The organism is Saccharopolyspora montiporae, assembly GCF_015209505.1.
GTDB lineage: Bacteria > Actinomycetota > Actinomycetes > Mycobacteriales > Pseudonocardiaceae > Saccharopolyspora > Saccharopolyspora montiporae.
The window spans coordinates 169441-252316 of the sequence record NZ_JADEYC010000005.1 but is presented as its reverse complement, the minus strand read 5'-3'; the positions used below and the strand labels follow the sequence as shown (position 1 = coordinate 252316).

General features: G+C 72.0%; 78 protein-coding genes (1 of these 78 cut by a window edge). 26 read left to right on the top strand and 52 right to left on the bottom strand.

Translation table 11 applies throughout. The features are described 5' to 3' along the window. From IQ251_RS03570 to IQ251_RS03540, 7 genes are all read left to right on the top strand, one after another. Positions 1-991, top strand: a 991-nt coding sequence (locus IQ251_RS03570; protein ID WP_193926954.1) for a quaternary amine ABC transporter ATP-binding protein, incomplete at its 5' end; no start/stop codon positions are given. Then, entirely contained in the window at positions 984-1883 is a 900-nt protein-coding gene (locus tag IQ251_RS03565; RefSeq protein ID WP_193926953.1) for an ABC transporter permease, read from the top strand. The genes IQ251_RS03570 and IQ251_RS03565, both read left to right, overlap by 8 nt. Before the next feature lie 87 nt (positions 1884-1970). Beyond that, a complete protein-coding gene (locus IQ251_RS03560; RefSeq protein ID WP_370591178.1) occupies positions 1971-2837 on the top strand; it encodes a glycine betaine ABC transporter substrate-binding protein in 867 nt (288 codons plus the stop codon). 177 nt (positions 2838-3014) lie between these two features. Then, complete coding sequence (locus IQ251_RS03555; protein WP_193926951.1) at positions 3015-4256, top strand: serine hydrolase domain-containing protein; 1242 nt, start codon at positions 3015-3017, stop codon at positions 4254-4256. Between the two features lie 97 nt (positions 4257-4353). Further along, positions 4354-5400, top strand: coding sequence for an ABC transporter substrate-binding protein (locus tag IQ251_RS03550; protein WP_193926950.1), 1047 nt, complete (start codon positions 4354-4356; stop codon positions 5398-5400). After that, positions 5397-6221, top strand: a complete 825-nt coding sequence (locus IQ251_RS03545; RefSeq protein ID WP_193926949.1) for an ABC transporter ATP-binding protein — start codon at positions 5397-5399, stop codon at positions 6219-6221. Before IQ251_RS03550 ends, IQ251_RS03545 begins: the two co-directional genes overlap by 4 nt. Then, positions 6218-6997 carry an ABC transporter permease gene (locus tag IQ251_RS03540; protein WP_193926948.1) on the top strand — a complete coding sequence of 260 codons (780 nt, stop codon included), beginning with the start codon at positions 6218-6220 and terminating at the stop codon, positions 6995-6997. The genes IQ251_RS03545 and IQ251_RS03540 overlap by 4 nt, the downstream gene beginning before the upstream one ends. 7 nt (positions 6998-7004) lie before the next feature. Here IQ251_RS03540 and IQ251_RS03535 read toward each other — a convergent pair whose 3' ends face one another. From IQ251_RS03535 to IQ251_RS03520, 4 genes are all read right to left on the bottom strand, one after another. Beyond that, the gene (locus IQ251_RS03535) at positions 7005-7835 is read right to left on the bottom strand and encodes an SDR family oxidoreductase (protein ID WP_193926947.1); all 831 of its coding nucleotides are present in this window, start codon (positions 7833-7835) and stop codon (positions 7005-7007) included. A gap of 20 nt (positions 7836-7855) precedes the next feature. Then, positions 7856-8854, bottom strand: a complete 999-nt coding sequence (locus IQ251_RS03530) for an MBL fold metallo-hydrolase (protein ID WP_370591177.1) — start codon at positions 8852-8854, stop codon at positions 7856-7858. 65 nt (positions 8855-8919) lie between these two features. Next, the gene (locus IQ251_RS03525) at positions 8920-9714 is read right to left on the bottom strand and encodes an SCO1664 family protein (protein ID WP_193926946.1); all 795 of its coding nucleotides are present in this window, start codon (positions 9712-9714) and stop codon (positions 8920-8922) included. Positions 9715-9720: 6 nt separating this feature from the next. Then, positions 9721-10287 (bottom strand): DUF3090 domain-containing protein, encoded by a 567-nt coding sequence (locus tag IQ251_RS03520; RefSeq protein ID WP_193926945.1) that lies wholly within the window; start codon positions 10285-10287, stop codon positions 9721-9723. A gap of 210 nt (positions 10288-10497) precedes the next feature. On the opposite strand from IQ251_RS03520, the gene IQ251_RS03515 reads away from it, so the two are divergent. After that, complete coding sequence (locus IQ251_RS03515; RefSeq protein ID WP_193926944.1) at positions 10498-11430, top strand: S66 peptidase family protein; 933 nt, start codon at positions 10498-10500, stop codon at positions 11428-11430. A 9-nt stretch (positions 11431-11439) separates the two neighbouring features. Next, complete coding sequence (locus IQ251_RS03510) at positions 11440-12069, top strand: nucleoside/nucleotide kinase family protein (RefSeq protein WP_193926943.1); 630 nt, start codon at positions 11440-11442, stop codon at positions 12067-12069. 7 nt (positions 12070-12076) lie between these two features. Here the strand turns inward: IQ251_RS03510 and nikE are convergent, their stop codons facing one another. The 11 genes from nikE to IQ251_RS03455 all read right to left on the bottom strand — a co-directional run bounded on the left by nikE (position 12077) and on the right by IQ251_RS03455 (position 24801). Next, positions 12077-13669, bottom strand: a complete 1593-nt coding sequence (nikE, locus tag IQ251_RS03505; protein WP_193926942.1) for a nickel ABC transporter ATP-binding protein NikE — start codon at positions 13667-13669, stop codon at positions 12077-12079. Beyond that, on the bottom strand, positions 13666-14541 hold the full coding sequence (locus IQ251_RS03500; RefSeq protein ID WP_193926941.1) for an ABC transporter permease: 876 nt from the start codon (positions 14539-14541) through the stop codon (positions 13666-13668). The genes nikE and IQ251_RS03500 overlap by 4 nt, the downstream gene beginning before the upstream one ends. Continuing rightward, positions 14538-15572: an ABC transporter permease gene (locus IQ251_RS03495; RefSeq protein ID WP_193926940.1), complete on the bottom strand. Its 1035-nt coding sequence runs from the start codon at positions 15570-15572 to the stop codon at positions 14538-14540. The genes IQ251_RS03500 and IQ251_RS03495 overlap by 4 nt, the downstream gene beginning before the upstream one ends. A 2-nt stretch (positions 15573-15574) precedes the next feature. After that, the gene (locus tag IQ251_RS03490; protein WP_193926939.1) at positions 15575-17374 is read right to left on the bottom strand and encodes an ABC transporter substrate-binding protein; all 1800 of its coding nucleotides are present in this window, start codon (positions 17372-17374) and stop codon (positions 15575-15577) included. Positions 17375-17492: 118 nt separating this feature from the next. Then, positions 17493-18209, bottom strand: a complete 717-nt coding sequence (locus IQ251_RS03485) for an Imm1 family immunity protein (protein WP_193926938.1) — start codon at positions 18207-18209, stop codon at positions 17493-17495. 129 nt (positions 18210-18338) lie between these two features. After that, complete coding sequence (locus IQ251_RS03480; RefSeq protein ID WP_193926937.1) at positions 18339-18965, bottom strand: TetR/AcrR family transcriptional regulator; 627 nt, start codon at positions 18963-18965, stop codon at positions 18339-18341. 165 nt (positions 18966-19130) lie between these two features. Continuing rightward, on the bottom strand, positions 19131-19943 hold the full coding sequence (locus tag IQ251_RS03475) for an enoyl-CoA hydratase/isomerase family protein (protein ID WP_370591176.1): 813 nt from the start codon (positions 19941-19943) through the stop codon (positions 19131-19133). A gap of 118 nt (positions 19944-20061) precedes the next feature. Then, positions 20062-20271, bottom strand: a complete 210-nt coding sequence (locus tag IQ251_RS03470; protein WP_010310662.1) for a helix-turn-helix domain-containing protein — start codon at positions 20269-20271, stop codon at positions 20062-20064. A 484-nt stretch (positions 20272-20755) separates the two neighbouring features. Continuing rightward, entirely contained in the window at positions 20756-22384 is a 1629-nt protein-coding gene (locus tag IQ251_RS03465) for an ABC-F family ATP-binding cassette domain-containing protein (protein ID WP_193926935.1), read from the bottom strand. Between the two features lie 183 nt (positions 22385-22567). After that, positions 22568-23251, bottom strand: coding sequence for an acVLRF1 family peptidyl-tRNA hydrolase (locus IQ251_RS03460; protein WP_193926934.1), 684 nt, complete (start codon positions 23249-23251; stop codon positions 22568-22570). After that, positions 23248-24801 (bottom strand): deoxyguanosinetriphosphate triphosphohydrolase family protein, encoded by a 1554-nt coding sequence (locus IQ251_RS03455; RefSeq protein WP_193926933.1) that lies wholly within the window; start codon positions 24799-24801, stop codon positions 23248-23250. Before IQ251_RS03455 ends, IQ251_RS03460 begins: the two co-directional genes overlap by 4 nt. A gap of 82 nt (positions 24802-24883) precedes the next feature. Here IQ251_RS03455 and IQ251_RS03450 point away from each other — a divergent pair, with 82 nt between their 5' ends. Continuing rightward, complete coding sequence (locus IQ251_RS03450; RefSeq protein WP_193926932.1) at positions 24884-26092, top strand: lycopene cyclase family protein; 1209 nt, start codon at positions 24884-24886, stop codon at positions 26090-26092. A 178-nt stretch (positions 26093-26270) separates the two neighbouring features. Then, positions 26271-27980, top strand: a complete 1710-nt coding sequence (locus tag IQ251_RS03445; protein ID WP_193926931.1) for a GGDEF domain-containing protein — start codon at positions 26271-26273, stop codon at positions 27978-27980. 27 nt (positions 27981-28007) lie between these two features. Here IQ251_RS03445 and IQ251_RS03440 read toward each other — a convergent pair whose 3' ends face one another. The 4 genes from IQ251_RS03440 to IQ251_RS03425 are packed head-to-tail and all read right to left on the bottom strand — an operon-like array spanning position 28008 to position 34199. Further along, positions 28008-29777 carry an IucA/IucC family protein gene (locus IQ251_RS03440; protein WP_193926930.1) on the bottom strand — a complete coding sequence of 590 codons (1770 nt, stop codon included), beginning with the start codon at positions 29775-29777 and terminating at the stop codon, positions 28008-28010. After that, positions 29774-31087: a lysine N(6)-hydroxylase/L-ornithine N(5)-oxygenase family protein gene (locus tag IQ251_RS03435; protein ID WP_193926929.1), complete on the bottom strand. Its 1314-nt coding sequence runs from the start codon at positions 31085-31087 to the stop codon at positions 29774-29776. Before IQ251_RS03435 ends, IQ251_RS03440 begins: the two co-directional genes overlap by 4 nt. Continuing rightward, complete coding sequence (locus tag IQ251_RS03430) at positions 31084-32772, bottom strand: IucA/IucC family protein (RefSeq protein ID WP_193926928.1); 1689 nt, start codon at positions 32770-32772, stop codon at positions 31084-31086. Before IQ251_RS03430 ends, IQ251_RS03435 begins: the two co-directional genes overlap by 4 nt. Continuing rightward, positions 32769-34199, bottom strand: a complete 1431-nt coding sequence (locus IQ251_RS03425) for a pyridoxal phosphate-dependent decarboxylase family protein (protein ID WP_193926927.1) — start codon at positions 34197-34199, stop codon at positions 32769-32771. Before IQ251_RS03425 ends, IQ251_RS03430 begins: the two co-directional genes overlap by 4 nt. 424 nt (positions 34200-34623) lie before the next feature. Here IQ251_RS03425 and IQ251_RS03420 point away from each other — a divergent pair, with 424 nt between their 5' ends. Further along, positions 34624-35565: an ABC transporter substrate-binding protein gene (locus IQ251_RS03420; RefSeq protein WP_193926926.1), complete on the top strand. Its 942-nt coding sequence runs from the start codon at positions 34624-34626 to the stop codon at positions 35563-35565. A 299-nt stretch (positions 35566-35864) separates the two neighbouring features. On the opposite strand, the gene IQ251_RS03415 is transcribed toward IQ251_RS03420, so the two are convergent. The 7 genes from IQ251_RS03415 to IQ251_RS03385 are packed head-to-tail and all read right to left on the bottom strand — an operon-like array spanning position 35865 to position 42373. Then, a complete protein-coding gene (locus tag IQ251_RS03415; protein ID WP_193926925.1) occupies positions 35865-36284 on the bottom strand; it encodes a metal-sulfur cluster assembly factor in 420 nt (139 codons plus the stop codon). Continuing rightward, complete coding sequence (gene sufU / locus IQ251_RS03410; RefSeq protein ID WP_193926924.1) at positions 36281-36742, bottom strand: Fe-S cluster assembly sulfur transfer protein SufU; 462 nt, start codon at positions 36740-36742, stop codon at positions 36281-36283. Before sufU ends, IQ251_RS03415 begins: the two co-directional genes overlap by 4 nt. A gap of 25 nt (positions 36743-36767) precedes the next feature. Next, positions 36768-38087 carry a cysteine desulfurase gene (locus IQ251_RS03405; protein ID WP_193926923.1) on the bottom strand — a complete coding sequence of 440 codons (1320 nt, stop codon included), beginning with the start codon at positions 38085-38087 and terminating at the stop codon, positions 36768-36770. After that, positions 38084-38857, bottom strand: a complete 774-nt coding sequence (gene sufC / locus IQ251_RS03400) for a Fe-S cluster assembly ATPase SufC (protein WP_193926922.1) — start codon at positions 38855-38857, stop codon at positions 38084-38086. Before sufC ends, IQ251_RS03405 begins: the two co-directional genes overlap by 4 nt. Positions 38858-38913: 56 nt before the next feature. Further along, positions 38914-40092 (bottom strand): Fe-S cluster assembly protein SufD, encoded by a 1179-nt coding sequence (gene sufD / locus IQ251_RS03395; RefSeq protein ID WP_193926921.1) that lies wholly within the window; start codon positions 40090-40092, stop codon positions 38914-38916. Further along, positions 40092-41555: a Fe-S cluster assembly protein SufB gene (gene sufB, locus IQ251_RS03390; protein WP_193926920.1), complete on the bottom strand. Its 1464-nt coding sequence runs from the start codon at positions 41553-41555 to the stop codon at positions 40092-40094. Before sufB ends, sufD begins: the two co-directional genes overlap by 1 nt. Before the next feature lie 14 nt (positions 41556-41569). After that, positions 41570-42373, bottom strand: a complete 804-nt coding sequence (locus IQ251_RS03385; protein WP_193926919.1) for a helix-turn-helix transcriptional regulator — start codon at positions 42371-42373, stop codon at positions 41570-41572. Positions 42374-42457: 84 nt separating this feature from the next. On the opposite strand from IQ251_RS03385, the gene mptB reads away from it, so the two are divergent. The 5 genes from mptB to IQ251_RS03360 all read left to right on the top strand — a co-directional run bounded on the left by mptB (position 42458) and on the right by IQ251_RS03360 (position 47756). Next, a complete protein-coding gene (mptB, locus tag IQ251_RS03380) occupies positions 42458-44059 on the top strand; it encodes a polyprenol phosphomannose-dependent alpha 1,6 mannosyltransferase MptB (protein ID WP_370591175.1) in 1602 nt (533 codons plus the stop codon). Between the two features lie 11 nt (positions 44060-44070). Then, positions 44071-45006 (top strand): ABC transporter ATP-binding protein, encoded by a 936-nt coding sequence (locus IQ251_RS03375; RefSeq protein WP_193926917.1) that lies wholly within the window; start codon positions 44071-44073, stop codon positions 45004-45006. Between the two features lie 86 nt (positions 45007-45092). Then, entirely contained in the window at positions 45093-45809 is a 717-nt protein-coding gene (locus tag IQ251_RS03370) for an ABC transporter permease (RefSeq protein WP_193926978.1), read from the top strand. Positions 45810-45859: 50 nt separating this feature from the next. Then, positions 45860-46729 (top strand): SCO6745 family protein, encoded by an 870-nt coding sequence (locus tag IQ251_RS03365; RefSeq protein ID WP_193926916.1) that lies wholly within the window; start codon positions 45860-45862, stop codon positions 46727-46729. 61 nt (positions 46730-46790) lie between these two features. Further along, on the top strand, positions 46791-47756 hold the full coding sequence (locus IQ251_RS03360) for a COX15/CtaA family protein (RefSeq protein ID WP_370591174.1): 966 nt from the start codon (positions 46791-46793) through the stop codon (positions 47754-47756). 12 nt (positions 47757-47768) lie between these two features. On the opposite strand, the gene IQ251_RS03355 is transcribed toward IQ251_RS03360, so the two are convergent. The 3 genes from IQ251_RS03355 to IQ251_RS03345 form a co-directional block, all read right to left on the bottom strand. Further along, a complete protein-coding gene (locus IQ251_RS03355) occupies positions 47769-48263 on the bottom strand; it encodes a GbsR/MarR family transcriptional regulator (protein WP_193926915.1) in 495 nt (164 codons plus the stop codon). A 79-nt stretch (positions 48264-48342) separates the two neighbouring features. Next, a complete protein-coding gene (locus IQ251_RS03350) occupies positions 48343-49209 on the bottom strand; it encodes a DcsG N-terminal domain-containing protein (RefSeq protein WP_193926914.1) in 867 nt (288 codons plus the stop codon). Continuing rightward, a complete protein-coding gene (locus IQ251_RS03345) occupies positions 49206-49523 on the bottom strand; it encodes a hypothetical protein (RefSeq protein WP_193926913.1) in 318 nt (105 codons plus the stop codon). Before IQ251_RS03345 ends, IQ251_RS03350 begins: the two co-directional genes overlap by 4 nt. Before the next feature lie 143 nt (positions 49524-49666). On the opposite strand from IQ251_RS03345, the gene IQ251_RS03340 reads away from it, so the two are divergent. Further along, entirely contained in the window at positions 49667-50635 is a 969-nt protein-coding gene (locus IQ251_RS03340; protein ID WP_193926912.1) for a quinone oxidoreductase family protein, read from the top strand. A 22-nt stretch (positions 50636-50657) separates the two neighbouring features. On the opposite strand, the gene IQ251_RS03335 is transcribed toward IQ251_RS03340, so the two are convergent. Both IQ251_RS03335 and IQ251_RS03330 read right to left on the bottom strand, forming a co-directional pair. After that, a complete protein-coding gene (locus tag IQ251_RS03335; protein WP_193926911.1) occupies positions 50658-51602 on the bottom strand; it encodes a DUF2157 domain-containing protein in 945 nt (314 codons plus the stop codon). Between the two features lie 63 nt (positions 51603-51665). Continuing rightward, complete coding sequence (locus tag IQ251_RS03330; protein ID WP_193926976.1) at positions 51666-52601, bottom strand: heme o synthase; 936 nt, start codon at positions 52599-52601, stop codon at positions 51666-51668. Between the two features lie 519 nt (positions 52602-53120). Between IQ251_RS03330 and tkt the strand changes: the two genes are divergently transcribed. The 7 genes from tkt to IQ251_RS03295 all read left to right on the top strand — a co-directional run bounded on the left by tkt (position 53121) and on the right by IQ251_RS03295 (position 62775). Beyond that, the gene (tkt, locus tag IQ251_RS03325; protein WP_193926910.1) at positions 53121-55190 is read left to right on the top strand and encodes a transketolase; all 2070 of its coding nucleotides are present in this window, start codon (positions 53121-53123) and stop codon (positions 55188-55190) included. Positions 55191-55204: 14 nt separating this feature from the next. Continuing rightward, on the top strand, positions 55205-56311 hold the full coding sequence (gene tal, locus IQ251_RS03320) for a transaldolase (RefSeq protein ID WP_193926909.1): 1107 nt from the start codon (positions 55205-55207) through the stop codon (positions 56309-56311). Positions 56312-56562: 251 nt separating this feature from the next. Continuing rightward, entirely contained in the window at positions 56563-58185 is a 1623-nt protein-coding gene (locus IQ251_RS03315; protein WP_193926908.1) for a phosphoglucose isomerase-related protein, read from the top strand. Then, positions 58182-59720, top strand: coding sequence for a glucose-6-phosphate dehydrogenase (zwf, locus tag IQ251_RS03310; protein WP_193926907.1), 1539 nt, complete (start codon positions 58182-58184; stop codon positions 59718-59720). Before IQ251_RS03315 ends, zwf begins: the two co-directional genes overlap by 4 nt. After that, a complete protein-coding gene (gene opcA / locus IQ251_RS03305; RefSeq protein ID WP_193926906.1) occupies positions 59717-60658 on the top strand; it encodes a glucose-6-phosphate dehydrogenase assembly protein OpcA in 942 nt (313 codons plus the stop codon). Before zwf ends, opcA begins: the two co-directional genes overlap by 4 nt. Continuing rightward, positions 60655-61431: a 6-phosphogluconolactonase gene (gene pgl, locus IQ251_RS03300; protein ID WP_193926905.1), complete on the top strand. Its 777-nt coding sequence runs from the start codon at positions 60655-60657 to the stop codon at positions 61429-61431. Before opcA ends, pgl begins: the two co-directional genes overlap by 4 nt. A 135-nt stretch (positions 61432-61566) precedes the next feature. Next, positions 61567-62775 (top strand): glycoside hydrolase family 10-like protein, encoded by a 1209-nt coding sequence (locus IQ251_RS03295; RefSeq protein WP_193926904.1) that lies wholly within the window; start codon positions 61567-61569, stop codon positions 62773-62775. Between the two features lie 34 nt (positions 62776-62809). On the opposite strand, the gene rraA is transcribed toward IQ251_RS03295, so the two are convergent. From rraA to uvrC, 10 genes are all read right to left on the bottom strand, one after another. Next, positions 62810-63283, bottom strand: a complete 474-nt coding sequence (gene rraA, locus IQ251_RS03290; protein WP_193926903.1) for a ribonuclease E activity regulator RraA — start codon at positions 63281-63283, stop codon at positions 62810-62812. Between the two features lie 138 nt (positions 63284-63421). Beyond that, positions 63422-63766 (bottom strand): RNA polymerase-binding protein RbpA, encoded by a 345-nt coding sequence (locus IQ251_RS03285; protein ID WP_193926902.1) that lies wholly within the window; start codon positions 63764-63766, stop codon positions 63422-63424. 54 nt (positions 63767-63820) lie between these two features. Then, on the bottom strand, positions 63821-64054 hold the full coding sequence (secG, locus tag IQ251_RS03280; protein ID WP_193926901.1) for a preprotein translocase subunit SecG: 234 nt from the start codon (positions 64052-64054) through the stop codon (positions 63821-63823). 199 nt (positions 64055-64253) lie between these two features. Continuing rightward, a complete protein-coding gene (gene tpiA / locus IQ251_RS03275) occupies positions 64254-65039 on the bottom strand; it encodes a triose-phosphate isomerase (RefSeq protein ID WP_193926900.1) in 786 nt (261 codons plus the stop codon). 2 nt (positions 65040-65041) lie between these two features. Next, positions 65042-66244 (bottom strand): phosphoglycerate kinase, encoded by a 1203-nt coding sequence (locus IQ251_RS03270; RefSeq protein WP_193926899.1) that lies wholly within the window; start codon positions 66242-66244, stop codon positions 65042-65044. A gap of 130 nt (positions 66245-66374) precedes the next feature. Continuing rightward, positions 66375-67385 (bottom strand): type I glyceraldehyde-3-phosphate dehydrogenase, encoded by a 1011-nt coding sequence (gap, locus tag IQ251_RS03265; RefSeq protein ID WP_193926898.1) that lies wholly within the window; start codon positions 67383-67385, stop codon positions 66375-66377. Positions 67386-67607: 222 nt separating this feature from the next. Next, a complete protein-coding gene (whiA, locus tag IQ251_RS03260) occupies positions 67608-68594 on the bottom strand; it encodes a DNA-binding protein WhiA (RefSeq protein ID WP_193926897.1) in 987 nt (328 codons plus the stop codon). After that, a complete protein-coding gene (locus tag IQ251_RS03255; RefSeq protein WP_193926975.1) occupies positions 68585-69541 on the bottom strand; it encodes a gluconeogenesis factor YvcK family protein in 957 nt (318 codons plus the stop codon). The genes whiA and IQ251_RS03255 overlap by 10 nt, the downstream gene beginning before the upstream one ends. Positions 69542-69567: 26 nt before the next feature. After that, on the bottom strand, positions 69568-70446 hold the full coding sequence (gene rapZ, locus IQ251_RS03250) for an RNase adapter RapZ (RefSeq protein ID WP_193926896.1): 879 nt from the start codon (positions 70444-70446) through the stop codon (positions 69568-69570). Continuing rightward, positions 70443-72494 (bottom strand): excinuclease ABC subunit UvrC, encoded by a 2052-nt coding sequence (gene uvrC, locus IQ251_RS03245; RefSeq protein WP_193926895.1) that lies wholly within the window; start codon positions 72492-72494, stop codon positions 70443-70445. Before uvrC ends, rapZ begins: the two co-directional genes overlap by 4 nt. Positions 72495-72624: 130 nt before the next feature. On the opposite strand from uvrC, the gene IQ251_RS03240 reads away from it, so the two are divergent. After that, a complete protein-coding gene (locus IQ251_RS03240) occupies positions 72625-73563 on the top strand; it encodes an MBL fold metallo-hydrolase (RefSeq protein ID WP_370591173.1) in 939 nt (312 codons plus the stop codon). Positions 73564-73572: 9 nt separating this feature from the next. On the opposite strand, the gene IQ251_RS03235 is transcribed toward IQ251_RS03240, so the two are convergent. The 11 genes from IQ251_RS03235 to IQ251_RS03185 form a co-directional block, all read right to left on the bottom strand. Then, positions 73573-74592 carry a beta/alpha barrel domain-containing protein gene (locus IQ251_RS03235; protein ID WP_370591172.1) on the bottom strand — a complete coding sequence of 340 codons (1020 nt, stop codon included), beginning with the start codon at positions 74590-74592 and terminating at the stop codon, positions 73573-73575. Between the two features lie 73 nt (positions 74593-74665). Next, entirely contained in the window at positions 74666-75442 is a 777-nt protein-coding gene (locus IQ251_RS03230) for a nucleotidyltransferase domain-containing protein (protein ID WP_370591181.1), read from the bottom strand. Beyond that, the gene (locus IQ251_RS03225) at positions 75442-75846 is read right to left on the bottom strand and encodes a PH domain-containing protein (protein ID WP_370591171.1); all 405 of its coding nucleotides are present in this window, start codon (positions 75844-75846) and stop codon (positions 75442-75444) included. Before IQ251_RS03225 ends, IQ251_RS03230 begins: the two co-directional genes overlap by 1 nt. Before the next feature lie 64 nt (positions 75847-75910). Next, positions 75911-76393, bottom strand: coding sequence for a 6,7-dimethyl-8-ribityllumazine synthase (ribH, locus tag IQ251_RS03220; RefSeq protein ID WP_193926892.1), 483 nt, complete (start codon positions 76391-76393; stop codon positions 75911-75913). Beyond that, positions 76390-77691: a bifunctional 3,4-dihydroxy-2-butanone-4-phosphate synthase/GTP cyclohydrolase II gene (locus tag IQ251_RS03215; RefSeq protein WP_193926891.1), complete on the bottom strand. Its 1302-nt coding sequence runs from the start codon at positions 77689-77691 to the stop codon at positions 76390-76392. The genes ribH and IQ251_RS03215 overlap by 4 nt, the downstream gene beginning before the upstream one ends. Positions 77692-77731: 40 nt before the next feature. Then, positions 77732-78373, bottom strand: coding sequence for a riboflavin synthase (locus IQ251_RS03210; protein WP_193926972.1), 642 nt, complete (start codon positions 78371-78373; stop codon positions 77732-77734). A 53-nt stretch (positions 78374-78426) separates the two neighbouring features. Beyond that, positions 78427-79461, bottom strand: coding sequence for a bifunctional diaminohydroxyphosphoribosylaminopyrimidine deaminase/5-amino-6-(5-phosphoribosylamino)uracil reductase RibD (gene ribD, locus IQ251_RS03205; protein WP_193926890.1), 1035 nt, complete (start codon positions 79459-79461; stop codon positions 78427-78429). Between the two features lie 16 nt (positions 79462-79477). After that, entirely contained in the window at positions 79478-80158 is a 681-nt protein-coding gene (gene rpe / locus IQ251_RS03200; RefSeq protein WP_193926971.1) for a ribulose-phosphate 3-epimerase, read from the bottom strand. Between the two features lie 100 nt (positions 80159-80258). Then, complete coding sequence (locus tag IQ251_RS03195; protein WP_370591170.1) at positions 80259-81653, bottom strand: amino acid permease; 1395 nt, start codon at positions 81651-81653, stop codon at positions 80259-80261. An 88-nt stretch (positions 81654-81741) separates the two neighbouring features. Next, the gene (locus IQ251_RS03190) at positions 81742-82155 is read right to left on the bottom strand and encodes an OsmC family protein (protein WP_193926889.1); all 414 of its coding nucleotides are present in this window, start codon (positions 82153-82155) and stop codon (positions 81742-81744) included. Positions 82156-82226: 71 nt separating this feature from the next. Then, a protein-coding gene (locus tag IQ251_RS03185) for a winged helix-turn-helix domain-containing protein (protein ID WP_193926888.1) crosses the window boundary here: on the bottom strand, positions 82227-82876 show its 3' portion. 385 nt of this gene lie beyond the right edge of the window; 650 of the gene's 1035 nt are visible here — the last part of the coding sequence; its start codon lies beyond the right edge, outside the window; it ends in the stop codon at positions 82227-82229.

The following is an 82876-nucleotide window of genomic DNA, read 5'->3' as shown; positions in this document are numbered from 1 at the left end:
GGCCGGGCGGGTGTTCGCCGACGAGGACGAGATCACCTCGATGTCACCCGCGGGGTTGCGCGCGATGCGCCAGCAGACGATGAGCATGGTCTTCCAGCACTTCGCGCTGTTCCCGCACCGCACCGTGCTGGAGAACACCGGCTACGGGCTGGAGATCCGCGGGATGGCGCAGCACGACATCACCGAGCGCGCCACCGAGGCCCTGGAGATGGTCGGGCTGCGCGGCTGGGAGGAGCGCTACCCGCAGCAGCTGTCCGGTGGGATGCGCCAGCGCGTCGGCCTGGCGCGTGCCCTGGCCTCGCAGACCGAGATCCTGCTCATGGACGAGGCGTTCAGCGCGCTGGACCCGCTGATCAAGCGGGAGATGCAGGACCAGCTGGTCACCCTGCAGGAGCAGCTCGGCAAGACGATCGTGTTCATCACGCACGACCTCAACGAGGCCATGCGGCTGGGCGACCGGATCGCGATGATGCGCGCGGGGCGGATCGTGCAGATCGGCACCGCCGAGGAGATCCTGCGCGACCCGGCCGATGACTACGTGGCGGAGTTCGTGCAGGACGTCGACCGCACGCGCGTGCTCACCGCCGGGACGATCAGCTCCCCGGCGGGTACCGCGCTCCCGCTGACCGCGAGCCCGGCCGAGGCGCTGGCGGCGATGCGCGAGCGCGGCGCCGACGTGCTGTTCGTCGCCGACGCGGAACAGCGGCTGGTCGGCGAGCTCGGCTCCGCCGCCGCCCAGCGGGCCCAGCAGCAGGGCAGCCGGGACATCGGCAGCGCGTTCGACCGCATCGAGCACCCGGTGGCCACCGGTGCCGCGATCCGCGACCTGTTCGGCAGGTTCCGGGACCGCGTGGCGCCGCTGCCCGTGGTCGACGCGCAGCGGCGGCTGGCCGGGGTCGTCACGCCGAACGAGGTCTTCGCGACGCTCAGCGGCGGGCACGCCGCGCGCAACGGGGACGAATCACCGAGCAGGGAGGCGCACGATGGCTGATCCGCTCCTCGCCGCCCAGTTCCAGCTGCCGCGGATCCCGATCGGCGACTGGATCCAGGATCTGGTGACCTGGCTGGAGAACAACATCGGGCCGGTGTTCGACTTCATCGACCTGGTGGTGCGGTCGCTGGTGACCGGGCTGACCACCGGGCTGACCTGGCTGCCCGAACTGGTCATGGTGCTGCTGCTCGCGGTACTCGGCCTGGTCCTGCGCAGCTGGAAGTTCGCCCTGTTCGCGCTGATCGGCTTCGGCCTCGTGGTGAGCATGCAGGAGTTCGAGGCCACGATGCAGACCCTGTCGCTGGTGCTGGTGGCCAGCGTGATCGCCGTGGTCCTCAGCATCCCGCTGGGCATCCTGTGCGCGCGCAGCAACCGGGCGAGCGTGATCGTGCGACCGGTGCTCGACCTGATGCAGACGATGCCGCCGTTCGTCTACCTCATCCCGGTGATCTTCTTCTTCAACATCGGGGCGGTGCCCGGTGTCGTAGCCACGATCATCTTCGCGCTGCCGCCCGGCGTGCGGCTCACCGAACTCGGCATCCGCCAGGTCGACACCGAGGTCGTCGAGGCGGGGGAAGCGTTCGGCGCACCGCCGATGAAGATCCTCACCGGCATCCAGCTCCCGCTGGCGATGCGCTCGATCATGGCCGGCGTCAACCAGGTGATCATGCTGTCCCTGTCGATGGTCGTGATCGCCGGGATGGTCGGTGCGGAAGGGCTGGGCACCAACATCTACCAGGCCGTCACCCGCGTGCAGCTCTCCGCGGGATTCGAGGCCGGGCTCTCGGTGGTGATCCTGGCCGTCTACCTGGACCGGATCACCGGCGTGCTCTCCGACCGGTCTCCGGTGGCACGTGCCGAACGCAAAGCAGCGGCCGCTGGCAGCGGCTGACGCCCCGGCGCGCCGAATCCACACAACAGCCCGAAGAAAGGCAGAGCAGCAATGCTGGCGAGAAAACCATCGCGGAAGGTCCATTCGGTGATCGCCCTGCTCGCAGCGCTGGCACTGGTGGCGGCGGGCTGCGGGGGCCGCGAAGCCGGGACCGGCGAGGAAGAGAAGACGATCAACATCGGCTACATCGCCTGGGACGAGGACATCGCGGTCACGAACCTGTTCAAGGTCCTGCTCGAGGAGCGCGGCTACACGGTGAACACCACCGAGCTGGAGGCCGGACCCACCTTCGCCGGGCTCGCGCAGGGCAACCTCGACCTGTTCCTGGACGGCTGGCTGCCGCAGACGCACGCCGACTACTGGCAGCAGTACGGGGAGCGGCTCGAAGACCTCGGGGTCTGGTACGACCAGGCCACGTTGAACATCGCCGTGCCCGAGTACCTCACCGACATCAACTCGATCGAGGACCTCAAGGGCCGCGGGGCGGAGTTCGACGGCACGATCACCGGCATCGACCCGGGGGCGGGCCTGACCCGAACCACCGAGCAGAGCGCGATCCCGGAGTACGGCCTGCAGGACGAATACACGCTGCAGACCTCCTCCACCACGGCGATGCTGGCCTCGCTGGAGAAGTCGATCAACGAGCAGCAGCCCATCGTGGTGACCCTCTGGCACCCGCACTGGGCCTACGCCCGCTACCCGCTCAAGGACCTGCAGGACCCGCGCGGTGCGATGGGCGGTGCCGAGCAGCTGCACTCGATCGGCAGGCAGGGCTTCGGCCAGGATTTCCCGGAGATCACCGAGATGCTGCAGAAGTTCCGGCTCAACGACGAGCAGCTGGCCTCGTTGGAGAACGAGATCAACAGCGCGGGCAAGGGCCAGGAGCCCGAGGCGGCGCGCCGCTGGGCCGAGGCCAACCCGGACGTGATCAACTCCTTCGCCCCACCGCGGTGAGGCACCCGCGACCGGCCGCCCGTGCCGTGCGGGCGGCCGGTCGCCGGGTCGCTGCGAGGAGGTTCACCATCCGCGACGATTCGGCGCGGTGCGCGAGTGCGGTAGAAAGAACTCGCGGGCCCGTCGGGCGCACCCCGGGCCCGCGCACCGGTGACGCGCGCGGAGCGGAGGACGGCGTTGGTTTCGTTGGACATCGAGGCGGCCCCGGACGAGGTCGGGTTGGATGCGGCCCGCTTGCAGCGCATCGACCGGCATTTCGAGCAGTACGTGACCTCGGGCAAGCTGCCCGGCTGGTTGGCGCTGGTCGCCCGCGGCGGGCGGATCGCTCACCTGTCGACCTGCGGTCTGCGCGACATCGACGAGCAGCTCCCGGTGCTGCGCGACACGGTGTTCCGCATCTACTCGATGACGAAGCCGGTCACCTCGGTGGCCGCGATGATGCTGCACGAGCAAGGGAAGTTCGAGCTCACCGACCCGGTGTCGGACTTCATCCCGTCCTTCGCCGACCTGCAGGTCTACACCGGTGGCACGGCCCGCGAACCGCGCACCCGCCCGGCGACCGAGCCGATGCGGATCTGGCACCTGCTCACGCACACCTCCGGGTTGACCTACGCCTTCCACCGGCTCACCCCGGTCGACGAGCTCTACCGCCGGGCGGGCTTCGAGTACGGCATGGCCGACGGGCTGGACCTGCAGGCGTGCTGCGATGCGTGGGCCGGGATGCCGCTGCTGTTCGACCCCGGCACGCGGTGGAACTACTCGGTGGCCACCGATGTGCTCGGCCGGGTCGTGGAAGTCGCCTCCGGGATGCCGTTGGCGGAATACCTGCGCACCGCGATCTTCGAACCGCTGGGCATGACCGACACCGGCTTCGCGCTGGACCGCGGGGACGCCGACCGGCTGGCGACGCTCTACGCCGCCGATGCCGCGGGCAACGCGCGCAGGCACCCGCAGCAGGACGCGCTGCACGAGTCCGCCTTCGAACCGCCCAAGGCGCCGTCCGGCGGGGGCGGGCTGTTCTCCACCGCGCACGATTACCACCGGTTCACCCGGATGCTGTTGCGCGGCGGGGAACTCGACGGGCAGCGGCTGCTGGGCAGCCGCACGGTGCGTTACATGACCCGTAACCACCTGCCGGGTGGGGTCGACCTGGAAACCCTGGCGATGGGGTCGTTCTCCGAAGCGGCCAACGCGGGCAAGGGTTTCGGGCTGGGCTTCTCCGTCCTGGACGATCCCGCCGCGGCCAAGGTGATCGGCAGCGCGGGCGAATTCGCCTGGGGTGGGCTGGCTTCCACCGCGTTCTGGGTCGATCCGATCGAGGACCTCTCGGTGCTGTTCCTGACCCAGCTCATGCCGTCCAGCACGCACCCGATCCGATCGCAGCTGCACCAGCTCGTCTACCAGTCCATCGTGGACTGACGCCGTCTCGGGCGGACCGCGCGGCGGCGGACATCTTGACAGGACTAACTTAGCATCAAGATACTCACCGGCATATCCCTTCCGGTGAGGAGATGCGTTGGCACCCCGGATCGCACGCCCCGCTGCGGCACTCTCAGCGCTGCTCCTGCTGGTCGGACTGCTCGCCGGCTGCGGTACGCGGGCCCCGGGCGACGACGTCGTCGACGTGCGCACCGATGTCGCCTTCACCGGGGCCATGCTGCCGCTGCTCGTGGGCGTGGACCGCGGCATCTACCGCGCGCACGGCCTCGACGTGCGGCTCAACTCCGGCAACGGCTCGGCCACCACGATCCAGACCGTGGCCAACGGCTCGGACGACCTCGGTTACGCCGATGCCACCAGCCTGGTGCAGTCCGCGGCCGAAGGCGTCCCGGTCCGGATGGTGGCCGGGATGGTGCAGCGCTCCCCGCTGGCGGTGTTCAGCAAACCGGGCTCCGGTATCGACGAGCCCGCGGACCTGGCCGGCACCGAGGGCGGCTACGTCCCGGGCAGCGCACCGGAGATGCTGTTCCCCGCCTTCGCCGCGGCCACCGGGGTCGACACCGGCGGGATCGGCCTGCCCCGGGTGGACGTGCCGGCGCGCGAAGCCCTGTTCCTCAACGACCGGGTGCAGTTCACCTTCGGCCTGACGAACGTCTCGCTGCCCAAGCTGCGCGAGAAGTGCGACTGCGCGATCCGCACCATCGCCTACCGTGAGCACGGGCTCGACGCGCTGAGCTCCGGAATCGTGGTGGGCGACCGGTTCGCGGCGCAACACCCGGGCACGGTGCGCGCCTTCCTGGCCGCCACCGCCGAAGCGACCCGAGCCGTCCTCGACGACCCGGACGCGGCAGTGCGCTCCTACTACCGGCTCGACGAGTCGGCGGCGCTGTCCCCGGACCTGCTGCGCGCGCAATGGGACGCCTCGGCCCGGCTGCTGCGCTCCGCGCGCACCCGGGCAGAGCCGTTCGGTTGCACCGACCGCGCGGACTGGGCCGACACCATCCGCCTCGTGGAACGCGGCACCGGCACCGATCCCGGCCTGGTCCAGCCGGGAACCGTTGCCACGAACGAATTCCTGCCCGGGGACTGCGACCCGGGCCGATCCCCCGGAGCGAGCCGATGACCGCGTTCGTCGACGTCGACCGCGTCACCAAGTCCTTCCCCGCCGCGGGCGGTCCGGTGCAGGCCGTCGCGGAGATGACCTTCCAGCTGCACCGCGGTGAGTTCCTCGCCATCGTGGGCCCCAGCGGATGCGGCAAGTCCACGCTGCTCACCGCGGCGGCCGGTCTCACCGCACCCACCTCCGGGCAGATCCGGATCGCGGGCGAACCGGTCGACGGCCCGCACACCGCGCTCGGCATGGTCTTCCAGAACCCCGAGCTGCTGCCATGGCGCACGGCGCTGGACAACGTGCTGCTGCAGGCCGAGATCCGCAAGCTGCCCAAGGTGCCGTACCGGGACGCGGCCGCGCGGCTGCTGCAGCAGGTCGGTCTCGGCGGGTTCGAGCAGCACTACCCCGACGAGCTCTCCGGCGGCATGGCGCAGCGGGTCGCGCTGTGCCGGGCGCTGCTGCACGATCCGGAACTGCTGCTGCTGGACGAACCGTTCGGCGCGTTGGACGCGCTGACCCGGGACCGCATCCAGCTCGACCTGCAGCGGCTGTGGCTGGCCCGACGCAAGACCGTCGCCTTCGTCACGCACAGCATCGACGAAGCCGTCTTCCTCGCCGACCGGGTGCTCGTGTTCTCCCCGCGCCCGGCCGGCATCGCCGCCGACATCGACATCGGCTTCGACCGCCCGCGCCGTCCGGAGATCCGCGCGACACCGGAGTTCGCCGCGCTGGTCGGCCGGATCCGGGACGTGTTCGCCCGGCTCGGGGTGTTCGGCGCGGACCCGGACGACGAACCCGCGGCCGACGCCGCGCGAGGAGGTGACCAGGCATGACCCACATCCGCTCCGCGCTGCTGCCGGTCGGTCTGCTGGTGGTGTGCTGCGCGGTCTGGCAGGTGGTCGTCACCGCCGGGCAGGTTCCGGAGTACGTGCTGCCCGCACCGCTGACCGTGCTGGGCACCATGGTGGCCGACGCGCCACTGCTGGCCACGGAATCGGTGCCGACGCTGCTGGCCGTGCTCGCCGGGTTCGGTCTCGCCGTCCTGGTCGCGCTGCCGGTAGCGGTGCTGATGACCTACAGCGACGCGCTGCACCGCGCCCTCTACCCGCTGCTGATCGTGGCCCAGGTGGTGCCGAAGGTCGCCGTGGCGCCGCTGTTCATCATCTGGTTCGGATTCGGCCAGCTGCCGAAAGTGCTCATGGTGGCGCTGATCTCGTTCTTCCCGCTCATCGTCGACGCGCTGGTGGGCTTGGCCGCCACCCGTCCGCAGAGCCTGGTGCTGGTCCGCTCGATGGGCGCCGGGCGCTGGCAGGCGTTCTGGAAGGTGCGCTGGCCCTGGGCGCTGCCGAGCATCTTCGCCGGAGCCAAGGTCGCCGTCACGCTGGCCGTGGTGGGGGCGGTGGTCGCCGAGTTCGTGGGCTCGGACGACGGCCTGGGCGTCGTGCTGCTGGATGCGCGCGGAAATTTGGACAGCGCAATGGCTTTCGCGGCGATCGGCTGGCTTACGATCGCGGGGCTGCTGCTGTTCGGCGCGGTGGCGCTGGCCGAGCGGGTGCTGGTGCCCGGCGGGCGCCGCGCGGCGTCCGCGGAGGCCGCCGGCTCCCTGTGAGCACGGCTCAGCCCCGCGGGCGCCAGCGGGAGAAACCGCCCTCGGTGTTGATCACCTGCCCGGTGATCCACGCCGCCTCGTCGGTGGCCAGCCACGCGATCAACCGCGCCGGATCGTCCGGTTCGCCGTAGCGGCCCAGCGGGAACATCGGGCGGACGCTGCGCCAGGTCTCCTCGTCCAGGTAGCCGGTGTCCACCGGTCCCGGATTGACCGTGTTCAGCGTGGTGCCCGCATCCGCGAGCTGATCGGCCAGCGTGACCGTGATCTCGGCCAGCGCGCCCTTGGCCGCCGCGTAGGCCACCTCGCCGGGCATCGGCCCTTGCTGCTGCCCGGAGGTCAGCAGCACCACCCGGCCGCCCGGCGCACCGGCGCGGTACCGGGCGAACGCCTGCACCAGCAGGATCGAGGCCCGCGTGTTCACCGCGTAGTGACCGTCCAGCATCCGCGCGTCCAACTCGCCGAGGGCTCCGTCGGACCCGCTGCGCGCCTGGTTGCACACCAGCACGTCGAGCCGACCGAACTCGGCCACCGCCGCGGCCACCACCCGGTCCGGCTCGTCCGGATCCGCGAGGTCGCCGCCGGAATCGGCCAGCCGCGCCCCGTCGGCCAGCCACCGGGCGACACCGCAGCGCACCGCGTCCAGATCGTCCGCGCCCCAGGGTTGTTCGCGGTCGTGCGCGGCGTGGTGGTGCAAGTACACCGAGGCGCCGAACGCCGCCAGGCGCCGCGCGGTCGCGTACCCGATCCCCTGCCGGCGGCTGACCCCGGTGATCAGCGCCGTGCGCCCGCGCAGCGGGAGCGGATCGCGGGACAGGTCGGCGGGCGGATCACCGGGCATGCCCGGATGCTAGCTGGCGTTCAGGCCGGGTCCGCGCCGCGCACCGCGCGCTCGCCGGACCCGTCGGCACCACCGAGCGCGGGCAGCACCCGGCTCTCGCCGACCGCCAGGTCCCACAGCTCCCCCGGGTCGCGCCCGCTGTCCTGCCACGCCTTGCGCAGCCACAGCAGCGGTTCGGTCACCGGCTCCCGGGTGAGCACGAACGTGCCCCAGTGCATGCTCGCCGCCCGCGCCGCGCCGAGATCGCGCACCGCCTGCACGGCCTCGGCGGGATCCATGTGCACGGGACGCATGAACCAGCTGGGCGCGTACGCCCCGATCGGCACCATGGCCACGTCGATCCCGGGGAAGCGGCGGCCGATCTCGGCCAGGTGCGGTCCGTAGCCGGTGTCACCCGCGTGGTAGAGCCGGTGCTGCGGCCCGGTGATCATCCAGCTGCCCCACAAGCTGCGGCAGGTGTCCAGCGGCCCGCGCCTGCTCCAATGCTGGGCGGGGGTGAAATCGACGGTGAGCCCCGCGATCTCGGCGCTGTCCCCCCAGTCGAACTCGACGACCTCGGTGAACCCGCGCCTACGGAACCAGCGACCCACCCCGGCCGGGACCAGCACCGGTGTGGCCCGCGGCAGCCGCAGCACGGTCGGCGCATCCAGGTGGTCGTAGTGGTTGTGCGTGATCAGCACCGCGTCGATCGGCGGCAGCTCGCCGAACGCCACGCCCGGCGGGGTGATCCTGCGCGGCACTCCCGGGATGCGCTCGGACCAGACCGGATCCACGAGCACCGCGGCACCGCCGGTACGCAGCAGGAAGCTCGCGTGCCCCACCCAGGTCAGCGCGGTGTCCTGCGGGCCGATCGGCTCCAGCCCGCTGCGCAGCACCGGGATCCGGTCCGCATCGGCCACCCGCGCCCGGAATCCGCCGGTCCACATCAGCCGCAGCACGTCCCGGAACCCCGGGAGGCGGGACTGCAGCCGGTCCAGGTAGTCGGTCTGGATCTCGGGTGTCGGGCGCAGTGGTCGCACCCGTCCAGCCTGCCTCGGCGCACGGCCCGCGCGCACGTCCGGTGCGCGAGCTCACGGCCGAGGGCCTAGAACGCCGGCCAGGGGATCGCGGGCCACTCGCCGGACGGGGCGGGGAACACGCCCTCGCTGAGCAGCCGCTCGACCCGCGCAGCGACGGCGCGCACCTCCTTGGGCGTGATGTGCTCGGCGAGCTGCTGGGCCAGCGGTCCCTCCAACTCGGCACGCAACCGCCCGAGCACGTCGGTCACCTCGGCGGGCAGGTCCTGGCCGATCCAGCCCCACAGCACGGTGCGCAGCTTGTCCTCGGCGTTGAGCGCGACGCCGTGGTCGACGCCGAGGACCTGCCCGTCCGGGGTGCGCAGCACGTGCCCGCCCTTGCGGTCGGCGTTGTTGAGCACGATGTCCAGCACGGCCAGTCGCTGCAGCTGCGGGTCGTCGGCGTGCACCAGCAGCACGGGCTCGCCGCGGTGGTCCTGGGCCTGCAGCACGGGCAGCCAGCCCGTGGGCACCTCGTCCGGCGCCACCAGGTCCACCGGTTCGGAGTCCTCCTCGGTGTCGACCCAGAACTGGGCCATCCCGGGGCCGAACGGTCCCTCGCGCAGCAGCGTCGGCGGGATCAGCCCCCAGCCCGCGGCCTCGTCCAGCAGGAACGCCGCCACCTCGCGGCCGGCCAGCGTCCCGTCCGGGAAATCCCACAGCGGCCGCTCGCCGCGCACCGGCTTGTACACGCACTCGGCCCGCAGCGGACCGGATTCGACAGCGCACAGCAACGTGGCGTTGGACGCTTCCACCAACCTGCCCTGGACCTGCAGCTCACCGTCGCGCAGCAGCTCCCGCACGGCCGGGTCAGCCGGGTGCACGCAGCCTCAGTCCTCGTCGGAACGGCGGTAGCCGTTCTGCCGCGGGCAGATGTGCCCACCCGGGTCCAGCGGCTCGTTGCACAGCGGGCACGGCTTGCGGCCCGCGTTGACCACCCGCTCCGCCCGCTCCACGAACGCGCGGGCGTGCGCAGGGGTGAGGAACACGCGCAGCGCGTCCGGGCCTTCCTCGGTGTCGTCGAGCACCACCGACTCGTCGATCTCCTCCTCGGTGACCGCGAGCAGCTCCACCACGACGGACTCGGTCTCGGCGTCCCAGCCCAGGCCCATCGTGCCGACCCGGAACTCCTCCTCGACCGGGACGTCGAGCGGTTCGGCGTCGACGTCGTCCTCCGGCGGTTCGCCGGGCAAGTCGGCGTCGAACCGGCGCTGCACCTCCTCCAGCAGGGCGCCGATGCGTTCGGACAGCACGGTGACCTGCTGCTTCTCCAACTGCACGCTCACCGTGCGGAAGTCCTCGGTGGCCTGCAGGTAGAAGGTGCGATCACCGGGTTCCCCGACCGTTCCTGCGACGAATCGGTCGGGTTCGCGGAAGACGTGGATGACACGAGCCATGGCACCCTCGACACTAGGCCACCGGCGGGCAGGCGCGTGCGACTGGCCCCCGTTTCGCACGTCACCACGGCCCACGTACGCGGAGCGCAACGCGCTGCACTCCGGTTATGCCCGCACACGGGGTTGTTCGCCGCTCGCGAACGCCGCGGCGGGTGCGGAACGGATACCGTCCGGTCGCGGACACCACGACCGACCGAGGGAGCGCACCCGGTGAGCGCACGCGAACGACGCAGGCCCGCGCGCCTGCATCCCGGCGACACCGTGGCGCTCGTGGCGCCGGCCGGCCCGGTCCCCGGCGACGTGCTCGACGCCGGTCTTGAGCACCTGCGCTCCTGGGGGCTGCACGTGCGCCTCGGCGAACACCTGCTCGACCGGCACCCGCGGCTGGACTACCTGGCCGGAACCGACACCGACCGCGCCGCCGACCTGCGGCGCGCCTACTGCGATCCGGACATCGCGGCCGTGCTGTGCGCCCGCGGCGGCTACGGCTGCACCCGCGTCCTGGAGCACCTGGACTGGACCGCGATGTCCGCGGCGGAGCCGAAGGCACTGGTCGGCTCCAGCGACGTCACCGCGCTGCACGAGGCGTTCGCCGCGCACCTGGGCGTGGTCACCGCGTTCGCCCCGATGGTCGGCACCGCCGCGTTCGCCGAGGACGCCCCCGCCCGCGAACACCTGCGACGCAGCCTGTTCGACCCCGAAACGACGACGACGCTGACCCGCTCCGACGCCGAGGAACTGGTCCCCGGCCGCGCCCGCGGCGTCACCTACGGCGGCAACCTCGCGCTGCTGGCGGCCGGCCTCGGCGCACCCGACGCGGGTCCCCGGCCGGAACGCGGCATCGCGGTGCTCGAAGACGTCGGCGAGGAGCCCTACCGGATCGACCGCGCGCTGCAGCAGCTGCTGCGCGCGGGCTGGTTCGCCGGGGCGTCCGCGGTCGTGCTGGGTTCCTGGACCGACTGCGGGCCGCCCGAACAGGTGCGCGCGACGCTGCTGGACCGGCTCGGCGGGCTCGGCGTCCCGGTCCTCGGCGGACTCGGTTTCGGGCACTGCGCCGGTCAGCGCACCGTCCCGCTCGGCGTGGCAGCCGAGGTGGACACCGCCGCCCGCGCGCTGTCGCTCACCCGCCCCGCGCTGCGGTAGGAAGACGGCATGCAGGTCCGTCCGCTGACCCCGCAACGCCTGGTGGCCGAGATCGTCGATCACCTGGACGCGTGGACCGGCACCTGGTGCCGGATGGCGATCGACGGCGCTCCGGCCGCCGGGACCGCCGAGTTCGCCGACGACCTCGTCGACCCGCTACGCGAGCGCGGGCGGGAAGCGGTGCGCGTGTCCACCCGCGACTACCTGCGCCCGGCGTCGCTGCGACTGGAGCACGGCCACCGCGATCCGGACTCGTTCTACACCGGTTGGTTCGATCTGGACGGGCTGCGCCGCGAAGTGCTGGATCCGCTGGCCGACGGCGGCAGTGGCCTGGTGCTGCCCGCGCTGTGGGACCCGGCGGCCGACCGCTCACCGCGCCGGGAACGGATCCGGCTGCCGGAACGCGGGGTCGTGCTCGTGGACGGGCCGCTGCTGCTGGGCGCCGGACTGCCGTTCGACCGCACCGTGCACCTGGAGCTGCCCGAGGCCGCGCTGCAGCGGCTCACCCCGGACGAGCAGCAGTGGACGCTGCCCGCCTACCGCCGATACGCCGCCGAGGTGGACCCGCGACTGCTGGCCGGCACCGTGGTGCGCACCGACCGGCCCGGCAGGCCGGCGGTGATCGACGCCCTGAGCTGACCGCGGCTCACGCCGGTTCGGCGCTGTCCGCTCCGGGCACGGCGGGCACCGCGGCCAGCAGCGACCGGGTGTAGTCGTGCCGCGGCGCGCCCAGCACCTGCTCGACGGGTCCGCTCTCCACGACCGCACCCCGGTGCAGCACCACCACCCGGTCGGCGATGCTCCAGGCCAGCCCGAGGTCGTGCGTGATGACCAGGGTGGACAGTCCCTGCTGGACCCGCAGGCGCAGCAGCAGGTCCAGGATCTCCCCGCGCACCGTGGCGTCCAGCGAGGCCACCGGCTCGTCGGCGATGAGCAGGCCCGGGCGCAGCACCAGCGCACCGGCGATCAGCACCCGCTGGCGCTCGCCACCGGAGAGCTCGTGCGGCAGCCGGTGGAGGTAGTCCTCGGCCGGGCGCAGCTCGGCGGCCTCCAGCGCCTCGGCGACCCGGTCCCGCTCGTCGGCGGTCTCCCGGTGCACCCGCAGCCCCTCGGCCACGGCGCGGTAGGCGGTGTGCCGCGGGTTGAGCGCGCCGGCCGGGTCCTGCAGCACCATTTGCACCTGCTTGCGGTAGCGGCGCAGGCCCGCGGTCGACGTCGGCAGCGCCCGGCCGTCGTGCTGCACCGACCCCGCGTCCGGGCGGTGCAGACCGAGCAGCGCGCGGGCCAGCGTCGTCTTGCCGGAACCGGACTGGCCCACCAGCGCGACGATTTCGTCCGCGCGGACCTGCAGGTCGACCCGGTCCAGCGCGCGCACCGCTTTCCCGGAACGACCCCGGTAGGTCACCGAGACCTGCTGCGCCTCCAGCAGCACCCGTCCGCCGTCCGACCCGCCGGTGCGCCGCGCCCCCGGGTCGCCCACGGTCAGCGCCGCTGCGGCCAGCGCGCGGCTGTGCTCGTGCTGCGGGAACCCGGTCACCTGTCTCACCGGGCCGTCTTCGACGATCCGCCCGCGGTGCATCACGGCCAACCGCGCGCAGGCGCCGGCCAGCACCGGCAGGTCGTGGCTGATCATCAGCAGCGAGATGCCGCGCTCGGCGACGAGCCTGCCCAGCAATTCCAACACCTGCTGCTGCACCAGCACGTCCAGCGCGGTGGTGGGCTCGTCGGCCACCACCAGCCGCGGTTCGCAGGCCAGAGCCATGGCGATCATCACCCGCTGCTTCTGCCCACCGGAGAGCTCGTGCGGATGGGCATCGGCCCGCTCCGGCGGCAGCTCCACCAGGCGCAGCAGCTCGGCGACCCGCGAGCGCCGATCACCGCCGGTGCCGTGCAGCCGCAGCGGTTCGGCGATCTGCTCGCCGATCGTGCGCACCGGGTTCAGCGCGTGCATGGCGCCCTGGAAAACCACCGACGCGCCCGCCCAGCGCACCGCGCGCAACCTGCCGAACGACATCCCGTGCACGTCCTCGCCGTCGAACAGCACGCTGCCGTCGACGAGCGCCGACCGGGGCAGCAACCGCAGCACCGACATCGCCAACGAGGACTTGCCGCACCCGGATTCCCCGGCCAGGCCGAGGGTTTCGCCGGCGCCGAGGCTCAGGTCCACTCCGCGCACGGCCGGTTCGGCCGCGCCCGCGTAGGACACCGCGAGTCCGTGCAGCTGGAGGATCGGGGTCATCGCCGCTCCCGCAGTCCGGGGTTGAACACCGCTTCCAGTGCCCGGCCGACGAGCGTGAAACCGAGCACCACCAGCACGATCCCGAGCCCCGGCGGCAGCAGGTACCACCACGCGCCGCCGGTGACCGCACCGGTGTCCATCGCCGACTTCAGCATCGCGCCCCAGGACACCCGCGCCGGATCGCCGAGGCCGAGGAAGGACAGGGTCGATTCGGCGATCACCGCGCTGGCCACGGACAACGTGGTGTTGGCGAACACCAGCGGCGCCACCGCCGGCAGCACGTGCCCGCCGAGGACCCGCAGATGGCCTGCGCCCAGCACCCGCGCCCGCTCGACGTGCGGGCGGGCTTCGATCGCCATCGTCTGCGCGCGCACCATCCGCGCGGTCGCCGGCCACGCCGTCACGCCGATCGCCAGCACGATCGTCCACAGCCCCCGGGCCAACACCGTGGACAGCGCGATGGCCAGCACCAGCGCCGGTAGCACGAGGAAGAAGTCGGTCACCCGCAACAGGATTCGGGACGTCCAGCCGCCGAAGTGCGCGGACAGCATCCCGAACGCGGCCCCGATCAGCACCGACAGCACCGCGGCGGCCAGCCCGACGACCAGCGAGATCCGCGCGCCCCACCAGGTCAGCAGCAGCACCGACCGCCCGGACTCGTCGGTGCCGAACCAGTGCTGCGCGTCCGGCGGCTGCAACGCGCGGCCGGTGGCGCGGGTGACGTCCAGACCGGCCGGATCGGTCAGCAGCGGGGCGCACACGGCCAACACCACCACGACCGCTAGCAGCACCAGCCCGGTCAGCCCGCCGCGGTCGGCGCGGAACACCCGCCACGCGCTCCGCCGCCCGATGCGGTTCCCGACCGCGGTCACGAGTCGCGCACCCGCGGGTCGAGCACCCGGTAGAGCAGTTCCGCGAGCACGTTCATCAGCACCACGCTCCCCGCCAGCACGATGAAGATTCCTTGCAGCAGCGGCAGATCCGGCACGCTCAGCGCCTCGAAGGTGAGCAGCCCGATCCCCGGCCAGGAGTAGACGGTCTCCACGGTGATCGCGCCCGCGGCCACCAGGCCCAGCCGCAGGAAGATCAGCGTCACCACCGGCAGCAGCGCGTTGGGCAGCGCGTGCCTGCGGCGCACCAGGTCCTCGCGCAGTCCCTTGGCGCGGGCCGTGGTCAGGTAGTCCTCGCCCATCTCCTCCAGCAGTGACGAGCGGGTCACCATCGCGTACTCGGCGTAGAGCACGGCGACCAGCGTCACCACCGGCAGGAACAGGTGATTGGCGACGTCGAGCACCTGCGGCAGCAGCCCGGACGGGGTGTCCGGCGAGCTCATCCCGCCCACCGGGAACAGGCCCGGCAGCGGGCCGACGCCCACGCCCAGCACCATGAGCAGGATCAGCCCGAGCCAGAACGTCGGCACCGACCACAGCGCCAGCGCCACCGAGGTGCTCCTGCGGTCGAACCGGCTGCCGTGCCGCCACGCGGCACCCGATCCGGTGCGCACGCCCAGCACCGCGGCCAGCACGGTGGCCGTGCCGACCAGCAGCAGGGTCGGCCCGGCGCGTTCGAGGATCAGCTCGGCCACCGGCCGGCTGTAGGTGTAGGACGTGCCGAGGTCGCCGCGCAGCAGATCGCCGAGGTAGTCCAGGAACTGCCGCCACAGCGGAAGATCGAGCCCGAAGCGCTCGCGCAACGCCGCCACCTGCTGCTCGGTCACCGGCGCCCCGCGCGTCATGGTGCGCACCGGATCGCCCGGGATCACCCGGAACAGGAAGAAGCCCAGCACCGCCACCAGGAACAGGCTCAGCAGGCCGTCACCGACCTTGCCCGCGGCGTAGCGCAGAGCGCCGCCGCGGCGGCCGGTGCGCAGCGGTTCGGGCTCGGAATCCAGCAGTTCGGTCACGGTCACTCCCGCTGGTCGGCGGTCGCGCGGCGGCGTGCGGCCCGCACGGTGCCGACGGTGCCGACCAGCACCGCCGCACCGCCGATGACCCACAGCACGGCGGCACCCTGGCCGGGGGTACCGCGCTCGGCCTGCTCGGTGGGATCGGCGCCGTAGTAACCCCAGTAGCCCTGCTGCGCGACGATCACCCCGTCCTGCGCGGGCTGGCGGGTGAACCCGGCGAACCGATCGCTGCGGTAGGCCTCCAGGGAGTCCTGGTAATACAGGATCAGCCCGGCGGCCTGCTCGTGGAACCGCCGTTGGGCCCGCTCGACGAGCTCGGCGCGCCGCGCGGGGTCGAACTCGCCGAGCTGGCGATCGTAGAGCTCGTCGTAGCGTTCGTCGCACAGGAAGGTGTCGCTGCTGCCCGCACCGGCGCCGCCCGGCCGCGCCGCGCAGGTCTGCAACCGCAGCACGTAGTCCGGGTCCGGATTGGCCGACCACCCGCTGATGACCATGTCGAAGTCACCGGTGCTGGTGCGGTCGTTGACCTGGTTGTCCGAAACCGGCTCCAGCGTCACCCGAATGCCCAGGTCAGCGAACCAGCGCTGCACGAACTCGCCCACCTGCGCGTCGGCGGGTTCGCTGCCGTGCAGCACGAAGTCGAAGTCCAGCGGCCGGCCCTGCGGGGTGCGGCGCACCCCGTCCGGTCCGCGCCGGTACCCGGCCGCGTCGAGCTCCCGGGCGGCCGCGGCCGGGTCGAAGGTGCGCGGCTGCTCCGGGCGCCAGTGGTAGGTGCCGAAGATCGGCGGCAGGTAGCCCGCGCCCTGTTCGCCGTAGCCGCGCAGCACCCGGTCCACGAGCACCCGCCGGTCGATGGCCCGGTCGAGGGCCTGGCGCACCCTGACGTCGCGCAGCGCCGGGTGGCCGGTGCCGATCGGTTCGCCGTCGCTGCCGGCCGCGCCCGGGTTGAGGATCAACTCGTAGAACCGGCGGCCCTGCCCGCGCACCTGCTGCACGTCGGGTTCCTCGGCCAACGCGTCGAACTGGGCCGGGGTGAGCTTCTGCACCACGTCCACTTCGGCCTTGCGCAGCGCCTGCACCGCCGCATCGCTGTTTTTGAACTGCACGAACTGCACCCGGTCGACCTGCGGCGGACCCCGCCAGAAGTCCGGATCGGCGCGCAGCGTCACGTTCTGCTCGGCGCGGTGGTCGACCAGCTCGAACGGACCGCTGCCCACGATCGGCATGTCCTCGTTGTCGAAGGACGCGATATCGCCGATCCGCGACCAGACGTGCTCGGGCACGATCGGCGCGTCGATGGCCAGCATCGTGGCCTGCGGCCGTGCGGTGCGCACCACCAGGGTGCGGTCGTCGGCGGCGCGGACCGCCTCGAAGTTCTCCACGACGTTGCCGTTGGCGGTGGCCGCGGCCGGATCGCGCATCATCCGGTTGAACGTGTAGGCGGCGTCCCCGGCCGTCACCGGTGCCCCATCGCTCCAGCGCACCCCGTCGCGGATGCGGAACGTCCAGGTGAGCCGGTCCGCGGAGACCTCCCAGGACTCGGCCAGCTCGGGTTCGGGCGCGAAGTCCTGCGCCGAGTAGGTGGTCAGCGTCGGGTAGATCAGCCGGAACAGATCGGTGGCGGCGAGGCTGTACCCGAGGAACGGGTTCAGCGAGTCGATCTGCTGCTGCAGCCCGACCCGCAGCGTGGCGCCGCCACCGGTGCCGCCCCGCTCCGGCTCGGCACCGGGCGGTGGCGCACCGGCGGTGAGCAGCCCGCCGAACGCGATGACGACGAGCACGACGAGCCCTCTGCGCATCCGCCCGCTCCTCCCGCCGGTCCGGGTGAGGAGAACGAACCACTCCGCGCACGCGCAGTCAACGATCGGCTCCGGCTTGTCATGGACTCGCCGCACGAGGGCCCGCCGCGGGCGAGGGTCAGGGCTCGCCCCACCGGGCCTGCTGCCAGCCCAGGCACTCCGGTCGCTGCCCGGTCCGGGTGAACTCGTCCAACCCGGCGCGCAGCTCGCGGAAGCCGAGCACGCTGCTGCGCGGGAACTTCAGCGCGCTGCCCGCGTCGAAGGCGAGCGACGGTGGATCCGCGAGGGGTTCGGCGCTGAGCGTGTGCCAGGAGTGCAGCTCGCCGTCCTCGGTCTCCTGCGTGAAGTTCAGCGCCCCGGCCTCGCTGTCGGCGTCGGTGACGATGCGCAGCTGCTCGTACGGCCCGGGCGCTTCGGGATCCTCGTGCGGGCGGTCCCAGACGTAGAGGTGCGCCGCGCCGGGTTTCCGCGGGCGCAGCACCAGATCGACCAGGGCGGCCTTGTCCTCGGCGGAGTGCGCGTAGTGCCGGGTCCCGTCGACGACGGCGGTGGCGACCGTGACGCCGAGCTCGGTGTTGCGCGCACCGGCCGATTCGGCCCGCAGCCCGTCCAGCGCGGTCCGCGCCTCGCGGAGCGCGCGCATCGCCGCGCCCTGGTGGTAAACGAGATCGCCCCAGTAGGGATGCCCCAGGACCCGGTTCAGGTCTCCGTAGACGGCCTCGGTGCTCTCGATGAGCTTGTCCAGCGCCTCCAGCGGCACATCGCCGATCCGGCCGAAGACGACGGCGGGCGGTTCCTCGGGAGGAACGGACTCGTCCTGCGATGGGTTCGTCATGCTCGGGCTGCATCCACTCCGATCCTGGGCGCCACCGCGGCGACGCTGCCGGTGAGCTCGTCGCGGCGCTCGACGCCGCGGACCGCAGGCTACCGCGCGTCGCGCAGCGATCCCGCACAGCCACCTCGGTCAGCTCGCGCAGTCGCGGAGCACCCCCACCACCGGCTCGCCATCGGTGGAGCCGACCGCGAGTAACGCCTGGGCAACCCCGTCGGCATCGCTGAGCCCGAGCTCGTCGGCCACGTCTTCGGGCAGGGTCAGCACCGACAGCGCCACCCCGAGCATCCCGGCATCGAGCAGCCCGGCGCCCCGCCGGGTCATCCGGTGCCCGACCGCGGCGTTGAGCTCGACGGCGGCATCCGCGTTGGCCCGGGTGATCTCGGCGAGCGCCGTGCGCACCTCGGGGTTGCGCACCGCCTCCAGGTGCAGCTCGAACAGCGCCAGGTACTGCGACCGCGCGTTGCCCGCGCTGCGCCGCAGCATCGACGCGTAGAGCTTGGTGATGTCCGCGCTGGTCAACCCGGCCGGCGCCTGGCTGACCAGCTGCCGCAGCGCGGTGGTGTGCTGCTCGGCGAGATGGCGGGCCACGGCGATCAGCAGCGCGCTGCGGGTCGGGTAGTAGTTCTTCGCGGTGCCCTCGGGCACCACCGCTTCCCGGTCCACGGCGCGGTGCGTGAGGCCGCGCCCGCCTTCCTGGGCCAGCACCTCGATGGCGGCCTCGGCGAGCAGCTCCCGGCGGTTGCCCCGCTGCGGCATACATCCCCCGGCGGTTCGATCACGTTTGCTGATCCACAGCGTAGCGGCCGAACCGGTCACCGACCTGCAGGGGCGCGCCGGGTGATCACCGCGTCGCCGGGGCACCCCCGGGAAGCCGGGCGCTCGCCGAGCACCCGGCGATCACCGGGGCGTGCCCGGGGGAACTCATTCGGAACGCAGCAGCGCGGCCATGTCCACGATCCGGCGCAGCTGGGCGGAACGCTCCGCGGCGAGCTGCTGCTCCGGGTCGACCGCCTCGTCGGCGGCCTGGGACAGCAGGGCCAGCGTCTCCCGCGAGGCGCCTTCCGGCGGCTGGACCAGCGCCTCGACGAGCCCGTCGACCGCGTCCTCCAGTCCGTCCGCCGGGACGACCTGGTTGACCAGCCCCAGCGCAGCGGCTTCCGCAGCGGGTACGTCCCGGCCGGTCAGGCAGATCTCGACGGCCTTGGCGTACCCGACGGTGCGCACGAGCGGCAGCGTCCCGCCGAGATCGGGTACGAGCCCGAGGCTGGTTTCGGCCATGCGCAGCCGCGCGTCCTCGGCGGCCACCCGCAGATCGCAGGCCAGGGCCAGCTGGAAGCCGGCGCCGATCGCGTGCCCCTGCACCGCCGCGACGGTGATCCGATCCGGATCGCGCAACCAGCTGAACCCCTGCTGGAAACCGGCGATCTCGGCATCGGCCTGTTCGGTGGGTGTGTCCGCCAGCGCGGCGAGACCGGGGGCGCCGTCCACATCGGCGGCCCCGAACAAGCGGCGATCCAGGCCGGCCGAGAACGACCGCCCTTCACCGCGAACCACGACCACCCGGACTTCGGCGGGCAGGGACTGCCCGATCTCGCGCAGCGCGTACCAGGTATGCGGTGTCTGCGCGTTGAGCTTGTCCGGACGGTTGAGCGTGATCGTGGCGCGCCGCCCCTGGATCGTGAGCCCCACACCGCCACGATCCAGCAGGTCGGCGTCCACAGTCGACTCCGCCAAGCGGGCCTCCATTGCATATCTGCACGGACCGGTCGGCTTCAACCGTAGCGCCCGCAGATCACGAGGGAGTCGTGATGTGCCGATTTTGCTGACAGAAGACGAGCAGCTGTCGCTGCCGTCACTTCTTCTTCGAACGCGTGGCGCCCCCGCGGCCGCGCAGCTGCACACCGGATTCACTCAGCACCCGGTGCACGAAGCCGTACGAACGACCGGTTGCTTCCGCGAGAGCGCGGATGCTCGCCCCCTTCTCGTACTTCTTCCTTAGGTCACTGGCAAGCTTGTCCCGCGCACTTCCGGTGATGCGCGCGCCTTTCTTCAGCTCAGCCACGGTGTCCCCGCCTTCCCTCCGAGCAGGTCGGGCCTCGCGACCCCTGTCAGCGCAATGATCGAACAGGAATGCCGCGAACGCCAGGCGATCATGGAAAAAGATCGGCCAACGGTCGAGATGAGCGCGTGGCGATCACCGGAACGCACTCACCCGTCCGCCGTAACCGCGACTGCCCGAGCGGGCCCGGTGAGCACCCACCGCGGGCGGGAATCCGACCGCTGTGCAGCGAATATCACCGCGACGAGTGGAAACCAGCGTAGCGCGAGCCGGATGGAGCCGCGTTCCGCCAACCGCACCGCTCGGGACGACCTCCAGCAGGCGCACACCGCCGCCCCCACCGGGCACGGTTCGAACAGCGGCTGTGGCGAGTGTTCGAACAGCACCGCACCGGGCGGGGGAAATCCCGTCCGCGGACGGGATCCGACGCCACCGCCGCCCGCAGCGGAACTGCGGACGGCGGTGGCGGAACAGGTGCGGGGGCGGATCAGGCCAGCTGGACGAGCTCCAGGTAGTCCGCCGACCAATGGTCCTCGGTGCCGTCCGGGAGCAGGATGACCCGGTCCGGTTCGAGCGCGTCCACCGCGCCCGGGTCGTGCGTGACCAGCACCACGGCTCCGGTGAAGCTGCGCAGCGCGTCCAGCACCTGCTCGCGGCTGGCCGGGTCCAGGTTGTTGGTGGGCTCGTCGAGCAGCAGCACGTTGGCGGCACTGGAGACCAGCCCGGCCAGCGCCAGCCGGGTCTTCTCCCCGCCGGACAGCGAACCCGCGGGCTGCTGCAGCTGCTCACCGCTGAACAGGAAGCTGCCCAGCAGGGTGCGCAGCTGCTGCTCCGGAGTGTCCGGTGCCGCGGTGCGCACGTTGTCCCACACCGAGGCGTCCGGATCCAGCGTCTCGTGCTCCTGCGCGTAGTAGCCCGCGCGCAGCCCGTGCCCGGCCACGACCTGACCGGAATCCGGTTCCTCCATCCCGGCCAGCAGGCGCAGCAGCGTCGTCTTGCCCGCGCCGTTGAGCCCGAGCACGACGACCTTCGCCCCGCGGTCGATCGCGAGGTCGACTCCGCTGAAGATCTCCAGCGAGCCGTACGCCTTGGACAATCCCTCGGCGGTCATCGGCGTGCGACCGCAGGACGCGGGATCCGGGAAGCGGATCTTGGCGACCTTCTCCTGCGCCTGCTCGGATTCCGCCTCGGCCAGCAGCTTTTCGGCGCGCTTGGCCATGTTCTGCGCGGCCACCGCCTTGGTCGCCTTGGCGCGCATCTTGTCGGCCTGCGCGTTGAGCTGCGAGGCCTTCTTCTCCGCGTTCGCGCGCTCGCGGCGGCGGCGCTTCTCGTCGGCGGCCCGGGCGTCCTGATAGCGGCGCCAGTCCATGTTGTACACATCGGCTTCGCCGCGCACCGCGTCCAGGAACCACACCTTGTTCACCACGGCTTCGAGCAGGTCGACGTCGTGGCTGATGACCACCAGGCCGCCCTCGTGGTTCTTCAGGAAGTCGCGCAGCCAGGCGATGGAGTCCGCGTCCAGGTGGTTGGTGGGCTCGTCCAGCAGCAGCGTGGTGGCCGAACCGCCGCCGGGCCCCTCCTCCGCCGCGGCGAACAGGATGCGGGCGAGCTCCACCCGCCTGCGCTGACCACCGGACAGCGTCTCCAGCTGCTGGTCCAGCACCCGGCCGGGCAAACCGAGGTTGCTGCAGATCCGGCCGGCCTCGCTCTCGGCCGCGTAGCCGCCGCGGGCCGCGAAGCGCTCCTCCAGCTTGCCGTACTTGGTGATCGCGCGGTCCCGGGCCCGGTCGTCGACGAGCTCGGCCATCGCGGTCTGCGCCTTCTGCATGTCGCGCACCAGCGCGTCCAGGCCGCGGGCGGAGAGCACCCGGTCCTTGGCGGTGACCGTCAGATCACCTTCGCGCGGGTCCTGCGGCAGGTAGCCGATCTCGCCGCTGCGGGCGATCTGCCCGGCGTAGGGCTGCCCCTCCCCGGCCAGCACGCGCAAGCTGGTCGTCTTGCCCGCCCCGTTGCGGCCGACCAGGCCGACTCGGTCGCCGGGCTGCACGCGCAACGTCGTGTCGGACAGCAGGATGCGCGAGCCGGCGCGCAGTTCGAGGCCGGTTGCAGAAATCAATGCGGGCTCCGCGGGGTTCGTGGTTCAGGGGTTCCGGGAAACGCGTTCGCGGGCAGGCCGCGAGTGCCGAGCACTAGTCGGCGAAGGGGACGCGGACGTCCGGAACCGCTGTTGACGAGCTGACCACACGAACAGTGTAGCGGGCGCGGCACCCGCTCCCGATCGCGGACCACATCACCTGCATCACATCGCGGCCGGTGCGTCGTGCACGCGCACCTCCGCGCAGCGCGCCCGGCTCGCAGCCCGCAGCAGCACCTCCTTGCGCGGTTCCGGCACGTCGAGCACCCGGTCACCGGCCGCGTCCAGCAGCTCGCGCAACCTCGGGTCGACGCGCAGCGCGTCCAGCGCCGAGCGGTCCCCGCCGAGCAGCACGCCGTCCAGCCGCGCGCGCTCGGGCAGCAGCACGCGCGCGACCGCGTCGGCGGCCGAGTCCAGCGCCTTGCGCGACTGGCCCGCTCGGCGGCGGGCGAACCGCTGCTGCGACCAGCCGCCCGCCTTGGACCTGCCCTGAACCAGGTGGCGGTCGGTGCTGGAGGTCTCCACCCGGCCGTCGCGGGCGATGCCGACGCTGTGCGCCCCGCGGCGCACCAGCACCAGCCCGATCCGGCGCGGGACGGACAGGTGCCGGACCAACTCGTCCACGTCCAGCCCGGCTACCCGGCCGCGCGGGTGCGGCAGCGGGCCGAACGGGACGTCGACCTCCGCGCTGGCCCCGTCCGCGGCCAGCACCCGCACCCGCACCGACGTGCTGGTGGTGCACTCAGCACCGCCGTGCGCTGCGGCGAAGCGTTCGAACCAGCCGGCCAGCCGCTCGGGTTCCACCTCGACGGCGCGGCCACCGCCGGAGAGCTCGCGGACCCGGCTCACAGGACGAAGGTGTCCGCCCACAGCTGCGTGGTACGCCCGGACAGCGACTCCAGCAGCGCGGCGGCCTGCTCGTCGGTCAACGAGGCGACGAAATCGACCACCGCCCGGCCGCGAGCGAGGCGTTCCAGCCGCTCCTCGCGGCTCGCGCCGTCCGCCACGTGCTCGTCGGCAGCCAGGGCCGCGACTTGCGGATCGGCGAACTCCGCGCGGGCCAGATCGAACAGGTCGCGCAGCCGATGCGGCAGCCGGGCGGCCTCCGAGCGGTCGATCACCCAGGTGTCCAGCGCCTCGACCAGTTTGCTCAGCAACCGGTCCTGCCCGCGCTGGTGCAGGGCCAGGTCCGGCCGCTGCAGCACGAACCTGCGGTGCACGAACTTCAACACCTGCACCTCGTGCCATTGCTCGGCGGCCAGCCCGACGTGCCCGGAGCGGGTGTTCGGGTCCGCGTCGACCTGCACGCCCTCCACCAGCCGCCGGGTCCACTGGCCGGAGAAGGCGGCCACCGCCTGCTCCGCCTGTTGCGAGCGGTCGAACGGCTCCTCCAGCAGCCGGTTGACCAAGTGGTCCTGCACCCGCTTCACCGCGGCCACGAACGCGTCGTCGTCGGCGATCCACGCGTCCTTGGCGTGCAGCCTGCGCCGCAGCAGTTCCAGGGAGGACCCGGGACCGGCCAGTTCGGGTTCAGCCCGACCGGCCAGCGAGATCGCTCCGCCCAGCCACTCGGTCAGCTCCCGGGAGACGCTGGCATGCTGCAGGATCCCGACCCGGTGGAAGTCCTCCAGGTCGTGGATGGCGTAAGCGATGTCGTCGGCGATGTCCATCACCGACGCCTCGACCGACTGCTGCCAGTGCTGCAACCGTCCGCGGAACACCGCACGCGCTTCCTGCATGTCGTCGAATTCGGTGGTGTAGCAGGAGAACTTGCCCGATCCGGTTCCCGGCAGCTCCGGCGGTTCGGCGGCTCCCCGCGGCGGCGTCGGGAATCCGCGCGGATGCGGCTGCGGGCCGCCGGTGCGCGTCCACGGGTACTTCAGCAGCGCGGCGCGCACCGCCGCGGTCAGGTCCAGCCCGACGCCCTCCACCCCGCGCACGTCCAGGCGGGTCACGACCCGGTAGGTCTGCGCGTTGCCCTCGAACCCGTCGGCGAGGCCGAACCGCTGGCGGGCGATCCGGTCCAGCACGCTCTCGCCCTGGTGCCCGAACGGCGGATGGCCCAGGTCGTGCCCGAGCCCGGCGGCTTCGACGACATCGAGATCGCACCCACCGAGCTCGTCCAACACCGCCAGCCGGGACGGCGAGCTCAACAGCCGCTCGGCGATGGCCCGGCCGACCTGCGAGACCTTGAGGCTGTGCGTCAGCCGGTTGTGCAGCAGCAGTCCGGACCCGCTCGGGCTGACCACCTGCGTCACCCCGCCCAGCCGGGCGAAGAACGCGGAGGTGGACACCCGGTCCCGGTCGGCGCGGAACGGACTGGCGGCGAGATCGCCCGGCGGCCGGTGCTGCCCGGCCGGATCGCTTCGCCTGCTGGTGCGCAGCGGCTCGTCCTGCATGGCGCCCACGCTATCGGCCCGCGGCCGCCGACCGGGCCGGCCGCGCCGGGGCCCTGCCCGGCAGCAGCCGGCGGGTGGTCTGATGGCGGGCGTGGTGGATGTCCTCGTCGTCGGCTCCGGGCCCGCCGGCCGGGCTGCCGCCGCGGCGTGCAGCGATGCCGGGCTGCGCACCGGCGTCATCGATCCCGCGCCGCGCCGCGGTTGGCCGCAGACCTACGCGGCCTGGCGCGACGAGCTGCCCGCACTGCCGGGCGATGCGCTGGCCGCGACCGCACCGCAGGTCCTGGTGCGCGGTACCGGCTGGCACGGGTGGCACCGCACCTACGCGGTGTTGGACAACACCCGGCTCTGGCAGCACCTGTGGCGCGCGGACGTGACCGAGATCACCGGTCGCGCCGTCGGCGTCGAGCACGGGCCGACCGGGTCGACCGTCGTCCTGCGCGACGGGCGCCGACTGGCCGCCGCCGTGGTCGTGGACGCGTCCGGCTCCTCGCGCGCGCTGCTGGGCGGGCGCCCCGCCCGCACCGCCGCCGAGCAGACCGCGGTCGGCGCGGTCCTGGACGCGCGGGACGCTGGTGAGCTGTGCCCGGCGGGTTCCGCGGTGTTCATGGACTGGCAGCAGGCACCGCACACCCGCGGCGGCTGGCCCAGCTTCCGGTACACGGTGCCGCTCGGCGGCGGCCGAGTGCTGGTCGAGGAGACCTCGCTGGTGCGCCGCCCCGGACTACCGCTGGCCCAGCTGCGCAGGCGGTTGACCGATCGGCTCGCCGAGCACGGCGCGCTCCCGGACGCGCGGCTGCGCGAGGAGCGGGTGCGCTTCCCGGTGGACGACCCGCTGCCCGCCGCCGGCCGGGTGATCGCCTTCGGTGCGGCGGGCGGGTTCGTGCACCCGGCGACCGGGTTCAGCGTGGCCGCGTCGCTGCGCAGCGCCCCGTGGTTGGCGGCGGCGATCAGCGCGGGCCTGGCCGGTGGCCCCTCCGCCGCGGTCCGGGCCGCCCGGCAGGTGCTGTGGCCGCCGCGCGCGCTGAGCGGACGACTGCTGCACCGGCGGGCGCTGCACGCGCTGCTGGGACTGCCCGGTGCGGAAGTCCCGGAGTTCTTCGAGTTGTTCTTCGGGCTGCCGCGGCGCCACCGGGAGGGGTTCCTGTCCTGGCCGGGCGACCCGCGGGTCACCGCGGCGGCGATGTCGGCGCTGTTCGCCCGCGCACCGTGGCGGCTGCGCCGCAGGTTGGCGGCCGGAACGGCCCTCCCCCGCGCGCGTCCCGCCGACCGCGGCCTGGGCGGGCACTGAACTACCCGCCGCGATCACCCGAGCGCGCGCCGTTGTGTCGCTGCACACAGCTGCACCGCTGAACCGGTGTTCTCCCCTGGTCAGGCGCGCTAGGTTGGGTCGAGGCAGATTCGCGTCCTCCGGATCGGGGAGGAACTGAGGATGTCGGTGGAGACGTGGTGAACGAGACCGGGGCGGCATGAGACCGGACGGCATCGACTCCGTGCCTGCGCTGCTGGACCAGGTCCGCTTCGACTTCCAACCGCTGGTCAACATCAACACGGGCGGCATCGTCGCGATCGAGGCGCTGGCCCGGCCCGCGGGTGCGCACGTGCGCGAGCTGTTCCGCGACGCGGCGCGGGAGCGCAGGCTGGCCGAGCTGGACGTCGAGCTGGCCGGCGCCGCGCTGACCGCGGCCGCCGAGCAGCAGGTCCGGCTGCCGCTGCACCTGAACGTGTTCGGCGGCACCGTCGCCCACGACCTGGACCGGCTGGAGGAGCTGCGCGACCGGCTGCACGCGACCGGACGACGCGCCCACGAGATCACCCTGGAGATCGGCCCGCCGTTCGCGCGGTTGGAGCAGGCCGACCTGCTGGCCGGGATCGACAAGCTGCGCGGGCACGGGTTCGGCATCGCGCTGGACGGGGTCGGCGAGGGCGATGTGCCACTGACCCTGGTGGCCGGGCTCGGCTCGACGACGGTCAAGCTGGACCGCAGCGTGGTGCGCGCGTTGCCGGACGACGGTTCGCGGCTGGCGGTGGTGGAGGCGGTGCGGCACCTGTGCGAAGCCACCGACAGCACCCTGGTCGCCGAAGGCGTGGACGGCGAGCGCCAGCTGACCGCCCTGCGGCGCAACGGTGTGCAGCTGGTGCAGGGCAACCTGCTGGCTCCGGCGACGACCCGGCCACCCGCATCGGTCAGCGTGCCGATCGCCACCGCCGAGGGCACGGACCCGCACATCCCGGCTCCCGGGGCGCTGGCCACCGGGCCGCGGGTGACCGAATTCCTGTCCGCGGCCACGACGCTGCCGGAGGACGTGCTCGCCGACGACGTGCGCGCCGTGCTGGCCGAACACCCGGAGGTCAGCGGCGTGGTGCTCGTCGACGAGGGCAGCAGGCCGCGCTGGACCATCGACCGCAACCGCTTCCTGCTGGCGGTGACCGGCCCGTACGGGCACGCGCTGCACGCCAAGCGCCCCGCGTCGCGGCTGGCCGACGAGCCGCGCGTCGTCACCACCGCCACCACGGCCATGGAGGCGCTGACCCTGGTCACCGGCGCCGCACCGGACCGGATGTACGACGACGCGATCGTGGTCGACGAGGCGGGACGCTGCCTGGGCGCGGTGCGCGCCAGCGATCTCATCCGCGGCCTGACCGAGCGCAAGGTGGAGGAGGCCGCGGCGCTGAACCCGCTCACCCGGCTTCCGGGCAGCGACGCCATCGCCCGCGACGTGGGCAGGCGCATCGCCGCCGAGGAGGTGTTCACGGTGAGCTGGCTGGACATCGACGGGTTCAAGACCGTTAACGACGTGGTGGGCTTCTCCGCGGGCGACGACCTGATCCGCTCCATCGGCCGCGGGCTCACCGATGTGGCCACCTCGCTGAGCTCGGTGCAGGTGGGCCACGTCGGCGGCGATGACTTCCTGCTGGTCGCCGATCCGGCCGAGCTGCAACCGCTGGCCGAGGCGGTGCTGGATCCGCAGCGCACCGCGGGCGGTGTGCAGGTCAGCCTCTCGCTGGCCACGCTGGTGTGCGGGCGCGGGTCGGTCAGCGGCTACGACGAGGTCTCGCGCAAGCTCGCCCCGCTGAAGAAGCGCGCGAAGTCGCTGGCCGGATCCAGCTGGGTGACGTCGCGGCCGGGAACCGACCAGGTCGACGTGCTGCGCGGAGCCGGCCAGGCCGGGGGCTGATCACGCAGCAGCCCCCGGCCGGCGGATTCAGCCGTGCAGCGGGTTGGGGATCGTGCCGTGCACCGCGGCGTGCGGGCGTTCCGCGCGGTCCCGGTAGGTATCCAGCAGCAGGCGGTTGCGGTTCAGGCACAACCGGTCGATCTCCGGCGTCATCAGGTCGAACATCCGGTACCGCTCGGCCAGTTCCGGGAACCGCTGCTGGTAGGCCTGCACCTCGTTGCGCACGAACGTCCAGAACGTGCTCTCCGGAACGCCGAGGTGCTGCTCGACCAGCGGGGCCAGGTAGCGGAAATGCCCCACGAACAGCCCGCTCTGGATGAACTGGCGCAGGAACTCCGGTGGTTCGCGCAGCAGCGCCGCGTCCACGTCGGCGGGCAGGTCGGCCAGTTCCGGCAGTTCGGCGGAGCTGATGTTCACGTCGTCGACGAAGTCCTTGACCGCCAGCCGGCACGGCGCCTCGTCGGAGTCGAAGACGACGATGGTGTTCTCGCCGTGCGGGGAGAACACCACGCCGTACCGGTACAGGAAGTGCAGCAGCGGCGGCAGCAGGGAGTGGAACAGGCGCTGCAGCCAGGTTTCCGCGTCCAGCCCGGACCGGCGCACGAGTTCGGCGACGAACGCCTCCCCCTCGTGGTCGACGTGCAGCAGCGAGGCCAGCGTGCGCGCCCGCTCACCGGCGGCGAGCTTGCCGTTGAGCGGCTCCCGCCAGATCGCGCCGAGCAGCTCGCGGTACTGGTAGGGGACGTTCTCCACCTCTTCGAGGACGTGGTGGCGCACGGTCACCGAAGCCACCTCGCCGAGCAGCACCGCGCGGCTCGCGCGCAGGAACGGGTCCGATTCGGCGATGCCGAGGATCCATCCGGTCACCGCCGGGGCGGCCGCGGTGCGCTCGGTCGGCAATCCGCGCCACACCAGGGTGTTGAGGATGGACAGCGGCAGCTTCACGAAGTGCCGCTCGGGGTTGTCGATGTTGCCGAAGGTACGGATGGACTGCTGCGCCAGGTACCGGTCCGGGCCTTCGCCGAGCGCGACGATGCGGCCCGCGGCGACGTCCGGTGCGAACAGCGGGAGCACCGTCTGGTCCCACTGCCACGGGTGCACGGGCATCCACAGGTACTCAGCCGGGTCCAGACCGCGGTCAGTGAGCACCTTCTCGAACCGCTCGTGGTGCTGCGGGTCCAGTTCCACCTTGAGCAGGGTGTCCTGGGCGGACCCCTTCACCGAGCGGTAGTCGGCCAGCGAGCGGTGCACCGCCATCCACGGCAGCCGGTGCTCGTTGCGGCCCTCCGGGGCGTGTTCGGCGGCGTCGGCGGCCGAGAAGCCGATCCGGCCCTTGTTCGGGATCAGCCACGGGTGGCCGGTCTGGTGGCCCTCCAGCTCGATGTAGGACAGCTCGGCGAGTTCCGCGCTGGTGCGGGATTCGGCCAGCAGCCGCACGTCCGCGTTGAGCGTGGCGGTCAGCTCCCGGACGAGGTGGCCCGCCGTCTCGCCCGAGATGCCCAGTCGGCGGTAGGCGTCCAGGAAGAACCGCAACGGGTCGTGCGCGGGGTGCTCACCGGTTGCGTCGGTGCGCAGGACGCTGTCCTGGTCGACCCGCCAGTCCAGGAAAGCCCCGCGGGTGGCCGAGAACGTGTACGAGATTCCGTCGGCGGCGTCGACCCGGTAGCGGCCGTCGCCGAGCAGCACGGGGTCCAGCAGCTGCTCGTAGGCCAGTTCGCCGAGCGACTTCGCCAGCAGCGCACGTCCGGCGCGCTGCCAGGTGCCGGGGTCGAGTTCCGGCGGTGCGGACAGGTTCATGGGCCACCTCGCTGGGGATCGGCGCCGAACGTGGTGAACGACGTGGTTCGGGGCAACTGGTAGATCTCGCTGCCGGTGAGCGAGTTGAGGATGCGCGCGGCGCGGTGGGCGCCGAGCCCGAGGTCGGGCGCGCCGACGCCGTGCGTGTGCATCTCCGCGTTCTGCACGTACAGCCGTCCGCCGACGCTGCTGTCCAGGGCGACCCGGTAGTCAGCGGAGACCTGGTAGCGGCCGTGCTCGTCGCGGTCGATGAGTCCGTCCAACGGGTCGAGGCAGTCCGGCTGCTCGGCGGCGTACCCGGTGGCCAGCACAACTCGGTCGGTGGTGACCGGGAATCCGCGGTCCTGCTCGACCTGGTGGCAGGACAGCGAGATCCCGTCGCGATCGCGCCGGGCTCCGGTCACCGCGACGTTGGGCATCAGCTCGGCGCCGGTGCGCGCGCCGCCGATGTTGCGGCGGTAGAGGCAGTCGTGGATCTCGGCCAGCACATCGGCACTGCTGGCCTTGTACAGCTGCCACTGGCGCGGGACCAACGAGTCCTTCGTGGACTGATCGAGCCCGTGGAAGTACTCGGTGTAGTCCGGGGTGAAGTGCTCCAGCCCGAGCTTGGAGTACTCCATCGGCGCGAACGCGGGCGACCGGGTCAACCAGCGCAGGTTCCAGCCGGTTTCCTCCTGCCGGCGCAGCAGGTCCAGGAACACCTCGGCGCCGGACTGCCCGGACCCGATGACGGTGATGTCCTCGGCCTCGCGCAACGATTCCCGCTTGTCCAGGTAGGACGACGCGTGGAAGACCTCCTTGCCCGCGACCTCGTCGAAGGCGGACGGGACGACCGGGGCGGTCCCCACGCCCAGCACGACGTCGCGGGCCAGCAACCGCTCACGCCGCGCCGTGCGGACGTGCTCGTACTCCACCTCGAACGCCTCGTGCGCGGCGTTCCACCCCACCGCAGCGACCCGGGTGCCGAACCGGCAGGACGGCAGGTTCTCGGCCACCCACCGGCAGTAGTGGCTGTACTCGCTGCGCGGGATGTGGAAGTCCTCGGCGAAGTAGAACGGGAACAGCCGGTCGTGCGCCTTGAGGTAGGCCAGGAAGGACCACGGGCTGGTCGGATCGGTCATGGTGACCAGATCGGCCAAGAACGGCACCTGCAGCGTCGTGCCCTCGATCAGCAGTCCGGGATGCCAGGAGAACTCCGAGTTCTCGTCCAGGAAGACCGCGTCGAAGCCCGGAACCCGGTCGCCGAGCGCGGCCAGCGAGAGGTTGAACGGTCCGATGCCCACGCCGACCAGATCGTGCACGGTCGTCATGGCTGCACCGCCTCGGCGAACGGGTTGGGGATGTCGCAGTACACCGACTGGGTCTCCAGCGGACCGACCAGTTCGTCGCGGCCGTCGGCGCGGGTCAGCAGGTTCGCCTTGCAGCGCAGCGTCACCGCACCGGCCAGCGTGCGAGCCAGCGGCAGGTCGGCGAACTCGCGCAGCCGCCCGGCCACCCGGGCCAGCAGCCGCCGCTCGTCGGCGAAGCCCTGCGCGCCCAACGCGCCGATGAGGCCGAGCAGGTTGTTGATGCCGATGTAGTAGCCGAGGCGCTCGTCGATGACGGCCTCGTCGACCACGTTGTCACCTTCGGTGCCCACGCCCGGCAGGAACCGGTGGAGCGCGGATGTGCGCTGCGCAGACAGGTAGTAGCCCTGGTTGTCCCGGTACCAGCCGCCGCTGGGCCAGCCCTGATCGTCGAGCACGACGAGGGTGTTCTGCTGGTGGGCCTCCAGACCGAGCCCGTACTCCCGGTACAGCCACAGCACGGGGGCGATCACCGCGTCGAAGTAGCGGTCACACCACTGCTCGGTGATCTCGCCGAGCCCGGCTCCGCTGTCCGCGGCCAGGCTGGTGAGGGCGGTGGCCAGCGGGGAGTTCTCCCGGTCGGGGCGCTCGGCCAGCAGCCCGGCCACGCACACCGCGCGGTCCGCGGCGCTGATCGGGTTGTCCCGCACCACCAGTTCGAGCCCGCCGTCCTCGGCGTCATCGACGTCCACCGCGAGCCACGCCGGATCGCGGACGATGCCGAATCCCGGGTGCTGCCGGGCGATCTCGTCCGCCAGACCGGCATCCAGCAGCCGGTCGATCTCGGCGCCGCGGCGCAGCTCCTTGCGCTGGTTCTCCCGCACCGAGTTGGTGATGGGCAGTCCCAGGGAGAACTTGAGCATGATGTCCGCGTCGGCGCGATAGACGGTGCGGATCGACGCCGTCGGCGACCACGGTTCGCCCGATGCGCCCAGGTCGTGCAGCAGCCCCGCGTCCAGCAGGCGGCGGATCCCCGGCCGAGAGCGGACCTCCCGGGCCTGCCAGGGGTGCGCGGGGATCGGGACGGTACCCGCCGGGACCGGCGGCGCATGCGGCGCCAACCGCTCGGCGGCACCGCCCTCCCCGGACAGCACCGACGTGTCGACCGCGAACCAGTGCAGCGCGAAACTCCCGCGCAGCTCGGGCGAATAGCGCCGCGCCTCCTCCGGGCCGAGTCCGGTGCGGCTCTTCGGCGCGGGGTGCAGCGGATGTCCGAGCAGCAGCGCCTGTTCGGCGGCCAAGAACGGTGTCGTTCCTGGCGGGTCGGCGGCGTGCTCGGTGCGCAGCCGGACGTGCTCGGCGATGCGCTGCTGCGAGTCGGCGACCCGTCCCACCAGGTCGGCCACCGCCGCCTGGTCCATCCCGCCGATCTCCAGCGCCAGCAGCGCGGCCATCCCGACGGCCCCCACCGGGGTCCCGGTGTGCAGCTGCGCGGGGCCGAAGCGGTGCTGCCCGGTCGGCGAGTGGTACAGCACCGGCACCCGGACCTGCACGCCCGAGGCGGCGAGGTCGAGTTCGAGCAGGTCGTCGCCGACGGGCAGCGCGTTCTCGCGCACCCAGCAGCGCAGCAGCGCGTCGGTGGAGGCGTTCTCGGCCGTGTCCACCGGACTGGCCACCGCGGACTGGTCGGTTTCCGGCTTGGTCGTCATCGCGTGGGTGTCTCCCGCTTTCCGGCTGCCACCACGTCGTCGAGCAGCAGGTCGATATCCCGCTCGTCCGCGTTCGGGTTGAGCAGGGTGAGTTTGAGGTACACGGCGCCGAATTCGGTGCGGCCGACCACGGCCTTGCCGTCGTGCAGCAACGCCCGGCGCAGCGCGGCGTTCACCTCGTCGGCGTCGCCGCGGTCGGGCGTGAAGCGGAACACCACGGTGCTCAGCACCGGGTGCTGCATCAGCTCCAGCTCCGGACGCTCTCGCACCTGCCGCGCGGCGTGCCCGGCGAGGTCGTGGCACCGGTCGACCATCCGGCCGAGCCCGGCGCGGCCGTACGCCTTGAGCGTCACGGCGATCTTGAACACGTCCGGCCGGCGGGTGGTGCGCAGCGAACGTCCCAGCAGACTGCGGTATCCGGCGCGTTCGTCGTCATCGGTGTTGAGGTAGGCGACCCGGCGCTCCACGGGCTCGAACAGCTCCGCGGTGCGGGTGAGCAGCACTCCCGCGGCCACCGGTTGCCAACCGAGCTTGTGCAGGTCCAGACCTGCCGAGTCCGCGCGGGGCAGGCCGCGCAGCAGCGGCGCGAGCCGTCGGCTGAACAGCGCTCCCCCGCCGTAGGCGGCGTCGACGTGCAGCCAGGTGCCGGTTTCGGCCGCCACATCGGCGACGTCGTCCAGCGGGTCGATGGCACCGAGGTCGGTGGTGCCCGCGGTGGCCACGATCGCGACCGGCGTTTCGCCGCGGGCCAGCGAGGCGGTGACCCGGTCGCGCAACGCCGCGGCGTCCATCCGGTGCCGGTCGTCCACGGGTACCGGGATCACCGCGTCCTCGCCGAGGCCGAGGATCCCGGCCGCGCGCTGCACGGAGAAGTGCGCCTCGGTGGAGCAGAAGAGGGTGGCGCCGCCCGGGCCGGGGTTGCCGGCCTGCTCGCGGGCCAGCAGCAGCGCGGTCAGGTTCGATTCGGTGCCGCCCGAGGTGACCTGTCCCGCGGCCACGTCCGGCCGGTAGCCGGCGAGTTCGGCGAGTTCGCGCAGCACCCGATCCTCCAGCACCGTCCCGGACGGCCCCTGGTCCCAGGAATCGAGCGAGGAGTTCACCGTGGCGGCAACGACTTCCGCGGCCACCGCCGCGGCCAGCGGCGGCGCGTGCAGGTGCGCGGCGCAGCGTGGGTCGGCCGGATCGGCGGCTCCGGCGGTGAGGGCGTGACCCAACGCGCCCAGCGCTACGCCGCCGCCCGCACCTTCCTCCGGAAGCAGCTCCCCCGTTGCGCCGATCAGCTCCTCGACGGCCCGCGGTCCGCCGGCAGGGAGCGGGCCGTCGCGCTCGACAGCACCCTTGCCGAGCGCGTCGAGGGCGGTTTCCAGCAGTGGTCGCAGCGATTCCGGACCTCGGGTGCTTCCCGCTAGCGACACGTCGGTGGGCACGTTGACATCACCTCGCCGGTTGGATGGCCGGGGTTCGAAGAGCGCCGCCCGGGTACGGACCCGGCGCGGCCAATGACGCGCCACCCGATCGGCGGCGGCACGGAAAGCCAGCAGATTTTAGGTATGCCTAACCTTCGTATCGGAACGCTAACCCGGGCCGCGGCGATCGAACAACACCCGAACTGCGCAACCCGGACCCTGGGCACCGACAAGATCCGCATTGCGCACCGGATTCCCGCGGGCCCGTGTGGCCGGTCACACCCTCATCGCCGACCGGGCAGGTTTACCTCGCAAAACTAACGGTCCACTGTGGACTCAGTCCTGGAAAAGCATTTCTCGCGGGAGATCCGCGCCCGGGTATTCCTCGCCGCCAACCAGAAGGTTAGGCTTGCCTGTCCCGCCACCGAGCTACCCGGGAACCACCATGCGCAACCCCAGCCGAGCTCTCGGCACCGTCATCGCCGTGCTGCTGCTCGGCCTGACCACCGCCTGCGCGGGGTCCGAGCCCGCCATCGAGCCACGCCCCGACGACCGCACCGTCACCCACGCGATGGGCGAAGCGCGCGTCCCGGCCGAACCGAAGCGCGTCGTGGTGCTGGACACCGGTGAGCTGGACGCCGTGCTGGCGCTCGGGATGGAACCGGTCGGCATGGTCCTGCCGGACGCGGCGCCGTCGCTGCCGGACTACCTCGGTGAACGAGTGCGCGACGTCCCGATCGTGGGCACGATCGGCAGTCCGAACCTGGAGAAGATCGCCACCCTGGAACCGGATCTCATCCTGTCCAGCAAAGTCCGCGACGGCGAGCGGTACGACATGCTCAGCGAACTCGCCCCCACGGTGTTCTCGGAAACGGTCGGCAAGACGTGGAAAGAGAACCTGCGGCTCAACGCGGAAGCGCTCGGCCGCGAGCAGCAGGCCCACGAGATCCTGGACCGCTACCAGCGCAAGGCGCGCGCACTCGGCGAACTCGTCGGCGATCCCGCGCAGACCCGGGTCAGCGCGGTGCGGTTCACCGCCGACGCCGACCGGCTGCGCCTCTACGACCGCGGCTCGTTCCTCGGCACCATCCTCGACGACGCCGGGTTCGCCCGGCCGGCCAACCAGCACGGCGAGGAGACGTTCGCAGAGGTCAGCCGGGAGAACATCGGCGAGGCCGACGGGGACCTGCTGTTCCACGGCGCCTACGGCGAAACCGGCGCCCAACAGCAGGACCGGATCACCGGGTCGCAGCAGTGGCAGACCCTGGACGCGGTGCGCAGCGGCAACGCCCACGAGGTCCCGGACGACCTGTGGTACCTCGGCCTCGGCCCCATCGCAGCCGACCGGGTCCTCGACGACATGCGCACCACCCTCGAAGCGAACTGATCCGCGGCCTGCTCCGCGCCGCTCGACGTGCCGCGAACCAGCTGGATTGTGATCGTGCCGCGTTCGCACGCGAGGGACGTGCTCGACCGCGGAGAAGCACCACAGCCCAGGGATCAACAGTCCGACGGTGACGGTCGTACCGCGGCCGTCGTCGTGTTCGCCCTGGTCGGTCTGCTCCTGCTTGGTGCCCGCCGTCGGGTACGTTCCAGAATCGCGACGAGGCGTGATCGCGGCCCGGAAGATGCGAAAGGCGGCCCTCCCCGTCGGGAAGACCGCCCCTGCGCCGGCGCGGAAGCGCCTCAGATCGTGAAGCCGAGCGCGCGCAGCTGCTCGCGCCCCTCCTCGGTGATCTTCTCCGGACCCCACGGGGGCATCCAGACCCAGTTGATGCGGAAGTCGTTGACGAGACCGCCGCTGGGCCCACTGGTCAACACCGAGCGGGTCTGGTCCTCGATGACATCGGTGAGCGGGCAGGCCGGCGAGGTCAGCGTCATGTCGACCGTCGCCGTGTTGTCCTGCTCCACCCGGATGTCGTAGACCAGCCCGAGATCGACGACGTTGATGCCCAGCTCCGGGTCGACCACGTCGCGCATGGCTTCCTCGACGTCGTCGAGCGCGGCGAGGCCGGAGGTGTCCGCCGGGGGTTCCGGCATGCCCTCGGCACCGCGCTGCACGCCGTCGGTGTCCGCCTTGTCCTGCACCGTAGTTTCGTCGCTCATGACGCTCCCACTTCGTCGACGACACGGGACACCCCGTCCTTGAAGGCCATCCACCCGAGCAGCGCGCACTTCACGCGCGCCGGGTACTTGGCCACACCGGCGAACGCGATGCCGTCCTCCAGCACGTCCTCGTCCGGGTCGACCTTGCCCCGGCCGTGCATCAGTTCATCGAACGCCGACTCGACGCGCAACGCCTCGGCGAGCGACTTGCCCACGACCAGGTCGGTCAGCACCGACACGGACGCCTGGCTGATCGAGCAGCCCTGTCCCTCGTAGGAGACGTCCTCGACGGTGGCGTCCAACCCGCTGCCGGTCAACCGCACGCGCAGGGTGATCTCGTCCCCGCACACCGGATTCACCTGGAAAGACTCGGCATCGTAGGGTTCCCGCAATCCGTGCAAGTGCGGATTGCGGTAGTGGTCCAGGATGATCTCCTGGTACATCTGCTCCAGCTGCATGCGGAAATTCTCCGGCCGTCCCCGATCAAGCCACTCCGAAGAAGCGCTGCGCCCTGCGCACCGCGTCCACCAACGCCTTGACCTCGTCCAGTTCGTTGTACAGGTAGAACGATGCCCGGATCGTCGCCGGGACGCCCATCCTCCGGTGCAGCGGCCAGGCGCAGTGGTGCCCGACGCGGACCTCCACGCCCTGGTCGTCCATCACCTGGCCCGCATCGTGCGGGTGCACGCCGTCGATGACGAACGAGACCGCACCGCCGCGGTTCTCGGTCCCGGCCGGCCCGACGATCCGCACGCCCTCGACCTGGCCGAGCTCGTGCAGCGCCAGCTCGGTCAACCGGTGCTCGTGCTCGGCGATCCGCTCCACGCCGACCACCGACAGGTAGTCCACGGCAGCACCGAGACCGACCGCCTGAGCGGTCATCGGCACACCCGCCTCGAACCGCTGCGGCGGTTCGGCGAACGTGGAGCGGTCGATGTGCACCATCTCGATCATCGAGCCGCCGGTGATGAACGGCGGCATCGCCGCGAGCAGCTCCCGGCGCCCGTAGAGCACGCCGACCCCGGACGGGCCGAGCATCTTGTGCCCGGAGAACACCGCGAAATCCACGCCCAGCGCCGCGAAGTCGACCGGCGCGTGCGGGACCGACTGGCAGGCGTCCAGCACGACCAGCGCACCGGCCCGGTGCGCCCGCTCCACCAGCGGCTGCACCTCGTTGACCGTGCCGAGCACGTTCGACTGGTGGGTCAGCGCCACCACCTTGGTCCGCTCGGTGATCAGATCGTCCACATCGGACAGATCCAGGCGGCCCTCGTCGGTGACGCCGAACCAGCGCAGCGTCGCACCCGTGCGCTCGCAGAGCTGCTGCCACGGAACGAGGTTCGCGTGGTGCTCCATCTCGGTGACCACGATCTCGTCACCCGGGCCGACGCGGAACCGCTCGGCCTGCTCCCCGGAGGTGGCGGCGTTGCTCATCGCGTACGCGACCAGGTTCACGCCCTCGGTGGCGTTCTTGGTGAACACCACCTCGTCGGAGGCCACCCCGACGAACCGGGCGATCCGCTCCCGCGCGCCCTCGTAGGCGTCCGTCGCCTCCTCGGCCAGCTGGTGGGCCCCGCGGTGCACGGCGGCGTTGGAGTTCTCCACGAAGGAGCGCTCCGCGTCGAGCACCTGGCGCGGACGCTGCGAAGTCGCACCGGAGTCCAAGTAGACCAGCGGACGCCCTTCCCGGATCGTGCGACCGAGGATCGGGAAATCGGCCCGGATGGCGGCCACGTCCAGCGGCGTGGCCGCTCCCCCGGCCGTCTGGCTCGCACCCGCGGTACGAGGAGGCTGAACGGTCATGACTGCGCGGCCGCCTCCTTCTTGCCGGTGAACCGCACGTAGCCCTTGTCCTCCAGCTCGTCGGCCAGCTCGGCACCGCCCGACTCGACGACCTTGCCGTCGGCGAACACGTGCACGTAGTCCGGCGAGATGTGCTTGAGGATCCGGGTGTAGTGCGTGATCAGCAGAACGCCCTTGTCGCCCTTGGCGGTGTACTTGTTGACGCCCTCGGACACGACGCGCAGCGCGTCGACGTCCAGACCGGAGTCGGTCTCGTCGAGGATCGCGAACTTCGGGTCCAGCAGGTCCAGCTGCAGGATCTCGTGCCGCTTCTTCTCCCCGCCGGAGAAGCCCTCGTTGACGCTGCGCTCGGCGAAGGACTGGTCGATGTCCAGGTCGGTCATCGCCTGCTTGACCTCCTTGACCCAGTGCCGCACCTGCGGGGCCTCGCCCCGCACCGAGGTGGCGGCGGTGCGCAGGAAGTTCGACATCGACACGCCGGGAACCTCGACCGGGTACTGCATCGCCAGGAACAGCCCGGCGCGCGCCCGCTCGTCGACGCTCATCTCCAGCACGTCCTCGCCGTCCAGCAGCACCGAGCCGGAGTCGATCTGGTACTTCGGGTGCCCGGCGATGGCGTAAGCCAGGGTCGACTTGCCGGAACCGTTCGGACCCATGATCGCGTGGGTCTCGCCGGAACCGATCGCCAGGTTCACGCCGTTGAGGATCGGCTTGGCGCCCTCATCGGTGAGCACCGAGCCGTGCAGGTCCTTGATCTCCAGGTTGGCCATTCTCGTTCGTCTCCTGGTGTGTGCGAAAGCTTGTGGGTCGCGCTGCAGCCGCGCCGTCAGGCGCCGACCACCGCGAGCTCGTCCTCGATGGCGGCCTCCAGCCGCTCGCGGACCTCGGGAACGGTGATCTTCTGCAGCAGCTCGCCGAAGAACCCGCGCACCACGAGGCGCCGGGCCTGATCCCGCGGGATGCCCCGGGCCTGCAGGTAGAACAGCTGCTCCTCGTCGAACCGGCCGGTGGCGCTGGCGTGCCCGGCGCCCTGGATCTCCCCGGTCTCGATCTCCAGGTTCGGCACCGAGTCGGCCCGCGCGCCCTCGGTCAGCACCAGGTTGCGGTTGAGCTCGTAGGTGTCGGTCCCCTCGGCCGCGGCCTGGATCAGCACGTCGCCGATCCACACCGCGTGCGCCGATTTGCCCTGCAGCGCGCCCTTGTACAGCACGTTGCTCCGGCAGTTGGCCACCGAGTGGTCCACCAGCATCCGGTGTTCCAGGTGCTGGCCCGCGTCGGCGAAGTACAACCCGAGCAGCTCGGCGTCGCCGCCCTTGTCGCCGTAGTTCACCGTGGTGTTGACCCGCACCAGGTCCCCGCCCAGCGTCACCGCCAGGTGCCGGAACGTGGCGTCCCGGCCGATCCCGGCGTGCTCCGAGCTGACCTGGGTGGCGTCGTCGGCCCAGTCGTGGATGGACACCACGGACAGCTTCGCGGAGTCGCCCACGACGAACTCGACGTTCTCGCCCAGCACACCGGAACCGCGGTAGTCGATCACCACGACCGCCTCGGCGAACTGCTCGGCGCGCACCTGCAGGTGCCCGTAGGCGACCTCGCCCGCGCCCGGGCCGTGCACGGTCAGCGTGATCGGGCCCTCCGGCCGGGTGTCGGCCGGGACCGTGACGATGTGCGCCTCGGTGAACGCGCTCCACGCCTGGGCGGCGATCCGGTCGGCGGGGACCCCGCCGGCACCGAGCCGCTCGTCGTCGCGGCCCACGGTCTCCACCTCGGCGCCGGAGGCCTCGACCCGCATGCTGCCGGTCGCCCGGGCGCTGCCGTCGTGCAGGCCGTGCAGCCGCTTCATCGGCGTGAAGCGCCAGTCCTCCTCGCGACCGCCCGGGACCTCGAACGCCTCCACGTCGTAGGAGCGGAAGCGCTCGCCCCGGGACGCCTGGGGGACCACGGCACCGTGGCTGTGCTCTTCCAGGCCGTGCTGGGGCTCGTCGGTCTTGGTGGTGCTCGTCATCAGCCGACGGCCCCTTCCATCTGCAGCTCGATCAGTCGGTTCAGTTCCAGCGCGTACTCCATGGGCAGTTCGCGGGCGATCGGCTCGACGAAGCCGCGAACGATCATGGCCATCGCCTCGTCCTCGGTCAGCCCGCGCTGCATCAGGTAGAACAGCTGGTCCTCGCTGACCTTGGAGACGGTCGCCTCGTGGCCCATGGACACGTCGTCGACGCGGATGTCGACGTAGGGGTATGTGTCCGACCTGCTGATCGTGTCGACCAGCAGTGCGTCGCACTTGACGTTCGACGAGGAGTGGTTGGCGCGCTTGGCCACCTTGACCAGGCCCCGGTAGGAGGTGCGGCCGCCGCCCCGGGCGATCGACTTGGAGACGATCGTCGACGAGGTGTGCGGAGCCATGTGCTCCATCTTGGCGCCCGCGTCCTGGTGCTGGTCCTCACCGGCGAACGCGACCGAGAGCACCTCGCCCTTGGCGTGCTCGCCCATCAGGAACACCGACGGGTACTTCATGGTCACCTTGGAACCGAGGTTGCCGTCGACCCACTCCATGGTGGCGCCTTCCTCGGCCTTGGCCCGCTTGGTGACCAGGTTGTAGACGTTGTTCGACCAGTTCTGGATGGTCGTGTAGCGGCAGCGGCCGCCCTTCTTCACGACGATCTCCACCACGGCGGAGTGCAGCGAGTCGCTGGAGTAGATCGGCGCGGTGCAGCCCTCGACGTAGTGCACGTAGGCACCCTCGTCGACCACGATCAGCGTCCGCTCGAACTGGCCCATGTTCTCGGTGTTGATCCGGAAGTAGGCCTGCAGCGGGATGTCCACGTGCACGCCCTTCGGCACGTAGATGAACGACCCGCCGGACCACACGGAGGTGTTCAGCGCGGAGAACTTGTTGTCCCCGGACGGGATCACCGACCCGAAGTACTCCTCGAACAGCTCCGGGTGCTCGCGCAGCCCGGTGTCGGTGTCCATGAAGATGACACCCTGCTCTTCGAGGTCCTCGCGGATCTGGTGGTAGACGACCTCGGACTCGTACTGCGCGGCCACGCCCGCGACCAGCCGCTGCTTCTCGGCTTCCGGGATGCCCAGCTTGTCGTAGGTCTTCTTGATGTCCTCCGGCAGGTCGTCCCAGGTCTGCGCCTGCTCCTCGGTGGACCGCACGAAGTACTTGATGTTGTCGAAATCGATGCCGGACAGGTCCGCGCCCCAGTGGGGCATCGGCTTGCGGTCGAACAGGCCGAGGGCCTTCAACCGCGCCTGCAGCATCCACTCCGGCTCGTCCTTCTTGGCGGAGATGTCGCGCACGACGCTCTCGTCCAAGCCGCGCCGGGCGCTCTGCCCAGCGACGTCCGGGTCAGCCCAGCCGTACTCGTAGCCGCCCAGGGTCGCCAGGGTCTCCTCCTGGCTGAGCTGCTCCGAGTCGTTCACCACCGTGGTGGGATTGCGCTGCTCCGCAGCGGCAGTCATACGGACTCCCTCCATCAGGAATCGCCAGCGGTCTCCTGCCGGTCCTTCGGGAGTGAACCGGCAGGGGTCTGGTTGTCTCTCGCGTCGTCGCCGTCCGGAACCGCGGTCCTCCACCGTGGCACGTGCGTCGTGCAGACCGCATCGCCGTTGGCGATCGTGGCCAGCCGTTGCACGTGCGTGCCGAGGACCTCTGCGAAGGCCGCGGTCTCGGCCTCGCACAGCTCCGGGAAGTCCGCGGCGACGTGCGCCACCGGACAATGGTGTTGGCAGAGCTGCTCGCCACTGCCGACGCTGCGCGTCGTTGCAGCGTAGCCCTCCCTGGTGAGTGCGTCGGCCAGCGCCTCCGCACGCTCGGTCGGGTTTCCGCCGCGCCCGGCGGCCGCCTCGCGGAGTCCGGCCACCAGGGTGGCCATCCGCCGCTCGGCGAACTCGCGCACGGCGTGCTCGCCTTCGTGCTCGGCGATGAACCGCAGCGCGGCCGCCGCCAGATCGTCGTAGGCGTGCCCGAACCGCGCACGGCCGACCTCGGTGAGCAGGAACAGCTTCGCGGGCCGACCGCGACCCCGCCGACCGCGCGGGGACGACTCCCTGGTGCAGACCTCGCCCTCGGACACCAGAGCGTCCAGGTGCCTGCGCACCGCGGCGGGGCTCAACCCCAGTTCGTCGGCCACCGCCGCAGCGGTGACCGGCCCCCGTTCCAACAGCAACCGGGCGACCGCGTGCCGGGTACGTCCGTCACCCGCGGACGACGCGCCCGGCTGGGCCGCGGGGCCCAACTCGGCCGCGGCGGCCCGGGAAGACGATCCGGCGTTTTTCACAACATGAATGTTACCTATTTCGACAAGAGGTGCCAGAGCGCGGCCCGACCAGGTGATCTGACTCACCGGTTACGCTTCGTCATCGTGGCGGCAGGCGAAACGACCCGCGGGGAGCAGAGCGACCCGACCCGCGGTGACGAGCGGACGACGAGGACCGGCGAGCACGGCGCGGCGGACCCGGGCCCCCTGGACCGGGCCGAACGGCGCCAGCTCGACGTGGTGCGCCGATTCGGCACCACCGGCTCGCTGATCCTGGCGGTGGGCGCGATCGGCGCCGGCGCCGCCCCGGTCAGCAACCCGGTGGCCGGGGTCCGGCTGCTCGGCGTCCCGGTGCGCATGCCGACCGTGGCCATGGCCTGCGCCTGGCTCGGGATGATGATGCTGGTCATGGCCTGGCTCTGGCTGGGCAAGCTGTGCTGGCCGCGGCGGGCCCGCACCGCCACGGTCACCCAGCTGGTGCGCACCCTGGTCATGTGGTCGCTGCCGCTGGCCGTGGCGCCCCCGCTGTTCAGCACCGACATGTACGGCTACCTCGCGCAGAGCGAGGTAGCCGCCCGCGGCTTCGACCCGTACGTGCTCGGCTCGGCCGCGGCACTGGGCGTGGACCACCCGTTCACCAGCAACGTGCCCAACATCTGGCGGGACACCCCGTCGCCGTACGGACCGCTGTTCCTGATGTTCGGCCAGCTCATCTCGCGCATCGTCGGCGACGACGTGGTTTTCGGGGTGCTGGTGTGGCGCGTGGTGATGCTGCTGGGCCTGGGCCTGGCGATCTGGGCCGTGCCGCGCCTGGCGCGGCGCTGCGGGGTGCACCCCACCGCGGCAATGTGGCTCGGGATCCTCAACCCCGTGGTGCTGTTCCACGTGGTCAGCGGCATGCACAACGAGGCGCTGATGGCGGGCATCATGCTGGCCGCGATCGAGTTCGGCCTGCGCAAGCCCGGGGTGGTCGGCCTGATCGTCACCGGCGTGCTGCTCACCATCGCCGGTGCGATCAAACCGCCCGGATTCGTCGCGCTGGGCTTCTTCGGCATCGCCGTCGTGCTGCGCCGGGGCGGCCGGTTCCGCGACCTGTTCGCGGTCGCCGCGCAGCTGCTGGCCGTGTTCCTCGCCACCATGGCGGTGATCACGCTCGCCTCCGGCTGGGGCCTGGGCTGGATCGAGACCTTCGACGTGCCCAACCGGGTCAAGACGTTCATGGCCCCGCTGACCGCCCTCGGCATGACCGGCGGCGGGATCAGCACCGTGCTGGGCCTGGGCAACCACACGGACGCGATGCTGGCCATCACCAAGGTCATCGGCTACCTGCTCACCGCGGGCGTGTGCCTGCGCATGCTGTGGCTGTCGTTCCGCGGGCGGCTGGAACCGCTGGCCGGACTGGGCATCACCCTGGGCGTGCTGGCCGTCGCCGTGCCGGTGCTGTGGCCCTGGTACCTGGTGTGGTCGGTGATCCCGCTGGCGCTGGCCACCAACGACAACCGCTTCCGGATCACCGCGATGGTGGTCTCGGCCGCGGTGTCACTGCTGGTCCCGCCCACCGGCGCCGGCTACGTCCTGCGCGCCTACCAGATCCCGCTGGCCGTCACCGCTGCGCTGATCGCCTTCGCCGTCGTGGTGCTCCTGGTGCGCCGCAAGGTGCCCTGGCCCACACCGGCCCGCGACCGCGTGCTCCCGGCCACGTCATAGGCTGGTAAGTCGTGAGCATCGGGGATAGTCCAGCCCTCCGGATCCGCGGGCTGCACAAGCGGTTCGGCGACCACGTCGCCGTGTCCGGTCTCGACCTGGACATGCCGCGCGGCGCGGTGCTGGCGCTGCTCGGTCCGAACGGGGCGGGCAAGACCACCACCGCGGAGATCTGCGAGGGCTTCCAGCGCGCCGACGAGGGCGAAGTGCGGGTGCTCGGGCTGGACCCGGTGGCCGACGCCGAGCGGCTGCGCCCGCGGGTCGGCGTGATGCCGCAGGGCGGCGGCGCCTACCCGGGCGTGCACGCCGATGAGATGCTCGACCTGGTCGCCGCGTGCGCCGCCGATCCGCTCGACCCGTCCTGGCTGCTCGACGTGCTCGGGCTCTCCGGCGCGCGCCGCACCTCCTACAAACGGCTGTCCGGCGGCCAGCAGCAGCGGCTGTCCCTGGCATGCGCGCTGGTCGGCCGCCCGGAACTGGTGTTCCTGGACGAACCCACCGCCGGGATGGATCCGCAGGCGCGCCGCCTGGTCTGGGAACTCGTCGGCGCGCTGCGCCGCGACGGGGTGAGCGTGCTGCTGACCACGCACCTCATGGACGAGGCCGAAGCACTGGCCGACCGGGTGCTGATCATCGACCGCGGGCGCGCGGTCGCCGACGGCAGCGCCGGCGAGCTCACCGAGCCGGAGGACGGCAAGCAGGAGCTACGCTTCCGGTCCCAGCCCGCGCTGAACCTGGAGCTGCTGCTGGCGGCCCTGCCGGAGGAATGCCAGGCCGACGAACTGCGGCCCGGCGACTACGTGGTGCGCGGCGTGGTCGACCCGCAGGTCGTGTCCACGGTGACCGCCTGGTGCGCCCAGCACGGCGTCCTGGCCCACGAGCTGCGGGTCAGCCGCCGCAGCCTGGAGGACGTCTTCCTCGAACTGACCGGACGGGAGCTGCGCCAGTGAGCGCCGAACCGGAAACCACCGACCAGGTCGGCCGCTTCCCCGCGGGGACCTTCAGGCCTTCGCCCGGCCGCGGTCGACCGCTGCGCATGCTCGCGGCCCAGACCCGGCTCGAAGCGCTGATGACCCTGCGGCACAGCGAGCAGGCCCTGCTGACGCTGATCATCCCGCTGGCGCTGCTGGTCGGGCTGACCACGTTGGACATCGGGGAGCTGCCCGAACCCCGGGTCGACTCGGTGCTGCCGCGCATCCTGGCGCTGGCGGTGATGTCGGCCGCCTTCACCGGGCAGGCGATCGCGCTGGGCTTCGACCGCCGCTACGGCGTGCTCAAGCGCCTGTCGGCCACCGCGCTGCCGCGGTGGACGCTGGTGTCCGGCCGGGTGCTGGCGGCGCTGATCGTCGTGGCGCTGCAGGCGGTGGTGCTGGGGGTGACCGCGGCACTGCTGGGCTGGTCGCCCGCCCCGCTGGGCGTGCTGGGAGCCGTCCCGCTGCTGGTGCTGGGCACGCTGGCCTTCGGCGCCGCCGGGGTGCTCGTCGGCGGCGCGCTCCGCGCCGAGATCGTGCTGGGCCTGGCCAACGCCATCTGGTTCGTGCTGCTGCTGGCCGGCGGGCTCGCGCTGCCGGTCGCCGACCTGCCCGGACCGGTCGGTGCCGTCGCCACCTACCTGCCGTCCGGTGCGCTGGCCGAGGCGCTGGACGCGGTGCTGGTGCACGGCGCGGCGCCGGGTGTGCAGCCCGTCGCGGTGCTGGTGTGCTGGGGAGCCGCCCTGGGCGCCCTGGCCTCGCGGACCACGCGGCTGAGCTGATCCGCCGCGACACATATCCATCACCCGTCCGCGGGAATAGGGTGCCGGGCATGACCGACACAGCGCCGAGCACGAGCGAGACCGCACGCCGCGCCGCCCAGTCCCTGGAACTCCTGCACGCCTTCATCTACTTCGCCCCCGAGGCCGAGGAACGGTTCGCCGCGCTCGGGCTCGACCGCGGCCGGATGGCCTACTACGCGGGCCGCGCAGCCCCGATGGGGGCGGTGTCGGCAGGCGTGGTCGCGGCCACCTTCTACAACTTCAACCCCGAGTCGGTGGCGCGCAGCATCCCGCGGGCCTGGTCCATCGCCGCTCCGCAGGACATCGTCGAAGCCCGGCTGCAGGCCGCCGACGAGGCGCTGCGCCGGATGCTCGGCGACGAGACCGCCACCTCCGCCGAGGTCGCGGCCACCGCCGAGCTCGCCGCCGAGGCCGCCGCCGCCTGCGACCCGGCGGGCAAACCGCTGCACGCCGGGCACGCCGACCTGCCCTGGCCGCAGGAACCGCACCTGAAGCTGTGGCACGCGGCGACCCTGCTGCGCGAGTTCCGCGGTGACGCGCACATCGCCGCGCTGCAGGACGCCGAGCTGTCCGGGCTGCAGGCGCTGGTGCTGCACAGCGCGAGCGGGCAGGGCTTCAAGCAGTCCGCGGCCCGGTCGCTGCGCGAGTGGAGCCAGCAGCAGTGGGCGGCCGCCGAGGGCGAGCTGCGCGAGCGCGACCTGCTGGATGCCGAGGGCGAGATCACCGCGGCCGGCACGAAGCTGCGCGAGGACGTGGAGAGCCGCACCGACGCGATGTCCGCAGCGCCGTGGCAGGTGCTGGGCGACCGGGTCGAGCAGCTCATCGACAGCGGCCGCGGACTGGTGCGCGCGCTGGCCAAGGCCGGCGCGGCACCGCGGGACCTGTTCGGGCGGGACTGACCCCGTCGATCCGGACAGCCCTGCGGTCGGCGGGGCCGGCGGGCCGCATACCATCGGTACCGTGCCGGCCTCGCTGATCTCCCGGATGTCCCACCCGTCCATGCGCGTGGTGCGCGTGCTCGCGCTGCTCGTCGTGATCGCCCAAGTGCTGATCTCGGTGACCGGTGCCACCGTGCGGGTCACCGGATCCGGGCTGGGCTGCCCGACCTGGCCGCAGTGCTTCCCGGGCAGCATGGTCCCGGTCGAGCACCCCGAGGTGGCCGCACTGCACCAGGCGATCGAGTTCGGCAACCGGCTGCTGGCACCGGTCATCGGCGTGATCGCCCTGGCCTGCCTGCTCGCCGCCTGGCGCGCGCGCCCGTACCGGCCGCGGCTGGTCAAGCTGGCGCTGATCATGCCGGTAGGCGTGATCGTCCAGGCGGTCATCGGCGGGCTGACGGTCCTGGTGAACCTGGCGTGGTGGAGCGTGTCGGTGCACTTCATGGCATCGGCGCTACTCATCTGGCTGGCGACCGTGCTGTTCAAGGCCGCGGGCGAAGGCGACCGCGAGCCGGTGGACGTGGTGCCGCGCCCGATGCGCAGGCTGCTGGTGGCGCTGGTCGTGGTCACCGGCGCGATGCTGCTGGTGGGCACGCTGGTGACCGCCGCGGGCCCGCACGGCGGCGATCCGGACACCCCGCGACTCGGACTTCCGGTTCCGGGGCTGGTGCAGGCGCACGCGCTGCTGGTGATGGCCTACGTGCTGCTGCTGGCGGTGTTCGGCGCATGGCTGCGCAGCGCCCGACCGACCAAGGCGCTGCTGCGCACCTACGCGGCTGCGTGCGTGCTGGTGTTGGCACAGGGCACCATCGGCTCGGTCCAGTACTACCTGGGCGTGCCGGAGGCCATGGTGCTCGCGCACGTGCTGCTGTCCACCGTGGTGATCATCGTCACCGCGCTGCTGTGGTGCGAGTCGCGCAACCGGGGCCCGCTGCCCAGCGCCGAGGCCGACCGGCGGGACGCCGAACCGGTCGGCGCCTCGGGCTGAGCCTGCCGCGCGTCACAGCCGCAGCTGCGGCCGCCCTTCGCGCTCCCAGCGCCGCCACAGGTCCGGCATCTCGCCGGCCAACCACCGGTAGAACTCGTGCACGCTGCGCAGGCGGCGCGCCCGCTCGCCCTGCCCGCTGAACATGCGCAGGCCCTGCTCGGTGAGCTCTTCGAGCTGGGTGACCCGCTCCATCCGCTGGCGCACCAGCGCGGGCCACTTGTCCTCCTCCACCCGGTACAGCGCTGCCTCGCGCCCCTGCCTGGTGGTGCGCGAGACGACGCCCAGGCGCATCAGCAAGCGGACGTTGGTGCTGACCGAACCCGTGCTCGCGCTCAGCGCGTGCGAGAGCTCCGCGGCCGTGCGCTCCGGCGGATCGCAGACCAGCAGGAAGGCCAGAATCCGCCCGGCGATCAGCGGCATCCCTTCCGTGGCCTCGAAGTGGGCTGCCATCTGCTCGATCCACTCCGACATACCCGGCCGGTCGGTGCGCTGCAGGTAGTCGGTCACGCCGACCCCCGGAGATCAAGTTCGGTCATCGCTGAAAACGTAGACCACAACGCCGCGCTGCGCCAGCCGCGGGTGTGCGTCAGCGGCGGGCCAGCGCGGCGCGCACCGCCGAGGCGAACCGCAGCTGCGCGGCCGGACCGGTCTGCCGGAACCCCAGCGAGGGCTCGCTGAGCTCCAATTCCAGCAGCAGCGGCGCACCGTCCGCCCCGCGCACCAGATCGACTCGCGCGTAGAGGAGCTCGGCGCGGTCGATGCCGCGCAGCCCGGCCACGGCGTCCAGCGCGTCCTCGGCCGCCCGGCGCAGCGCCGCGTCCGGTTCGGCCGGTCGGAGGTGTTCACCGGTGCGGAACCCGGGCACCGGCGGCGCGAGCATCGGCGCCTTGGCGAACGCGTGCGAGTAGCTGCCGCCGAGGAACACCAGCGCCGTCTCGCCGGAGCGGTCGACATCGGCCTGGTAGGGCTGCAGCACCGCGTCCCCGGCGGCGTGCAGGTGATCGAGGTGCGCCCGAGCGGCGTCCAGCGCATCCGGCGCGAACCGGGCCGCTCCCCGCGCGCCCGCACCGACCGCGGGTTTGAGCACGAACTCCCGGTCGGGCCAGCTCGGCTGCCGCCCCACCTCGACCAGGCTGGTCGGCACCACCGGCACACCGGCGCCCGCGAGATCGGCCAGGTATCCCTTGTGCGTGTTCCAGCGCACCACGTCGGCCGGGTTGACCAGGGCAGGAATCCCGGAACACCAGTCCAGGAATTCCTCGCGGCGATGCGCGTAGTCCCAGGTGGAGCGCAGCACGACGAGGTCGGCCGCGGCGAACCCGGCCGACGCGTCGTCCCAGGGCGCCCACTCGGCCCGGATGCCGACCGCGGCCAGCGCGTCCGGCAGCGCCGTGTCGTCCCCGTTGGACTCCGGCAGTTCCGCGCAGCTGGCCAGCAGGACCTGCGCGCTCATCGGGCGCGCGGCCCGGCCATCTTCCGCCGGTGGGCCGCACCGATCTTGAGGTCGGCCACGGTCTCGGCATCCCAGTCGTGCGGGCTCAGCCCGTCGACGACCTCCACGATCGCCTCGCCGACCGCCGTGCTGGGCACCATGACGTCGCCCAGCGCACCGTCCGCACCGACCAGCACGAGCCGGGCACCCGTGCGTCCGAGGTTCTCCACGACCGCCCGCGCCGCACCGCCGTGCTCGCCGACGAACGCCTTCGCCGACTCCACGGCCTTGGCCGGTGCGGCGGTCTGCTGCTCCGAAGTCTGCTCCGCTGCCACACCGGGATCGTAGACGTCCGCACCGCAGCCACGTGACCGAGACGTGGCACACGCCTCGAAAAGGTTGATCTCGCCCGGTTGCCGGATTGTGCGGGTATGCGGTTGAGTTCCAGTGCGCTGGACGACACGACGCGGAGGTGGACATGCGCGCGATCCGGGTGACCGGGAACGGAGGACCGGAGGTCTTGGAGGTCGCCGAGGTCGACCGGCCCAGCCCGGAACCGCACCAGTTGCTCGTCCGGGTGGCCGCGGCGGGAGTCAACTTCATCGACACCTACCAGCGCAGCGGTGTCTACTCGATGACGCTGCCGTTCACACCCGGTTCCGAAGGCGCGGGCGAGGTCGTGGCGACCGGGTCGGCGGTGACCGGATTCGCCCCCGGTGACCGCGTCGCCTGGGCCATGTCCCCGGGCAGCTACGCCGAGCACGCGCTCGTGGACGCGACCAAGGCGGTGCACGTGCCGGACGGCATCGACGACCGCACCGCCGCAGCAGCCGCGCTGCAGGGCATGACCGCGCACTACCTGATCACCTCCACGTACCCGGTGCGCACCGGGGAGACGGCCCTGGTGCACGCGGCGGCTGGCGGCATGGGGCTGCTGCTCACCCAGCTGATCAAGGCGCGCGGCGGCATCGTCGTGGGCACCACCTCGACCGCCGAGAAGGAGCGGATCGCCCGGGACGCGGGCGCCGACGAGGTCATCCGCTACACCGAGGCCGATGTCGCCGAGCAGGTGCGCGAACTGACCGACGGGCGCGGTGTGGACGTGGTCTACGACGGCGTCGGGCGCACCACCTTCGACGGCAGCCTCGCCAGCCTGCGTCCGCGCGGGGTCCTCGCGCTCTACGGGGCGGCCAGCGGTCCGGTCGAGCCCGTCGACCCGCAGCGGTTGAACTCGGCGGGCTCGGTGTTCCTCACCCGGCCGAGCCTCGCGCACCACATCCTGACCCGCGCGGAACTGGAGTGGCGGGCCGGCGAGGTCTTCCAGTGGATCGAGGACCGCGCGCTGCGGATCAGCGTCGGCGGCAGCTACCCGCTGGCCGAGGCGCAGCAGGCGCACCGCGACCTGGAGGGCCGCCGCACCACCGGGAAGCTGCTGCTGGAGCCGTGATCCACACCAGGCGGTGCCGGGCTCAGCCGCGCCGACCGTGCCACTGCAGGCCGGCACCGCCCACCGCCAGCAGCACGGTGCCCGCGATGAGCACGATCAGCGGGGCGCTGAGCGCACCCCCGGTCCAGTCCCACACTGCCTCGGGCACCGCCACGGTCATCCCGACGACGCCGCCGGTGAGCAGCACCGGATCGCGCCGCACGAAGGTCGCCGCCAAGCAGGCGAGCGCGACGCAGGCGGTCAGCGCATAACCCCAGGCGCCACCCTCGGACGCCGGCCACTGCGCCCCGACCAGCGCCAGCAGCACACCGAGCACCACCGCGGTGCGCCCGGCCGGAGCACCCACGCGCCCGAGCACCACCCACAGCGCGCCGAGCAGCACGAACACGGCGGACACGACCAGCGCGTGCTCCCCCGCACCCACCTGGTCGAGCACCGCGGCGGCCAGCGCGATGCCGAAGGCCCACGTCACCAGCACCCCGGGCACGGAGCCCAGCAGCAGGTACCCGGCCAGCGCGAGCGCGGTCCCGGTCGCCGACCAGGGCAGCTCACCCGCGACGCCGCCGGCCGCGACGTCCACCGCACCGGCTGCGGCGGGGGCGGCCAGCGCGAACAGGACCGCCACGATCCGCGCGCGCGGACCGGGCGCCAGCGAGCGCAGCCCGCGCGGTCCGCCGCCCAGCCAGGTCCCGGCTCCGAGCAGCAGCACCGCGGCAAGCGCCAGGAGCAGGATCTTGCCCGGATCGCCGAGCTGCGCCCAGTTCAAGCCGAACAGCAGCAGCGCCCCGCCGAGCACGAGCGCACCGCCGAGGTAGCCGAGCAGCTCCCAGACCCCGCCGTGCGGGCGGGCCGCATCGGGGCGATCGAGCTCGGACAGCACCCGGCGTCCCTGTTCCGCGGTGAGCTCGCCACCGGCGACCAAGTCGTCGATGCTGCTGCGCTGCTGAGCGGACAATCCGCGGGACACCGGACCACCTCCACGGAGCAGGCTAACGCTCCGGCGATCCTCGGGACGAGGTGCTCGGCGGCGTCAGACCGGCCAGCCGAGGACCGGCAGGCCGAACGCCGCGTCCACGCCCAGCGCCACGCACACGATCATCAGGTAGGTGTTGGACATGTGGAACAGCCGCATCGGCTTGGTCGGCACGCCCCGCTTGGTGCTGCGGTGCAGCCGGTGCGCGAGGACGAGGAACCACGCGCCGCTGAGCGCGGCGAAGCCCGCGTACACCCAGCCGGCCGCCGGGACCAGCAGCAGCGTCCACGCCACCATCAGCCAGCTGAACAGCACGATCTGCCGGGACACGTGTGCGGGTTCGGCGAGCACGGGAAGCATCGGCACCCCGGCGCGCGCGTAGTCGTCCTTGTACTTCATCGCCAGCGCCCAGGTGTGCGGCGGCGTCCAGAAGAAGACGATCCCGAACATCACCAGCGCGGGCCAGTCCACCCGGCCGGTCACCGCGGCCCAGCCGATCACCACCGGCATGCACCCGGCGGCACCGCCCCACACGATGTTCTGCACCGTGCGGCGCTTGAGCACCAGGGTGTAGACGAGGACGTAGAACAGGATCGTCGCCACGGCCAGCACCCCGGCCAGCAGGTTCGCCGAGAGCCACAGCCACAGGAACGACCCCGCGCCCAGCGCCAGGCCGAACAGCAGCGCGTGCCGGTTGGACACCGTGTGCCGGACCAGCGGGCGCGCCCGGGTCCGCTTCATGACCTGATCGATGTCCGCGTCGGCCACGCAGTTGAGCGCGTTGGCGCTGCCCGCGGCCATCGTTCCGCCGATCAGCGTGTTCAGCACCAGCCACGGCGACGGGATGCCGCGCTCGGCGAGCAGCATCGCCGGGATCGTGGTCACCAGCAGCAGCTCGATGACCCGGGGCTTGATCAGTCCCAGGTAAGCCTTCAGCAGCTCGGCGGGACGCCGAGCGTGCCGTGTCCGGGGGGCGTCGGCGACGGTGGTCACGACGCTGCGCTCACCGACGGCATAGCACTCCTTGGCGGGTCGACGATCGGGCCTGCCGCGCCGCCAGGCGCGCACAGCGGCTCCGGGGCGTGCGGAACGGGCCGCAATGAATAGTAGGCGCGCTACGGGAGCGCCACTCGCGCGGGTGGTCACCAGCCCGGCAAGACCGATCAGCCCGGTGGCTGGGCTCACAGCAGGTCACCGGTAGCCTGAACGGGCCTTCGCTGGCCGTCGGCGGGTCCGCGCGAACGTGCGCGCACCACCCACCGGACGGTGCCGAGCACGGTCCCGCGGCACCGCGGGCGACCACCCGCACGCCCGGCACGAACCCGCGCCGCATCCGCTTGCGAGGGTGGAACAACATCAATTCAGACGGGTCGACAACCGCCCGATCGGGCAGGACTACGCTGCCCGCGGGACGAGGGATAACCGCGGAACGAATTCGGTCGCGACCGCATTCACCGCGCCGAGGGAAAAACTGGAGCTGCGTCCGTGTCCGTCACCGACGATCTTGACCGCTTGACCACCAAGCGACTCCCCGAAGACTGGACCGAGCTGGACCAGCGCGCCGTGGACACCGCGCGCGTGCTGGCCGCCGACGCGGTGGAGCACTGCGGCAGCGGCCACCCGGGGACCGCGATGAGCCTGGCCCCGACCGCATACGCCCTGTTCCAGCGCGTCATGCGGCACGACCCCAGCGACCCCAGCTGGATCGGCCGCGACCGGTTCGTGCTGTCGGCGGGCCATTCGAGCCTGACGCTGTACCTGCAGCTGTTCCTGTCCGGTTACGGACTGCAGCTGGACGACATCAAGCAACTGCGCAAGTGGGGTTCCAAGACCCCCGGCCACCCGGAGTACGGGCACACCGACGGCGTGGAGACCACCACCGGTCCGCTGGGCCAGGGCCTGGCCACCGCGGTCGGCATGGCCATGGCCGCCCGTCGCGAGCGGGGGCTGCTGGACCCGGAGACCGCTGCGGGCAGCAGCGTGTTCGACCACGACATCTACGTGATCGCCTCCGACGGGGACATCGAGGAGGGCATCACCTCCGAGGCGTCCTCGCTGGCCGGTACCCAGCAGCTGGGCAACCTCGCGGTGATCTACGACGCCAACGAGATCTCCATCGAGGACGACACGCGCATCGCGCTGTCCGAGGACACCGCCCGCCGCTACGAGTCCTACGGCTGGCACGTGGTCACCGTGCACGGCGGTGAGGACGTCGCCGGCTTCCTGGAGGCCATCGAGGCCGCCCGCGCCGACGACCGGCCGAGCCTGATCGTGCTGCGCACGGCCATCGGCTACCCGGCCCCGACCAAGACCAACAGCGGCAAGGCGCACGGTGCCGCGCTGGGTGCCGACGAGGTCGCCGGGGTGAAGGAAGCGCTGGGCTTCGACCCGGAGCAGTCCTTCCAGGTCGACGACGCGGTGCTGGCGCACGCCCGCCGGGTCGCCGATCGCGGCCGCGCGGCCCGCGCCGAGTGGCAGGACCGCTTCGACGCGTGGGCCGCCCAGAACCCCGAGCGCAAGGCGCTGCTGGACCGGATCAGCACCCGCGAGCTGCCGGACGGCTGGGAGCAGAAACTGCCGACCTGGGAGGCCGACGGGAAGGGCATCGCCACCCGCAAGGCTTCCGGTGAGGTGCTCTCCGCCCTGGCCGACGTGCTGCCGGAGCTGTGGGGCGGTTCGGCCGACCTGGCCGAGAGCAACAACACCACGATGAAGGGCGTCGACTCGTTCGGCCCGCAGTCGATCTCCACCGGTACCTGGTCGGCCCAGCCCTACGGCCGGACGCTGCACTTCGGCATCCGCGAGCACGCCATGGGCGCGATCCTCAACGGCATCGCGCTGCACGGCGGCACCCGCCCGTACGGCGGCACCTTCCTGATGTTCAGCGACTACATGCGCCCCGCGGTGCGGCTGGCCGCGCTGATGCAGACCCCGGTCGTGTACGTGTGGACGCACGACTCGATCGGTCTGGGCGAGGACGGCCCCACGCACCAGCCCATCGAGCACCTGGCCGCGCTGCGCGCGATCCCCGGGTTGTCCGTGGTGCGTCCCGGCGACGCCAACGAGACCGCCGCGGCGTGGAAGGCCGTGCTGGAGGACACCAGCGGCCCGGCCGGTCTGGCGCTGACCCGGCAGGGCGTGCCGACGCTGGAGGGTACCGACGCCGAGGGGGTGGCCAAGGGCGGCTACGTGCTGGCCGAGGCCGACGGCGGCACCCCGGAGGTGGTGCTCATCGGCACCGGGTCCGAGCTGCAGCTCGCCGTGGAGGCCAGGAAGATCCTGGAGGCCGATGGCGTTGCAACCCGTGTGGTCTCCATGCCGTGCGTCGAGTGGTTCGATGCGCAGGACGCCGGGTACCGCGCGCAGGTGCTGCCGTCCTCGGTGCGGGCCCGGGTGGCCGTCGAGGCGGGCATCGCGATGCCGTGGCAGCGGTTCGTCGGCGACGCCGGCGAAGTCGTGTCCATCGAGCACTTCGGCGCCTCGGCCGACTACAAGACGCTGTTCGACGAGTTCGGGTTCACCGCCCAGGCCGTGGTGGACGCGGCTCGGCGGAGCCTGAACACCGCATCCGGCAACGCGTGAGCGGAGGGAATCCCGTGACCACCAACCCGAACCTCAGGGCGCTGAGCGAGGCAGGGGTGTCGATCTGGCTGGACGACCTGTCCCGCCAGCGGATCAACTCCGGCAACCTCGCCGAGCTGATCTCCGACTACGACGTGGTCGGCGTGACCAGCAACCCGACCATCTTCGCATCCGCGCTGGCCAACGCCTCGGACTACGCGGAGAAGGTCGGTGAGCTGGCCGCCCGCGGCGCGAGCGTCGACGACGCGATCCGCGAGATCACCACGAACGACGTGCGCGACGCCGCCGACGTGTTCCGGGACGTCTACGAGCGCACCGGCCGGGTCGACGGCCGGGTCTCGCTGGAGGTCGACCCCCGCCTGGCGCACGACACCGAGCGCACCGTCGCCGAGGCCGTCGACCTGTGGAAGGCGGTCGACCGGCCGAACCTGATGGTCAAGATCCCGGCGACCCAGGAGGGGCTGCCCGCGATCACCCGCACCCTGGCCGAGGGCATCAGCGTCAACGTCACGCTGATCTTCTCCGTGCAGCGCTACCGGGAGGTCATGGACGCCTTCCTGGCCGGGCTGGAGAAGGCCAGGAGCAATGGGCACGACCTGTCCACGATCGCCTCGGTGGCGTCGTTCTTCGTGTCCCGCGTGGACACCGAGATCGACAAGCGGCTGGAGAAGCTCGAAGGCGGCGAGCAGCTGCGCGGCAAAGCGGCGATCGCCAACGCCCGCCTGGCCTACGCGGCCTTCGAGGACGTCTTCGGCAGCGACCGCTGGCAGGCGCTGGCCGCCGAGGGGGCCAAGCCGCAGCGGCCGCTGTGGGCCTCCACCGGCGTGAAGGACCCGTCCTACTCCGACACCCGCTACGTCGACGGCCTGGTCACCCCGAACACCGTCAACACGATGCCGGAGTCGACGCTGTTCTCGGCCGCCGACCACGCCGACGTGCAGGGCGACACCATCCGCGGGACGGCCGCCGAGTCGCAGCAGGTCTTCGACGACCTGGCCGCGGCCGGCATCGACCTGGACGACGTGTTCGCCGTGCTGGAGAGCGAAGGCGTGCAGAAGTTCGAGAAGTCCTGGGACGAGCTCCTGGAGACGGTCAAGGGCCAGCTCGACCAGGCCCGATGAGCTCCTCCGGGGCATGACCCGCAGGCCGGTCCGGGTCGCGCACGACTGCCGTGCCGACCCGGATCGGCCACACTGTGGTCGCAGCAGCCGGTTTCCGCCCACGCGGGGTCCAGCGCCGCACCTCCACCGGTGCTGCCGGCCGAACACCAGCGCCGATCGGGTGCGCGATGTCCCGCAGGCGCGGCCGTTCGGCCCGCCCGGGACCGCAGAGCCAGTGGTTGGAACACATCATCGAGCGCTGAAGGAACTGCATGGCAAGCGACATCTCCGTGGACATCCCCGATGAAGCGCTGGCGGCCGAGTCCGGCCCGCTGGTCGAGCGGCTGACCGCAGACGGGGTGGGCGGCGCGCTCGCCGCCCAGGACCCGTCGCTGTGGGGGCCCGAGGCCGAATCCGAGGCGGCCGTGCGGTTGTCCTGGACGAACCTGCACGAGACCTCGCGCCCGCTGGTCGCCGAGATCGAGGCGCTGCGCGCCGAGCTGCACGCCGAGGGCCTGGACCGTGTCGTGCTGGCAGGCATGGGCGGATCCTCGCTGGCCCCCGAGGTGATCGCGGGCACCGCGGGCGTCCCGCTGACCGTGCTGGACACCACCGACCCCGCCCAGGTCGCCGATGCGCTGGCGGGCGACCTGGACCGCACGGTGCTGGTCGTCTCGTCGAAGTCCGGCACCACGGTGGAGACCGACAGCCACCGGCGGATCTTCGAGAAGGCTTTCGCCGACGACGGAATCGATCCTGTGACCCGGATCATCGTCGTCACCGACCCCGGCTCGCCGCTGGCGGAGGTCGACTGCCGCGCGGTGTTCACCGCGGATCCGAACGTGGGCGGGCGCTACTCGGCGCTGACCGCGTTCGGCCTGGTCCCGGCCGGGCTCGCCGGCGCCGACATCGCGACGCTGCTCGACGAGGCCACGACCGCGCACCGTCGGCTGAGCAGCGGCTCCGCGGACAACCCCGCGGTGCGGCTGGCCGCGGCGCTGGGTGCCGCGCACGCGACCGGCGCCGAGAAAGTCGTGTTCGCCGACACCGGATCCGGCATCGCCGGGTTCGGCGACTGGGTGGAGCAGCTCATCGCCGAGTCCACCGGCAAGGACGGCACCGGGCTGCTGCCGGTGGTCGTCGAGGGCGAGCAAGCCACCGGTTTCGCCGACGCCGCCGACGACGCCACCCCGGTGGCGATCGGGCCCGCGGTGACCGGGACGCAGCTGGCGACCTCCGGCCCGCTCGGCGGCATGTTCCTGCTCTGGGAGTTCGCCACCGCGATCGCGGGCAGGCTGCTGGGCATCAACCCGTTCGACCAGCCGGACGTGGAAGCGGCCAAGAAGGCGGCCCGCTCGCTGCTGGACGGCCCCGCGGGCGGCCCCGCGCTGACCCCGGTCCTGGTCGACGGGCCCATCGAGGTGCACACCGCGGGCAACTGGATGTCCGCGGGCACCACCACGGTCGGCGACGTGCTGCGCCTGTTCCTGGGCACCGCGCCGACGAGCGGCTACCTGTCCGTCCAGGCGTACCTGGACCGGCTCGACGACGCCTCGACCGCCGTGCTGCGGCCCGAGCTGGGCAGGCGCAGCGGGCTGCAGACGACCTTCGGCTGGGGCCCGCGGTTCCTGCACTCCACCGGCCAGTACCACAAGGGCGGCCACCAGAACGGAATTTTCCTGCAGATCACCGGCGCCTCCGACGCGGACCTGGAGGTCCCCGGCCGCCCGTACTCGCTCGGCGGTCTGCAACGTGCGCAGGCTCTCGGCGACGGCCAGGTGCTCGCCGAGCTCGACCGGCCGGTGCTGCGCCTGCACCTCACCGACCGCGCCGCCGGGTTGGTCGAGCTGGTCAAGGCCGTGCAGGGCCTGCCGTCCGGAGGAGGAACCGCGTGAGCTCCGCACAGGAAGACTGGACCAATCCGCTGCGCGATCCGCGGGACAAGCGGCTGCCGCGGATCGCCGGGCCGTGCGGTCTGACGATCTTCGGCGTGACGGGCGACCTGTCACGCAAGAAGCTGATGCCGGCCATCTACGACCTGGCCAACCGCGGCCTGCTGCCGCCCGCGTTCTCGCTGACCGGGTTCGCCCGGCGCGACTGGGCCGACCAGGACTTCGGCCAGGTCGTCTACGAGGCGGTCAAGGAGAACGCGCGCACCCCGTTCTCGCAGACGGTGTGGGACCGGTTGGCTGACGGGTTCCGGTTCGTGTCCGGCTCGTTCGACGACACCGAGGCGTTCGACCAGCTGGCCCGGACCGTCCGCGAGCTCGACCAGGACCGCGGAACCGGCGGCAACCACGCCTTCTACCTGTCCGTGCCGCCTTCGGCCTTCCCGACCGTGCTCACCCAGTTGTCCCGCTCCGGGCTGGCCGATCCCAAGGACGACAGCTGGCGCCGGGTGGTCATCGAGAAGCCGTTCGGGCACGACCTGAGCAGCGCCCAGCACCTCAACCGGATCGTCAACGAGGTCTTCCCCGAGGACTCGGTGTTCCGCATCGACCACTACCTCGGCAAGGAGACCGTGCAGAACCTGCTGGCGCTGCGCTTCGCCAACCAGCTGTTCGAGCCGATCTGGAACGCGCACTACGTGGACCACGTGCAGATCACCATGTCCGAGGACATCGGGCTGGGTGGTCGCGCGGGCTACTACGACGGCATCGGCGCCGCCCGCGACGTCATCCAGAACCACCTGCTGCAGCTGCTGGCGCTGACCGCGATGGAGGAGCCGGTCTCCTTCTCCCCGCAGGCGCTGCGGGCCGAGAAGCTCAAGGTGCTCTCCGCGACCAAGCCGGTGGGGCCGTTCGACGAGACCACGGCGCGCGGGCAGTACACCGGCGGGTGGCAGGGCGGGTCGCTCGTCCCCGGGCTGCACGAGGAGGGCGGTTTCGCGTCCGACTCGACCACCGAGACCTACGCCGCGATCACCCTGGAAGTGGAGAGCAGGCGGTGGGCCGGAGTGCCGTTCTACCTGCGCACCGGCAAGCGGCTGGGCCGCCGGGTCACCGAGATCGCGGTGATGTTCAAACGGGCGCCGCACCTGCCGTTCGACAGCACGATGACCGAGGAGCTCGGGCAGAACGCCTTGGTCATCCGCGTGCAACCGGATGAGGGCGTGACCGTGCGGTTCGGCGCGAAGGTGCCGGGCACCTCGATGGAGGTGCGCGACGTGACCATGGACTTCGGCTACGGGCACGCGTTCACCGAGTCCTCCCCGGAGGCCTACGAGCGGCTGATCCTGGACGTGCTGCTCGGCGAGCCGTCGCTGTTCCCGGTCAACGACGAGGTCGAGCGCTCCTGGGAGATCCTGGACCCGGTGCTGGACCACTGGGCCGCGGGCGGTCGGCCGGAACCGTACAAGGCCGGGACCTGGGGCCCGCCCTCGGCGGACGCGATGATGGCCCGCACCGGACGCAGCTGGAGGCGACCTTGATCGTCGATCTTCCGTCGACCACGACCTCGCAGGTCAACAAGCAGCTCGTCGAGCTGCGCGAGTCCGGTGGCGCGGTGGCGCTGGGCCGGGTGCTGACCCTGGTGATCGTCACCGGGGACGGCACCGAGGTGGAGACCGCGATCCAGGCCGCCAACGAGGCCAGCCGCGAGCACCCGTGCCGGGTGATCATGGTGGCCAGCGGCGCGCGTCAAGCGGCGCCGCGGCTGGATGCGCAGATCCGCGTGGGCGGGGACGCGGGCGCCTCCGAGGTGATCGTGCTGCGGCTGTACGGACCGCTGGCCGGCGAGGGCGCCGGCTCGGTGGTCCCGCTGCTGCTGCCGGACGCACCGGTGGTGGTGTGGTGGCCGACCGACGCCCCGGACGTGCCCGCTGAGGACCCGATCGGCGCACTGGCGCACCGCCGGATCACCGACTCGGCCGCCGAGGTCGAGCCGATCCGCGCGCTGCGCAAGCGGGTCGGCTCCTACGTGGAAGGGGACACCGACCTGGCCTGGACACGGCTGACGTCCTGGCGCGCCGTGCTCGCCTCCGCGCTGGACCTGCCGCCGTACGAGGAAGTCACCTCGGCGACCGTCACCGGTGCCTCGGATTCGCCGTCCACGCACCTGCTGGCGTCCTGGCTGGCCACCAACCTGGACGTCCCGGTGCGCCGGGAGCACTCCGCGGGGCAGGGGATCTTGTCCGCGGTGCTGGAGCGCCCGTCCGGCGCCGTGGAGCTGCACCGCCCGGACGGCAAGGTCGGCCTGCTCACCCAGCCCGGGCAGCCGGAGCGCCGGGTGGCGCTGCAGCGCAGGGAAGTGCGGGACTGCCTCACCGAGGAGCTGCGACGACTGGATCCGGACGAGATCTACGAAGCGACGCTGCACGGGCTGGACAAGATCGCCGACGACGCCGCCGAACCGGAGGTGTCCCGATGAGCGAGGCGCACGCGGCTCCCCGCGTGTTCGTGCACGCCGACGGCGATGTGCTCGCCGCCGCTGCCGCCGCGCGGCTGATCACCGCGCTCGTCGACGCCCAGGCCGCGCGTGGTTCGGCCTCGGTGGTGCTCACCGGCGGCAGGACCGGGACCGCCGTGCTGGAGCAGGTGCGGGCCTCGCCCGCGCGGGACGCGGTCGACTGGGCCGCGGTGGACGTCTTCTGGGGCGACGAGCGCTTCCTGCCGCGCGGTGACCCGGAGCGCAACGAGACGCAGGCGCGGGCGGCGCTGCTCGACCACGTGCCGGTCGACCCGGAGCGGGTGCATCCGATGGCGGCCGCGGACGGCAGGTTCGGCGCGGACGCCGACACCGCGGCGGCGCACTACGCGGAAGTGCTGGCGGCTGCTGCGGGCAGCGGCAGCGGTGCGGCCGTGCCGGAGTTCGACGTGCTGCTGCTCGGCGTCGGTGAGGAGGGGCACACCGCCTCGCTGTTCCCGGACACGCCCTACGTCCGCGAGCAGGAGCGCGCGGTGGTCGGGGTGCACGACTGCCCGAAGCCGCCGCCCACGCGCATCTCGCTCACGCTGCCCGCCATCCGGGCGGCCGCGCAGGTGTGGCTGATGACCACCGGGAGCGGCAAGGCCGGTCCGGTCGCCGCTGCGCTCTCCGGCGCCGATCCGGTCGCGATCCCGGCGGCGGGGGCCCTGGGCCGCTCCCGTACCTGCTGGCTGCTGGACGCGTCCGCAGCCGCGGAGGTCCCCGGACGGCCCTGAGCGCGGAACGTCCCCGCGTCGCGGACGCGGGGACGTTTCATCCGGATCTCGACGTGGTCGGCGGCCTCGACGCGAGGGGTCACCGCGGTCGTACCCTGTAGCGCACACCTGGTGATCACGTCGAAGGTGGGCGTAATGACGCGCATGCAGCGCATCCGGCGGATCCGGTCCGACCTGCTGGCCCTGGCGCTGGCCTCGGTGGCCGCACTGCTGGGGGTCATCGGCACGGGCGGTGCGGCGGCGGTGGAACCGACGGCGCGGATGCGCGGGATGTGGATCGCCAGCGTGCACAACACGGACTGGCCCGCCCCGTCGGACGATTCGGTGCACGAGCAGCGCGAGCACTACCGGCGGTTGCTCAACGAGGCGGCGGATTCCGGGCTGAACTCGGTGTTCGTGCAGGTCCGGCCGACCGCCGACGCCTTCTGGCCGTCCCCGCACGAGCCGTGGTCGCAGTGGCTGACCGGTGAGCAGGGTCGCGATCCCGGTTACGACCCGCTGCGGTTCCTCGTCGAGGAGACCCACCGGCGCGGGATGCAGTTCCACGCGTGGTTCAACCCGTTCCGGATCAGCACCGGCGACGACCCGGCGCAGCTGGTCCCCGAGCACCCGGCCCGGCAACACCCGGAATGGACCTTCCGCTACGGCGGGGAGCTCTACTACGACCCGGGCGTCCCGCAGGTCCGGGAGTTCGTCACCGACGCGATCACGCACGCGGTGCAGAACTACGATGTGGACGGCGTGCACCTGGACGACTACTTCTACCCGTACCCGGTCGAGGGCGCGGAGCTGCCCGACCGGGACACCTTCGCCCGCTACGGCGACGGATTCGATTCGATCGAGCAGTGGCGCCGGTCCAACGTGGACCGGTTCGTCGCCGACCTGGACGCGCGGGTGCACCGCAGCGCACCGGAAGCGGAGTTCGGCGTCTCCCCGTTCGGCATCTGGCGCAACGCGGACAGCGATCCGGCCGGTTCGCCCACCTCCGGGATGGAGTCGTACTCCGACCAGTACGCCGACACACGCAAGTGGGTCCGCCGCGGCTGGGTCGACTACATCGCGCCGCAGCTGTACTGGCCGCTGGGGCACGCCGACGCCGACTACGCCGCGCTGGTCCCGTGGTGGTCGCGAACCGTCTCGGGCACCGACGTCGACCTCTACATCGGCCAGGCCGCGCACCGGGTCGGCGATCCCGGCTGGACCGACCCGGGTGAACTGTCCGCGCACCTGACGCTGAACCGGGACCACCCGCCGGTGAGCGGTGACGTGTTCTTCAGCGCGACCTCGCTGACCACCAATGCGCGAGAGGCGTTCGAGCGGCTCGTCGCCGAGCACTACCGCTGAGCACCGACGGGCGCCCGCACGGCGCGTCCCGGCGTCAGGGTTCGTCGACGACCACGACCCCGTCGGAATCGGCGAGCAGGTACTCGCCCGGCACGAACCGGATACCGCCCAACTCGACCACCTCGTCGGTCGTGCCCGCACCGGTTTTCGTGCTCTTGCGGGGATTCGTGCCCAACGCCTTGACCCCGAAGTCCATCTCGGACAGCACGGCGGAATCGCGCACCGCGCCGTTGACGACGATCCCGCTCCAGCCGTTGGAACGGCCGAGCTCCGCGATGACGTCGCCGACCAGCGCGGTGTGCAGCGAACCGCCGCCGTCGATCACCAGCACCTGGCCGCCGCCCGGCCCGGACAGGACTTCCTTGAGCAGCGCGTTGTCCTGCTCGCACACGACCGTGCGGATCCGGCCGCCGAACGACCGGCGTCCGCCGATGTCGCGGAACTGCACGTCGCAACTGCGGGTCTGCGAACCTTCCCGGTCCGCGAGATCGGCAGTGGACAGGTCCATCGATCCTCCTGCGCCCGTGGGGTTGGGTGACCCGCGAGCCTAGCCGGTGCGGCGCGGCGCGGACTCCACCGCGCGATCAACGCCACATGCCGGATGCGGCCTTCCGGGAAGGAGGTGCCGACCGGATCCGCGGGCGACTCAGCGGCCCCGGCGCTCCCGGAGCCTGCCGAGCGCCTCGTCGAGGATGGCCGTGCTGTCGGCCTCGCTGCGCCGCTCCTGGACGTAGGCCAGGTGGCTCTTGAACGGCTCGTTGCGGCGCGCGGCCGGCGGATCGTCCGGATCCTGACCTGCGGGCAGCCCGCAGCGCGGGCACTCCCACTCCGCGGGGACCTCGGCGTCCGCGGCGAACGACGGCCGCACGCGGTGCCCGTTCGTGCACCAGTAGTCGATCCGCTTGCACGGCGCGGACTCCCCGCGCTCGGCCTCGCCGACCACGGGGCCGGAGCCCACGCGCGTCCCGCGGATCGCGTCACCGCCGGTCATCCGTCCTCACCCACCACGCGCCCGGGGTCGATCGGTCGGTGCTGCACCGCCCGGTCAACCGAGTTTGATCAGCAAACCGACCCCGACGATGGAGATGACCCAGAGCGCGATGACGAACAAGGTCATCCGGTCGAGGTTCTTCTCCGCGACGCTGGAACCGGCCAGGTTGGACTGCATCCCGCCGCCGAACAGTGAGGACAGGCCGCCGCCCTTCGCCTTGTGCAGCAGCACCAGCAGGACCAGCAGCATACTCGTCGCGATCAGCATGATCTGCAGGAAAAGAGTCATCACGTCCTCGTTCGCACAGCGGGTCGCAACTCAGCGTACCGGCACCCCGACGGCCTGTGGATCACCGACCACCCGTTCGCCGCCAAGGACCGTCTCACAACCCCGGCGCACCGCGGCCCGCCGGGGTCGCGGATCGCCACGGCGGGTGACCGGCGCGGTCCGGGTCCGAAAGCGGTGGCCGCCCCGGACCCGGTGCACCTCAGGGCAGCGGACCGCCCGCGGCCATGGCGCTCATCTTGGCGAACTCGTCACCGTTGAGGCTCGCGCCACCCACCAGGGCGCCGTCCACGTCCTCCTCGCCGAGGAGCTCACCGATGTTGCTCGACTTGACCGAACCGCCGTAGAGCACGCGCACCTCCTCGGCGATCTCCTGGCCGTACTTCTCGCTCAGTGCCCGGCGCACCGCCGCGCACACTTCCTGCGCATCCTGGGCGGTGGCGACCTTGCCGGTGCCGATCGCCCACACCGGTTCGTAGGCGATGACCACCCCGCGCACCTGCTCGGCCTTGAGGCCCTTGAGCGCGTTGATGACCTGGGCCGTGCAGTGCTCGACGTGCTCGCCGGACTCGCGCACGTCCAGCGCCTCGCCCACGCACAGGATCGGCGTCATCTCGTGCTTGAGCGTCGCGCGGACCTTCTTGTTCACGACCTCGTCGGTCTCGGCGTGGTGCTCGCGGCGCTCGGAGTGGCCTACCACGACGTAGTCGCAGCCGAGCTTGGCCAGCATCGGACCGGACACCTCACCGGTGTAGGCACCCGACTCGTGCTCGGAGATGTCCTGCGCACCGTGCTTGAGCAGCAGCTTGTCCCCGTCGATGAGGGTCTGCACGCTGCGGATGTCGGTGAACGGCGGCAAGACCGCCACCTCGACCTTGCTGAAGTACTTGGCGGGCAGCGCGAAGGCGACCTTCTGCACCAGGGCGATCGCCTCCAGGTGGTTCAGGTTCATCTTCCAGTTGCCCGCGATCAGCGGCTGCCTGGCCATCGTCAGTTCCCACCTTCCAGCACGGCTACCCCGGGCAGGTCCTTGCCTTCCAGGTACTCCAGCGACGCCCCGCCGCCGGTCGAGATGTGCGAGAACCCGTCCTCGGGCAGCCCGAGCGACCGCACCGCGGCTGCGGAGTCCCCGCCGCCGACGACGCTGAACGCGTCCGAGTCGACGATGGCCTGCGCGACACCGCGGGTGCCGGCGGCGAACGCCTCGAATTCGAACACGCCGGCCGGACCGTTCCAGAACACCGTCTGCGCGCCGCCGAGGATCGCGGCGAACTCCCCGACGCTGCGCGGACCGATGTCCAGGCCCATCCAGCCGTCCGGGATGGCCTCGGCGGACACCACCCGGTGGTCGGCGTCCGCGGCGAACCGGTCGGCGACCACGACGTCCACCGGCAGCACCAGCTTGTCGCCGTGCTCGGCCAGCAGCGCCCGGGTCGACTCGATCTGGTCCTCCTGCACCAGCGAGGACCCGATGCCGTAGCCCTGGGCGGCCAGGAACGTGTAGGCCATGCCGCCGCCGATGAGCAGCTTGTCCACCTTGGGCAGCAGCGCCTGGATCACGGCCAGCTTGTCCGAGACCTTGGAACCGCCCAGCACCACGGCGTACGGGCGCTGCGGGTCACCGGTCAGCGTGCGCAGCACCTCGACCTCGGACAGCACCAGACCGCCTGCGTAGCTGGGCAGCAGCTCGGCGATGTCGTAGACCGACGCCTGCTTGCGGTGCACCACGCCGAAGCCGTCGGAGACGAACGCCGCGCCGTCGCCGACCAGGGCGGCCAGCTCACCGGCGAGCGCTTCCCGCTCGGCGTCGTCCTTGCTGGTCTCGCGCGGGTCGAACCGGACGTTCTCCAGCACGGCCACACCGCCATCGGCCAGTCCGTCGACCGCGGCCTTCGCCGAGCCGCCGACGAGATCACCGGCCAGGGCGACCTCGGTGCCCAGCAGTTCACCCAGCCTGCGGGCGACCGGCGCCAACGAGTACTTCGGCTCCGGCGCCCCCTTCGGACGGCCCAGGTGCGCGGTCACGACCACCTGCGCGCCTGCCTCGGCGAGCTGGGAGATGGTCGGCAACGAGGCCCGCACCCGACCGTCGTCGGTGATCCGGTCGCCGTCCAGCGGAACGTTCAGGTCGGCGCGCACCAGCACGCGGCGACCGCGGACGCCCGCGGACAGCAGATCGTCGAGATTCTTCACGTCTGCTCCTCGCAGGGGAGAAAGAACCCGCACGAGCCGTGGCGGACCACCGGCTCGTGCGGGTACTCGGAATGCTGGTTCGTGCGCTGCCCGCGTCCGGCCGCAGCGGACCGGGAGCGGGGCGGCGGGATCATGCCAGCTTCTTGCCCACCAGGTTGACCAGGTCGGCCAGGCGGTTGGAGTAGCCCCACTCGTTGTCGTACCAGCCGACGATCTTGACCTGGTTGCCGATGACCTTGGTCAGCGGCGCGTCGTAGATCGTGGAGTGCGGGTCGGTGACGATGTCGGTGGAGACGATCTCGTCCTCGTTGTACTTGAGCACGCCCTTGAGCTGCCCGTCGGCGGCGGCCGCCTTGAACGCCTCGTTGACGCTCTCCACGGTCGCCGAGCCGCGCACGGTCGCGGTGAGGTCGGTGACCGAGCCGGTCGGCACCGGAACGCGCATCGCGTAGCCGTCCAGCTTGCCGTTGAGCTCGGGCAGGACCAGGCCGATCGCCTTGGCGGCACCGGTGCTGGTGGGCACCACGTTCAGCGCGGCGGCCCGGGCGCGGCGCAGGTCCTTGTGCGGGCCGTCCTGCAGGTTCTGATCGGCCGTGTAGGCGTGCACGGTCGTCATCAGGCCCTCGTCGATCCCGAAGGTGTCGTTGAGGACCTTGACCATCGGCGCCAGGCAGTTGGTGGTGCACGAGGCGTTGGAGATGATGGTCTGCGAACCGTCGTACTTGTCGTCGTTGACGCCCAGCACGACCGTGAGGTCCTCGCCCTTGGCCGGGGCGGAGATGATGACCTTCTTGGCGCCGCCCTCGTCGACGTGCTTGCGGGCCGCGTCGGCCTGGGTGAACAGGCCGGTCGACTCCACGACGACGTCGACGCCGAGGTCGCCCCAGGGCAGCTTGCCCGGGTCCTTCTCCGCCAGGATCTTGATCAGCTTGCCGCCGATCTCGATGCCCTCGCCGGTGGCCTTGACCTCCTCACCGAGCCGGCCCAGCACGCTGTCGTACTTGAGCAGGTGGGCCATGGTCGCGACATCGCCCAGGTCGTTGGCGGCCACGATCTCGATGTCGTGATCACTGGCGGCCGCGGCCCGCCAGAAGTTCCGCCCGATCCGACCGAAGCCGTTGATGCCTACGCGAACTGTCACGCCGATCTCTCCTCGTGACTGACCCGGCCGACGACGCGGCGGGTGGAGGTTGACTGTCTCGGTTTCACCCTATCTGCCTGCGATGGGCGCGCACGCGGATGGGCGGGCAGCCCCGAGCACGTCCGCGGCCAACCGCGCCTGCGCGGGTTCGCCGCAGCACAGCCGACCCGCACCCGGGTGATCGACCTCTCTGCACCGGTCCCGTACCGGGCGACCGAGCGCTCACGCCTCGGCTTCGAGCATCTCCTGCGTCACGGCCGACTCGGTGTCCGGAAGGCCCAGTTCCCGGGCGCGCTTGTCGGCCATCGCCAGCAGCCGCCGGATGCGCCCGGCGACCGCGTCCTTGGTCATCGGCGGGTCGGCCAGCTGGCCCAGCTCTTCCAAGGACGCCTGCCGGTGCGACAGCCGCAGCTTGCCCGCCACGGACAGGTGCTCGGGGGCCGTCGGGCCGAGCAGGTCCAGCGCCCGCTCCACCCGGGCCGCGGCGGCCACCGCCGCGCGCGCCGAGCGGCGCAGGTTGGCGTCGTCGAAGTTGGCCAGCCGGTTGGCCGTGGCCCGGACCTCGCGGCGCATCCGCCGCTCCTCCCAGGCCAGCACGCTGGAGTGCGCGCCCAGCCTGGTCAGCAGCGCGCCGATCGCGTCGCCGTCGCGCACCACTACCCGGTCGGCGCCGCGCACCTCGCGCGACTTGGCCTGCACGCCGATCCGCCGCGCCGCGCCGACCAGCGCCAGCGCCGCTTCCGGGCCGGGGCAGGTGACCTCCATCGACGAGGAGCGCCCGGGCTCGGTCAGCGATCCGTGCGCCAGGAACGCCCCGCGCCAGGCGGCCTCGGAATCGCACTCGCCGCCGGAGACCACGTGTGCGGGCAGCCCGCGCACCGGGCGTCCGCGCGGGTCCAGCAGCCCGGTCTGCCGGGCGAGGCCTTCGCCGTCCTTGACCACGCGCACCACGTACCGGGTGCCCTTGCGCAGCCCGCCCGAGGTGATCATGTGCACGTCGGAGTGGTGCCCGAACAGCTCGTGGACGTCCTTGCGCAGCCTGCGCGCCGTGGAACCGCTGTCGAGCTCGGCCTCGACGACGACCCGGCCCGCGACTATGTGCAGCCCGCCCGCGAAGCGCAGCAACGAGGACACCTCGGCCCGCCGGCAGCACGTCTTGGTCACCGACAACCGGCTCAACTCGTCCTTGACCGCTGCGGTCATCGCCACCGGTCCGTCCTCCTCTCCAGTGCGGCCCGCAGACTCGCCGCGAGCGCAGTCGGATCGTGCCGACCCGGCACGGCGGGCGCGGCGATCTTGTCGAGCAGAGTCTGCGCACCCAAGCTCGCCGCCGCAGTGCGAAGTCGATCAGGAGTGGGCACCGACGCAGTGTCCGCCAGCACCGCATCGACCCCCAGCCGGGGGGCGTGCTGGGAGAGTACGTCCAGGTGCTGCTCCGGCGAGAAGCCCGCCGTCTCGCCCGGCTGCGGAACGAGGTTGAGCACCACGAACCGCTGGGCAGGCGTGCTGACCAGGGCTTCGTGCAACTCCGGGAGCAACAGGTGCGGCAGCACGCTGGTGAACCAGGACCCCGGGCCGAGCAGGACCAGATCGGCCTCCTGAACGGCCTGCACGGCCGGCGGACACGCCTGCACCTCCCCCGATCCGGAGGTGTCCAGGCGTACCTGTTTCACCCGACCGGGGGTGCTCGCGATGGCCACCTGCCCCCTGATCGTGCGTACCGCGTCCGGGTCTGAGTCCAGGCCCACCACGTCCGCCGCCATGTCCAGCGGCCCGGTGGACATCGGCAACACCCGGCCGCGCACGCCCAGCAACCGGCACGCGTGGTCCAGGACCTGCACCGGGTCGCCGAGCACGTCCAGCAGCCCGGCCAACACCAGGTTGCCCACCGCGTGCCCGGCCAGCGCCCCGTTGCCGCCGAACCGGTGCTGGAACAGCCCCGACCACAGCTCGCCGTCCGCGTCCTCGGCGGCCAGCGCAGCCAGCGCCTTGCGCAGATCGCCCGGCGGCAGCATGCCCAGCTCCTGGCGCAACCTGCCGGACGAACCGCCGTCGTCGGCCACTGTCACCACCGCGGTCACGTCCGGGGTGATCCGCCGCAGCGCCGCCAGCGTGGCCTGCAGCCCGTGCCCGCCACCGAGCGCGACCGCGCGCAGCGGTGCCCCGTCCTCGCCGGCTCCGCTCACTCGCGCCCCAAATCCCGATGCACCGTCTTGACGACCATCCCGTCGTCCTCGGCCAACCTGCGCGCCAGTTCCTCGGTCAGCGCGACGCTGCGGTGCTTGCCGCCCGTGCAGCCCAGCGCCAGCGTGAGATAGCGCTTGCCCTCGCGGTGGTATCCGGACCCGACCAGGCGCATCAGGTGCCGGTAGCTCTGCATGAACTCCTCGGCCCCCTCCTGGCCCAGCACGTAGTTGCGGACCTCCTCGTCCAGCCCGTTGTGCTCGCGCAGCTCCGGGATCCAGAACGGGTTCGGCAGGAATCGGCAGTCCATGACCAGGTCTGCGTCCATCGGCAGGCCGTACTTGTAGCCGAAGGACAGCACGGTGACCCGGGTTCGCGTGCTCGCCTCGGTGCCGAACGCGTCCTCGATCTTGGACCGCAGCTGGTGCACGGACAGGCCGGTCGTGTCCAGCACCAGGTCCGCCTCCGAACGCAGCGGGGACAGCAGCGACCGCTCGGCGGCGATGCCGTCGGCGAGCCTGCCCTCCCCCTGCAGCGGGTGGCCACGACGCACCTGCTCGAACCGGCGGATCAGCACGTCGTCGGTGGCCTCCAGGAACAACACCCGCGGCTTGTACCCGCGGGCGTCCAGGTCCTTGATCACCGCGCCGAGGTCGTCGGTGAACGCCCTGCTGCGCACGTCCATGACCACGGCCACCCGGGTGATCGCGCCGCTGGAGCGCGCCCCCAGCTCGACCATCGTGGCGATCAACTCCGGCGGCAGGTTGTCCACCACGAACCAGCCCAGGTCCTCCAGGCACTTGGCCGCGGTACTGCGTCCCGCACCGGACAGGCCGCTGACCACGGCGACCTCGATGCCCGACTGCTCCTCGCTCACTGACTCTCCCCTTCAGTGGTCCTCGGTCCCGGACCCCTCCCGGGACCGGCTGCCTGCTGTCCGGCTCCCCCGCCGGACGCCAACGCGGCGTGCACCGTCTCGGCAGTCTGCCGTCCGATGCCCGGCACGGCGGCGATCTCGGCCACCCCGGCCTGCCGGAGCTTCTTCACCGAGCCGAAGTGCTTGAGCAGCGCGGCTTTGCGCGTCTGCCCCAGCCCGGGAATGTCGTCCAGCGCGGACGCTTTCAGCCGCTTGGACCGCTTGCTGCGGTGGTAGCTGATCGCGAACCGGTGCGCCTCGTCGCGGACCCGCTGCAGCAGGTACAGCGCCTCGCTGCTGCGCGGCAGCACGACCGGGTCCGGATCCCCGGGCAGCCAGATCTCCTCCAGCCGCTTGGCCAGCCCGACGACGGCGACATCGGTGACGCCCAGCTCGGTCAGCGCGTCGGCCGCGGCATTGGCCTGCGGGCCGCCACCGTCGATGACCAGCAGGTTCGGCGGGTAGGAGAACTTGCGGGGCTTGCCGGTCTCCGGATCGATGCCCGGTGCGGACGCCCCCTCGGCGCCCTCCGCCCCCGGCCCGGCGTCCGGTGCGGGGACCGCGTCGTGCTCGGCCGAGTGCCCGGTCTCGGCGAGGTAACGCGCGAACCTCCGCCGCACCACCTCGCTGATCGAACCCACGTCACCGCCCTCGGCACCGCCGCGGACGTCGAACCGCCGGTACTCGGACTTGCGCGGCACCCCGTCCTCGAACACCACCAGCGAGGCGACCACATCGCTGCCCTGCACGTGGCTGACGTCGATGCACTCGACGCGCAGCGGTGCCTCGTCCAGGCCCAGCGCTTCCTGCAGCTCCTGCAGCGCGGCCGAGCGCGCGGTCAGATCGCCCGCACGGCGCAGCTTGTACTGCTGGAACGCCTCCCGTGCGTTGCGCTGCACCGTCTCCAGCAGGGCCCGCTTGTCGCCGCGCTGCGGCACCCGCAACCGCACCTTGCTGCCGCGGACCTGCCCGAGCCAGCCGGTGATCGTCTCCGCGTCGTCCGGCAGCTGCGGGACCAGGACCTCCCGCGGGACCGGGACGCCCCCGGAATCGGCCTGCTCGGCCAGCGCCGCCTGCTCGCCGTAGAACTGGGTGAGGAACCGGCTGGTGAGCTCGGCGATGCCGGTGTCGTCCACCTTGTCGATGACCCAGCCGCGCTGGCCGCGCACCCGGCCGCCCCGCACGTGGAACACCTGCACCGCGGCGGCCAGTTCGTCCTCGGCGAAGGCGACCACATCGGCGTCGGTGCCGTCCCCGAGCACAACCGCCTGCTTGGCCATCGCCGTGCGCAGGGCTTCGAGGTCATCGCGCAGTCGCGCGGCGCGTTCGAACTCCAGCTGCTCGGAGGCCTCCTGCATCGCCTTGTCCAGCCGTTTCACCAGCTGGTCGGTCTGCCCGGACAGGAAATCGCAGAAGTCCTCGACGATCGCCCGGTGCTCGTCGGCGTCCACCCGCCCCACGCACGGCGCCGAACACTTGCCGATGTAGCCGAGCAGGCAGGGCCTGCCGATCTGCGCGTGCCGCTTGAACACCCCTCCGGAGCAGGTGCGGGCCGGGAACACCCGCAGCAGCAGGTCGAGCGTCTCCCGGATGGCCCAGGCGTGCGAGTACGGGCCGAAGTAGCGCACGCCCTTGCGCCGCGGGCCCCGGTAGACGTGCAGCCGCGGGTACTGCTCGTTGAGGGTGACCGCCAGCACCGGGTACGACTTGTCGTCGCGGTAGCGGACGTTGAACCGCGGGTCGTACTCCTTGATCCAGGAGTACTCCAGCTGCAGCGCCTCGACCTCGGTACCGACCACGGTCCAGGTCACGCCCGCCGCGCTGGTGACCATCTGCCGGGTGCGCGGGTGCAGGCCGGCCAGGTCGGCGAAGTACGACGAGAGCCTGCTGCGCAGGCTCTTCGCCTTGCCGACGTAGATCACCCGGCCACCGGCGTCGTAGAACCGGTACACGCCGGGGGCGTCCGGGATCGTGCCGGGAGCGGGTCGGTAGGTGGACGGGTCGGCCACGCCCCCACCCTACGTGCGCACCCGTCGGTCCCGGTCCCGGCGGGCGGGACCACCCGGGTGTCGACTGGGCAGCCGGCACCGCCTGTGCCAGCATGATCACGCTTCGGCAGTACCTGCGGAGGGGGCGATCGTGAAGACCGAGCACACCGATCCGGATCGCGCGACGCTGACCGAGCTCGCCGGTGGGATCCACGCCTGGGTACAACCGGACGGCTCGTGGTTCATCAACAACGCCGGCGCGATCGCCGACGAACGCGGGATCGTGCTCGTCGACACCTGCGCCACGGCCGCGCGCACCCGGCGCTTCCTGGACGCGGTGGACGAGGCGAACGCGTCCGCGCCGATCCGCTACGCGGTCAACACCCACCTGCACGGCGACCACACCAACGGCAACGCGCTGCTGCCCGAATCCGCGGTCGTCATCGGACACACCGCCACCCGCGAGGCGATGCTGCGCGAGGCGCTGCACGATCGGCTGCACGAAGTCTGGGACCCCGCGCCGGACTGGGGCATCAGCAGCTACCGGGCGCCGGACCTGGCGCTGCACGGCGACCTCACCCTGCACACCGGCCGGCACCGGGTGGAGCTGCAGCACCCCGGGCACCCCGCGCACAGCCCCGGCGACGTGATCGCCTGGGTCGCGGACGAGGGGGTGCTGTTCGCCGGGGACCTGCTCTTCCACGGGGTGACCCCGCTGGTCATCTCCGGCTCGGTCGAAGGCGCGCTGCGCTCGCTGGACTGGCTGGCCGGATTCCCGGTGACGTCCGTCGTTCCCGGGCACGGACCGGTGATCAGCGGGTCCGCGTTCGCCAGGGTGCTGGAGGACCACGCCCGCTACTACCGGTTCGTGCTGGACACCGCGCGGCGCGCCCGGGCCGACGGGCTCGACCCGCTGCAGGCGGCGCGGGACGCCGAGCTCGGCGAGTTCGAGCACTGGCCGGACCAGGAGCGGCTCGTGCTGAACCTGCACCGCGCCTTCGCCGACGCCGACGACACCGACCCGGATCCGGATCAGGCGTTCGGCGACGCCATGGAGTTCAACGGCGGACGCCTCAGCTGCGGCGCCTGAACCCGCGGGTCAGCGCGGAGGTTGGTAGTTCTCGATGCGGCGCAAGACGTTTCGGATGCGGATCGCGTGCACCGGGGAGAGCGCGTAGCCGGGATAGCTGGCGAACCAGGAGGCGCTGCCCAGGCTGACCGCGTCGGCACCGGCCCAGAAGTACTCGCGGCAGTCGTCGAAGCTGCGGATCCCGCCGGTGGCGATCACCGGCAGCGTCACCCCGGCATCGCGCAGTTCCTTGACCACGCGCAGGCCGACCGGCTTGATCGCCCTGCCGGACAGGCCGCCGAATCCGTTGCGCAGCAGCGGTTCTCCGGTGTTCGGATCCAGTCGCAGGCCCTTGAGGGTGTTGATCGCGGTCAGCGCCGAGACGCCGTGCCGGGCGGCCAGCCGGGCGTGCCCGAGGTAGTCGTAATCCGGCGAGAGCTTGAGGATCACCGGGTGCCTGCTGCGCGGCACCGCCTCGGCCAGCACCGATTCGATGATCGCGTTGAAGTCGAAGTTGACGTTGTGGCAGGAGACGTTGAACTCCACCGCCGCGATCTCGCCGGCCGGTACCGCCGCGTTGATCTTGTCCACCAGCGTCACGAACTCCTCGGCGGAGAACCCGCCGACGGAGATGATGGTGTTCTGCTCCCGGGTGCGCGGGTAGTAGTCGCGCAGGTAGGCATCGATGCCGACGTTGCACCAGCCGAACGCGTTGAGCCAGCCGCCGTCGACCTGGCGCAGCGCCTGCCCGTACCGCTTGAGCAGCCCGGGCAGCTCGCGCAGCGGCCACACGTCGCGGGTGGTGAAGTGCCCCTCGCGCGGTTCGACCGTGACCGTGCGCGTGGTGATCGCCCCGAACCGCGACAGCGGGACGAACTTCGAGATCGGACTCATGCCGTAGGGCACGACACCGCTGTTGGCCACCCCGTAGCCGAGCAGGCTGGACGAGGTCACCAGCCGGTTGCGCAGCCGGATGCCCCCCAGATCCACGCCCTGTCCCGGATCGGGATCCGGCACCAGCCGAAGGTTGCGCTCCTGGGCCACGCTCACGATGTCCTCCTACCCGCCGCACGCTTCATCGGTCATTCTCCTCGCGTACGACACCGGCCGCGGAGGCGGGGCGTCAGCGCGCGTCCGGGACGCCGCCGGCCGCACGCACCGCCGCGGCGCAGCGTTCGCGCACCCGGTCGACCGCGGCGACCAGCCCGTCCGGCCCGGTGCCGGGCTCGGCGAGCACCTCATCGACCCCGCGCAGCCCGGCCGACTCCAGCAACCGCTTCTCGTTGGTCACCCACGTCCCGCGCGCGGCGCACACCGCGTGCGCGGCCTGGCAGGAGGCCTGGGCCAGAGCTCCCGCCGTTTCGGCCACCCGACCGAACCGGGCGTGGTTGCCCCGGGTGTAATCGAGGGTCAGCGCCGCGAACCGCCACCACCGTCCGGGCGCCTGCTCGCGCAGTGCGTCCGGGTACTCCGGCACATCGAGCTCACCGCGCAGCACCCGGCCGGTGGCCAGCTCCGCGAGCAGCATGTAGCCCGGCATCCCGGCCAGGTGGAACGTCAGCGGCTGCCAGTCGAACCGCCCGGCGCGGGCCTCGGCCAGCTGGTGCTCGACCACGTCCAGATCGCGGTAGTGCACGTCGACCGGTCGTTCGTCGATCTGCAGCCACGCCCCGCCGTCGAACAGCGGGCCCCACGCGCCCGGGTCGACGACCTCGCCCGGCCAGCCGAGACCGCGCAGGTTCCCGGCGTCGAAACCACCCCGGTAGTACAGCGCGACATCCCAGTCGCTGTCCGGGCGGTGCGTTGCGCTCCCGCGCGAACCGCCGAGGGCCACCGCGCGCACGCCGGGCAGCCCGGCGAGCCGGTCGGCGACGTGCTGGACGAACCGCTCGTCGTCGATCACGCCGCGTCCGCGTCCTCCAGGCTGCGCCGCAGCTCGCGGAGCTTGCGCATGGCCGCTACCGCGCGCTCGCCGTCGCTGGCCTGGATCGCCATGATCGGCACGTACTCGTCCTCGGGCAGCTCCAGCCGGGCCCACGGCGCACCGTTCGGGAAGCTGATCTGCTTCGAGACGTTCCACGAGTAGCGGTGCGTGCCGATGATGTTGCGCACCTCGATCCCGTCGGTGTCCGCGCGCAGCCGCGGGCGGGTCAGCAGCAGCACCCCGCCGGCCAGCAGCATGCCGAGCAACCCCATGGCCACCTGGTCCGAGATCCGGAAGTACACCCCGGTCGGCGTGTTGCGCAGCAGCGTGCCCACGACGCCGAAGATGATCACCAACGCCGCGGCGAGCGGATAGGCCACACGGCGCACCTTCCGCGGCCGGACCTCCACCGCACTCGCGTCCGTGCTCACAAGAGCCCCCCGTTCAGCCGTTCCCGTCGCGCAGCCGCTGAAGGACCAGCGCGGTGTCCAGGGCCGCGGCGGTCGCCTCGAAGCCCTTGTCCTCGATCGAGTCGTCGAACCCGGCGCGCGCCACGGCCTGTTCGACAGTGTCGCAGGTCAGCACGCCGTTGCCGACGGCGGTCGACTCGTCCAGCGCCACCCGGGTCAGCCCATCGGTCACCGAGTCGCACACGTAGTCGAAGTGCGGGGTACCACCGCGAATGACGGCGCCCAGCGCCACGACCGCATCGCACTGGCGCGCGAGTTGCTGGCACACGACCGGCAGCTCGACCGATCCCGGGACGCGGACCACCTCGGGTTCCGCGACCCCCGCCTCGCCCGCCGCCGCGACCGCCCGCGCGAGCATCTGCTCGATCAGGTCCTCGTGCCAGCGGATCGCCGCGATCCCGAGCCGCAACCCGCCCGCCTGCGGAACGCTGGTCCGCGGCCGCCCTTCTCCGCTCATGCCGTCACTCCGGATCCACCGTCGACACCGGCCTCGCCGTTGATCGACGAGTCCTCTCCGTCGTCCAGATTGTCCAGGTCGTGCCCCATCCGGTCGCGCTTGGTCCGCAGGTACCGGATGTTCTCCGGATTCGGCCGGATCGGCAGCGGTTCGCGGCCGACGATCTGCAGGCCGTAGCCCTCCAGCCCGACCCGCTTGGCGGGGTTGTTGGTGAGCAGCCGCATCGACTTGATCCCGAGGTCGCACAGGATCTGCGCGCCCTGCCCGTAATCGCGCCCGTCCACCGGCATGCCCAGGGCGACGTTGGCCTCCACCGTGTCGGCGCCGCTGTCCTGCAGCTGGTACGCCTGCAACTTGTGCATGAGGCCGATACCGCGGCCCTCGTGCCCGCGCATGTACAGCACCACACCGCGGCCGGCCTCGGCCACCTTGGCCATGGCCGCGTCCAGCTGCGGCCCGCAGTCGCAGCGCATCGAACCGAGCACGTCACCGGTGAGGCATTCGGAGTGCACCCGCACCAGGATGTCCTCGCCGTCGCCGATGTCGCCGTAGACCAGGGCGAGGTGCTCGATGCCGTCGATCTTGCTGTCGTAGCCGACCGTGCGGAACGTGCCGTGCGCAGTGGGGATGCGGGCCTCGGCGACCCGCACGACCTGCTTCTCGAACCGGCGGCGGTAGCTGATCAGGTCGGCGATGGTGATGATCGCCAGGTCGTGCTCCTCGGCGAAGACTTCCAGCTCGTCGCGCCGGGCCATGTCGCCTTCGGACTTCTGGCTGACCACCTCGCACAGCGCGCCGGCCTCGGTGAGCCCCGCCAGCCGGGACAGGTCCACGGCCGCCTCGGTGTGCCCGGGGCGGCGCAGCACACCGCCGTCGCGCGCCCGCAGCGGAACCACGTGCCCGGGCCTGGTCAGGTCGTCGGGCACCGATTCCGGCGAGGCCAGCACGGCCAGCGTGCGCGCCCGATCCGCCGCCGAGATCCCGGTGGACACGCCCTCGGCCGCGTCGACCGTGACGGTGTAGGCGGTGCCCTTGCGGTCCTGGTTCCAGTGGTACATCGGCGGGAGGTCGAGCCGGTCGCAGTCCGCACCGGTGAGCGCCACGCAGATATAGCCCGAGGTGTAGCGGACCATGAAGGCCACCAGCTCCGGGGTCGCCTTCTCCGCCGCGAAGATGAGGTCGCCCTCGTTCTCCCGGTCCTCGTCGTCGACCACGACCACCGGGCGGCCGGCCGCGATGTCGGCCAGTGCCCGCTCGATGCTGTCGAACCGCTCCGTACTCACAGCGTCATCGCCCATCTCTACCCGGCCCACACTTCGGGGGCCACCTGCTCCCAGATCACCGCACCTGGTCGCCATTGTCCTCCGAACGGTCCCGCCCATCGCGACTCCGTCCGGACAATTGTGCGGCCGCGAGCCGCTCCAGGTGTTTGGCCAGCACATCCACTTCGATGTTGACCTCGTCACCTGCGGACCGCAGACCCAACGTGGTGAGGTCGAGAGTGGTCGGGATCAGCGCGACGCTGATGTCCCGTTCCCCCGCCTCGACCACGGTCAGTGATACCCCATCGATCGTGATGGAGCCCTTCTCCACCAGATAGTGGGACAGGCGTCCGGGGATCTCGAACCGGGTCAGCCCGCCTTCGGCCGCGCCGCGCAGCACTCCCGTGCCGTCCACGTGGCCCTGCACGATGTGCCCGCCGAGCCGGTCGCCGAGCGCCATGGCGCGCTCCAGGTTCACCCGGTCCCCGACGGCCACCGCCCGCAGCGCCGAGGAGCGCAGCGTCTCGGCGACCACGTCCACCGCGAACACCCCGTCCTCGGCGGTCAGCACGGTCAGGCACACCCCGTTGACCGCGATCGAGTCCCCGTGCTTCGCATCCGAGGTGACCACGGGTCCGCGGATGGTGAGCCTGCTGCCGTCGTCCAGCTCCTCCACCGCGGTGACGGTGCCCAGTTCCTCGACGATCCCGGTGAACAACCCCATGCCTCCTCAGTCGTCGACCCCGCCGCAGCGGCGGGTTCGGCCCGCGATCACGACCGCGGGACCGGAACTGCGCTGATCCGCACGTCCGGGCCGCACATCGTCGTCTCCTCCACGTGCAACCGCCACGCCTGCGAGATGCTTCCCACTCCGGCGTATCCCAGCGCAGCGGTGCCGGAGCCGAGCAGCACCGGCGCCACGTAGGCCAGCACCCGGTCGATGCACCCGGCGGCCGCGAAGGCCCCGGCCAGCGTCGGCCCGCCCTCCAGCAGCACCTCGACCACGCCCCGTTCGGCCAGCTCGGCGAGCACCGCGGCCGGGTCGTGGCCGGGGATCCGCACCGTCGGCGCGGCGTCGTCGAACACCTGCGCCCCGGACGGGACCGCCCGGTCACCCACCACCACGCGCAGCGGCTGATGCGCGGCGAGCCCGCCGTCCGGGGTGCGCGCGGTCAGCCGCGGATCGTCGGCCAGCACCGTGCCGGTCCCGGCGACGACCGCATCGGCCCGCGCCCGCACCCGGTGCACCTCGGCGCGGGACTCGGCCGAGCTGATCCATCGGCTGGTGCCGTCCTCAGCGGCCGAACGCCCGTCCAGCGACGCCGCGTACTTCCAGGTCACGTGCGGACGTCCGGTGCGAGCGGCGTGCAGCCAGGAGCGGAGCGGCCCGGCGGCGACCTCGTCGGCCAGCACTCCGCCGCGCACCTGCACCCCGGCGTCGGACAGCTGCCGCGCCCCGCCCGCCGCGGCGGGGTTCCGGTCGGACACCGCGTAGACCACCCGCGCGATTCCCGCCGCGCGCAACGCATCCGAGCACGGCGGCGTGCGCCCGGTGTGCCCGCACGGCTCCAGGGTCACCACCGCGGTTCCGCCCGCCGCGCGCTCACCGGCCGCGCACAGCGCCACGACCTCGGCGTGCGGACCGCCCGGCGGCTGCGTGGCACCGGTCCCGACCACCGCACCGCCCGCGTCGAGCACGACGCAGCCGACCGGCGGGTTGGGGCTGGTGGTGCCCACGACTTCCTCCGCGGCGGCCAGCGCGGTGCGCATGGCCGTTTCCTCGGCGGAGCCGTTCTCGGAGCTCATCGCGCGCGGGGACTCGTCACCGGCGAGCGTGCGCGAAACCGGGTGCGGCCTGCCCGCGCAGAGCCTCGACCGCGCGGGCCGGATCCTCGGCGTTGTACACGGCCGACCCGGCCACGAAGCAGTCCACCCCGGCCTCGGCGGCCTGTTCGATGGTGTCCGCGTTGATGCCGCCGTCGATCTCCACCAGCAGCTTGAGGTGCCCGGTGTCGACCAGGTCGCGCGCGGTGCGAGCCTTGTCCAGCACCTCGGTGATGAACTTCTGGCCGCCGAAGCCCGGTTCCACCGACATCACCAGCAGCGTGTCGTAGTGCTTGAGCACGTCGACGTTGGGCTCCAGCGGCGTACCGGGCTTGATGGACAGGCCCGCCTTCGCGCCGGCGGCCTTGAGGTCCTTGGCGATGGCGACCGGGTCCTTGGCCGCCTCCGCGTGCACCGTGACGTTGTGCGCGCCGGCTTCGGCGTAACCGATGGCCCAGTGGTCCGGGTTCTCGATCATCAGGTGGCAGTCCATCGGGATGTCGCTGGTCTTGAGCAGCGACTCCACCACCGGCAGCCCGAGGGTCAGGTTCGGCACGAAGTGCGCGTCCATCACGTCGACGTGCAACCAGTCCGCCCGGGTGCCGGGTTCGCCGTCCACGGCGGCGATCTCATCGGCCAAGTGGGCGAAGTCTGCGGACAGGATGGAGGGCGCGATCATCGGCTGGTTCGACACATCGGGAGTGTAAGACCCGGCGTGGCGCGGCCGCCGCGCCGGTCGCACCCCCGATCTCACCCGGACGGTCGAGGGACGGGCCGGGTCAGCCGACCTCGCGGGCCCGGCGGCGCTGTACGAGGTAATAAGCGACGCAGAGCACGGCCAGGAACGGGACGCCCGCCTTCCACGCGGTGCTGAACTGCTCGGTGAACGGCGTGGACAGCAGCACCGCCACGAAGAAGCCGCCCGCCAGCACCGTGGTCGCCGGAGCGCCGCGCAGCCGCACCGGGGCCGGGTCCAGCCCTGCGCGGGCGCGGCTGCGCCGGAACACCACGTGGCTGGCGAAGATGAGCACCCACACCACCAGCGCGCCGAACAGCGCCAGGCCGATGAGCAGCGGGAACGCGGTGTCCTCGGCGACGACCGCGAGCACCGCGGCCAGCACGAGCCCGGCCGCCGACAGCAGCAGCGCGCGCTGCGGGACACCGTTGCGCCCGATCCGCGCGAACCAGCGCGGCGCGTAACCGTCCGCGGCCAGCGAATGCGTCATCCGCGCCGTGAGGTAGAGGTTCGTGTTCATCGCGGACAGCGCCGCGGTGAGCACCACGAAGTTCATCACCCCGGCCGCCGCGGGCACGCCCGCCAGATCGAACAGCCGCACGAACGGGCTCTCGGTGACCTCCTCGGCCGTCGAGACCTGGTTCCACGGCAGGATCGAGACGACCACCAGCATGCCCAGCACGTAGAACAGCCCGAGGCGCAGCACCATCGTGCGCGCGGCGCGCGGGACGTCGCGGGCGGGATTGCGGGATTCGGCGGCCGTCATGGACACGGCCTCGGTGCCCAGGTAGGAGAAGGTCACCACGGTCAGCGCCAGCCAGACCGCGCCGATGCCGTTGGGCAGGAAACCGCCGTGCTCGGTCAGCGCGCCGACCCCGGCCGGTTCGCTGCCCGGCAGGCCGAAGACGATGTAGAAGATCCCGAGCCCGATGAACACGACGATCGTGACGACCTTGATCATCGCGAACCAGTACTCGAACTCGCCGAAGAACCGCACCGCGGCGAGGTTCACCGCGAGCATGATCACCGAGAACGCGACGACCGGGATCCACAGCGGCAGCTGCGGGTACCAGAACTGCATGTACAGCCCCGCTGCGATGACCTCGCTGCCGACGTTGACCACCTGGGCGGCGAAGTAGATCCAGCGGGACACGAAACCCGCCAGACCGCCGAGGTAGCGCTGCGCGACCGCGCCGAACCCGCCCGCTTCCGGATGCACCGCCACCATCTCCGCGAGCGCGAAGGCCAGTGCCAGCGCGGCGAACGCGGCCACCGCGTAGGCGATGACCACCGCGGGCCCGGCGATGTTGATGGCCAGCCCGGATCCGAGGAACAACCCGGTCCCGACGGCGCCGCCGATGGCGATCATGCCGACGTGCCGACCGCGGAGATCCCTGCGCAGCCCGGACGGTGCCGCCGCCCCGGTGTCCTGCTCCACTCGGTGTGCCTCCTCGCCGCTCGATGTGCCCGTGCACCCTACGACGCGGTGCGGTCGGCCCCACCGAGCGGCGGTGCGGATCCCGGTGTCAGCGCGGCGGTTCCAGTTCGACCGGCGTGCCGGATTCCACCGAGCGGCTCACCGTGCAGGACCGTTCGACGGCGCGCTGCACGGCCTCGGACAGCTTCACGCGCTGCTCCGGATCCACCTGGTCCAGGTCGACGTCGAAGGTGACCTGCACGGACGCGAAGCGGTTCGGGTCGGCCGGATCCGTGCTGCGGTCCGCGCGCACCCGCAGCGGGGCGTCCTCGCCGATCCGGCGGACCAGCAGGTTCTCGCTCGTCACGGCGGAGCATCCGGCGATGGCCGCCAGCAGCAGCTCACCCGGGGTGAAAGCCCCCGGTGCGCCGTCCCTACCGATGGCGACCTGCGCGCCGCGCGGATTGGTCGCGGTGAAGGTGTGTTCGCCGGTGCGGGCGACTTCGATCGGTGTGGACGACATCTGCCACCGCCTGGTTCTCGGGTGCCTGGGACACCCGGGCAACCAGTGGTGCAACGTTTTTGTTCCCCGGCTCACCCGGCCGACGGCACCAGGCCGCCCGGGTGGAGTTCACCGAGCGGCGACTCCGCGGGCGGATGGCCGGACACCACGGTCACACCGCGGCCGGTGAGCCCGTGCAGCACGGTGTTGCGCTCCCGCACGCTGTGCACGAGTCCCGCGCTGCGCAGCACGGCCGCGTGCTTGCTGGCCGCCCCGACCGAGATCCCCACGCGCCGCGCCAGTTCCGAGGTGGACCGGGTCGCGCGCAGCTCGCGCAGCACCTGAGCCCGGGTGGGCCCGACGAGGACACCGAGCTCGACGGCGGCGCGTTCCGGGACCACATCGGCGCCGACCGGGTAGACCAGCACCGGCGGCAGTTCGGCGTCGACGAACCCGACGGGTTTGCCGTGGCAGAAGTACGAGGGGATCAGGGTGATCCCGCGCCCGCGCAGGTGCAGGTCCCGGTCCGGACCCGGGTAGTCGGCGACCAGCACCGGCGGTTCCCAGCGCATGCAGCCGGGCAGGCTGGCGAGCAGGCCTTCTGCCCCGCCGGTGCACAGGCTGCGCACCCGGGCTTCGCGTTCCGCGAGCACGCACCGCGCGATCTCGTCGGCGTGCGGCCGCAGCACGAGTTCGTGGTAGCGCTGCAGCGCGATGCGCACGGCGCGGGCGGCGCCCTGCT

What these genes read in the sequence shown, in the direction of transcription:
- IQ251_RS03565 (WP_193926953.1), top strand. Translation starts at nt 984, where the DNA reads ATGGCTGATCCGCTCCTCGCCGCCCAGTTCCAGCTGCCGCGGATCCCG.
- IQ251_RS03545 (WP_193926949.1), top strand. Translation starts at nt 5,397, where the DNA reads ATGACCGCGTTCGTCGACGTCGACCGCGTCACCAAGTCCTTCCCCGCC.
- IQ251_RS03540 (WP_193926948.1), top strand. Translation starts at nt 6,218, where the DNA reads ATGACCCACATCCGCTCCGCGCTGCTGCCGGTCGGTCTGCTGGTGGTG.
- IQ251_RS03535 (WP_193926947.1), bottom strand. Translation starts at nt 7,835, where the DNA reads ATGCCCGGTGATCCGCCCGCCGACCTGTCCCGCGATCCGCTCCCGCTG.
- IQ251_RS03520 (WP_193926945.1), bottom strand. Translation starts at nt 10,287, where the DNA reads ATGGCTCGTGTCATCCACGTCTTCCGCGAACCCGACCGATTCGTCGCA.
- IQ251_RS03510 (WP_193926943.1), top strand. Translation starts at nt 11,440, where the DNA reads ATGCAGGTCCGTCCGCTGACCCCGCAACGCCTGGTGGCCGAGATCGTC.
- nikE (WP_193926942.1), bottom strand. Translation starts at nt 13,669, where the DNA reads ATGACCCCGATCCTCCAGCTGCACGGACTCGCGGTGTCCTACGCGGGC.
- IQ251_RS03490 (WP_193926939.1), bottom strand. Translation starts at nt 17,374, where the DNA reads ATGCGCAGAGGGCTCGTCGTGCTCGTCGTCATCGCGTTCGGCGGGCTG.
- IQ251_RS03485 (WP_193926938.1), bottom strand. Translation starts at nt 18,209, where the DNA reads ATGACGAACCCATCGCAGGACGAGTCCGTTCCTCCCGAGGAACCGCCC.
- IQ251_RS03480 (WP_193926937.1), bottom strand. Translation starts at nt 18,965, where the DNA reads ATGCCGCAGCGGGGCAACCGCCGGGAGCTGCTCGCCGAGGCCGCCATC.
- IQ251_RS03455 (WP_193926933.1), bottom strand. Translation starts at nt 24,801, where the DNA reads ATGCAGGACGAGCCGCTGCGCACCAGCAGGCGAAGCGATCCGGCCGGG.
- IQ251_RS03450 (WP_193926932.1), top strand. Translation starts at nt 24,884, where the DNA reads ATGGCGGGCGTGGTGGATGTCCTCGTCGTCGGCTCCGGGCCCGCCGGC.
- IQ251_RS03445 (WP_193926931.1), top strand. Translation starts at nt 26,271, where the DNA reads ATGAGACCGGACGGCATCGACTCCGTGCCTGCGCTGCTGGACCAGGTC.
- IQ251_RS03440 (WP_193926930.1), bottom strand. Translation starts at nt 29,777, where the DNA reads ATGAACCTGTCCGCACCGCCGGAACTCGACCCCGGCACCTGGCAGCGC.
- IQ251_RS03435 (WP_193926929.1), bottom strand. Translation starts at nt 31,087, where the DNA reads ATGACGACCGTGCACGATCTGGTCGGCGTGGGCATCGGACCGTTCAAC.
- IQ251_RS03430 (WP_193926928.1), bottom strand. Translation starts at nt 32,772, where the DNA reads ATGACGACCAAGCCGGAAACCGACCAGTCCGCGGTGGCCAGTCCGGTG.
- IQ251_RS03420 (WP_193926926.1), top strand. Translation starts at nt 34,624, where the DNA reads ATGCGCAACCCCAGCCGAGCTCTCGGCACCGTCATCGCCGTGCTGCTG.
- IQ251_RS03415 (WP_193926925.1), bottom strand. Translation starts at nt 36,284, where the DNA reads ATGAGCGACGAAACTACGGTGCAGGACAAGGCGGACACCGACGGCGTG.
- sufU (WP_193926924.1), bottom strand. Translation starts at nt 36,742, where the DNA reads ATGCAGCTGGAGCAGATGTACCAGGAGATCATCCTGGACCACTACCGC.
- IQ251_RS03405 (WP_193926923.1), bottom strand. Translation starts at nt 38,087, where the DNA reads ATGACCGTTCAGCCTCCTCGTACCGCGGGTGCGAGCCAGACGGCCGGG.
- sufC (WP_193926922.1), bottom strand. Translation starts at nt 38,857, where the DNA reads ATGGCCAACCTGGAGATCAAGGACCTGCACGGCTCGGTGCTCACCGAT.
- sufD (WP_193926921.1), bottom strand. Translation starts at nt 40,092, where the DNA reads ATGACGAGCACCACCAAGACCGACGAGCCCCAGCACGGCCTGGAAGAG.
- sufB (WP_193926920.1), bottom strand. Translation starts at nt 41,555, where the DNA reads ATGACTGCCGCTGCGGAGCAGCGCAATCCCACCACGGTGGTGAACGAC.
- IQ251_RS03370 (WP_193926978.1), top strand. Translation starts at nt 45,093, where the DNA reads ATGCTCGCGGCCCAGACCCGGCTCGAAGCGCTGATGACCCTGCGGCAC.
- IQ251_RS03365 (WP_193926916.1), top strand. Translation starts at nt 45,860, where the DNA reads ATGACCGACACAGCGCCGAGCACGAGCGAGACCGCACGCCGCGCCGCC.
- IQ251_RS03350 (WP_193926914.1), bottom strand. Translation starts at nt 49,209, where the DNA reads ATGAGCGCGCAGGTCCTGCTGGCCAGCTGCGCGGAACTGCCGGAGTCC.
- IQ251_RS03340 (WP_193926912.1), top strand. Translation starts at nt 49,667, where the DNA reads ATGCGCGCGATCCGGGTGACCGGGAACGGAGGACCGGAGGTCTTGGAG.
- IQ251_RS03315 (WP_193926908.1), top strand. Translation starts at nt 56,563, where the DNA reads ATGGCAAGCGACATCTCCGTGGACATCCCCGATGAAGCGCTGGCGGCC.
- pgl (WP_193926905.1), top strand. Translation starts at nt 60,655, where the DNA reads ATGAGCGAGGCGCACGCGGCTCCCCGCGTGTTCGTGCACGCCGACGGC.
- IQ251_RS03295 (WP_193926904.1), top strand. Translation starts at nt 61,567, where the DNA reads ATGACGCGCATGCAGCGCATCCGGCGGATCCGGTCCGACCTGCTGGCC.
- rraA (WP_193926903.1), bottom strand. Translation starts at nt 63,283, where the DNA reads ATGGACCTGTCCACTGCCGATCTCGCGGACCGGGAAGGTTCGCAGACC.
- IQ251_RS03285 (WP_193926902.1), bottom strand. Translation starts at nt 63,766, where the DNA reads ATGACCGGCGGTGACGCGATCCGCGGGACGCGCGTGGGCTCCGGCCCC.
- secG (WP_193926901.1), bottom strand. Translation starts at nt 64,054, where the DNA reads ATGACTCTTTTCCTGCAGATCATGCTGATCGCGACGAGTATGCTGCTG.
- tpiA (WP_193926900.1), bottom strand. Translation starts at nt 65,039, where the DNA reads ATGGCCAGGCAGCCGCTGATCGCGGGCAACTGGAAGATGAACCTGAAC.
- ribH (WP_193926892.1), bottom strand. Translation starts at nt 76,393, where the DNA reads ATGAGCGGAGAAGGGCGGCCGCGGACCAGCGTTCCGCAGGCGGGCGGG.
- IQ251_RS03215 (WP_193926891.1), bottom strand. Translation starts at nt 77,691, where the DNA reads ATGGGCGATGACGCTGTGAGTACGGAGCGGTTCGACAGCATCGAGCGG.
- ribD (WP_193926890.1), bottom strand. Translation starts at nt 79,461, where the DNA reads ATGAGCTCCGAGAACGGCTCCGCCGAGGAAACGGCCATGCGCACCGCG.
- rpe (WP_193926971.1), bottom strand. Translation starts at nt 80,158, where the DNA reads ATGATCGCGCCCTCCATCCTGTCCGCAGACTTCGCCCACTTGGCCGAT.
- IQ251_RS03190 (WP_193926889.1), bottom strand. Translation starts at nt 82,155, where the DNA reads ATGTCGTCCACACCGATCGAAGTCGCCCGCACCGGCGAACACACCTTC.